Below are 114,218 nucleotides of genomic sequence, written 5' to 3'. Positions count from 1 at the left end.
CTTGAGCAGGTAGTCGATGGTCTCCTTGATGGTCTCGGTAACCGAACCCATGGCCACGATGACGTTCTCGGCATCGGCGGCGCCATAGTAGGTAAAGGGTTTGTATTCGCGGCCCGTGATCTGCGAAATCTGCTTCATGGCGTCGGCCACCATGTCGGGCACGGCGTCGTAGAACTTGTTCGAAGCCTCGCGGGTCTGGAAATAGATGTCGGGGTTCTGGGCCGTACCGCGCGTGACGGGGTGCTCGGGGTTGAGCGCCTGAGCGCGGAACTGCTTCAGGGCGTCGCGGTCGAGCATGGAGGTCAGTGCGGCCTCGTCGATCAACTCGATCTTCTGGATCTCGTGCGAGGTGCGGAAGCCGTCGAAGAAGTGGAGGAACGGCACGCGGGCCTTGAGCGAGACGATGTGGGCGATGCCGGCCAAGTCCATGACTTCCTGCACCGACGAGGTGGCGAGCATGGCGAAACCGGTCTGACGGGCAGCCATGACGTCCTGGTGGTCGCCGAAGATCGACAACGACTGTGCGGCCAGCGCACGGGCCGAAACGTGGAATACGCCCGGCAGCAGCTCGCCGGCGATTTTGTACATGTTGGGAATCATCAGCAGCAGGCCCTGCGACGCGGTAAACGTCGAGGTCAGGGCGCCGCTCTGCAACGAACCGTGCACGGCGCCTGCGGCACCGGCTTCGGACTGCATCTCCACCACTTTTACCGTCTCGCCGAAGATGTTCTTGCGGCCCTGGGCGGCCCATTCGTCCACCAGTTCGGCCATGGTCGAAGAAGGCGTGATGGGGTAGATGGCCGCTACTTCCGAGAACATGTAGGCTACATGAGCCGCGGCGTAGTTGCCATCGCACGTGATAAATTTCTTTTCTGCCATTTCGCTAAAAATTTTAGAGTATTTTTGAGTGTGTATTTTTATCCGTTTTCGTAGTCTGAAAACACGCGACGCAAAGATAGCAAATTCGGGAGAAAAACGATACCTAAATTCGTACAAATAATCTGTATTTTTTGGCAGTTTTGCTGTCGGGTTGTGCACTCCGCGGTGTTCGATTGCGATTTTTGGTTTGAAATGTGTTACCTTTGTCCTCCATGATTCCCTATCGCAAAACCACTCTTGCCAACGGCCTGACGGTCATCGTCAACCGCGACCGTTCGTCGCGCCTGGCCGCGGTCAACATGCTTTACCGGGTCGGGGCGCGCAACGAGAACCCTGCGCGCACCGGATTCGCCCATCTGTTCGAACACCTGATGTTCCGCGGCACGAAAGCCGTGCCCAACTTCGACCTGCCTGTGCAGATGGCCTCCGGAGACAACAATGCTTTTACCAACAACGACTACACCGATTTCTACATTACCCTTCCGGTGGACAACATCGAAACGGCCCTGTGGTTGGAAAGCGACCGCATCGAAGGGCTGGACATCACGCCGCAGAAGTTGGAGACCGAGAAAAAAGTGGTCATCGAGGAGTTCCGCCAGCGCTACCTCAACCAACCCTACGGCGATCAGATGCTGCTGTTGAGGGCTTTGGCCTATAAGGTGCATCCCTACCGCTGGGCCGCCATCGGGCTGACGCCCGACCACATAGCCGAAGCGACGCTTGCCGATGTCGAAGCCTTTTACCGTGCCCACTACCGCCCGTCGAACGCCATCCTCTCGATGTCGGCCGACCTGGAGGAGGAACGGATGCTGGAGCTGGCCGAAAAGTGGTTCGGCGCCTTGCCCGACCGTTCCTGCACGGCGGTGCCCGTACCCCAGGAACCGCCCCAGACGGCGCGGCGCCGTGAGGTCGTCGTCCGCGATGTGCCTGCTACGGCTGTCACGGTCGCCTATCGCATGGGCGGGCGCACGTCGCCCGATTTCTTCGTCGCCGATCTGGTTTCCGATCTGCTTTCGGGCGGCGATTCGTCGCGGCTCTATGTGCGGCTGGTCAAGGAACGGAAACTCCTGTCGTCGGTCAACGCCTATGTTACCGGCGATCTCGATCCCGGGCTGTTCGTCTTCACGGGGCAGCTGCTGCCGGGTGTGGCGCCCGAGCAGGTCGAGGAGGCGTTCCGCGCCGAAATCGACGCCCTGCGTCGGACAGCAGCGTCCGACTACGAGATGCAGAAAGTCAAGAACAAGTTCGAGGCGAACACCTTGTTCGGCGAACTCAACGTCATGAACAAGGCGATGAACCTGGGGTTCTACGAACTGTTGGGCGATCTCGATCTTGTCAACTGCGAAGTCGACCGCTATCGCGCCGTCTCGCCCGAGGCCATTGCCGATTTTTGCAGCCGTGTGCTGCTGCCAGAACGAAGTTCCACCCTTATTTATCAAGCCCGATGAACCGGCCCCCGTTGATTCTCCCGTCAGACATTCGCGTCCCCGAAGCCCGCAAAGAATTGTTGGACAACGGCGTGGCGCTTTACACGCTTCCGGCCGACGATTTCGAGGTGCTGCGCGTGACGTTCGTTTTCCGTGCCGGCTCCGCCGTGCAGCGCGTGCCCTTTTCGGCTTCCGCCACGGCCAACCTGTTGGCCGAGGGGACGCAGGGCCTCACGGCCCGCGAAGTGGCCGAGCGGCTCGATTTCTACGGTTCGTGGTTCGATGTCAACCTCGACCGCGACTATGCCTACATCAACTTCGCCATGCTCTCGAAGTTTTTTCGCGAGACGCTGGCCGTCGCCGAGGAAATCCTGCTGCGGCCCGTGTTTCCCGAGGAGGAGTTGCAGACCTACTGTACCAAGCGCAAACAACGTCTGGCCATCGACCGGCAGAAAGTCGACGTTCAGGCGCGCGAGGCGTTCGCAGCGGCGATGTTCGGCGAGCGGCATCCCTACGGCGTGTCGACGGACGAAAAATTGTACGACACCTTGACGCGCAGCGACATCGAAGCGTTCTACCGGACGTTCTATACGGCCGAAAACTGCTTCGTGGTGTGCAGCGGCCGCATTACCTGGCAGGAGCGGGATGCCGTGGCCGCCATTGCCGGGCGTCTGCCCCACGGAACGCCCGCGCGGCCGCTCTTTCCGGCGCCGCAGACCCGCCGTTGTGCGGAGGTCGCCCATCCCGGAGCCGTGCAGTCGTCGATCCGCATCGGGCGCCTGCTCTTTCCGCGCCAGCATCCCGACTTCGTGGGCATGCAGGTCGTGGCCACGGCGCTGGGCGGCTATTTCGGTTCGCGGCTGATGCAGAATCTGCGCGAGCGGCACGGCTACACCTACGGAGTGGTAGCAGCGATGGTCAACTTCGAGCAGGCGGGCTATCTGGCGATCGCCGCGCAGGTGGGGACGGAGGTCACGGCGGCGGCCCTGGCCGAGATAGATGCCGAAATCGAGCGGCTGCGCCGCGAACCGATGCCCGACGACGAACTGGCGCTGGTAAAGAATATCATGGCGGGGGAGATGATGCGCATCCTCGACGGCCCGTTCGGCATAGCGGACGTGACGATCGAAAACATCCTCTGCGGCGCGGACAACACGCTGGTAGATGCCAATCTGCGGGCCATTCGTGCCATGACGCCATCCGACGTCCGGAATCTGGCGCAGAAGTATCTGAAGCGGGAAGACCTGGTCACCGTGGTGGCGGGAGAAGTCGGAGAATAGAAACCGGAAAATCCGGCATCGGGCTGGTATGCAGGCTGGATATTGGTAGCATGCGGTGTGGTGCCGGGCCGGAAAAAGCAGGATACGGGTGGATCTTATCAGGACACGGATCGGAATTGACAGAATACGGTGTGCAGGTATGCGGGCCGGATATTGATAGAATACGGTGGTTTGCTGGGTGCGCGGCGCACGGGGAGGGGCTAAAGGGTGGTTTTCGAGTTTTGCTCCACCCACCGGGTCAACTCGACGAATTCGGCCACGGACAATTGCTCCGCGCGACGGCTGAACCAAGGGTGTTCTGCACCTCCGAAGTCGCCGAACACCGCGCGCAGCGAGTTGCGGATCATCTTGCGGCGCTGGCCGAACGAGGCTTTTACCACCCGGACGAAAAGCTGTTCGTCGCAGTCGAGATGCTGCGTGGCGTTGCGGCGCAGGCGGATGACGGCGCTTTTGACCTTGGGCGGCGGGTTGAACACGGTTTCGTTGACCGTGAAGAGGTATTCGATGTCGTACCACGCTTGCAGCAGCACCGACAAGATGCCGTATTCGCGCGATCCGGGCGGCTCGGCGATCCGTACGGCCACCTCTTTCTGGATCATGCCCACGCACTCCGGCACCAGGTCGCGGTGCTCCAGAATCTTGAAAAAAATCTGCGACGAAATGTTGTAGGGGAAGTTGCCGATGATCTTCAAGGCGGGCGCATCGGCGAAAACGCTGCGCAAATCGATCTTGAGGAAATCGCCGACCAGAAGCCGCGGCGCGAAATCGGGATAATGCGCATGGAGATAATCGACGCTCTCGGTGTCGATCTCGGCGCCCCAGGTCGCAATATCCTGGCGTGCCAGCAGATACTGCGTCAGCACGCCCATGCCGCAACCCACCTCCAGCACCGTTGCCGGGGTTTCGGGCGTGCCGCCCGAGAGCGAGTCGCAGATTTTGCGCGCTATGTTGAGGTCGACCAGAAAATGCTGGCCCAGTGCTTTCTTGGCCCGTACGTCATCCGTTTTTTTGGGGGTTCCGGGGCGCGGGGCGGCGGATTCGGGGCGTTTTTTGTCGAACACGGCGGCGGTCATGTTATGCGTTCGTCGGAAGATGGGTGTCTTTATTTTTGGTGTATCTTCATCGCATGCCCGGGAGCTTTCAGTGCCTTTGCCCGGGAGTTTTCGGAGTTTTTTCTCCGGGTGTGTTGCGCCTTTTGCTGGCAGTGCGGCGCTGCGTGATCCGGAAGCTATAAAGCAACCCGACGAATCCGATGCCCAGCAGGGTTACCCAGAACCACACGGCAGCACCGCCCTGCATGTATTCCAAGGCATAGATGATGCCTGCTGCGGCCAGGATCATGACTGCGATCCGGAGGGTCTGAAAAAGGGCGGTTCTGCTCATGGCGGCTATTTCGTGATGGCGCCGGCGGCCGGTCGCTGCCGGGCCGGCGGGAGGGGCTATCGCTCCGTATTCTTATCGTGCGGCTGCAAGCGCAAGGCTGTGAATATCATGATGATGGCGCAGCAGGCCATCACTACCGGCACATACCAGATGTCGCCGCCGTCGGCCATCGCCACGCGCCATGCCGACACGATCGCCAAGATGAAGAACACCCCGGCCAGAATAGATATGAATCGTCTTAGAAATGCCATTTCAAGGTATTTTGTGTCTGTTCACTTCTTCCAAATGTTTGCGCTTTTTCTTGCGGAATTCGTGTACGGTCATGCCGCAACCGGCCATGACGAACAACAAAGCGATCGTCAGATCGAACCAACTTACGCAATGACGGCATATGCAGAACCATCGGATCGTGATTCCGAGCCAGACAAGCGTCGCGCAGAAAAACAACAATGCCAGCGTAAAAGTCTTTTTATTCATACTCCGAACGAAAATTGAACGACCGAAAGAAAACCGAAATCCGAACGAACCGGCGGTGAACCGACGAGTTCTTGCGTAGGGTGTCCGGCAGCTTCCGATGTCCGGTTTTGCGTGGTGTCAGTTGCCTTGTTCGCACATGAACTTGATGCGTACCAGGCGTATCTCTTCCTCCGTATAGTCCGAGCCGAGTTCTTCGATCGCCGCATCGAGGGAGTCGCTTTCGGCATCCTCCTTGAAGTAGAGGTAGATGTCCTGGATCTTATCTTCGTCCATGAATCCACCTAAGTAGTAGGCGATGTCGAGCTTCGTGCCCGAGTTGACGATGCCTTCGATCTCGGTCAGCAACTCGTCGAAATCCAGGTCGCGGGCGCGGGCGATGTCCTCGAAATCCATCTTGCGGTCGATCGACTGGATGATGAATATCTTGTTGCCCGACTTGCTTGCCACGCCTTTTACCACCATGTCCTGCGGGCGGATGATCTCCTTCTCTTCGACGTAGGCCTTGATGAGTTTCACGAACTCCTCGCCGAACTTGCGGGCCTTGCCGGCACCCACTCCTGTGATGTTCTGCATCTCCTCCAGGGTAATGGGATATTGCACGGCCATGTCTTCCAACGACGGGTCCTGGAAAATCACGAACGGCGGCAGGTCGTGTTTCTTGGCCACCTTCTTGCGCAGGTCTTTCAACATGGCGAAAAGCTCCTCGTCGGCTGCACCGCCCTTGCCCACCGGAGTTTCGGCCTCGGCTTCCTTCTCCTCCTGGTCGTAGTCGTGATCCATCGTCACATTTACCGGGAAAGGCAGGGCGATGTAGCTTTCGCCTTTTTTGTTGATCGAAATCAGACCGTAGTTTTCGATGTTCTTGTCGATCAACCCCAAGATCAGCGCCTGGCGGATCACGGCACCCCAAAAACGCGTGTCGTATTTTTCGCCCGCGCCGAACCACTTCGACTTGTTGTGGCCGTAGCTCTTGATCAGAGCCGTATTTTTGCCCACGAGCACCGCGGCGAGGTAGTCGGCCTTGAACTTGTCGCCGATGTCGCGCAACGCCTCCAGCGCCATCTTCAGCGCCGCCTTGGCGTCGACCTGCGGTTTGGGATGGCGGCAGTTGTCGCAGTTGTGGCAATTCTCCTCGGTGTATTCTTCGCCGAAGTAGTGGAGCAGCGTCTTGCGGCGGCACATCGAACTTTCGGCATAAGATACCGTTTCCAACAACAGCAGCTTCCCGATCTCCTGCTCCGCGATGGGCTTGCCCTGCATGAATTTTTCCAGTTTCTGGATGTCCTTGTAACTATAAAAGGCCAGGCAGTGCCCCTCGCCGCCGTCGCGGCCCGCCCGTCCGGTCTCCTGGTAGTAGCCTTCGAGCGACTTGGGGATGTCGTAGTGGATCACGTAGCGTACGTCGGGCTTGTCGATGCCCATGCCGAAAGCGATCGTGGCCACGATGACGTCGACGCGCTCCATCAAGAAATCGTCCTGATTGCTTGCGCGCGTCGCCGCGTCCATGCCTGCATGGTAGGCCCGGGCTTTGATGCCGTTGGCCACGAGCAGCTCCGTCAACTCCTCGACTTTCTTGCGGCTCAGGCAGTAGATGATGCCGCTCTTGCCCTCCTTCTGCTTGACGAAGCGGATGATTTCGCGGTCGACGTCGTGCTTGGGACGGATTTCGTAATAGAGGTTCGCCCGGTTGAACGACGACTTGAAGACCGCCGCGTCGGACATGCCCAGGTTCTTCTGGATGTCCATCTGCACCTTGGGCGTGGCGGTGGCCGTGAGGGCGATCAGCGGGGCGTTGCCTATTTCGTTGATGATGGGCCGGATGCGGCGGTACTCGGGGCGGAAGTCGTGGCCCCACTCCGAGATGCAGTGCGCCTCGTCGATGGCGTAGAACGACACCTTGATCTTGCGCAGGAACGCCACGTTGTCCTCCTTGGTGAGCGACTCGGGCGCGAAATAGAGCAGCTTGGTCTTGCCCTCCAGCACGTCGGCCCGCACCTGGGCCACGGCCGTCTTGTTGAGCGACGAATTCAGAAAGTGGGCGATGCCCGACTCTGCGGCGAAGGTGCGCATCGAATCCACCTGGTTCTTCATCAGGGCGATGAGCGGCGAGATGACGATCGCCACGCCCTCCATGAGCAGGGCCGGCAGCTGGTAGCAAAGCGACTTCCCGCCCCCGGTCGGCATCAGCACGAACGTGTCCTTGCGCTCCAGCACGTTGCGTATGACGGCCTCCTGGTTGCCTTTGAACGCGGAAAAGCCGAAGTATTCTTTCAGTTTTCCGTGCAGCAGGGTGGTGTCGAACTGTTCCATTTCGTCGTTCGTGTGGGTTAAATCCGAAAATTCAATGTAAAGATAAAAAGATTTTCGGAAAAAAACATAACTTTGTAAAAAATTTCGGAAATTTTCCTCCTGCGGGTTTCCGGCGCCGATTATGCTGCCTCCTCTCTGCCGGGACGGCGGCTTCCGTGTCCGGACGGGCCGCAGCGGCGTGCGGGGCGGCAGGATGCTGCCGGAGCGTCCGGGCGAGGAGGGGATGAGGATGTAAAAGTTGTTTTGCCATGCGTTTATATACCAGCCAGCTCGTGAAGAAATATAAGTCGCGCACCGTGGTCGACCACGTGTCGATCGACGTCAACCAAGGCGAGATCGTCGGCCTTCTGGGGCCTAACGGAGCCGGCAAGACCACCACGTTCTACATGATCGTCGGGCTGATCAAGCCCAACGAGGGGCGGATCTTCCTGGAGAACGACAAGCAGGAGGTCGCCGAGCTGACGTCGCTGCCCGTCTACCGGCGCGCCCAGCTGGGGGTCGGCTACCTGGCCCAGGAGGCTTCCGTATTCCGCCGGCTGACCGTCGAGGAGAACATCCGCGCCGTGCTCGAAATGACCGACTACTCCAAGGAGTACCAGAACGAGCGCGTCGAGGCTCTGATCGAAGAGTTCCGTCTCCAGAAAGTGCGCAAGAGCCTCGGCATTCAGCTTTCGGGCGGCGAGCGGCGCCGCACCGAGATCGCCCGGGCCGTGGCGATCAACCCGGCATTCATCCTGCTCGACGAACCGTTCGCCGGCGTCGACCCGATCGCCGTCGAGGACATCCAGTCGATCGTGGCCACGCTCAAGCATAAAAATATCGGCGTCATCATTACCGACCACAACGTCGATGAGACGCTCGCCATTACCGACCGCACCTACCTGCTCTACGAGGGCAAGATTCTGAAGACCGGCTCGGCCGAAGAACTGGCTGCCGATCCGATGGTGCGCAAGGTCTATCTGGGGCAGCATTTCGAGCTGAAGCGCAGCCATCAGCTGACCCAGGAGATGAAGAACCGGGGAGGGCGGGAATGATGGACATCACGTTCATGCCGGGGTGCGTCGCAGGCGCGCTGACGCCCCCTTGTTCCAAGAGTTATGCCCAGCGCGCCTTGGCCGCATCGCTGCTCTCGGAGGAGACCTCTGTTCTGCATAACGTCGGATTCTGCGACGACACCCGCTCCGCCCTGCGGTGCATCGAGATGCTGGGGGCTGCAACGGAGCGCGTCGACGAGCATACGCTTGCCGTACGCGGGGGATTGAAACCCCGCGGCGGGGTGTTGGGCGTCGGCGAATCGGGCCTTGCCGCCCGGCTCTTTACGCCCATCGCCGCATTGTGGCACGAAACGCTCCGTATCGAGGGCGAAAAGTCGCTTTTGCAGCGTCCTATGGCGATGATGACCGCACCCCTACGGGAGTTGGGCGCCCGGGCGGCCGACAGCGACGGACTGCTGCCTTTCGAGGTGCAGGGGCCGCTTCAGGGCGGTTGCGTGCGGATCGACGGCTCCGTCTCTTCGCAATTCATTACGGGGCTGCTGCTCGCCCTGCCTTTGGCCGCCCGCGATTCCACGATCTTCGTCGACCGGGCCGTCTCGGTGCCCTATCTCGATATGACCGTACATACTGCCGAGTACTTCGGCGTCACTATTTGCCACAACGACTTCTCCGAGTTCTACATCCCCGGCGGACAGCATTACCGCGGCACCGATTTCGCTATCGAGGGCGACTGGAGCGCCGCCGCCATGCTGCTGGTGGCCGGGGCCGTTGCCGGCGAGGTCGCCGTGCGCAACGTCTCGATGCTCTCGCGGCAGGCCGACACGGCCGTCTGCGAGGCGCTCGTGCGGGCCGGCGCCGCCATCATCGACGAGCCGCACTCCGTCACGGCCGCACATCGGCCCTTGCGCGGATTCGAATTCGACGCTTCGCAGTGTCCCGACCTCTTTCCTGCGCTCGCCGTGCTGGCTGCTTCGGCCGAGGGAACGAGCGTCATCCGCGGGGTCTCGCGGCTCCGTCACAAGGAGTGCGACCGGGCCGAGGCCATCCGCGAGGAGTTCGGGCGCTTGGGCATCGAGGTCGATTTCGGCGATGATGACACGCTGCGCATCCGTGGCGGCGAGGTGCGTGCGGCCGTCGTCGACAGCCACGGCGATCATCGCATCGCCATGGCACTGTCAGTCATGGCCTTGAGGGCTTCGGGGCCGGTCGTCGTGCGCGATGCCGGGTGCGTGGCCAAGAGTTATCCCGATTTCTTCCGCGATCTTCAGCATATCTGCGTATGAACCGTTTCGGAGAGCATTTCCGCATCGCCCTGTGGGGCGAGTCCCACGGGCCGCAGGTCGGCGTGGCGATCGACGGCGTGCCGCCCGGCATCGCGCTTTCGGCCGAAGATTTCGCTGGCGATCTGGCCCGGCGGCAGGCCGGTGCTCCGGGCACGACCTCCCGGCGGGAGGCCGACGTGCCGCAGTTCGCGGCGGGTCTCTACAACGGGTTGACCACCGGAGCGCCGCTGGCCCTCGTTTTCCCCAACGGCGATGTCCGGTCGCAGGACTATGCGGCGACGGCCGGACACGACCGGCCTTCGCATGCCGACCGCGTGGCGCAGGAGCGCTTCGGCGGGTTCAACGATCCGCGGGGCGGCGGCCATTTCTCGGGCCGGCTTACCGTGGCGCTTGTGGCGGCAGGTGTCGTGGCCAAAAAGATATTGCCCGAAACGCTGACCTTTGCCACCCGCATTGCCGAAATGGGCGGTTGCGCTGACCCGCTCCGCTTCGACGAAATCTTGCGTGAGGCGACGGCCGAGGGCGATTCGGTGGGCGGGGTGGTCGAATGCCGCGTCGGAGGCATCCCGATGGGGTGGGGCGAGCCGTTTTTCGACTCGCTCGAAAGCCGGGTCGCCCACCTGCTTTTTGCCGTGCCTGCCGTCAAGGGCGTCGAGTTCGGCAGCGGATTTGCGGCCGCCCGCATGAGGGGGTCGCAGCACAACGATCCCATCCTCGATGCTGCGGGAACCACGGCGTCGAACCATGCCGGGGGTGTCGTCGGGGGACTTTCCGACGGCAACGAACTGGTCGTACGGGCTGCTTTCAAACCCACGCCCAGCATCGCCCGGCCGCAGATGACTTTCAACCGGACGACCGGCCGCGTGGAACCGCTCATCGTCGGGGGGCGTCACGACGTGTGCGTAGCCCTGCGCGGTGCTGCGGTTGTGGAGGCTGCCGTCGCCATAGCTCTGGCCGATTTGCGAAGATGACGACCCGACGCGACATCATTGACCGCATAGCCGCGGCGCTTGTGCCGCTGTACGACGCGCGCGAGGCCCGCAGCATTGCCTTGACGTGCGTTTCGGAGCTGGCAGGGCTGCCGGTGGCCGCTTTGCTGACCGACCCCGGGGCTGCACTCCGGATCGAGGGGCTGGACGCCGTGATCGACCAGCTCGCCGCGGGGCGGCCCGTGCAATATGTTATAGGTGGCGCCGAGTTTCTTGGCCGGCGCTTCGCGGTGGGCGAGGGGGTGTTGATTCCCCGGCCCGAAACCGAGGAGCTGGCGGCCTGGATCATTGCCGACGATCCGCAGGCCCGCCGCATACTCGATATCGGCACGGGGAGCGGCTGTATCGCCGCTACGCTGGCACTGGAACTGCCCCGGGCCGAGGTTTTCGCCGCCGACATTTCGCCCCGGGCGCTCGCCGTGGCGGCGGAGAACTGCCGTGCCTTGGGCGCGAAAGTGATTCTCAGGCAGGCCGATGCGCTGGGCGATTTGGCGGGGAGCTTCGCCGGGCGGTTCGACCTGCTGGTCTCCAACCCGCCCTATGTTCCGCAGTGCGACCGGGCGGCGATGCACTCCAATGTGCGCGACTACGAACCTGCTGAAGCGCTGTTCGTGCCCGACGACGATCCGCTGCTTTTTTATCGGGCCATCGCCCGGGCCGGCCGGCGGATGCTGGAACCGGGAGGAAAGCTTTATTTTGAGATCTACCACCAGGCCGGCGACGACCTGATGCGGATGCTTGCCGATGAGGGGTACGATGCGATCCGTCTGCGGCAAGATATGTATGGTAAACCACGAATGCTATGCGCCCGACTCGCATAAGGAAACATCCTGAAGCCTCCTCGCAGACCGACTCTCGGCCCAAGCGGGCCAAGACACCCGACCAAGCGTCGGCGGCCTTGATGCGGCTGTGCGCCCGGGCCGAGAAGTGCGAGGGCGATGCCCGGCGTCTGATGCGCGGCTGGGGGCTGGCGGAGCACGACATCGAGCAAGTGCTGGCGCGGCTTGTCCGCGAACGGTTCATCGACGACAGCCGCTATGCTGGGGCCTTCGTGAGCGAGAAAACCCGGATTGGCGGCTGGGGCGAGTACAAGATACGGGCGGCCTTGCAGCGCAAGGGCATCGACCGTGCGACGATCGACGCGGCGCTGGCCCAGACCGACCGCGGAGAGATGGCCGACCGTCTGCGGAAACAGCTCGAACGCAAGTCCCGCACGGTCAGGCATGACACGCCCTATGAATTGAAAACCAAATTGATACGTTACGGCCTTTCGCTCGGTTATGACTACGAAACCGTGATCGATACGGTCGTTTCGCTTGTAGGAGACTCCGAATTATGCAACGATTTCTGATATTCCTCTGTTTTGTGGCGTTCGCAGCCGCCGGCCGGGCGCAGACGCTCGACCCTGCCGACTATGTTTATCCGGTCTGCGACGTCGACGGGAGCTGCTCGGCCAACTTCGGCGAGATGCGGCCCGGCCATTTCCATGCCGGCGTCGACATCCGCACGGGCGGTGTCGAGGGCAAGCCGCTGGTGGCCGTGGCCGACGGGTATGTGTCGCGCATTTCGGTGGCGCCCGGCGGCTACGGTCGGGCCATCTATCTGACCCTGCGCAACGGCACGACGGCCGTCTACGGTCATTTGCAGCGTTTTCGCGACGACATCGAGCAATATCTTGCCCACGAACGCCGCACCCAGTGCAAAAACCGGCTCAACCTTTTTTTCGGCCCCGAAGCCTGGCCCGTGGCGCAGGGCGACCCGATCGGTTTTTCGGGGAACAGCGGTTCGTCGATGGGGCCGCACCTCCATTTCGAAGTGCGCGACACGCCGACGCAGCGGCTCTACAACATCGTGCACGAGGGCATCATCCGCCCGGCCGACACGTTGGCGCCGCGGATCGTCAAGGTGCACTACATTGAGATCGACTCCTTGCCCGGCGGACTGTGCGTGCACCGCAAGGCCGAGAGCTATGCAGCCGTGCGGCTCAGCGAGGGGAACTATAAACTTACGCGCAGCGAACCGGTGCCGGTCGGCCGCAAAGGCTATTTCGTGGTCGAGACGACCGACCGCCGCAACGGCGTGCACAACACGTTCGGGGTGTGGCGCGTGACGGCCCGGATCGACGGGGAACCCTATTTCGAGTATCGCATGGACGGTTTCACGTTCGACCGCTCGCGGTGCTGCGATGCCGTGAGCTGCTATCCTATGCAGATCGCCACCCGCAACGAGGCGATCCGTTTGGCGCAACTGGAGGCCGCCCCCGACTGCTTCTACACGACGATGACCGACCGCGGAGTGATCCGCGCCGAACCGGGCCAGATGCGGCGGCTGGGCATCGAAGTCGAGGACGACAGCGATAATATTTCTACGTTGGAGTTCGCAGTATGCGGGCGCGAAGAAGAATTCCGGGCCGAAGCGGACACCATGGCCCGGATCGCGCGGCCCGGCGGGGTCACGATTCTGAAGTGCGGGCCGGAACTCACGGCGCGGATTCCTGCCGGAGCCTTGCACGAGACGGTCGCCTGCCGGCCCCAGCAAGTCGCTGCGCCGGCGGTCGACTCGGGGGTGGTGGTGCTCTCGCCGGCTTTCCGCGTACTGCCTGCCGCCACGCCGCTGCGCCGCATGATGACCGTCTCGATCCGTGCGGAGGTGCCCGAGCACCTACGGCTCCACGCCTCGCTGGCCCGCCTGACGCCCAAAGGCAAGGCGGCCTATGCGGGCGGTACGTTCCACGACGGGGTGGTCAGCGCGTCGACCTATACGTCCGACCCGCTGTTCGTGGCGGCCGATTTCCTGCCGCCGACCATCGTCCCGCGGTTCGTGTCGGGGGCCGATCTTTCGCGCCAGCCTTCGCTCGGATTTCGTGTGAGCGACAATTTCTCGGGCGTAGCGTCTTACACGCTGCGCATCGATGATGAATGGGTGCCCTGCGACAGCTATCCTATGAAAGGACGGCTGGAACATGTTTTCGACACGGCGCCCACGCATACCGTCCACAGCGTGCAGCTCATCGTGCGCGATGCGGCCGGCAATGCAGCCCATTGGCAAGGAACGTATTATAGATGATATTCGGGTTCCAGAGCCAGGAAGCCGACGAACCCCTTCGGCACGGAAAGGCGATGGCGAAGCGCCGTACGCTGTGAATGGCCGGAGCGGGGGCTTCGATCGGTTCGGGAATATGAAAAAACAGCCTCAGGGCTATCCCAAGGCTGTTTTCCGTCGTCGTGATTCCGGAGCGGTTCGAACGCTCGACCCACAGCTTAGAAGGCTGTTGCTCTATCCAACTGAGCTACGGAACCGTCGGCCCGGAGGCGCTTGTCCTCCGTTTCGATCGGACAAAGATACGAATAAGCGAGCGCAAAAGCAAACGAAGTTTGTATTTTGCCGAGCGAGAGTATCTTGATACGAAGTTAAAGGTACGAAAAGTTTTTTATAATTTCGTCTCTCTGCGTGCGATTCGTCGGGGTGCGGCAGTTTTTTTTCTGCGATTTATTTTGCCGGCAGGAATATTTTGTCTACATTTGCACGCTTGATAGCCCGTATAGGCTGAGCGTTTTTATTAACCGTATAACAATTTTATAGCAAATGGCTGTTAAAATTCGTCTGGCACGCCATGGTAAGAAAGGCTACGCTTTCTACCACATCGTTGCCGCAGATAGCAGAGCGCCACGTGATGGTAAATTCATCGAGAAGTTGGGCACCTACAACCCCAACACGAATCCTGCTACGATCGACCTGAACTTCGAGCAAGCCCTGGGTTGGTTACAGAAAGGCGCACAACCTACCGACACGTGTCGGGCTATTCTTTCGTACAAAGGCGTTCTCTACAAGAAGCACTTGCTCGGCGGCGTGGCCAAGGGCGCGTTCTCCGAGGCCGAGGCCGAGGCCCGCTTCAACAAATGGCTCGATGCCAAGAACGGCAAGATCGAGGCCAAGACCAACAAGCTGGCTACCGATGCCAAGTCGGCCGAGAAAGCTCGTCTGGCTGCCGAAGCCAAGGTAAACGAGGATCGTGCGAAAGCCATCGCCGAGAAGAAGGCTGCTGCCGAAGCTGCTGCCAAGGAGGCCGAAGCGGAAGCTGCCGCCGAGAACGCCGAGGAGGCTCCCGCTGCCGAAGAGGCTGCCGAGGCTGCTCCCGAAACCGAAACTCCCGCTGCCGAATAAGGCATCGGCCGTATAGATCGATTCCCGGCAAATTTCCCCACGACGGGAGATTTGCCGGGTTTCGTTTTAATCGGAATCGATTTAGAGAAGCCGCAGTTTCGAGGTGTTACGATGCCCCGGCGGCGTAGTAGATGTTGCAATGCAGATCGAACTTGACGAATGGACTTTCTTGCAGGTAGGATCAATAGACTTTTCGGCACCGAGGGGGGCGTGATGCTCTCGTTGCATGCCGGATTTCCCGATGACTTCGATCCGCAGACCATGCCGCTGCTGGTCATGATCGACGGGTTGGAGGTGCCCCTCTGGTGCGAGCGTTTCGAGCGCCGCGGACAGACGGGCGCTGTGGCGGCGTTCGCCGATATCGACACCGACCGCCGGGCCGGCGAATTGCTGGGGCTGGAGTTTCGGGTGGCGGAGCGTGCGGAGCCGGGCGACGACGATGAATTCTACATGGAAGACCTGATCGGGTTCGCCGTCGAGGCCGAAGAAGTCGCGACGGACGACGGGGTGTCGCATCGGGCGGTGGCCGGGACGCTGGTCGATTATTACGACAGCGAGGCCAACCCGCTGTTCGAACTGGAGATCGACCGCCGCCGCGTGCTGGTGCCTGCCGTGGAGGAGTTCATCGGGCATATCGATTTCGAGGGCCGCACGATCCGGTTCGTGCTGCCCGCGGGACTTTTAGAATTGGATTGAGATGGCACGCGTAGTGATAGGACTCTCGGGCGGTGTGGACTCGTCAGTGGCGGCGTGGCTCCTCAAGCAGCAGGGGCACGAAGTCGTGGGCCTTTTCATGGTCAACTGGCACGACACGACGGGCACCCTGGAGGGCGATTGTCCGTGGCACGACGACCGGCTTTTTGCCGAACTGGTGGCCAAGAAACTCGATATTCCTTTGCATGTGGTCGACCTTTCGGCCGACTACCGCACACGCGTGGTGGATTATATGTTCGCCGAATACGAACGCGGTCGCACGCCCAATCCCGATGTGTTGTGCAACCGCGAAATCAAGTTCGACGTCTTCCTGCGCGAGGCGCTGAAGTTAGGGGCCGATTTCGTGGCTACGGGGCATTATTGCCGCAAGGCCGAAGAGACGGACGCCGACGGTGCGGTGCACTACAAACTGCTGGCCGGCACCGATCCGAACAAGGATCAGAGCTATTTTCTGTGTCAACTTTCGCAGGAACAATTGCGTTACGCCATGTTCCCCGTGGGCGGGCTGCTCAAGCCCGAGGTGCGGCGCATAGCCGAGGAGCAAGGACTCGCGACGGCCAAACGCAAGGATTCGCAAGGCATCTGCTTTGTGGGCAAAGTCGACCTGCCGGTATTCCTGCAACAAAAACTAACTGCCAAACAGGGAAACATACACGAAATACTCCCGGCGTGGCCAAAATACTCCCGGCGTGGCCGAAATACGGACGGCGGGATGACGATCGGCGGTTCGACGGTCGGAGGGCCGGCCGGCATCCCGCTTGCAGAAGAATCGGCAGCCGGAAAATCGACCGTCGGAGCGCCGGCGGCCGGTGATCCTTCGCTCGAAGACCTTGTTGCTTTGGCGGCGCCGTGGCGTTATACGGTGCGCGACGGCAAGAAGATCGGCACCCACAACGGCGCCCACTTCTACACCATCGGACAGCGCAAGGGACTGGGGATCGGCGGCCGCAGGGAATCGCTTTTCATTCTGGCGACGGACGTCGACGCGAACGTGATCTATGTGGGCGAGGGCGATGCGCATCCGGGGTTGTGGCGCCCGGCCTTGCGTATCGAACCGTCGGAAATACATTGGCTCGATCCCTTGCGTGCCGTTCCGGTCGGCAGGCAGGCCCGCTTCCGGGTGCGTATCCGCTACCGTCAGCCGTTGCAGGATGCGACGCTCCATGTACGGGCGGAGGGGGCATTCGTTGTGTTCGACGTGCCGCAGCGCGGCATCGCTCCCGGGCAATTCGCTGCGTGGTACGATGGCGACGAACTGGTCGGCTCGGGCGTGATTGCGGAGTAAGAAAGAGACGGAGCAAAAAGATACGAATAAGTTGAGTGCAATGCCAAATTTATTTGAGCATTGCCGAAACGAAGTATCTTGGGCGAAGCCAAAGATACGAATAAGCCGAATACAAAACCAAACAGAGTTTGGATTTTGTTGAGGCGGAGTATCTAAGACATAGTCAAAGATACGAATAAGCGAGAGCAGAAGCAAGTTTGCTGGTATTTTGTCGGGCGGGAGTGTCTAAACCGACGTTTTAAAGATTCGCAAGTCCGTTGCGAGGAAAAGTTGCGGAAAAACTGCCGCTCTTGCCGGAAAAGCTGCGAGGGGAAATTGCCGGCTCGGCTGTGGTAGGAAACTTTGCCGGGGTATCAAAATAAAATGAAGCGTTCGGGAAACCGAACGCTTCGTTTTTGATGCGTGACGCTGTGCTACTCGCTCAGCGGAGTGATGCTCACATAGGATTTGCCCTCGCTCTTTTTGCAGAACGAGACCGTGCCGTCGACCAAGGCGAAGAGCGTGTGATCCTTGCCCATGCCAACGTTCTCGCCGGCATTGTGCACCGTGCCGCGCTGGCGAACGATGATGTTGCCCGCCTTTGCGAACTGACCGCCGAACAATTTGATGCCGAGTCGCTTGCTTTCCGACTCACGGCCGTTCTTCGAACTACCTACACCTTTCTTGTGTGCCATGTTGATTCAGTTTTTAAAGGGTTACGCAACGATATCCTCGATGAGAATCTGCGTCAGATACTGGCGATGACCGTTGCATTTCTGGTAGCCGGTGCGACGCTTCTTCTTGAAGACCAAAACCTTGTCGTCCTTCAGGTGCTTGAGGATCTTGCACTTTACCGAGGCGCCTTTTACCACAGGTGCGCCTACTTTAACCTGACCGTCGTTGTCTGCGAGCAGGACTTTGTCGAAACTTACGGACGAATTCTCTTCGCCCTGGAGACGGTGAACATAAAGTTTCCGACCTTTTTCAGCTTTGAATTGCTGACCTGCAATCTCTACTATAACGTACATGTAATGCGATGGTTATGTTTTGACACATAATTCGAGGTGCAAATATACGCATATTTATCGTATAAACAACACTCCCGGGAACTTTTTTTCTGCCGGCGGGCCTCTGGCATGGTTTTGGGCCGGGTAGGCGCGTCCGGCAACAAGGCCGGAGAGGTGTCATGCAACGGATATTGATAGCTTCTGACGATGAATTCGCCCGCGAACTGATCCGTCTGGCGCTCGGAGGATTGGGCGCCGAGGTGCGCTGCTCGGGGTGCGGCGAAGCGATGGAGAGTCTGTGCGCCCGCGTGCTGTTCGACCTGGTAATCGTGCTGCGCACGGCGCCTTTCTTCTGCGGCCGCGAGTTGATCGGGCGGCTGCGTCCCGAGGGGCTGCGGCGCCCGGCGATCTATGCGATTTCATGGCAGCAGGCCGAACGGACGGTGTTGAGCCTGCTGGAATGCGGCGTCGACCAATATATGACTTTCCCGATCAGCTTGCAGCGTTTGCGGGCCAAGGTGGCCGATAATTTGACCCGGATGCGGCTATGAATTCCTTTTATATGATATGTGCGGCGATTGCGGCTGCTACGGCAGGAGTGTTGCTGGTCATGTTGCTGGTCGAGACCCTGCGCCGGCGCCGCGAGTTGTGGCGCAACGATATTCTGCGGCGGCGGTACCTGCATATCGTGATGTTCGCGCTGTATGCTGACGACGGAGCGGTGCCGCGTTTCCCGATGTTGCGCCGCGCGGGTGCCCGGCTGTTGCTTGCGGAGACGCTGGCCGGGGTGGCGGCGATGACTTACGGGTTGGACATGACGGTGTTGCGGCGGATCGTCAAGGCCTATGGCTTGGACAGGTGGCTGCTGCGGCACGTGCGGCGTGCGCAGGGTTATCGGCGGGCGCGTTATCTTGCGCTGTTGGCGTCGTTGCCCGTGGATGGAACGGTAGCCCGGCGTGTGGTGCATTACGGCAGGAGCCGCAACCGGAGCGTGCGCTTCCAGGCGTTGGCAGTAAGGCTGGCGGCAGAGCCGATGTCGGCTCTGCGGCTGTTGGCGGACTATGCGTGGCCGCTGACCGAATCGGAGACGGCGCAGATCATGGCGTTGCTGCGGCGCGGGGTGCTGCCGGTAGCTTACGAACCGCTGGTGGCTTCGCCTTGCAGCAATCTGCGGCGGGTGGGGCTGTGCATCGTTCGGCAGTTCGGTATCGAGGAGGCCGAGCCGCTGTTGCTGCGGATGCTGGCCGATGCCCGGACGCCCGAACTCGATGCAGAGGCCTTGCGGACGCTCTGCATGCTGCGGCGGCCGTTGATCCGCCGCGAGGTGCGCGACTGCGTGGGGCGGATGAGCGCGTCGGAGCGGCGGGTGCTGCTCCGCTGCATGGTGTGCGAGGACTATGCGCCGCGCTTTTTGCATCGGATATTCGATGAGGGGGAGTGCGGCTATTATGAAACGATGGTAAAGTCGTATAAGCGATGTTTGGCATGATGACGGTCGTGGTCATATTGACGATGGGGGCGATGGCATGGGCCTGCGCGGTGCTGGCTTTGGCCATGCGGGCGCGGAATGCGCGGCGGCTCGCTCTGGGAGGACACGGGGCGGCGCTGGCGGCCGGCGACGGGCCGGGCATCTCGGTGCTGTGCAGCGGCGTACGCCAGTCGGGGCAGGTGGAAAATCTGCTTTCGACCGAGCTGGTGCGCTACGAAGTGGTTGCGGTGGTGGATGCGGCGCATTATCCCGCCTGCTTCGAGAGGCTGGTCGACCGTTACCGGATGATTCGGGTCGAGCATGTGCCGTCGGATGAGTTCCCGGCCCGCGGTGTGCGGAGCATGTGGCGGTCGCGCAAACGGTGTTATCGCCGGCTGGTGTTGCTCGACCGGGAGGAGACGACGCAGGAGGAGGATTTCGATGCCGCGGCGTCGGTGGCGACCTACGATTGGCTGTTGCCCGTGCATGGGGCCGAGCGGTTGATTCCCGGGGCCGTGGAGCGGCTGGCCGAGGTGCTGGGCGGTGCGGAACCGGGGACGATCGGTGCGGTGCGCTCGTGGCCGGGCGAGGCGGAGGTGCTGCTGAACCGCGATGCGGTGTCGGCAGCGGGCGGTTTCGGCCAACGGGCGGGGCGGAAGATTCCGCGCAGTCGTCGCCGGACGTTGTGGGAACCGGTGTTGTACGAGCGGCGTTTTGCGGCGGCAGGCAAAAAGAGAGAACTTGGTTTGGCGGCGTGTCTATTGGCGGCGGGAGTCGTGGCGGCAGCGGTCATGCAGCGGTGGGGAATGGTCGTGCTGCTCCTTGGGGCGGCGGTTTTGCAGTGCGCTTGGGTGCTCACGCGGCTGGCGGCGACGGACGGAACGGCCGTGGAGCTGCGGGGTGCGAAAATATGGCGTGGGAAAGGACGTAAATTCGGTGTGAAAAATTTCACACTCTCGTAAATTATTGCTAACTTTACCATGACAAGGAAGAACGACGATTCCCAAAAACAAGCGACGATGATAAATGACAAGGTGAGGGCGCATCTGCTGGCATCGCTGTTCAATGCGGCGGTGCGGGCGGGTGCTTCGATCATGCAAGTATACAAGAATCTGGACGACTATGACATCAGCCTGAAGATCGACCGCACGCCCATCACGGTGGCCGACCGGCTGGCCCACAAGACGATCCGTGAGTATTTGGGGCCGACACGCATCCCGGTCTTGAGCGAGGAGGGGCGCGAAATGCGCTACGACGAACGCCGCAACTGGGAACTTTACTGGCTGGTCGACCCGCTGGACGGAACGGTGGAGTTCATCAAGGGCAATAACGAATTTACGGTAAACATCGCCTTGATGGAGAACAACGTGTGCATCGGGGCGGTAATCTATGTGCCGTATTACGAAAAGATGTACATCGCGGGTCGGGGTGCGGGAGCTTTTCTTAAGGAGCATGTTGTGCCCGATGCCGCGGCGGACTATTCTTACGAACGGATCGTCGAGGGATTCCGTCCGCTGCCTTTCGAAGGTGCGGCGGAGCGAGGAGGCCTGCGCGTGGCCGTGTCGCGGTCGCATCAGACGCCCGAGACGCACGAGCATATCGCCGGGCTGCGCGAGAAATATCCCGATCTGGACGTGGTGGAGCAGGGCAGCTCGTACAAATTTTGTTTGCTGGCGGAGGGCAGCGTCGATTACTATGTCCGCACGACGCACACCTATGAATGGGATACGGCGGCGGGAGAGTTGATCCTGGCGGAAGCGGGCGGCGCGACGCGCTCGCTGCCGGAAGGGCGGGAGCTGCGCTACAACGAGGAAGACCTGCGCAATCCGTGGTTCGTCTGCCGGTCGAAGTATTGCAAGGTGTGAAACCGGCTGCGGCCCGGCCGGGGGCAAGGCGCCGCGATGAAAAATAGATCGTTCTGGGAAAGGGTGCCCGGAGAGTGGTTCCGAAGCGGAATACCCGGAATGGGTAGTTCTGGGTGGATTGGGCCGTTCCGAGCGGATTGCCCGGGGCGGATCGGTCGGTTCGGAAAGACGGAGTCTTGATCCTCCGTTTATTTTTTGTGCCCGATGTCGCAGGATCCGCAGCTGCCGGAACATCCGGCAGGCAGGTCGTCGTGTCCGGGGCGACAGTCGGCCGTGCCGTCGGCTTCGCGGGTCTCCTGTACAGCGCACTTGATGCCCAGGCGCTGCATGTTCTTGTTGGTGGAGATTTCGGAGTCGATGTGATGACCTTTGAATAGGAGTGTCAACGACATGCCTACGACGAACAACCCTACGGCGGCGGCGGTGCAAAGTATGACGATCAACCAGGACGGCATGATATTGGAATTTTGCGACTGAAATTTTGGCTTTCGCCGACAAATGTATACATTTGTAAAATAAATTGCAAAAATGTTGCCCCGCCGGCACGCATCGGTCTTTCGGTGCAGCCTCGTGCGGGTAGAATTCTGCGGCGTGCGGAGAAGAACGGGCGGCAAGTGCCATGCGGTCGGACGTGCGGAACGCGGAAAGGAAAAACGACAATGCGAAGATGAAAATCGTAATAGCGGGTGCAGGCGAGATGGGCAGCCATCTGGCGCGGATGCTCAGCGGCAACGGCCACGACATCACTATCGTCGACGGCGATCAGAAACTGCTGTCGGAGGTAGGGAGCCTGGCAGACGTGATTACCGTGGAGGGCGACTCGACGACGTTCGCCGTGCTGCGCAAGGCGTCGGTGCGGCGCTGCGACCTCTTCATCGCTGTGAACCACGAGGAGAACGACAACATCGTGGCGGCGATGCTGGCCAAGAAACTGGGAGCCAAGAAATCGATCGCCCGCATCGATAACAACGAATACCTTGAGCCTAACAACAAGGAGGTGTTCATCGACATGGGCATCGACTATCTGTTCTATCCCGAGAAGGTGGCGGCCCGCGAGGTCATCAACTTGCTGGGCCATACGTCGACGACGGAATATGTCGATTTTTCGAGCGGCAAGCTCTCGCTGGTGGTCTTCCGCCTGGAACCGGCTTCGCCGCTGGTGGGGCGCGAGCCGGCCGGCTTCGAGGAGGGAGAGACGCCGTTGAGCTACCGCACGGTGGCCATCACGCGGGGCGGGCAGACGATCATCCCGCGGCGCGGCGAACGGTTCATGGACGGCGACATGGTCTACTTCATCGCGCGGCAGGACGCCGTGCGCGAGGTCATGGAACTTTCGGGACGCAAGAATGTGGAGATCAATAACATGATGATCCTGGGCGGTTCGCGCATCGGCATCCGCATTGCCACGGAGTTGCAGGACGAGGTAAACATCAAGCTGGTAGACTACAACGCCGACAAGGCCTATCGTCTGGCCGAGACGCTCGAAAAGACGCTCATCATCAACGAGGACGGACGCAACACGGAGGCCATGATGGAGGAGGGGCTGTCGAACATGGACGCTTTCGTGGCGGTGACGGGGCGCAGCGAAACCAACATCCTGGCGGCGATGCTCGCCAAGCAGATGGGGGTCAAAAAGGTAATCGCCGAAGTCGAGAACCTCAATTATATCGATCTGGCCGAGTCGATCGGCATCGACACGATCATCAACAAGAAACTGGTCACGGCGTCGAATATCTTCCGCTTCACGATGTCGACCGACGTGCAGGCGATCAAATGCCTGACGGGCAGCGACGCCGAGGTGCTGGAATTCATCGTCAAGCCCAATTCGCCGGCCACCAAGGCCCGTATCCGCGACCTGGGGCTGCCCGAGGATGCGATCGTGGGCGGCATCGTGCGCGGCGACAAGGTGTTCATCGCCGTGGAGAACATGGAGCTGAATCCCTATGACCGGGCGGTGGTCTTCGCCATGCCGGCATCGGTGGGCAAGATCGGATATTTTTTCAATTAAGCACTCAACGACGTGTCTTTACGCAGCCAAATAGCCGGATTGTGGTTCTCGCAGCGCATGCGGGCCATCGACTTTTTCCGCCGCCACCCGGCCCGGACGCAGGAGCGGATGCTGCGCGAGCTGCTGGAGCGGGGGCGCGGCACGGCTTTCGGCCGAGAATACGGCGTGGCGGCGATTCGCACGCCGGAGCGGTTCGCGGCGTCGGTGCCGGTGTCGGACTACGAAGCCTTCAAGCCGTGGATCGGGCGGATGATGGCGGGCGAACGAAACGTGACGGCGCCCGGGCGGGTAGACCTGTTCGCCCGATCGTCGGGCACGACCTCCGATAGGAGCAAGTACATCCCTGTGACGCGCCGGTCGTTGTGGCACAACCACACGCTGGGCATGCGCGATCTGGCGACACTGGTCGCCGCGGCCGATCCGCATACGAAACTTTTCGACGGCAAGACCCTCACTCTGGGCGGCTCGTGCCGGCGCGAAGGGCGCAATCTGGTCGGCGACCTGTCGGCGCTGCTGATCCGCGAAACGGCGCTGGTAAGCCGCTGGGTGCGGGCGCCGAAGAGCGCGACGGCGATCATCGCGGATTTCGACCGCAAGGCCGAGGCGATCTGCCGCGAGTGTGCGGGCGAGCGCATCGTGGCTTTCGCCGGGGTGCCGTCGTGGAACCTGGCCCTCATGCGCCGGGTGCTGGAATACACGGGCAAGAAGAATCTGCTGGAGGTGTGGCCCGAACTGGAACTTTTCGCCCACGGAGGGGTGGAGTTCGCTCCCTACCGGAGATCGTTCGAGGCCTTGATCCCCTCGTCGCGGATGCGTTACATGGAGACTTACAACGCTTCGGAGGGCTTTTTCGCCCTGGCCGACGAGCCGCAGCGCGATGACATGCTGCTGATGCTGGACTATGGCACCTACTATGAATTCCGCGACGGCGAACGCATCGTGCCGTTGGAGGGGGTCGAGGCGGGCCGCAGCTATGCGATGCTCATCACGTCGAACAACGGATTGTGGCGCTACGAGATCGGCGACCGCGTGGAATTTACCTCGACGGATCCTTACCGCATCCGTTTTGCGGGGCGCACAAGACAGTATATCAATGTTTTCGGCGAGGAGCTGATCGTCGACAACGCTGACCGGGCCTTGTTGGAGGCATGCCGCCGCACGGGCGCCGCGGTGGCGGAGTACAGCGTGGCGCCGTGCTACATGTCGCTGGAGGAGCGGGGCGCCCACGAGTGGCTGGTAGAGTTCGAACGCGAACCCTCGGATATGGGGGCTTTCGCGGCGGCGCTGGACGAAGCGCTGCGCGCGGTAAATTCGGACTACGACGCCAAGCGCCGCACGACGCTCGACGTGCAGCGGATCGAGCCGGTAGCTCCGGGCATGTTTCTGGCCTGGATGCGGGCGCGGGGCAAGAACAAAGTGCCCCGTCTGGTCAACGGCCGCCAGGCGATCGAAGACATGAAGCGATTCATGGCGGAAAATGCTCCTGCGGAGACCGATACCCGAAAATAACCCGAAACACCCGGGATAACCTGACCCGAAGAAACTGACTTTTATAATAATTACGTATTATGTATATCGCCATTGCTGGTAACATCGGAAGCGGAAAGACGACGCTGACCCAAATGCTGACCGAGCGCTACAAGGCCAAGGCCTATCTGGAAGAGAGCAACAACCCCTACATCGGCGACTTCTACGAGGACATGAACCGCTGGTCGTTCAACCTCCAGATCTCGTTTCTGGGCAGCCGCATCGAACAGACCATGGACATGTTGGCCGACAACGGCTCGGGCGTGATCTTCCAGGATCGCACGATCTACGAGGATGCACACATCTTTGCGGACAACCTCCACGAGATGGGGCTGATGGCTTCGCGCGATATCGAGACTTACATGAAGATCTTCCGGCTGGTTACCTCGCTGATTCCGCGGCCCGATCTGCTGATCTACCTCAAGGCGAGCGTCCCGACGCTCATCTCGCAGATACGCAAGCGCGGCCGGGCCTACGAGATGAACATCGACGAAGCCTATCTGAAACGGCTCAACGGCAAGTACAACCATTGGATCGACACGATCTACGAGGGCGACATGCTGGTAATCGACAAGGATCACGAGGATTTCGTGTCGGATGCGTCCGTCTTCGAGCGGATCTGCGCCCGGATCGATGCTTTGAATACCCAACGTTGAGCCGATGGCGCTGCCTGCGGAGTTTGTGCAGCGGGTGCTGCGCGAGTTGGGGGCCGAGGAGGGTGCAGCGCTGTGCGCGGCGCTGGACGGCGTGCCGCCGGTAAGCGTGCGGCTCAACGGCGCCAAGTGCGGCAATGCGGAGGAGCTGTTGTGTGCGCTGGGGGCTGCACAGCCGGTGCCGTGGTGCGCGGACGGGTGGTATCTTGCCGAACGTCCGCAGTTTACGTTCGACCCCGCATTCCATGCGGGCGCCTACTATGTGCAGGAGGCGTCCTCGCAGTTCGTGGGACTGTTGGCGGGCGACGCGGCGGGGCGGCGGATTCTCGATCTGTGTGCGGCGCCGGGCGGCAAGACGACACTTTATGCTTCGTTGGCCGGGCCGCAGGGGCTGGTCGTGGCGAACGAAATCGACCGCCGGCGGGCGCAGGTGTTGGCCGACAACGTGCGCAAGTGGGGCACGGGCAATGTGGCCGTGACCTGCTGCGAACCGCGGGCGTTGGGCGATCTGGAAGCCTGGTTCGACGTGGTGGCGGTGGATGCCCCCTGTTCGGGCGAAGGGATGTTTCGCAAGGACATGGGTGCCCGCGAGGAGTGGAGCGAAAATAACGTGCGTCTCTGTGCGGCCCGGCAGGACGGGATTCTGCGCGAGGCGTGGCGGGCCTTGAAACCGGGCGGACGTCTGATTTACAGCACTTGCACCTTCAACCGCGAAGAGGACGAGGGGACGTTGGAGCGGATGCTCGCTTGGGCGGGCGACGAGGTGGCGGAAGCGCCGGCTCCCGCGACGGACGAGGTCTGGGGCATCGTCTGCGGGCGGGTCGGGGCGTTTCGTACTTATCGGTTCTATCCCCACAAGGCGTGCGGCGAGGGTTTCTTCGCGGCCGTGGCGTGCAAGGCACCCGATGCGGAGGGCCGGATGAAGACGCCGAAGGCTTGCAGGACGGTTTTCGGACAAATCGACAAGGCGGCCGCGGCCGAATTGAGCCGCTGGGTGCTGCGTCCGGAGCAGATGCGGTTCGCGTCGGTGGCGGGAACGCTTTACGGCTGGCCGGCGGCGCAGGCCGACGCGGTGCGGCAACTCTCGGAGGTACTGCCGGTAATTTGCTCGGGAGTGGCCATGGGGCAGGTGTTCAAGGGGCGCCTGCGTCCGGAACCGGCTCTGGCGTTCTATGCGGAACTCGACCGCGGAGCACTGCCGGTGGCGGAAGTCTCCCGCGAGGAGGCGCTGGACTATCTGCGGCGCGGCGACATGCGGCCCGACGCCTTGACGGAGGGGCTGAACCTGATTTGCACGCAGGGGCGTGCACTGGGATTCGCCAAACGCATCGATAGGCGTGTCAATAATATGTATCCGAGTGCTTTACGGATACTCAAACAATAAGCGAACTGCGAGACCTTCGGGCGGCGGGCCTGCGGACGGATGCGGGCGGCGGTCGAAGGCCGGAAACTTTGAATTCATATCGTTTTGGCAGAGAGGATTTTTTATTCGATGGGCGAGGTCGCCGAGATGTTCGATGTGAAAGCGTCGCTGCTGCGCTATTGGGTGGCGCAGTTCGACGTGCTGCAACCCAAACGCAACAAGAAAGGCAACCGGCTGTTCACGGTGCAGGATGTGGAACATCTGAAAGTGATCTATCATCTGGTCAAGGAACGCGGCATGACCCTGGAGGGGGCCAAACGCGCGATGAAGCGGCGCCGCGGAGGCGCGTGCGACGAGGTGCGCCGCGATGCGGAGCTGATGACGCGGCTGCGGCACATCCGGGCGCTGCTGGAGGAGGTGCGCGAAGACCTCAAGGCCGGGGGCGAGGGGATCGTGGCGGATGACGCGGCGCCGGAAGAACGTTCCGAGGAGCCGCGGGCGCCGCGCCTGCGGACGAAGGCGGTGGTGAAGTTCGAGCCGGAGACGTCCGGCGCCGGGGTCGCGGAACCCGGTTCGCCAAAGCCGGCAGGACGCCGTGTGCGCCGCAAGTCGGAGGAGGGGGACAACAAGGAGTTGTTCGCCTTCTATGAACAATCGCTGTTTTGATAGGGGAGAATGCTTTTTAAGAAGCCGGATATCCGGATTCCGGGGAGGCGATATCCGGAACAAGATAGTTGCGTGTTATGAAAATCAAGGATATAACCGATGCGATAGAACGTTTCGCACCGCTGGAGTGGCAGGCGTCGTACGACAATGCGGGGCTGATCGTGGGGCGCCCGGACGACGAGGTACACGGCGTGTTGCTGGCGGTGGATGTGACCGACGAGGTCATGGACGAAGCCGAGCGCGAAGGGTGCGACATGATCGTGACCCACCATCCGATCGTGTTCCATGCGCTGAAACGTTTTAACTCGGCCGACATGGTGCAGCGCTGCGTGGAACGGGCGATCCGGAGCGGCGTGGCGCTCTATGCCTGCCATACGAATCTGGACAGCGCGCCGGGCGGCATGAGCTGGCGGCTGGCGGAGCGGCTGGGCGTGGAGCGGCTGGAGGTGCTGGAACCCTCGGCGCCGGGAGCGCGGACGGGGTTCGGCGTGGTGGGCGAACTGCCGGCGCCGATACCGACGGAGGCGTTCCTGCGCCGCATGCAGGAGACGCTGGGCGTGCGTGCCATCCGCCACAGTGCGCTGGTCGGGGCCGAAGTGCGCCGGGTGGCTGTCTGCACGGGAGCGGGAGCGTCGCTCATCGGCCAGGCCCGGGCGGCGGGCGCCGACATCTATGTGACGGCGGATCTGAAGTACAACGATTTCATGACCCCGGACGGGGCGCTTACGGTGGCCGACGTAGGCCATTTCGAGAGCGAATATTGTGCAATCGAACTATTATTTGATATTTTATCGAAAAATTTGATTACCTTTGCGGTTCGCAAGAGTAAGCATTCGCGCAATCCGGTGAATTATTGGCTCTAAAGTCTAAAAATTATACGAACAACATATATGGCAACACAGAAGAAGACTGCCGAAGTGGACTATTCGATGCAGGAGAAGATTCTGGCGCTCTACGAGTTGCAGCGGATCGACAGCAAGATCGACGAAATCAACAAGGTCAAGGGCGACCTGCCGCTGGAAGTGCAGGACTTGGAAGACGAGTTGGCCGGCATGCAGACCCGGATCGACAAGATCAACGGCGAGATCGAGGAACTCAACACCCTGACCAAGCAGCGCAAGCGCGAGACGGATCAGGCTAAAATCCTGATCGGCAACTACAAGGAACAGCAGAACAATGTCCGCAACAACCGCGAGTTCGACGCCATTACCAAGGAAATCGAATACCAGGAGTTGGAAATCGAACTGGCCGACAAGCGTCTGAAAGAGTATGCGGCGGGCATCAAGAGCAAGAAACTGCTGCTCGACGAAGCCGAGGCGCTGGGCCGGGAACGCATGGCTGATTTGGAAGCCAAGAAAAATGAACTGCAAAGCATCGAGGAGGAGACCCGTCCCCAGGTGGCGGAATTCGACGCCCAGGCAGGGAAAGTAAAAGCGAAGATCGACGAACGCCTGCTGACGGCTTACGAGCGTATTCGCCGCAATGTACGCAATGGCCTGGCCGTGGTAACGGTAAAGCGCGATGCGTGCGGCGGCTGCTTCAACCGCATACCGCCCCAGCGTCAGGTGGACATCCGCCAAGGTAAGAAAATCATCATCTGCGAATATTGCGGCCGTATTCTGGTGGCCGATCCCGAAGCGGAACAATAGACGCAGGAAAAACATGCAAGGCCGTCCGGAAGGACGGCTTTTTTGTTTCGGAAAAGCGACGGGTTTTTAGCAGGGCGGGGCCGAACGGACTTTGTATGAACAGGGAGGGGCTGGAGCCGGTGGGGCTGGGCGGATTTTTAGCAGGGGCCGTGCGGAGCCGGATCCTCGGCGGATGAGTTGCGGATTCTCGACGGAGACGTTGTGGAAGCCGGAGGGGCGAGAATGTGGTTTTTTGCGCGGCCGATGCGGCAGGAACGGCTTCCGGGAGTACCAAAATATTAATTTAATAACATGGAAAATGTTTCCGTCTTTTATAAATAATCCTTAACTTTGCAAAGTTGTAATTTCCGGACTTAAATAATTGTAGATGAAAATAGCTATTGCCCAGTTGAACTACACCGTCGGCGATGTGGACGGCAATGCGTCGAAAATCATCGAGTCGATCAACAAAGCGAAAGCGCAACATGCAGATCTGGTCATCTTTGCGGAACAGTCCGTGAGCGGCACTCCGGGATTCGACCTGCTGCGCAAAACGACGTTCTTGGAGCTGTGCGAGGAGGCGCTGGTGGAGATCGCCTCGGCGTGCGACGGGATCGCAGCCATCGTGGGCCTGCCGTTGCTGACGGCCGACGGCACGGTAAGCGCCGCAGCGCTCATTCAAGATCGCAAGGTGCTGCGCTACGTGGGCAAGAAGCACATCACGGCCCGGCGCGAAATGGGCTTTCTGGTGCCCTCCAAAGGGTATGAATATGCTACGATCAAGGGTCATAAGTGCGCCATCATCGTGGGCGACGATCTGAGCCGCGAGCATGATTTCGACCATTCGGTGGAGACCATCGTGTCGATCAATGCCCGCAAATACGGCAAGGGGTCGATGACCTACCGCTACGAAATGATGCGCAACCTTTCGTTCGTCGAGGGGAAGAACCTCGTGCTGGTCAATCAGGTGGGCGGCTCGACCGAAATCGTTTACGACGGTACGTCGGGCGCATTCAACAACCGGGGCGAACTGGTGTTGATGCTCAAGAGTTTCGAGGAGGATTTCCAGGTATTCGATACGGCGGCCGAGGGCAAGCCCGTGACGATTCCGTCGAGCGGCGACCGCACGCGGATGGTCTACGAGGCGGCGCGCTGCGGCCTGCGCGACTTTTTCCGCAAGAACGGCTATAAGAAAGCCTCGATCGGCCTGTCGGGCGGTATCGACTCGGCGGTGGTGGCGTGTCTGGCTGCCGATGCGCTGGGCAAAGAGAATGTGCGGGCGCTGCTGATGCCTTCGCCCTTTTCGTCGGACGACTCGGTGGAGGATGCCAAGGAGCTGGCCGAGCGGCTGGGTATCGAATACAACGTCATCCCCATTTCTGAAATTTATACCAGCATCATCGATACGCTCAAGCCGGTAATCGGCGGTACGGAGTTCGACGCGACGGAGGAGAACATCCAGACGCGCATCCGTACGATCTTGCTGATGGCCGTGCAGAACAAGAGCGACTATATCCTGCTCAATTCGTCGAACAAAAGCGAAAATGCCCTGGGATTCTGTACTTTGTACGGCGATACGGCGGGCGCTTTCAGCCCGACGGGCGACCTCTACAAAGGCGAAATCTACGACATGGCCCGCTACATCAACCGCACGCAGGGCAATCCCATTTCGGAAAAGATTTTGAGCAAGGAACCCTCCTCGGAACTGCATCCGGGGCAGAAAGATACCGACGTGCTGCCGCCCTATGAGGTGGTGGACGCGATTCTGTTCCGCATGATCGAGGAAGGGCAGCACCGCGAGGAGATCATCAACGCCGGTTTCGACTCGGAGGTGGTGGAGAAGATCCATGCTATGATTATGCGCAACGAAAAGAAACGCTACCAGTTCCCGCCGGTGCTGCGCCTGTCGATGTGCTCGTTCGGACACGAGCGGCTGATGCCGCTGACCAACAAATACGGCGATTGAGGCGGTGGCGGAAAGAATCGAACATAGCGGCACGGTCGACCGTGTGGAGGCCGGCCGGGTTTATGTGAAGATCATCTCGCAGAGCGCCTGCGGGACGTGCAAGGCCCGCCAAGCATGCGGCATGGCCGAGAGCGCGGAGAAGATCGTGGCCGTATCGACGCCCGATGCAGCGGAATATGCGCCGGGCGAGATGGTCGTGGTCGGCGTGCTGCGCCGGGCAGGCGGTTTGGCCGTGGCGCTGGGCTATGTGGGCGCGCTGGTCGTGCTGCTGGCAGTGCTGGTGCTGACGATAGGTGCGGCGGGCTGGGCCGAAGGCCCGGCGGCGCTGGCGGCGCTGGGCGGTGTGGCGCTATATTATATGGTACTGTGGCTTTGCCGCCGGAAAATCGAACACACAATTCAATTTACAATAACAAAAATCTAAATGGAAGTATTACTTTACACTATCCTGACGCTCTGCGTACTGGGTGTGCTCTCCGCTGTGATTCTCTACTTCGTGGCCCGCAAGTTCCGCGTAGAGGAAGACCCGCGGATCGACGAGGTGGAAAAGATGCTGCCCGGCGCCAACTGCGGCGGCTGCGGATTCGCAGGCTGCCGGGGCATGGCCGATGCGCTGGTAAAGAACGATGACATCTCGGCGCTCTTCTGCCCGGTGGGCGGCGGCGACTGCATGAAGGCGATAGCCTCCTATCTGGGCAAGGCAGCCGCGGAGAAGGAACCCCAGACCGCGACGGTACGTTGCGGGGGAACGTGTGCGAAACGTCCCCGCACCAACGAATACAACGGCGCCCGCTCGTGTGCGGTGGCTTCGTCGCTCTATGCCGGAGAGACGGGCTGCACGTTCGGCTGTCTGGGCTTCGGCGACTGTGTGACGGTGTGTGCGTTCGATGCGATTCGCATCAATCCGGAGACGGGACTCGCCGAGGTCGACGCCGAGAAGTGCACGGCCTGCGGCGCTTGCGTCAAGGCCTGCCCCAAGGGGATCATCGAGTTGCGCAAGAAGTGGCCCAAGGATCGGGCGGTTTATGTGTCGTGCGTCTCGAAAGATAAGGGTGCGGCGGTAATGAAAGCCTGCAAGGCGGGCTGCATCGGCTGCGGCAAGTGCGAGAAGGTGTGTGCGTTCGGCGCCATCACGGTGGAGAACAACCTCGCCTACATCGACCCGCAGAAGTGCAAGTTGTGCCGCAAGTGTGTGAACGAATGCCCCACGGGCGCGATCAAGCTGGTAAACATGGAGCCGCTGCCCAAGGAACCGAAGGCACCGGCCAAACCGGTTGAGAAACCTGCCGAGAAGCCGGCCGAGAAACCTGCCGCAGAGGTTTCCGCAGCCAAGACACCGGAGTCTTCCGCTGCTAAATCGGAATAACGAAGAATCGTAAAATCAGATAGTTGGTATGAAAACATTTCCGAAAGGCGGAGTGCATCCGTCGGAAAATAAACTGAGCTGCGCCGGTGCCATCGAGGTGCTTCCCCTGCCCGATGCGGTAACGATTCCGCTGGCCCAGCATATCGGAGCGCCTGCGGTGGCCAAGGTGGCCAAGGGCGACAAGGTGCTGGTGGGACAGCTCATCGCCGAGGCGGGCAGCTTCATGTCGGCGAACATCCATGCCCCGATTTCGGGCACGGTAACGGCGGTCGACATGCAGCCCAACGGCCAGGGCGTGCGTCAGATGATGATCTCGATCCAGCGCGAGGGCGACGAGTGGGCCGAAGGCATCGACCGTACGGAGACGCTGGTCAAAGAGTGCGCGCTGACGCCGGAAGAGATCATCGCGAAGATCAAGGAAGCCGGCATCGTGGGCATGGGCGGCGCGACGTTCCCCACGCATGTGAAGCTGTCGGTGCCTCCTGGAAAGAAAGCCGAAGCATTGATTATCAATGGTGTGGAGTGCGAACCCTACCTGACGTCGGATCATCGCACGATGCTGGAGCACGGCGAGGAGCTGGTGGTCGGCGTCACGATCCTGATGAAAGCGATCGGTGTGAAAAATGCGTTCATCGGCATCGAGAACAACAAACCCGACGCGATCGCGCATCTGAAAAAGATCGTCAAGGAATACGACGGCATCGAAGTGGTGCCTTTGAAAGTGAAGTACCCGCAAGGCGGCGAGAAACAGTTGATCGCCGCAGTGATCGGACGTGAGGTGCCGCCTCCGCCGGCCCTGCCCATCGACGTGGGCGCCGTGGTATGCAATGCGTCGACGACGTATGCGGTATATCAGGCTGTGCAGAAAAACAAGCCGCTCGTGGAGCGTGTGGTAACCATCACGGGCAAGGGCTTGGCGACGCCGAAGAACTTGCTCACACGTATGGGAACGCCCGTTCGGACGCTCATCGAAGCGGCCGGCGGCCTGCCCGAGGACGAGGTCAAGGCGATCAACGGCGGCCCGATGATGGGCCGTGCGATGATCGAACTGGCATCGCCTGTGACGAAAGGCTGCTCGGGCATCACGATCCTCAACGGACGCGATGCGCAGCGCCGCGAAGCCTCGCAGTGCATCAAGTGCGCGAAGTGCGTGTCGGCATGTCCGATGGGGCTGGAACCCTACTACCTCTCGAAGATGACCCAGAAGAAGAACTGGGAGACGCTGGAGGCGCAGATGATTACCTCGTGCATCGAGTGCGGCTGCTGCCAGTCGACGTGCCCGGCCTATCTGCCGCTGCTCGACTGGATCCGCCTGGGCAAGCAGACCGTGATGGGAATCATCCGCCAACGTGCCGCCGCCGCGGCACCGAAGAAGTAATGGCGACCGAAAAACAAGTAAAAGGAAAAACCAAAACAATATGGCAAACAAACTTATCGTCGCTCCTGCACCCCATGTGCAGACTTCGCAGTCGACGACCCGGATCATGCGCGACGTGGTAATCGCCTTGATGCCGGCGCTGGTCGTCTCGACGGTGGTCTTCGGCTGGAGCGCGCTCTGCGTGACGGCGCTTTCGGTGGCGTCGTGCGTGGTGTTCGAATACTTGATCCAACGATTCCTGGTCGGCGGCGCTCCGACGATCGGCAACTGGTCGGCCGTAGTGACGGGCGTGCTGCTGGCGTTCAACCTGCCGGCGTCGATTCCGTGGTGGATCGTGCTGATCGGCGCTTTCGTGGCGATCGCGGTCGCCAAGATGACCTTCGGCGGCTTGGGTAAGAACCCGTTCAACCCCGCTTTGGTGGGTCGAGTCTTCCTGCTGATCGCCTATCCTGTGCAGATGACGACTTTCCCTCAGGTCGAGGGCTTCGATGCGCTCTCCGGCGCGACGCCGCTGGCCGCTGTCAAGCAAGGCGCAGCTTCGGCCGGCATGATGAACATGCAGGACTTGATGTTGGGCAATATGCCCGGTTCGCTGGGCGAGGTGGCTGCGCTGGCGCTGCTCGCCGGCTTCGTCTATCTGCTGTGGCGCAAGGTCATTACCTGGCAGATTCCGGTAACGGTGCTGGCTACCATGGCGCTTTTCGCGTTTGTGGCGGAACTGGCTGCGTCGGGCTTCGAAAGCCCTGCGCTGTGGCAGCTCCCGCTGTTTCATGTGCTGGCCGGCGGTGCGATGCTGGGCGCGATCTTCATGGCGACCGATTATTCGACTTCGCCGATGACCGTGCGCGGAGGTGTGATCTTTGCGATCGGCATCGGTGCCATCACGATGTGCATCCGTCTGTGGGGTGCTTATCCGGAGGGTATGTCGTTCGCGATCCTGATCATGAACTCGACCGTGCCTTTGATAAACAAATATGTGAAACCCAAGCGCTTCGGCGTGAAATAAGGAGGATAACGTTATGAAAAGCACACTTTTGAACATGACGGCCGTCCTCTTCGGCATCACGCTTGTCGCGTCGGCCGGGGTCGGTGCGGTCAACATGATTACGGCCGAGCCGATCGCGCAGGCCGAGCAGGCAGCCAAGATCGAGGCGCTGAACGGCGTGCTGCCGCTCTTCGACGCTACGGCGGTGACGGAACTGACTATCGACGAGATGCCTATTGCGGTCTACACCGCTACGCAGGGCGATGCCGTGGTGGGATATGCCGTGGAAACGATGTCGAAGCAAGGCTTCGGCGGAGCGATCAATCTGATGGTGGGTTTCACGCCTGCGGGCGAGGTCATCAACGTGAACGTGCTCAAGCAGACGGAGACTCCGGGACTGGGCACGAAGATGGCCGATGAAGGCAACCCGCTGCTCAACAGCATCAAGGGCCAGCTGCTGGAAGCGAAAAAACTGGTCGGCGGCAAGCTGGCCGTCACGAAGGACGGCGGCGACGTGGATGCGCTGACGGCGGCGACGATTTCGTCGCGTGCATATGTGGATGCGATCAACCGGGCGTGGATGGCCTATAAGAACGTTGCGGCGGGCGAAAGCGTGACCGATACGGCGACCGGCGCATCGAGAACCAACGAGCCTGCGGCTCAGGAAGGAGGTCAAAATGAATAAGTTGAATATCATATTGAGCGGTATTGTCAAGAACAACCCGACGTTCGTTCTGGTGCTGGGCATGTGCCCCACGCTGGGTACGACGACCTCGGCCGAGAACGGCATGGGCATGGGTCTGGCGACGATGGCCGTGCTCATCATGTCGAACTTGGTAATTTCGCTGGTAAAGAACATCATTCCGGATAAGGTGCGCATTCCGGCGTTCATCGTCATCATTGCGTCGTTCGTGACCATTATCCAGATGTTGATGCAGGCGTTCGTGCCGGCACTTTATGCGTCGCTGGGCGTGTTCATCCCGTTGATCGTGGTAAACTGCATCATCCTGGGCCGCGCCGAGGCGTTCGCGTCGAAGAATTCGGCTTTCGACTCGGTGCTGGACGGTATCGGCATCGGCCTGGGGTTCACGCTTTCGCTCACGGTAATCGGTGCGGTGCGCGAAATCCTGGGCAGCGGCTCGATCTTCGGGGCGAATCTCGGTATCGGGAACTATACGCCGTTGATCTTCGTGCTGGCGCCGGGTGCCTTTCTCGTGCTGGGCTACCTGATGGTATTGTTTAACAAATTAGCCAAGAAATAGTTATGGAGCTTTCATATTTTGCAATCATCATCGGCGCCATCTTCGTGAATAACGTGGTGCTGGCGCAGTTCCTCGGCATCTGCCCCTTCCTGGGCGTGTCGTCGAAAGTGGAAACATCGCTGGGTATGGGCGCTGCCGTAACGTTCGTGATGGCGATCGCCGCTGTGGTGGCTTGGCTGATCCAGACCTACGTGCTCGTGCCGCTGGACATCGTGTATATGCAGACGATCGTTTTCATTCTGGTAATCGCGGCGCTGGTGCAGATGGTGGAGATCATCCTCAAGAAGCTGTCGCCGGCCCTCTATCAGGCGCTGGGCATCTTCTTGCCGCTCATCACGACCAACTGCGCCGTGCTGGGCGTGGCGATTCTCATGATCCAGAAGGAATTCGACTTGTTGCAGAGCGTGACCTACTCGGTCGCCACGGCTTTGGGCTTCGCGCTGGCGCTGGTGCTCTTTGCTGGTATCCGCGAACGGTTGGATTTCGAGGATGTGCCCAAGGCATTCAAGGGCATTCCCATTGCGCTGGTTACGGCCGGAATCCTCGCCATGGCGTTCATGGGCTTCTCCGGACTGGTATAGCTTGAAGCGCAGGCGCTTTTGAACGATCCGTTCCCGAGACGGGCAGGAATGCCGGGTCTGGGGAACGGATTGTTTATGCCCCATTCGGCAAGGACGTCGGAGCGCCCTGTTCGGAGTGTTCGTGTTGTCTCCGTTCGGATCGGCTGCTTCCACCTCCATTCGGGTGTCGGATTATTCGATACTCTCGCTCGGCAAAATGCAAGCGAGCTTGCTTTTGCCCTCGCTTATTCGTATTTTTGTGAGAAACAAACCGGACACGATGACTGAATTCGGATTCATAGAGGCCATTCGCACGCTGTGCGCCGATCTGCCCCGCAACGGCTTCGAGGGGATCGGCGACGACTGCGCCGTGCTGCCGACGGGAGCAGGCGAGTCGTTGGTGTTCACGGCCGACCTGCTGACCGAGGGGGTGCATTTCCTGCGTGCTGCGACCACGCCCGAGGAGTTGGGCGGAAAGGCTTTGGCCGTGAATTTGAGCGACGTAGCCGCCATGGGTGCGCGTCCGGTGGCAACACTGCTGTCGATCGCCTTGCCGGCGGATGCGACGCAAGAGTGGGCCGCACGGTTCATGACGGGCTACCATGCCCTGGCGGCCCGTTATGGGGTGGCGCTGATCGGCGGCGACACGACGTGTTCGCAGACCGGCATTACGATCAATGTGACGGCGATCGGCCGGGCGCCCGACGGGCATCTGAAACGCCGCAGTGCGGCCGCTGCGGACGACGTGCTGTTCGTGACGGGGCGGCTGGGGGCTTCGGGAGCAGGTCTGCGCGACATGCTGTCAGGGACGTACGATACTCCCCTGGCGGCGGAACATCGCAATCCCCGGCCGCAGGTCGAGGAGGGGCAATGGCTGGGAGCACGGCCGGAAGTGCATGCGATGATGGATCTCTCGGACGGTCTGGCGTCGGATGTATGCCATATCATGGCGTGCTCGAGCGTGGGTGCCGCGATCGATCTGGATCGGATACCGGTGGCTGAGGGGGCCGATCTGCGCACGGCGGCATGTGGAGGCGAGGACTACAAACTGCTGTTGTCCGCCTCGCGGGATGCTGCGGGGCAACTGGCGGCGGACTACCGGAACCGTTTCGGAGAACCGCTGTATGAAGTGGGGCGGATCGTCGCGGGCAATGCCTTGACGTGGCGGCGCGACGGTGCGGAAGTACTGCTCGACTGGCGCGGATTCGAACACTATTGATCCTCGATCCGCTCGGGCGGAAACGTGCCGCGCCGAGACCGCAGCAACCGGACAGAAAGGCAGAGGGGAGAGACCGGGCAGACAGGCTGCCGGACAGAGGGGCAAAGGTTGCTGTGCAGGGGGCTGCGGAGACGATCGTGCGGCACGAATCGGAAGTCCTGCCTACTCTTCCTCTATAATATATACGTGTTCGTCGGGCCGCTGCATGCGGAAATGCTCGCGGGCGTATTCTTCGAGGTATTCGTCGTAGCGGAGCCGTTCGAGCAGCGTGCTGTCGGCCTCGATCTTGGCTTGGAAGAACTCCTTTTCGCGCTGCAAGGCGTTGATCTGACGCTTGATCTTCACGGCATGCACGGCGTTGCGCCCCACGATGAAGATCGTGAAAGCGATGATGACCGTCGTGGCGACGACCCAAAGTTTACGGCCGGTCTGAAGATTCATGGAAAAGGCTCTTGTTTGCAGTGCGGTGCGCCGGGCGAAGAACCGGAGAGACCCGATGCTTCGGTGCGATGGGCGCTACGGAATATTCATGTATTTGTGCGTCTGGATGGAGACCGTCCAGCGGGGATGGCTTTTGACATAGTCGACGATGGCGGGCATGATCTGTTCCGCGACGCTCCATTCGGGCTGGAGCGAGAGACGGCAGCCGGCGCCGACACGGGCTGCGTTGGCTTCGGCCCATTCGAAATCCTCGTTGCTGCCGATGACGACTTTCAGCTCGGAAGCCCTGCCGAACGCTTCGTCGACGGGCGGCTTTCTGCGCTTGGGCGAGAGACACACCCAGTCGAAGCGCCCGCTGAACGGATGCGATCCGGAGGTTTCGAGGAAGACCTGCAACCCCCTTTCGGACAAGCAGCGGGTCAGCTCGTCGAGCGGGTAGAGCAGCGGCTCGCCGCCGGTAATGACTGCGGCGGGGGCGCCGGACGCCACGGCCCGGGCCACGAGCGTCTGCACGTCGGTCGGGGGAAAGAGCGCCGGATTCCAGGCGTACTTGGCGTCGCACCAGGCGCAGCCGACGTCGCAGCCGCCCAGCCGGATGAAGTAAGCGGCCCGGCCGGCGTGGAATCCCTCTCCCTGGAGGGTGTAGAAATCCTCGGCGACGGGCAGCAGACGCCCGCCGTCGAGCGATGCGGTGTCGGGGGCGGCGATCATTCGGTAACGACGTAGATGTCTTTGAGACTGCGGCCCAGCTGGTCGTAGTCGAGTCCGTAGCCGACGATGAATTCGTTGCCGATCTCCATGGCGCGGTAGCGGATGGGCAGCTGCTTGCGGTAGGAGCCGGGCTTGAAGAAGAGCGTGCAGACGTCGATGCTGGCCGGCTTGCGGGCCTCCAGGTCGCGCACCATGTGCTCGATCGACTCGCCGGTGTCGACGATGTCTTCGACTACGATGATGTGGCGCCCTTCGATGGAGTTGTTCAACCCGATGAGACTCTTGACCTGGCCGGTCGAAGAAGTGCCCTCGTAAGAGGAGAGCTTGACGAAAGAAAGTTCGTTGTTGAACTCGATTTTTTTGATCAGATCGCTCATGAACATGAACGAGCCGTTCAACACGCCGACGAACAACGGGGTCTCCTTGTCGGCGTAATCCTGGTTGATGCGCTGTGCAACGGCGCTGACCGCCTCGTCGATCTTCTCGGCGGGGATCATGATGCGGAACTTTTTGTCGTGAAGCTGGATGATCTCCTTCATGGGGTAGAAAACGGATAGTTTATAAATGCAAAAATAACGATTTAGGGCAATAAAAGAACGATTCGGGAGAAATAATTTTCGGAAATTGCCGAACAGGAAGGCGGAACAGCGAAAAACTGGGCGGGGAGCATGAATATTATTTGTGTTTCTTGGCCGATTTTTCGCGCGATTTGCGCTATCTTTGCGGCGCGAAACGAAAACTGCGAATGCGGAACGCGCGCCTTGGGGGTTGCATCCAGGCGCGAGCTGCCGCCGAAGCGATGCCGTGCCGCAAAAAAGAGGCTTCCTTATGGAAATATTGATACTCAACGGCCCGAATCTCAATTTGCAGGGCCGCCGCGACCCGGAGGTGTACGGCACGCAGACCTTCGACGGGCTGCTCCAAAGCCTGCGGGAGCGCTATCCGCAGGCGGGGATCGACTATCGCCAATCCAACGTGGAGGGCGAGCTGGTCGATGCGCTCCAGCAGGCCGAGGGCCGCTACGACGGCGTGGTGCTGAACGCCGGGGGCTACACCCACACGTCGGTGGCGCTGCGCGATGCCGTGTCGGCCATCGCGGTGCCGGTGGTCGAGGTGCACATTTCGTCGATCCTGGCTCGTGAGGAGTTCCGCCATGTGTCGCTGCTGGCACCCGTGGCTGTGGGGTCGATCATGGGATTCGGTCTCGAATCCTACCGCCTGGGCGTGGAAGCGCTGCTGGGGCGGACTGAAAATCAAGCAACGAAGAAACAGAAAAAATAAAAGAACGATGAATAAGATGAAAAAAACCAAGATCGTAGCCACGATGTCGGACTTCCGCTGTACGGAGGAATTCGTGCGCAGCCTTGCGCAGGCGGGCATGGACGTGGTGCGCATCAATTCGGCGCACGTGACCCTGGAGGGCGCGTCGCAGATCGTGGAGACGGTGCATCGGGTCGATCCGGCCATCCCTGTAATGATCGACACCAAAGGCCCCGAAATCCGGGTAACGACCCTGGCGTCGGAGTACGGCGAGCGAATCGAGTTCAAGGCGGGCGACCGGGTGGCCGTGCGCGGCTCGGACGGTACGGACGCCACGACGCGCGAGACGGTATACATGAACGTGCCGGGCATCGTGGACGACATTCCGATGGGGGCGCGGATGCTCATCGCCGACGGCGAAGTGGAGCTGCGCGTGGTGGAGAAGAGCGACACGGAGCTGGTGTGCGAATTTGCGGGCGACGGCGCGCTGCGCTCGCGCAAGAGCGTGAATGTGCCGGGCGTGTCGATCGACCTGCCGTCGGTAACGGAGAAAGACCGCCGTTTCATCGAATGGGCCATTGCGCACGATGTGGATTTCATCGCCCACTCGTTCGTGCGGAGCATCCGCGACGTGCAGGCGGTGCAGGCGATTCTGGATAAGCACGGCAGTCCGATCAAGATCATTTCGAAGATCGAGAACCAAGAGGGCCTGGACAATATAGACGAAATCATCGAGGCGTCGTACGGCATCATGGTGGCGCGCGGCGACTTGGGCGTGGAGCTGCCTGCCGAGGCGATCCCCAACACGCAGCGCCGCATCGTGGAGAAGTGCATCGCGGCCAAGCGCCCCGTGATCATCGCCACGCAGATGCTCTACTCGATGGTGCGCAACCCGCGGCCGACGCGTGCGGAGGTCAGCGACGTGGCGAGCGCCATTTATGAACGAGTGGACGCCGTGATGCTGAGCGACGAAACGGCCATGGGCGACTATCCGGTGGAAGCCGTGGAGACGATGGCCCGCATCGCCCGGGAGATCGAACGCGATGAAACGCATTTCAAGCCGATGATCGACATGGATATGGTGTCGGTAAACCACGAAATCACGGCCCAGCTGGCGCGGTCGGCCGTGCGGGCGTCGACCAACCTGCCGATCAAATATGTGGTGCTCGACACCAAGACGGGCCGCACGGGCCGTTATCTGGCGGCGTTCCGCGGCCGCAAGACGGTGGTGGCCGTGTGCTACCGGCTGCATGCCCAGCGGATTCTGGCCCTCTCGTACGGCGTGGTGCCGATCTTGCGCAAACAGGAGTTGTGCGACCGCTACCACTTCCTGGTGGATGCCATGGAAGTGATCGAGCAGAGCGACCGGCTGGAGGAGAGCGACTTGCTGGCGATCGTGGGCGGAAGTTTCGGACCCGACGGCGGGGCTTCGTATGTGGAGATCGCCGATGTGAAACGCATCCGTGAGCGCAACGAGCGCGGCGGAGCCTGCGCAACGTTGTGAGACCTTGGCGGAGGCTCTGAAAGATAAGGTGGCGCGCGGCGTGGCGTGGTCGATCGGCGAAAAGATCGGCACGATGCTGTTGCAGATGGGCGTGTCTATCGTGGTGCTGCGTCTGCTGCTGCCGGCCGATTTCGGTGTGGTGGCCGTGCTCACGGCGTTCGCGGCGCTGGCCCTGGTGGTGGTGGACAGCGGGTTTTCGCAGACCCTGATCCGCAAGGCGGAGCCTGCCCCCGAGGATTACAAAGCGGTATTCCTGTTCAATGTGGGCGCGTCGGCAGCGCTGTATGTGCTGCTCACGGCATTGGCGCCTGTTGCGGCGAACTATTACGACATGCCCGTGATTACACGTATAGCGCCGGTGTTCTTTCTGCTGGTGCCGGTCAATGCGTTGTGCGTCATCCAAAATACGATCTTCACGCGTCGTTTCAGCTTTGCGCTGCTCTCGAAAGTGACTTTCGCTTCGTCGGTCGTAAGCGGCTGCGCCGCCGTGCTGCTGGCTTTGGCCGGATGCGGGGTGTGGAGCCTGGTGGCGCAGCGGGTGTTGCAGACGGGCGTGCGGGCGGTGCTGCTGTGGCGGTTGAGCGACTGGCGGCCCCGGGCGACCTCCGGATGGAACTTCGGGGCGCTGCGTGCGATGATGCCTTACAGCTTCAGTTTGCTGGCCACGGATTTGATAGCGTCGTTCTACAACAAGATTCCGCAACTTTTCATCGGCAAGATTTATTCGGCCGGGACGCTGGGCTATTTCGACCAGGCGCAAAAACTCAAGGATCTGCCGGTAACCTCGACCATGGCGGCGGTGCAGGGGGTAACGTTTCCGGCGCTGTCGAAAATCGCCTCGGACGGGAAGAAGTTCGCCGAGAGCTACCGGCAGGTAACGATGGTGGTGGCTTATACGATGTTCCCGATGATGCTCGGGCTGTCGGCCGTGGCGCACGACATGTTCGCCGTATTGCTCGGGGAGAAATGGATGCCGACGGTGCCCTATTTTGAGACGATCTGCCTGGCCGGGCTGTTCTATCCGGTGGCGATGGTGGCCTACAATGTGTTGAAAGTGAAGTGCGAAGGGCCGACGATCGTGCGGTTGGAGGTGCTCAAGAAAGTGATCATGACGCTGATCTTGGCGTTGACGATTCCCCGCAGCGTGCAGGCGGTGGTGTGGGGACTGGTGGTGTTCGCGGCCTGCGAAATGGTGGTAAACGTGACGGCGGCGCTGCGGCGTACCGAATTGACCGGGCGCCGACTGTTGCGGACGTTGCTGCCCGTGGTGCTGATTTCCGGCGCGATGTACGTTGCGGTGCGGGCGGTGGCGGCTGCGCCGATCGAAAATGCGCTGTTGCGTTTGGCGGCGGAGGTCGGGACAGGCGTGGCGCTCTATGCGGCGCTTTCGGCGCTTTTCCGGCTGGAGGCTTTCGGCGAAGTGGCGGCCATGGTGCGCAGGCGTTTTGAAAGTTGACGGTGCCGATAGCATGGCGATCGAATCCGGAGAGGGCGCAAGATAGTTAGCGTAAAAAACGGTGTTTTGAAACGGCGGACGGGAATCGAAATGTTCCCGTCTGCCGTTTCATCTACCGGGCCGTCCGGAGTCCGTTCCGCGGGGCGCCGTGCTCTTGTTCCGGGGTGTGGAACAGGGCCGGGAGAGGATGATCCGATGGTGTGTCCGGAAGGTGTAAACGTAAATTTGTGCTGAAAAATCGTTGTTGTGTGCGCACACACCTTGGAGGTTTGAAAAATTCTATCTATGTTTGTCATAACAAAGTCCGAAAAGGACAGTACCTGACCTGATGAAAGAAAAACTCAAAGAACACATCCGCATCGTGGATGTGGCCCGCATGGCCGGTGTGTCGGCCGGAACGGTCGACCGCGTGATTCACAACCGGGGGAAAGTCTCGGATGAAAAGTTGCGCAAGATACGTGAAGTGTTGGCGTCGGTGGACTATCAACCCAACTTGATGGCCCGTTCGCTGGCGTCGTGTCGCGAAAGGACGCTGGCCGTCATCATTCCGGCCTATCGCGATGGCGACTATTGGGCCGATGTGGATGCCGGCATAGCGCGGGCAGCAGTGGGGGCGGAGCGTTTCAATGTGCGGGTGCGCCGGTTTTTCTTCGACCAGTACGACCATGCGACGTTCGTGCGGACGCTCATGCGCGTGCGCGACGAGCATTTCGACGGCGTGCTGCTGGCGACGCTTTTTTCGGAGTCGGTGGCGGGATATGCGCGCGAACTGGATGCGTTGGGGATACCGTATGTTTTTGTCGATTCGAATATTCCAGGCTGCAACCGCCTGGCTTATTTCGGCACTTCGTCGGTCGACGCGGGAGCTGTCGCAGCGCGGCTGTTGGTCGACCGCATTCCGCTGGACGCCGACATCGCGGTGGGCAGCATCATCCATCGGGGAGACGGCGGTTCGAACCAGTGCCGCTGCCGGGAGACGGGGTTTCGAGCTTATCTGGAACGGGTGGGCTTCCGAGGCAACCTGCTGGGCGTTTCGCTGCGTCTGGATGACGAAGCCTACAACAAGCGGATACTGGACGACCTCTTTGCTGAGCACCCCCGGATCGCGGGTGCCGTGACTTTCAATTCGACGTGCTACATTCTGGCCAGCTACCTGCGCTGGTCGGGGCACGGCGGGGTGCGGCTGGTGGGCTACGATGTCATTCGTCGCAACCGCGAGATGCTGGAGGCCGGCGCCGTGACGGCGCTGGTGGCCCAACGTCCTGCGGCGCAGGGCTTCCACGGGGTCATGGCCCTGTGCGACATGCTGGTAAGCGGCAGCCGCGGCCCTTCGGACAATCTGATGCCGATCGACATCGTGCTGAAAGAAAACGTACAATTTTATAATAATCATATTATTTAAGCGATGAAAAATCTTTTCGACATCCGCGACCGAGTGGTGGTGGTAACCGGCGGTGCCGGGATTCTGGGGCGTGCGATCTGTCTTTACCTTGCACAGCAGGGCGCCAAGGTCGTTATTCTCGATCGCGACGAAAAGGCCGGCGATGAATTGGCCGGGACGATCCGGCAGCAGGGCGGCGAAGCGCTTTTCCTAATTACCGACGTCTTGAATCGCGAGGTGCTCGAACAAAACCGCGCCGACATCCTCGCCAAGTACGATTGTATCGACGTCTTGCTCAACGCCGCAGGCGGCAACATGGGGGGCGCTACGATCGCTCCGGGGCAGTCGTTCCTCGATCTGGAGATCGAGGCGTTCAAGAAGGTCGTCGACCTCAACCTTTTCGGTACGGTACTGCCTACCACGGTTTTCGGCGAGGCGATGACGGCCCGCAAGAAAGGCGTGATCGTCAACTTCTGTTCCGAATCGGCCCTGCGCCCGCTGACGCGCGTCGTGGGCTACGGAGCCGCGAAAGCTGCCATCGGCAACTATACGAAGTATATGGCTGCCGAGCTGGCCACGAAGTTCAGCCCCGAGATGCGCGTGAACGCCATCGTGCCGGGCTTCCTGCTGACCAACCAGAATCGGGCCTTGCTGACCAATCCCGACGGCAGCTATACCGATCGGGCCAAGACCATCATCGCGCATACTCCCGCCGGCCGTTTCGCCGAGCCGGAGGAGCTGCTCGGTACGATCCACTATCTGATCAGCGACGCCTCGTCGTTCGTGACGGGTGCCCTGGCCGTGGTCGACGGCGGATTCGATGCGTTCTCGATTTGAAACCAAATGAATGATTGTTTTTTGCGACTAAAATAAAATCTATGCCTGTCCTTTGTACCCAATCTTGGCGCTGGTACGGCCCGAACGACCCGGTGTCGCTGGCGGATATCCGCCAGGCCGGCGCCACCGACGTGGTGCATGCGCTGCACCACATCCCCAACGGCGAAGTATGGCCCGTGGAAGAGATCCGCGCGCGCCAGCAACTTATTGCCGACGCTGGCCTGAAGTGGTCGGTGGTCGAGAGCGTGCCGGTGCACGAACATATCAAGACCCGCACGGGCGATTTCGCGCGCTATATCGAGAACTACAAGCAGTCGATCCGCAACCTGGCGGCGTGCGGCATCCGGACGATCACCTATAATTTCATGCCCGTGCTCGACTGGACGCGCACCGATCTGGCCTACACGATGCCGGACGGCTCTAAGGCGCTGCGGTTCGAGCGGGCGGCTTTCATGGCGTTCGATCTGTACATCTTGCAGCGTCCGGCTGCCGGAGAGGAATACACGGCCGAGGAGAAGGCCGTGGCGGCAGCCCGTTTCGCCCGGATGGACGACGCAGAAAAAGAGTTGATTACCCGCAACATGATCGCCGGGCTTCCGGGGGCGGAGGAGAGTTTCACGCTCGACCAGTTCCGGCATGAGCTGGAACGTTACGCCGGAATCGATGCCGAGATCTTGCGGGGTAACCTGATCGCTTTCTTGAAAGAGGTGTGTCCGGTGGCCGACGAGGCGGGGGCAGAGCTGGTAATCCATCCCGATGACCCGCCCTATCCGATTTTGGGGTTGCCGCGTATTCTGTCGACGGCGGAGGATTTCCGGAAGTTGATCGCAGCGGTGCCCAACGTTTCGAACGGCCTGTGTCTCTGCACTGGATCGTTCGGTGTGTGCGCACACAACAACCTTCCGGCCATGATGCGCGAGTTCGGCGACCGGGTGGGCTTCGTGCATCTGCGGTCGACGCAGCGCGATGCCGAGGGCAATTTCTTCGAGGCGAACCACCTGGAGGGCGACGTGCCGATGTACGAAGTGATGAAAGCCTTTTTGGAGGTGCAGCAGCGGCGCGGCCGCTCGATTCCGATGCGTCCCGACCACGGACACCGGATGTGCGACGACCTGAACCGCCGCTCGAATCCGGGCTATTCGTGCTACGGACGACTGCGGGGACTGGCGGAACTGCGCGGCCTGGAGCTGGGCATTGCCCGATCGCTGTATCCGACCGAATAGCGGAACGATTTCCGCACGGGCCGGAATCGGGACGCCACGGAAAAAAGTTGTATGAAAACGAACCAACCAAACAATAACTTTTTATGAGAAAACTATTGACCAAACTCCATGTGCAGAGCGTGCTGCTGTTGGCGGCTGCGTTGCTGCAATCGGGGCTTGTCATGGCGCAAAATGCCGGGGGGGGGAATTTTACGTTCTCCGGTACGGTTTACGCTGACGGACAGCCCCTGATCGGTGCCACGGTAACCGAACCCGGCACGACGAACGGTACGGTAACCGGAGCGAACGGCGAATTCTCGCTGCGCCTCTCGAAGCGGGGCGCCGAAGTGCAGGTGTCGTTCATCGGCTATGAGACCCGCACCGTGCGGGCGCAGGCCGACAGGCTCGATATCGAACTGACGGCCGATGCGCAGCAGATCGACGAAGTGATGGTCGTGGCCTACGGCACGATGAAGAAACGCGACCTCACGGGTGCCGTGACCTCGCTGTCGGAAGAAGCCCTCGAACGCAAGATGGCCTCGAACGTCTTCGAAGCCATGCAGGGCCAGGTGGCCGGTGTGCATATCACGGCCGGATCGGGTCAGCCGGGCGAGACGTCGACGGTGAACGTGCGCGGTATCTCGACCTTCTCGGCCGAGGGCGTGAAGCCGCTGTTCGTGGTCGACGGCATCCCCATGGAGGATATCGACGGCATCAACACCTCCGACATCCTCTCGGTCGAGGTGCTCAAGGATGCGGCGTCGGCCGCGATGTACGGTTCGCGTTCGGCCAACGGCGTCTTCCTCATCACGACCAAGGGCGGTTCGACCAGTGCGCCGCGCGTGGAAGTGAAGTACTACCACTCGTGGGGCAAGCTCTCCCACAAACTGGCCCAGGCCACGCGCGCCGACCGTCGCAACTATGACCTCAAGCGCCGGGCCTACTTCCTGGAGAACAAGATCGGCACGCCCGACGAGAGCTACATGATCATCCAGGACTCGCTCAACGCCTCGTTCAACATCGACAACGACTACCAGGACATCTTGTTCCAGTGGGGACAGAAAGATCAGGTCGACTTGAGCGTCTCGGGCGGCTCGGACAAGATCAAGTACTACGGTTCGACGGGCTACTACAACGAACGCGGTATCGTGCCCAATACGGGATTCCAGCGTCTGACGGCCCGTGTGAACACCGACTACAAGGCCAACGACTGGCTGACGCTCCACACCCGCGTGTCGCTGGGCTACTCGCAGAAGAACGGCATCAACGAAGGCCAGCTGATGACGGCCATGCTTTCGCGCCGCCCCTATTTCAACCTCTATTATCCCGACGGCTCGCTGGCCGGGGTGTTCCAGGGGCAGAAAAGCCCGCTGGCGCAGGTAAAATATACGACCGACCGCACGGAGTACTACAAAGTCAACTTCTATCAAGGCTTCGAAATCCAGATCGTCAAGGGGCTGACTTTCTCGACGAACATCAACGCCAACCTCTATCTGGACAAGCGCCGCAGGGTCTATCCGAGCATGATTACGGACGAGTGGCAGAAAAGCAACACAGGCTATGCCAACGACAACTTGAACTGGAACTGGCTCAATGAAAATGTGCTGACCTACAAGAACAAGTGGGGCGATCATAACTTCACGGCCATGGTCGGATTCAGCGAGCAGCAATGGCGCTACGACCGTACCGTGCTTTCGGGCATCAACTCCTCGTCGGATTTCCTGACCACGATGAATGCCTTCTCGGCCAATCTGGTGCTCAGCGAGACGGGAGCATGGCAGCAGAACCACGCCATGGCGTCGCTTTTCGCCCGTGTGAACTACGACTACAAATCGAAATATCTGGTGCAGGCGACCCTGCGCCGCGACGGCTCGTCGCGCTTCTCGAAGCAGAACCGCTGGGGCAACTTCCCCTCGGTGTCGGCGGCATGGCGCATTTCGGACGAGGGATTCATGAAATTCTCGCGCCGCGTGCTCGACGACGCCAAGGTGCGCGTGAGCTGGGGTGTGACGGGTAACGAACAGATCGGCAACTACGACTACCTCTACTCCTACGCTACGGGCGACATCTACGACGGCATCGGCGGCGTCTATCCTGCCCGCCTGGCGGTCGACGACCTGCGTTGGGAGGAGACCCGTCAGACCGACGTGGGTCTCGACCTGAGCTTCTTCGGGCAGCGCCTGACCGTCACGGCCGACTACTACGACAAATATACCGACGGTCTGCTGGCCAACCTCGAACTGCCCAAAGAATCGGGCTTCGGGACGATGCGCACCAACGTGGGCGAAGTGCGCAACCGCGGTTTCGAGCTGACGGTGGCGGGCGATCTGGTGCGGACGAAAGATTTCCGCTGGAACGCCTCGTTCAACATCTCGCGCAACTGGAACAGCATCGAACGCCTCTCGACGGGCGAACCCTATCTGGAGGGGAACTTGTGGTGGATGCAGGAGGGCGGCTCGATCGGCGACTTCTACGGCTACAAGCAGCTGGGCATCTTCCGCTACGACGAGTCGAACGCCTTCACGCCCGGCACGTGGCAGCAGCTCACGCCCGTATTCGAGGGCGGCGTGTTCCAGGGCTATACCCTCGACGGCGCAGCCTACACGGGCGACGTGGTGCAGAAGAAACTGCCCAACGGCAAGCCTTTCCGCGGCGGCGATGTCAACTGGGAGGAGGCGCCGGGCGCTCGCAACGGTGTGATCGATGAGAACGACCGCATGGTCATCGGCAATGCGCTGCCCACCTACACGGGCGGTCTGTCGACGACGTTCACTTATAAGAACCTCAGCCTTTTCGTGTCGTTCTACTATTCGTTCGGCGCGCATATCTACAACGATGCCGAGCATCAGCGCAACATGTTCAAATATTCGTCGACCACCCCCTCGCCCCATGTCATCAACAACATCTGGGTGCACCAGGGCGACGAGGCGCTCTATCCGCGTCCCTACAACGACGAGTACAACAACGCGCGCTACGCCAACTCGTTCTATCTGGAAAAGGGCGACTTCATCCGTTTGCAGAACATCCGCTTGAGCTACGACCTGCCCGAGCGGTGGCTGAAGACGGCCCGCATCAAGACTTTGCAGGTCTACTTCTTCGCCAACAACCCGCTCACGTGGACTGCTTACAGCGGCTACGACCCCGAGTTCTCCTCGTCGAACCCGTTGCAGATCGGCAAGGACACCTACCGCTATCCGAAGAAACGTGAATTCGGCTTGGGTCTGAACGTTAAATTTTAACCGATTACAACCATGAAAAGACATATCATCATTCTTGCCGCCGCTCTTTCGCTGGGTGCTGTCGGGTGCGAGTCGTTTCTCGACGAGCAGCCCGTCAGCGAAGTGCCTGCCGACAACATGTGGCAGACCTCGCGCGATGCCAAGGCGGGGGTAAACCAGATCTACGGATTTTTCCGTACGACGATGCGCGAGAACTATTTCTACTGGGGCGAATTCCGTTCGGACAACCTTGCGCCGGGCGCTTCGTCGGCTGCCGATCAGCAGCGCGTGATCGACAACCAGCTGACGACCGATCATCGCTGCACGCGGTGGAGCGACCTCTACAAGGTCATCAACCAGGCCAATCTCTGCATCAAGTACATCCCCGGCATCGACACGCCCTCGGTGGCCGAACGCAACGATCTGCTGGGGCAGGCCTATGCCATGCGTGCGCTGGCCTACTTTTATGCTGTGCGCGTGTGGGGCGATGTGCCGTTGTTTGTCGAACCTAACGAGAAGTATAGCGAGAGCATCTACCGCGAACGCACCGACAAGGAGTACATTCTCCGCGAAGTGGTGCTCGAAGATGCCAAGAAAGCCGAAGCGCTCATCGACCGCACGAAGAACAAGGAGCGCAAGCGCATCTCGGTCTATGGAGCGTGGGCGATCATGGCCGACGCCTACATGTGGCTGGGCGAATACAACCTGGCCGACCAGACCATCGAGAAGATGAAGGGCGATCCCTCGTTCATGGCTTTCGAGCCGAGCATCGACATGTGGAAGAAGATGTTTACCGAGGAGCTGAACGGCAAGGCCAGCGACAACACGCCCGAGAACGACGACTACTCGACCAAGGAATTCATCTTGGTGGTGCACTTCAACATGGACGAGGTGGGAACCAACGGTTTCAGCTACATGTACCAGTGGTTTACCGGTTCGGGCAATCGTGCCGGGGTCGTCTCCGAGGCGCTGCGCAACAAGTTCGACCAGGCCAACGATCTCCGTTTTCCGCTGGTAACCAAGGAGTACCAGGCGGGTTGGGAGTTGCGCAAGTACATCCCGGGCGACATTTCATCGACGCTCAACAAGACGTGCCAGGTGGCTTATCCGATCTACCGCTACTCCGACATGCTGCTTTTGCAGGCCGAGGCGCTGGCCCGGCTGAGCAAGTGGGAGGAGGCGCTCGACCTCGTGAAGCAGATCCGCACGCGGGCCGGGCTGGAGACGCCCGAGGCCTCGTCGTTCGCCACGGAGGACGAGTTGGTCGACTTCATCCTCGACGAGCGTCAGCGCGAACTGGCGGGCGAAGGCCGCCGTTGGTTCGACCTGGTGCGCACGGGACGCTGGAAAACGGTCATGGGGCCGATCAACGGCTGCTCGGAGGAGGGCAACGAACTCTTCCCGATCCATTTCTCGCACCTGGATCAGAACAAGGCGCTGACGCAGAATGCCTACTATGCAACGCAAACTCAAGAATAACCACCAAAACGAACAATCATGTTTAAGCATATCATTCATAAATTGTTGCTGCTGCTGGCGGTCGCCGCGATCGCGGGGTGCAGCGACATGAAGTTGCAGACCGATGCCGACTACGACGCCTCGGTGCTCGATCCCCATATCGACATGACGGCGTGGGAGTATCTGGAGTCGCGCAGCGATATCTTCTCCAAGTTCATGGCGGCCGTGGAGTACGCCGACATGAAAGCCTACTACACGCAGACCGAACGCGCCTATACGTTTCTGGTGTTGACCGACGGTGCCGTGAACAACTTTGTAGGCGCGCTGGGCTGCACGACCGTCGAAGAGTGCCCGGTCGAGGAGGTGCGCAACCTGATCCGCTACCATATCATCGACGGCGAGTACAGCAGCTACGGCGATCTGCCCGTGGAGCCGATCTTCGTGCTGACGCTCCGCCGCGGCGAAGAGGGCTTGATGACGATGCTCACGCGCAAGAACCCCTGGATGGCCGATGCCGGCAAGGTGGTCGTCAACAACACGGGCAGCAACGGCAGCTCGCCCATGCGTCTGGCTGTCAGCTCGAACATCATGCCCACCAACGGCGTGGTGCATGTATTCGACAATTATTGTTACTACAAAAAGTAACCGATGAACCTTAAAACAAGAACGTTATGAACAAAAATAGAATCATCGTCCTGCTGGCGTGGCTCCTGGGAGCCGTGTCGCTGGCGGCTTGCTCGGAGGATGACGGTCTCGATCCTTCGTCGTCGGAACCCGTGGTGGCCTATCCTTACGATACGCTGGTCGCCGACCTCAACATGGTGGACAACCTGCCCGTGGTGGCGGTGGTAAAGTCCGAAGCGGGACTGCGGAGCGTGGCGCTCACGATCCTCACGTCCGAGGGCGAGCAGGTGCCTGTGACGACCGTCACGGAATTCTTCAACCCCAAGAGTTACAGCCTCTCGGAGACGATAAACTACAAGTCCGACTACGTGCAGGCCGTGGTAACGGCCGAAGACCTGCTGGGCCGCCGTGCGGAGGCTGTCCTGCCTATCGAGATCATCGATGTGGTCGAACCCCCGATGATCGTCTTCACGCCCGAGAGCTGGGAGTATGACGAAACCATAGGCGGCGAGCTGCCCAACACCCGGTTTACGGTTACCAGCGAGGTGGCGCTCAAACGTATCGAGATGTTCCGCGTTTCGGTCGAGGGCCAGACCCAGTACGGCGGGGCCGTCACGGGCGGCGACACCGATCCGTGGACGCGCTACGAATTCGACGCGCTGATCGCCTACGGCGAGAACGACCGCAGCTTCCGCGTGCGGGCCGTGGACGTCTACGACCAGGTGCGCATCGTCTCGCTGCCGGTCAAGTACAAGACCGTGCCGCCGCCGACGGTGGTGCCCGCGGCGGAGACCATCGTTGCCGAGCGCAACGAGCGCAAGGCCGTGCCGCTGACGATCGAATCGATGGCCGGCGTGGTAAAGGTCGAACTCTTCCTCAAGAAAGGCAAGACCGTGGCGACCGAACCCGTGCTGACGAAAGAATATCCCGACAAGCTCAACAACCTGGCCTTTGCCGAGGAGATCGAATTTACGGATGACGTTTCGGGCGTTCGCGCCGTGGTAACCGACAACGTGGGCCGCTCGACGAGCGTCGACATCAAGGCGCTCGTGGGCATGGAATTGGCCGAAAACGTAGTGATGGGCGCCAAGGGCTATTCCGACGGCAACGCTTCGCGTCCGGGCATCTACTCGTTCTTCTCGCTCAAATACATGAAGGGGTTGGCGCTCTCCGAGATCGTGGCCAATAAGACCGACACGAGCGTCGATGCCGACTGGCTGTTCTACGACATGAACGGCAACGTCCGCATCTATTTCCCCGGCGGCAACAAGGCAAGCGAGTATGCCTACGCTTCGGGCACGTCGAAAGACTTGCCGCAGGTGCAGACCCGCTATCAGTTGCGCAACGATATCGACTTCGAGAACGCCACGGCTGCAACGATCGCCGAGCAGGTCATCGCCGAGCAGGTGGCGTCAACCGAATTGACCGGCTTGCAGGCCGGCAATGTGATCGCCTTCAAGACCGGCACCAAGTCGTCGGCCGGCGGAGGACGCGTGGGATTGATCAAGATCGTCGATTATACGAGGAACACCAATACCTCGTTGTCGACTTTCACGATCGTCGTGAAGTTCCCCAAGAAATAGAAGTTTTTTAGGGAGTTTTCTGACCTTCAGGCCGGAAAACTCCCTGTTTTTCCGATAACGTTTTTTATGAAACCTTTCCGCCTGCTTTTGTTCCTGGCGCTCCTGTGGGCGTCAGGACTTTCGGCGCAGAACGGCAAGAAAGTCTATGCCGACTACCACGGCGTGCGTTATACGCGCGCCCACGATGGTAAATTGGGCCGTTGGGAGATGCACGCCGACACGCACAAGTCGCAGACCGGACGTGCGCGGCTGTGCTACAACGCCGATTTCTGCGACTCGCTCGGCCGCCGCGACATCGCCGCTGCGGCCTATCCTGCGATCGGCATGCACTCCGACCTCGACCCCCATGCGATCGAATACCGGATTCTGGCAGCCAAGGCTGCGGGGGTCGACGGTTTTTTTGTCGAGTGGGGCTTCATGGGGCACGAGAACGACCTCCTGCTGCGGGCTATGCAGCCCGTGGCGGCGAAGTACGGCTTCGAAATCGGGGTCAACTGGTGCGACGGATGGCTTTACTACGATTGGATCACGCGCTTGCACCCCGAAATCGCGACCCGCGAGCAGAAGACCGAGCACTTTGCCCGCTGCTGCCAGTATCTGGTCGACGAGGTGTTCTCCGGGCCGACGGCTCCCACGGTCGGCGGACGTCCGGTGTTCTATCTTTTCGGGCCGGGCGCTACGCCCGAGGAGTATGCCCGTGCCGCGGCGCAGGTGCGTTTGCCCGAGGGTATGGCGCAGCCGGCCGTGCTGCGCCGCTGGGCGGATTGGGGTACGCTGGAGGAGGATCGTTATGTGCCGGTGCGCTGGAGCGACGAAATCGAGGCCTGGTGCCGCCTGGGGACGATCCCCACGGCTTGGCTGCCGGCCCGCGTGAGGTCTCGGGATGCGGAGCATGCTGCGTGGGATAATTATGCCGTTTCAGACGACTGCATCGAGTTCATGAAGCCGTTTCGCGATTCGATCTGGCTGAGTGCCGATCCCGCCTTTACGGTCAAGGCCGGTTTCGTGACGCCGGGGATGGACAACCGCGGCTGTGCCGGCTGGGGGCGTCAGCATTTCTTTTGCATTCCGCGCGACGAGGGGCGCACCTACGAGCGGATGTGGGATTTCTGCATGGCTTCGCGCGACAGCCTCGACATGGTCTTCATCGCTTCGTGGAGCGACTACACGGAGGGTCACGAAATCGAACCCACGGTGGAAAACGGCGACCGCGAACTGCGCACCACGCTGCGCTATGCGTCGTTGTTCAAGGAGTGCCCGGCCGATGAGACGGGGCTGGAGCTGCCGGCGCAACTTTTTGCATTAAGGAAGCGCAGCGCCCTGCTGGCGGCGGCGAACCGCAAGACTATCGACGGGGATGCGCTGCTCGATCGGGCGGCCCACGGCATGGCCGAGGGACGGTATGCCGAGGCGAAACAGCTGCTGACAGACGCCGGGGTGCTTTTCGGGGCTGCGGAGGCCAAGTTGAAACGTCGTTTGCTCGATGTGGCGACGGCCGATCTGCGTTTCAGCAGCGAAGCCGCATGGGGTGCCTGGAGCGCCGATCCCGAGTTGAAGGTCTGCTTCCCGGCGTGGGCGCTCGGACCGTTGATGACGGCGCGCACCCATACGGGCTATTTGGAGTTCGAGTATTTCGACGGGGAACCCGACAAACGGTTCGCGTTCGTCTATTCGCGCACGGAGCGGCAACCCAAGGAACTGTTCGCCACGGTGGCGAAATTCCGCACCGACGGAACGGGGACGTGGCGGCGCGTGCGCGTGGAACTGGCTCCCGAAAACGTGCTTTATGATATGACGCCCGGCTTCACTTTCCTGTTCAAAGGGCCGGTGAAGGTGCGCGATATTTCGTTTCATTATACCTTGATAAAATGATGGGCCGACGATTGTTGCTGTTCGCCCTGCTGGCTGTGGGCGGCTGTGGAAATGTTTCCCGCGAGGGTAGCGTGTTCCGTTTCGAGGAGCGGGGGATGAGTTGCTCCGTGGAGTTCCGTTCGGAACGGGCGGTGCGCATTCTGGTGCTGCCCGATACGGCGAGCCTTGCGACCCGCCGGCTGGCGACCGTGCCGTCGGACGATCCTGTGGCGGTGCGGTATACGGCGTGCGAGGAGGGTTATGCGTTCCGTACGGCGCGCCTGGAGGTGCGTTATGATCGGACGTCGGGCCGCTTCTCGTTCTACGATCCGGCGCGGGGGTGTCTGCTGCTCGAAGAAGACGAGCGCAGCTTCGTGCCCGATACGGTAGGCGGCGAAGCGTGCTATGGGGTGGTGCAGCGTTTCCGCTCCACGGAGGAGGAGTCGCTCTATGGACTGGGCCAGTACCAGACCGGCGGCGTGGATCGCAAGCGCGATACGGTGCTGCTGTTGCAGGCCAACAAGGAGATCGTCAACCCCTATGCGGTGTCGACGCGCGGTTACGGCGTGCTGTGGGACAATCCTTCGGCGTCGGAGTTCCGCGACGCAGGCGCGTGTTTCGAGTTCGAGTCGGAGGTGGCCGATGCGGTGGACTACTGGTTCGTGCGGGGCGACGACCCGGCCGACTGCGTGAGGGGTTACCGCGAGCTGACCGGTGCGGCGTCGCTGCCGCCCAAATGGGTCTTCGGATTCTGGCAGTCGAAGGAGCGCTATAAGTCGTTCGACGAACTGGAGGAGGTCGTGCACGAATACCGCCGGCGGAATATTCCGCTCGACGTCATCGTGCAGGACTGGGAGTATTGGGGCGATAAGCCCCGTTGGAATGCGCTGCTGTGGGATTCGGTGCGGTTTCCGGAGCCGGCCCGGAGCATCGCGCGGCTGCACGAGACCGGCGGTGTCCGGCTGATGCTTTCGGTGTGGCCGGGCTTCGGGCCGCAGACGGCCGTATACCGTGACCTGGAACGGGCCGGGGCGCTTTTCGACGAGCGCACGTGGGCCGGCTATAAGGTCTTCGATGCGTTCGATCCCGCGGCGCGCGACATCTTCTGGGAGCATTTCAGCCGGGGCCTGCTGTCGACCGGCGTCGACGGTTGGTGGATGGACGCCACCGAACCCTCGTTCCGCGAGGGTTTCACGCAGCGGCGTCAGGAGGAACGCACCAAATCGGCCGGACGCACGGCCTGGGGAGCCTTCCATCGTTATCTGAACGCCTATTCGCTGGTGTGGATGGGCGACTTGTACGAGCGGTTGCGCCAGGCGCAGCCCGAGCGGCGGCCTTTTCTTTTCACGCGTTCGGCTTTCGCCGGGCAGCAGCGCTACGGCACGGCCGTGTGGTCGGGCGACGTGGTGGCCTCGTGGGAGAACTTCCGGCGTCAGCTCGCCGCAGGCGTGGGGCTTTCGGCCTCGGGTTTTCCGTGGTGGACGGTCGATGCGGGGGGCTTCTTCGTGAAGAGCAACGGCGGCCCTTATCCGCGCGGGCTGAACGATCCGGACTACCGCAACCTTTATGCCCGCTGGTTCCAGTTCGCGGCGTTTCTGCCGATTTTCCGTGCCCACGGTACCGATGTGCCGCGCGAGGTGTGGCGGTTCGGCGACGAACGGAGTGCCGAATACATCAACCAGTTGAAATATATTGATTTGCGTTATCGGCTGATGCCGTTCATCTATTCGGCGGCCCGCGGGGTCGCCGCCGAGGGGGCCTCGATGATCGAGGCGCTCGGCATGGCTTTTCCGGCGGATCGCGCCGTAGCCCGGGCCGACGAAGCCTTTCTGTTGGGCGGCGCGCTGTTGGTGCGCCCCGTTTTCGAGCCGCTGCCTGCCGGCGCTGAACGTCAGCAGGTGGAGACCTTGTTGCCGCGCCACGAGGGGGTGTGGTGGTACGACTTCTTCACGGGCCAGGCTTGCCGCGGCGGCGAACGGGTTGTCGCAACGTGCGACTTGACCGAATTGCCGCTCTACGTGCGCGGCGGGTCGATCGTCCCGATGGGCGAGGCGAAACGTTCGGCCATGGAGCGGCCCGACACGACGCTCGAAATCCGCATTTATGCCGGCGCCGACGCCCGGTTCGCGCTCTACGACGATGCGGGCGACGGCTTCGGGTATGCGGAGGGAGAATACGCCCTCGTGCGGCTGGCGTGGGACGATGCTGCGGCGACGCTGCGGATCGCCCGCCGCGAGGGGGCCTACGAAGGTATGGCCCGCAGGCAGCGGTTGATGCTGCGGCTTTTCCGACCCGGCATGCCGCCTGCGTGCCGAACGATGGAGTATGCGGGCGAACCGCTGGAGTGTACATTTTAACGAATCGACGATATGAAATTCTTCCTTGCTTTTTTCTTGGCGCTCGGGTCGCTCGTGCAGCTCTCGGCGCGTGAAAAATATACGATCAACGAGGCATGGCGCTTCAGCCGGGGGGCTTCCCACGACGCGTTCCTCCCCGGAGCCGACGACAGCCGGTGGGAGGTCGTCGATCTGCCGCATACGTGGAATGCGCAGGATGCCGACGATGACGTGCCGGGCTACTATCGCGGGCCGGGGTGGTACCGCAAACGGCTGTTCCTGCCCGAAAGCATTGCGGCCAAGCAGGTCTATCTGTGCTTCGAGGGCGTGAACCAGACGGCCTGCGTCTGGGTAAACGGCCATTTTGCGGGCCGGCATGCAGGCGGCTACACGCGTTTCGCGCTGGACATCACGCGCTGGGTCGTGCCGGGCGAGAATCTGGTGGCCGTGGAGGCCGACAACCGCCACGACCCCGACATGCCGCCGCTCTCGGCCGACTTTACCTTTTTCGGCGGCATCTACCGCGACGTGAGCCTGCTGCTGACCGACCGGGTGCATGTGGCGCCCGTAGATATGGCCTCGTCGGGGGTTTACCTGACCACGCCCGAGGTTTCGGCGCACGAAGCGACGGTCGATGTGCGTACGGTCGTGGCGAACCGCGGCGGGGAGCCTGCGTGTGTGCGGCTGGAGCATCGGATCATGGCGCCCGACGGCCGTCGGGCTGCGGTTGCGGACACGCTGCTGACGGTGCCCGCCGGGCAGGTCGTGGAACCCGTGTGCCGGGGCATACGGATCGAGGATCCGCAGCTGTGGGACATCGACGAACCGAATCTCTACCGCGTCCTTACGCGTCTTGTCGCCGAGGACGGGACAGAACTCGACTGCGTGTCGAATTCGCTGGGCCTGCGGTGGTTTGCGTTCGATCCCGACGCAGGATTCTCGCTCAACGGACGTTCGCGCAAGCTGCTGGGCACGTGCCGCCACCAGGACTACGAGGGGCGCGGCTGGGCGTTGCCGGATGCCATGCACGAACGCGACATCCGGCTGCTCAAGCAGATGGGCGGCAACTTCCTGCGCATATCCCACTATCCGCAAGATCCGGTGGTGCTGGAGATGTGCGACCGGCTGGGGATCGTGGCCTCGGTGGAGATTCCGGTGGTCAATGCCGTCACGGAGAGCGACGCCTTTCTGGACAACGCGGTGCAGATGGCCCGCGAAATGATCCGCCAGGACTTCAACCATCCGTCGGTAATGATCTGGGCCTACATGAACGAGGTGCTGCTGCGTCCGCCCTACAAGGACGAACGCGAACTGGCGGTCTACTATAAGGCGGTCGAGCGCGTGGCCCGGGCGCTGGAGGAGGCCGTGCGTGCGGAGGATCCCTCGCGTTACACCATGATGGCCTATCACAATGCGCCCGAAGCCTATGCTGCGGCGAACCTCACGCGCATACCGATGATTCAAGGCTGGAACCTCTACCAAGGGTGGTACGAGAAGGACATTACGCGCTTCGAGCAGATTCTCGACCGGCTGCATGCCGAATACCCGGACAAGGTGCTGATGGTGACCGAATACGGGGCCGACGTGGATCAGCGCGTCCATTCGTTCGCGCCCGAGCAGTTCGACTTCTCGCAGGAGTACGGTCTGCTCTATCATCGCCACTACCTGCGCGAAATCGAGCGCCGGCCTTTCGTGGCCGGGTCGTCGGTGTGGAACCTCAACAGCTTCTATTCGGAGCCGCGCGCCGACGTGGTGCCCCATGTCAACAACAAGGGATTGACGGGCCTCGACCGCGAAAAGAAAGATACCTACCTCTTTTATAAGAGCCGGCTCAATGCAGAGCCGCAGCTGCTGATCGGCAACCGTTGCTGGGAGAACCGCGGCGGGGCCGACGACGGCCGCGGCCGCTCGGTGCAGCCGGTGCCGGTGTTCTGCAACCGGCAGACGGTAACGTTGACGCACAACGGCCGCAAGTTGGGTACGAAACGTCCCGAGGGCGGCGTGGCGATGTTCGACGTGCCGTTCGTCGATGGCGAAAACCGTCTCGTCGCCACGGCCGGCGCGCTGACCGACGTCCTGACGGTGGATTTCCGTCTGGTGCGGGCCACGCCGACCGCGTTTACCGAGTTGAACGTGATGCTCGGCTCGCCGCGCTATTTCGACGACCGCGCAGCCGGTACGGCGTGGATTCCCGAGCAGCCTTACGTTCCGGGCAGCTGGGGCTATGCGGGTGGCCGCATATTGCGCCGCGAGGGCACGGGCTGGCTCGGCACGGCGGCAGACATCCGCGGCACGGCGTGCAACCCGTTGTTCCAGACCCAGCGGGTCGGTATCGAAAGGTTCTGCGCCGATGTGCCCGACGGCACCTATTCGATCTATTTCTATTGGGCCGAACTGGATGCGGACGGCGAACGCGCGAAACTGGCCTACAATCTGGGGGCCGACGATGCGGGCACCCGTTATCGGGGGCGCCGCTTCGATGTGACGGTCAACGGCACCTGCGTTTTCGAGAACTTCTCGATCGCCGAGGAGGTCGGATTCGCCCGGGCGCTGGTGCGCAAGGTCGAAGTGACGGTAAGCGACGGCAAGGGCATACGGATCGACTTCGAGCCGCGGGAGGGCGAGGCGGTGCTCAACGCCATACGGATCTATCGCAACCATTGAGGCCATGAGGCGGCTATGGATTTGCGGCCTGCTGTTGCTGTGGGCGTTCGGAGCGGCGGCGCAGACGGTATATGTGCCTTGGAACGCCCGCCGGACACTGCGCTGCACAACGGCGCAGGGACGTGAGCTGCGGCCTTGCCGGATGCGGGGCGATACGCTCGACCGGCAGGGCGTGCGTTTCGTGCGGCTGCTGCGGTTGCAGATCGTGCTTTGCATCGGACAGTCGAACATGGCGGGCCGCGGCCCGCTCGACGCTGCGGCCCGTGATACGGTGGCCGGCGTGTGGCTTCTCGATGCCGAAGGGCGCTTCGCACCGGCCGTCGAACCGCTGAACCGCTATTCTACGGTGCGCAAGGAACTGGGCATGCAGCAGGTGGGGCCGGCGGGCGGTTTTGCATCGGCGTTCGTCGGGATGACGGGGCGGCCGGTGGGGCTGGTCGTGAATGCGCGCGGCGGCACTTCGATCGACGAATGGATCGGCCCGAAAGGGCAGCTGCTCGATGCAGCGCTGGCCCGCCTGCGTGCCGCGCAGGAGTGGGGCGAGGTGGTCGGCGTGCTGTGGCACCAGGGCGAAGCCGATGCGGCGCATCCGCAGCGCTACGAAGCGTGCCTGCGTCTGCTTGTGGAACGTTTGCGTGCTGAGCTGAACGATCCGCGTTTGCCGTTCGTATTCGGCCAGATCGCCCGGTGGAACTGGACGCGGCGTCCCGAAGGTACGGCGCCGTTCAATGCGATGCTGCGCGGGCTGCGTCTGCCGCACACGGCGTGCGTCGGCTCGGAGGGACTGGAACCGATGAAAGATGAGAGCGATCCCCATTTCTCGGCGGCGAGTCAGCGCGAATTGGGAAGACGTTATGCCGCAGCCTTATTGCGATTGCAAGAAATGAATAAACTAACCGAAAAATAGATGAACATGATGAAAACTAAATGGATGCTTTTGGCGCTGTGCGGCTGTTTGGGCTTCGCTTGTGCCGACGACAATTTGACTCCGGACGACGAACGACCCGGAACGGGCGAAAAGGAAGAATACAGCTATACTGCGGTCGAATTCCGCCGGCTGGTAAACGGTTCGTTCCGCGGCTGGACGACCTGCGAGGCGATTGCGGGAGGCGAGGTGGCCGACGCCACGCAGACCCGCACCGTGGCAGGCATGAACCGCTTCCGACCGGTGGATTTCCATGTCGAAACCCCCTGGGGCGGACGCCTGGACTACGGTACGCCGCAGACGGTGCGGGGTACGGAGGGCTATTTCCGGGTGGCGCAGGCCGACGGTCGCTGGTATTTCCTCGATCCCGACGGCGGGGCGGTCATTCTTCACGGCACGCAGCACGTGCGTCCCTATCACATGGACGACACCCCTACGGCCGAGCATGAAGCAGGCTACAAGGCGCGTTTCGGGACGGATGCGGCGTGGAGCGCCGAGACGGGGCGTATGCTGGCCTCCTATGGGATCAACTACATTTCGTACGGCGCCAAGCGCATCGCGCGTTTCCCCGACGACATCCGCGACAACCTCCTCTCGCCTGAATATGCGGCACCCGGCAGCATTTCGGGCCGCCGGAAGATCGCCTATGGCGAAAACCTCTATCTGCTGCGCACGTTTATGTGGGACATGACCTCGAAGCTGGGCTACGACAAGGCTTTCGATACGGGCAAATACAATCGTCTCGTGCTCGTTTTCGAACCCAAGTTCAAGGAGTATGTCGAGCAGCTGGCGCAGGAGAAGTGCGCCGACTTCGTGGGCGATCCGCATTTCGTGGGCTACTATCTGGACAACGAACTGCCGTTCGTGGCCTACGAGAACAGCAGCAACACGCTGGGCGTCGAGTTGAAGCATTTCCTCTCCCTGCCCGACACATACAGCGGCGCTCGTGAATTCGCGCGCGACTTCATGACCCGCGAGGGAATTGCTTCCGAGTCGGCCATCACGCCGGCCCACCGCGAGAAATTCCGTGCCGAGGTGGCTGAAAACTACTTCCGCATCACGACTGAAGCGGTGCGCAAGGCCGATCCGCAGCATCTGATTCTGGGCGCGCGTCTGCACGACTGGAGCAAGTATACGCGGGGCATCGTCGAGGCCTGCGCCCGCTATTGCGACGTGGTGTCGATCAACTACTATGCCCGCTGGCAGCCCGAACCCGGCTTCATGGCCGACCTGGCGATGTGGTGCGGCGACCGGCCCTTCATCGTGTCGGAATTTTATGTCAAGGCGGCGGATGCGGCCTACAAGGGCCGGCCCTATGTCAATACCGACGGCGGCGGCTGGCTGGTACGTACGCAGAAGAACCGCGGCGAATTCTACCAGAACTTCTGCCTGCGGCTGTTGGAGACGCGCCGTTGCGCCGGCTGGATGCACTTCGAATATGCCGACGGATACCAGGACGGCCGCGGCACGAACAAGGGACTGGTGTCGGTGGAGTATCAACCCTACACGGAGTACTTGGCGATGATGAAGACGCTGCATGACAACTTGTATGCGCTGGCGTCGTACTACGACGATGCTGCCGAAGCCGATACCGATCTCTGATGCAGCCGACATAAGAAAACAACAACCCGGGAATTCGTTCCCGGGTTGTTGTGTAGGATAAGAGGTCGAAAAGTCTTGAATGCGAGCCGGCTTATGCCGCCTATGCTGACTTGAGCCAGTCGTGCAGACGCGCGCCCAGAATCAGATGTTGCGGATCGGCCTTGCGCATCGTTGCGGTCATGATGAGTTCCGACGTCCGGATCGTTTACTCGTAGATTTTGGGTTGGATGACCCCGCGCAGGACAACCAGGGCATTGATGGCCAAGGCCTCCAGCTCGTTTTCCCCGGGGTAGACCGAAACGGGGGCGATGAACGAACACCGTTCCCGAATGGCATCGACGATCTGTTCGTTGAATGCGATGCCGCCCGTAAGCAGGATGCCGTCGACTTGGCCGGCCATAGCAGCGGCCATGGCGCCGATCTGTTTGGCAATGTTGTAGCACATGGCGTCGAGCACCTTGCGGGCACGTTCGTCGCCCTGCTGGATGCGTTCCACGACCTGAATCACGGAGTTGGTGCCGAGCAAGGCGACCAAACCGCCCTTGCTGGAGATGAACTTGAGCAGCTCCTCCTTGGTGTATTTGCCGGAGAAGCAGGTTTTTATCAATTCGGCAGAGGGAATGTTGCCGGCACGGTCGGGCGCGAACGGCCCGTCGCCGTCCAACGCGTTGTTGACGTCGACGATGCGGCCTTGGCGGTGCGCCGCCACGGAGATGCCGCCGCCCATGTGGGCGACGATGAGGTTCGACTTCTCGTAGATGCAGCCGCTGCGCTCGCAATGCAGACGGGCGATGGCTTTCTGGTTGAGGGCGTGGAAGATCGGTTTGCGCGGGCACATGGGCATGCCGGTAATGCGGGCTACGTCGTCCATCTCGTCGACCACGGGAGGATCGGCAATGTAGGCCTTGACTTTGGCCATGTGGGCGATCTGTGCAGCGAGCAGTCCGCCGAGGTTGCAGGCGTGCTTCATCTGTGCGTGGCGCAAGTCGTGGCGCATGCGCGAATTGACTTCGTAGACGCCTGCCGTGACGGGGCGGATCAGGCCGCCGCGGCCGATGACGGCCGACAACTCCTTGATGTCGAATCCGTTGTCACGAAGCGTGGAGAGGATCAGCCCGCGGCGCCAGTCGAGCTGGTCGATGACGTCGGCGAAGCGCGAAACTTCTTCGGTAGTGTGGCGCAGGGTGAGTTCCAGCAAAGGCCGCTCCTCTTCGTAGAGGGCGACCTTCGTGGAAGTTGAGCCGGGATTTATCGCTAATATTTTGAATGCCATAGGTCTCGGTTCGAAATTGGAATTCGGAGGTTTGCAGTGTCGGGGCGTCGCGCCCGGCCTTTCTGCGCTGTGCCGCAGGACGACGCAGCGGGCCGGTCGGGCACCCGGAAACGTCTATTTCGCGGCCAGGCAGGCCAGAGCGATGGAGTAGAGCTTGGTCTTGCTGCTGTCGCCGCGCGAGGTAAGCACGCACGGAACTTTGGTGCCCATGACCATAGCGGCCAGTTCGCCTCCGCAAAGGTGCGTCGTCGACTTGAAGAAGACGTTGGCCGACTCGATGTTGGGGAACAGCAGGCAGTCGGGATCGCCGGCAACCGACGAACCCTTGACCTTCTTATGCTCGGCTACCTCCTTGAAAAGCGCGACGTCGAGCGACAGCGGGCCGTCGACGATCACGTTGCCCAGCTGGCCGCGGTCGCCCATCTTGGCCAGCAGCGCTCCCTCGGTCGACGAGACGACGTTGGGCAGCACTTGCTCCGAAGGTGCGATGCAGGCGATCTTGGGAGTCTTGATGCCCAGCAGGTTGGCCGTCTGCGCGAGGTAGCCGATCTGCTTCATCTTCTGCTTGAAGTCGGGCAGCGGAATGACGGCTACGTCGGACATGACGATGAGCTTGTGGTAGCAAGGCATTTCAGAGATCGAAACATGGCTCAACACGCCTTTCGGGGGGAAAAGTCCTGCCTCCTTGTTGAGGATGCCGCGCATGTATTTGTCGGTCGAAACAAGGCCTTTCATCAGTACGTCGGCTTCGCCGGCCACCACAGCGGCCACGGCCAGCTGCACGCACTTGACGTCGCTCTTTTCGTCGACGATGCGGAATGCGTTGATGTCGATGTTGTTGTCGCGGCAGACCTGCTCGATGACGGCCTGCTCGCCGAAGAGCGTCGGCTCGACCAGCCCTTCCCGGTAAGCCTCGTAGACGGCTTCCAGCGTATGCGAATCCTGGCCATAGGCGACGGCCAAACGTTTCTTGCCTTTCTTTCTCGCTTCCTCGACGATTTCTGTAAGATGTTGGATCATGGTTATTTTTTGTTTTTTCGGTTATTATTTATGGAATTATACTTTTCATGTCGTAGGCTGCCGTAGCCTGCGGAGCGCGCGCGGGTCTCCGCCGGGAGAGGCTGCGGCCTGCACGATTCGAAGAATCGCCGTTACGACACGACTTTACAGTTCCGTTTTTTACTTTACCAGATTATACGTGTCCGTGGCGATGACCAGTTCTTCGTTGGTGGGAACGACGGCGACCTTGACTTTCGAATCGGGCGCGGACAGCATCTTGTCGACGCCCCGCGTACCGGCGTTGGCATTCTTGTCGAAATGCACGCCCATGAACTCCAGCCCCGAGCATACGGCTTCGCGCATCTCGCACGAGTTCTCGCCGACGCCGCCCGTGAAGACGATCAGGTCGACGCCGCCCATCTCGGCGGCATACTGGCCGATGAACTTCTTGATGCGTCCGTAGTACATGTCGCGGGCGAGGATGGCGCGGGGGTTGCCCTCGTTGTAGGCGCGGTCGATGTCGCGCATGTCGCTCGAAATGCCGGTAAGCCCCAGCACGCCGGACTTCTTGTTCATCATGGTGTCGAGCTGGGCGAAGGAGAGACCCTCCTTTTCGCCGATGAACGTGATGGCGCTGGCGTCGACCTGGCCGCAGCGGGTGCCCATGACCAGACCGTCCAGGGGCGAGAAGCCCATCGAGGTGTCGAACGACTTGCCGTTGAGAACGGCCGTTACGGAGCCGCCGTTGCCGATGTGGCAGGTAATGATCTTCGCGCGGTCGAAATCCAGTCCTGCGAGTTTGGCGCCCTCGCGGGCCACGAACTTGTGGCTCGTGCCGTGGAATCCGTATTTGCGGACGCGGTATTTCTCGTAGTATTCGTAGGGCAGGGCGAACATGAAGTTCACGGCCGGAATGGTCTGGTGGAACGACGTGTCGAAGACCGTGACCTGCGGCACGCCGGGCAGCACCTGCTCGATGGCGCGGATGCCTTCGAGGCTGGCCGGATTGTGGAGCGGTGCGATCTGGCAGAGGGAGAGTATTTTTTGCTTGGTGTCGTCGTCGACCAGGCAGCTCTGGGGGAAGAACTCGCCGCCGTGGGCCACGCGATGGCCGACGGCCTTGACTTCGTCGAGCGAGCGGATGACGCCGTGGCCCGCATCGGTCAGGGCTTCCATGACCAGCTGGATGCCGGTGGTGTGGTCGGGGATGGGGCGGTGGAGTTCGAACGGCTCCTTGCCGACGGGTTTGTGCGTGAGATCGCCCTCGGGCAGGCCGATACGCTCGACCAGACCCTTGGCGAGCAGTTTGCTGGAAGCGGACTTCATGTCGATGACCTGGTATTTGATCGACGACGAGCCGCAGTTGAGTACCAATATTACCATTTTAAGTATGAATTGTTAAGACAAATTATAAGATAAATGTAGGCAAATTTTTACGATCATGCAAATTTATGCAAAAAAATAGTTGCAGTCCGAATAAATTTTGTTCGATTAGGCGAAAAAATCGTCGGATCGGGCGCTTCGCCGATCCGGCAGTTGGACAGCGCGGCCGCGATTCGGCGGGTCGACGACGATGCCGTTCCGCAAGCGGCAATGCTTGCGCGGTCGGGCTGCAACTTGATGCAGGAGTCTGCCGGCGTTTGATGCAGGTGCTGCCGGAAGGGCGGAATTTCGGGCCGGGCCGGGTGTTTTGCGGTTGCGGGGGTGCAGGGCCGAAATAGGGTATGCCGGAAGGGCGGGTCGGAATCCGCTGTCTCGGAGCCGCAGAACGGAATAGGGGGTCTCGGAGTTGCGGGCTGCATTTTCTGCTACGGTTCGTAGCGGTAACCGACGCCCTTGACTGTGGTAATGCGCTGTTCGCCGATTTTCTGGCGCAGCTTGCGGATGTGCACATCGATCGTGCGGTCGCCGACGACAACCTGCGTGCCCCATATCTTGGCATAGATTTCCTCGCGGGAGACCAGTTTCCCGGGCGAGGAGCTGAGTAGTTCCAGCAGCGCGAATTCCTTGCGCGGCAGGGCGATTTCGCGGCCGTCGCAGTGCACCGTGTAGCGTTCGCGGTCGATGGTCGGCCCGGATGCGGCGGGTGCTGCATCGCTTTGTGCGTCGATGCGGTTGAGGATGGCTTTCACGCGGCTGACGAGCAGCTTCATGCGGATGGGTTTGGTCAGGTAGTCGTCGGCTCCGACGTCGAATCCGGTAAGCTGCTGTTCTTCCTCGCCCAAAGCGGAAAGGAAGACGACCATCGTTTCCTTGAGCTGCGGATCGCGCCGGATGGCGCGGCAGGTTTCGGCACCGTCCATGACGGGCATCATGCGGTCCAGCAGAATGAGGTGGGGGCGGCAGGCGGCGGCCGTTTCGAGCGCCTGGGCGCCGTTGCAGGCCGTGAAGACCTCGTAGCCCTCCTTGAGGAGGTTGTAGCGCACGAATTCGAGGATGTCGGGTTCGTCGTCGACCAGCAGGATGCGGTGGCTCATGGGTGGCGGTTGGTTGGTGTGTCCGAAAGTGTTGCGGGTGTTTTATGCGAAGATACGAATTTTCCGTGGAAATCATTCGCCGTCATGGGAAAAATGGTTATATTTGCAGGATTCATATATTTCCGTAGTGTAGAACGCACTAAAATCGCTATCGAAATGGCCACTGAAAAACCGACTCTCCATGCTCCCGCAGAGCATGTCAGCCCTGGGGCTGAAGAATTGCAGACCGCACCCTGCACGGATGCCGCGCAGGCGGAGTCCGCATCGGAAGAATCTTCTGCCGACCTTGCGGCCGGCGTCTCTCCTGCATGTGCCGGACGGCCGTGCGATGTTGCCGAAACGACCGAAGCCGCAGAGTCGGGAACGGACGGGGATGCGGCGGATGCCGAGGTGGATTTCTCGGAGGAGGAGGCCGCGCTGGCGGCCCGCGACGCCGGACTGGAGATCGAGGGCGAGACGGCCGAGGAGGCCGAAGCCGGAGAATCGGCTGCCGGGGAGTCGTCGGAACTTCTTTTCAAGGCTGAAAACAAGGACGAACTGCTGGCCGAATTCGCCCGCATGCTCGAAGAACGGCCCGTGCAGGCGATCCGCCGGGAGGTGGAGGCGCTGAAGATCGCTTTCTACCGCATGCGCCGGGCCGAGGTCGAGACGGCGCGGCGCGCTTTCGTGGCGCAGGGCGGGGCGGAGGAGGCGTTCGTGCCGACGGCGGACGACGCCGAGACCCGGCTCAAGGAGTTGTTCAAAGCGTATCGCCGCCGCCGCGACGAGTTTCTGGCCGGTCTCGAAGCGGAGCAGGAGCGCAACTTGCAGGTCAAGTTGGGGATCATCGAAGAGATCAAGGAGCTGGTCGGCTCGGACGAGACGCTCGACCATACGTTCAACAAGTTCCGCGAATTGCAGACCCGCTGGAAAGAGACCGGCATGGTGCCCCAGACCAACGTCAAGGATTTGTGGGAGAACTACAACCTGCAAGTGGAGAACTTCTACGGCTTCATCAAGATCAACAAGGAGCTGCGCGATCTCGATCTGAAAAAGAATTACGAGCACAAGGTCGCCTTGTGCGAGGCGGCCGAGGCGCTGGTGCTGGAGCCGTCGATCGTGGAGGCGTTCCGCAAGTTGCAGAAGCTGCACGACGAATGGCGCGAGACGGGGCCGGTGGCCCACGAATACAAGGAGACGCTCTGGGAACGTTTCAAGGAGGCTTCGACGCGCATCAACAAGCAGCATCAAGAATATTTCGAAGCGCTGAAGGCCGAACAGCAGAAGAACCTGGAGTTGAAAACCGGGCTGTGCGCGGCGACGGAGGAGCTGGCGGCGCAGCCGCTCGTTTCCCGCAAGGAGTGGAACCGGGCCAGCGAACGGCTTTTGGAGATACAGAAGACCTGGAAAACCATCGGCTTCGCGCCCAAGAAAGACAACAACCGCATCTACGAACGCTTCCGCGCGGCCTGCGACAAGTTTTTCGAGTGCAAGCGCCGTTTCTACGAGGGTTTCAAGGCTGAAATGGATCATAATTTGCAACTCAAGAACGAATTGTGCGAGGCGGCCGAGGCGCTGATGAACAGCGAGGACTGGAAGAAGACGACCGACGAACTGATCGCCCTGCAAGCCCGCTGGAAAGAGACGGGGGCCGTGTCGCGCCGCCATGCGGATGCGGTGTGGAAACGCTTCCGTGCGGCCTGCGACAAGTTCTTCGAGCGCAAGAGCGTCCATTTCGCCACCGAGAATAACGAATACGAAGAGAACTTGCAAAAGAAGCTCTCCCTGTTGGACGAGATGGCTGCGGCGGATGTCAAGGCCGGAGGTTATGAGGCGATCCGCGAGTTCCAGCGCCGCTGGGGCGAGATCGGCTTCGTGCCCATCAAGCAGAAGGATGCGGTGCAGAAGCGTTACAAGGCGGTCGTCGACGAATTGTTCGCGGCCCTGCGCGGCACGGAGCGCGACCGCTCGATGAACCGCTTCCGCGAGAAGGTCGCCACCCTGCGGTCGGCGGGCGAGAAGCGCATGCGCACGGAGCGCGAGCGGCTCTGCAACCGTGTGCGCCAGTTGGAGCAGGAGGCGGCTCAGCTGGAGAACAACATCGGGTTCTTCGCCCGCTCGAAAGGCGCCGAGACGCTGATCGCGGATGTCCGGTCGAAAATCGCGCGCATGCACGAGGAGATCGCGGCGACGGTCGAAAAGGTAAAACTGCTGGATCGCCAGGCCGCCGAGGTGCAGAAAAACGCAAACAACGACAAACAAGAAGATAAATGAAACTGACTAAACCCAAGTACATATTCGTGACGGGCGGCGTGGCCTCTTCGTTGGGCAAGGGGATCATTTCGGCCTCGATCGCCCGGCTGCTGCAGGCGCGCGGCTACTCGGTAACGATCCAGAAGCTCGATCCCTATATCAATGTCGACCCCGGGACGCTGAACCCCTACGAGCACGGCGAATGCTACGTGACGGAGGACGGCGCCGAGACCGACCTCGACCTGGGTCACTACGAGCGCTTCACGAACCATCCCACCTCGAAAGCCAACAACGTGACGACGGGCAAGATCTACAAGAGCGTGATCGAGAAGGAGCGCAAGGGCGAGTATTTAGGCAAGACGGTGCAGGTAATTCCCCACATCACGGATGAAATCAAGCGCCGCATCCAGCTGCTCGGTCAGACGAAGAAATACGATGTCATCATCACGGAGATCGGCGGCACGGTGGGCGACATCGAGTCGCTGCCGTTCATCGAATCGGTGCGCCAGCTGCGCTACCAGCTCGGGTCGCGCAATTCGGCGCTCGTGCATCTGACCCTGATCCCCTACATGGCGGCATCGGGCGAGCTGAAGACCAAGCCTACGCAGCATTCGGTCAAGGCCTTGCTGGAGAACGGTTTGCAACCCGACATCCTGGTGCTGCGCACCGAGCGTCCGCTGACGACCAACCTGCGGCGCAAGGTGGCGCTGTTCTGCAACGTCGACGCCAACGCCGTGATGGAGTCTATCGACGTGCCGACGATCTACGAAGTGCCCCTGCGCATGCACGCGCAGCATCTGGACGAAGTGGTGCTGGACAAGCTGAACCTCCGTTCGGAGCAGGAACCCGACATGGCGGCTTGGAGCGACTTCGTGGAGCGTGTGAAACATCCCTCCCGACAGGTGGAAATCGCTTTGGTGGGCAAATACACCGAGCTGCCCGACGCCTATAAGTCGATCTGCGAATCGTTCGTGCATGCCGGTGCGATGAACGACTGCAAGGTAAAGTTGCGCTACGTCAATTCCGAGAAGATCAGCCGCGACAATGTTGAGGCTCAACTCGGCAAGATGGCCGGCATTCTGGTGGCTCCGGGCTTCGGCAATCGCGGCATCGAGGGCAAGATCGAGGCGGTGCGTTTCGCCCGGGAGAACAAGATTCCGTTCCTGGGCATTTGCTTGGGCATGCAGTGCGCCGTGATCGAATTTGCACGCAACGTACTGGGCATCGCCGATGCCAATTCCAGCGAGATGGAAGCCACGCCCCATCCGGTAATCGACTTGATGGAGGAGCAGAAGGGAGTCACGGCCAAGGGCGGTACGATGCGTCTGGGCGCCTATCCGTGTCTGTTGAAGAAAGGCTCGAAAGTGGCCGCGGCCTACGGGAAACTGAACGTCTCGGAACGCCACCGCCACCGCTACGAGTTCAACAGCGACTATCTGGAGCAGTTCGAGGCGGCAGGCATGAAAGCCGTGGGTGTGAACCCCGACACCAATCTGGTGGAGGTCGTCGAGGTGGAGCACCACCCCTGGTTCGTGGGAACGCAGTACCATCCGGAGTATAAGAGTACGGTGCAAAGCCCCTCGCCGCTTTTCGTGGGGTTCGTGGCGGCGGCCCTCGCGTACGATACGCAGAAAAAATAAAATCTTTGGAACTACATGGATAAGAAATCGATCATCGGCATTGCGGTCGTGGCGCTTCTCTTTGCGGGATTCGCCTATTTCAATAATCAGGAGCAGAAAAAATACCAGCAAGAGCTGGCCGTCTGGCAGGCTTACCAGGATTCGGTAGCGGCGGCGTCGAACCCCGAGGTGCCTGTCGCCGGCATGCCGGACGACGAAACCGTGGCGGCGACTCCCGAATCGGCTGCCGAGACCGCGCATGCGCGTCGCGTGTCGCAGCTGGGCGGCTATCTGGCAGCTGCCGCTGAAGCCGCAGCTGAAGAATTCGTGGTGGAAAACGACGTCATGGCAGTGCGTTTCTCGACCCGCGGCGGTCGGATCATGGGTGTGACGCTCAAGGACTACACCCGTTATGCGCCGCGCGGCGAGCGCGACGAGTTGATCGAGTTGTTCGACCCGGCGAGCGCCTATTTCGCGCTGACGTTCTATGTGAAGAACGGGACGAACAACGTGCCGGTCAATACGATGGACTATACGTTCGAGATGCAGCCCGTGACCCGGACGGCCGAGGGGGCGCAGTCGGTCGTGATGCGCTTGCCCGTGGGGGCGGGCGCGTGGCTGGAGTATCGGTATGCCATCCATGATGGCGCAGCGCCCCAGCGCGACTATCTGGTGGATTTCGACGTGCGCTTGGTAAACATGGCGCCTGAAATGGCTAACCAGACCTCCGTTGGCATCCAGTGGGCCAACACCTCCTACCAGAACGAGCGCGGCTTCAAGAACGAAAACATGTATACGACGGTCGCCTACCGTTTCCCGGGCGAAAGTTCGATCGAAGAACTGGGTATGGGCGACGGCGAGGAGTCGAAACACATCTCGACGGCGGTCAACTGGGTGGCGTTCAAGCAGCAGTTCTTCTCGTCGGTGTTCCTTGCGCCGCAGAATGTTTCGTATGCGAATGTCGCTTTCGCCACGGCACAGCCCGGCAGCGGCTATGTCAAGGAGTTCGAGGCGCAGATGGCCGTGCCCTATACGCCGCAGACCGAGGGTTACGACTTCGCGTTCTATTTTGGCCCGAACAAGTATTCGATCCTGCGCAAGGTGGAGGTCGATGGTCAGAAAACGGCCCTCGAACGGCTCATCCCGCTGGGGTGGGGCATCTTCGGGTGGATCAACCGCTGGTGCGTGATTCCGGTATTCGACTTTCTGCGCAATTACATCGGCAGCTTCGGTGTCATCATCTTGATCCTGGCGGTGCTTATCCGTCTGGTCATCTCGCCGCTGACCTACAAGAGCTATGTTTCGATGGCCAAGATGCGCTTGATCAAACCGCAGGTGGACGAGCTGGCGAAGAAATACCCCAAGCAGGAGGATGCGATGAAACGCCAGCAGGCGACCATGGAACTTTACAGGAAAGCGGGCATCAACCCGATGGGCGGCTGCATCCCGATGTTGATCCAGATGCCGATCCTCATTGCGATGTTCCGTTTCTTCCCGGCGTCGATCGAGTTGCGCGAGCAGCCGTTCCTTTGGGCGCATGACTTGTCGTCGTACGACAGTATCTTGAATCTGCCGTTCTCGATTCCGTTCTATGGCGACCATGTATCGTTGTTCGCGCTGTTGATGTGTCTCTCGACCTTCGCCTATTCCTATTATAATTATCAGCAGACCGCATCGTCGCAGCCCCAGATGGCAGGCATGAAGTTCATGATGGTCTACATGATGCCGCTCATGCTGCTTTTCTGGTTCAACGACTATGCGAGCGGTCTGTGCTATTACTATCTGCTTTCGAACCTGCTGACCATCGGCCAGACGCTCGTCATCCGCCGGATGGTGGACGACGGGAAGATCCAGGCCATCATGGATGCCAATGCAGCCAAGAAATTGAAAGGCAAAAAATCGAAGTTCCAGCAACGCTACGAGGAACTGCTGCGTCAGCAGGAGGCACAGCAGCGGGCGCGGAAGAAATAGCGGAGTGCCGCGACGAAAAAAGTCATGCTGATTCAGCATGACTTTTTTTATTTTTATGTCGAAGCCGGTTCGGGGCTTACATGTAGAGGTATTTCGGACGCAGGAGCATCCCGGGCGGGCCGTTTCGATAGCAACCGTTACGGTGTCTCTATTCCACGTAAAGTACCAGTCCCTTGAGGTATTCGCCTTCGGGGTGGTAGATGTTGATCGGATGGTCGGCCGGCTGGGTAAGCTGGTGGAGGATGCGCACCTTGCGGCCTGCAATGGCGGCGGCAGAAAATACCGTGGTGCGGAAAAGTTCCTTGGAGACGGCCTGCGAGCACGAGAACGTGAACAGGATGCCTCCGGGCTTGATCTGCGACAGTGCGCGGGCGTTGAGCCGCTTGTAACCTTGCATGGCGTTGCCCAGAACTTTGTGGTGCTTGGCGAAGGCCGGCGGATCGAGGATGATGAGGTCGTATTTGTCCCCGATGTCGCGCAGGTACTCCACGGCGTCGGCCGCCACTTCGGTGTGGGGCGCATCGTCGCCGAAGTTCAGACGCATGTTTTCGGTGGCCAGCGCCACGGCCCGTTCCGACGAATCCACCGAGCATACCTCCTTGGCCCCGCCCGAGAGGGCATAGACCGAGAAACCGCCCGTGTAGCAGAAGGTGTTCAGCACGGTGCGCCCCTTGGCGTAGCGCTTGACCAGTTCGCGGTTTTCGCGCTGATCGAGGAAGAAGCCCGTTTTCTGGCCTTTCTCCCAGTTGACCATGAATTTCTCGCCATGTTCGAGCACCACCTGCGACGTATGGTCGGAGGTGCCCCGCAGGTAGCCGTCGACGGCGCCGAGGTCGGCCTTGTAGGGGAGCGTCTGCGACGATTTGTCGTAGATGGCCGTGATGCGGTCGCCGTAGGCGGCGACGATGGCTTCGGCAATTTCGCGGCGTGCGCGGTACATGCCTACCGAATGGCATTGCACGACGGCCGTCGTGGCGTAGATGTCCACGACCAGCCCCGGCAGCGAGTCGCCCTCGCCGTGCACGAGCCGGTAGCAGGTGGTCTGCGGATCGTCGGTCAGCCCCAGGGTGCGGCGTACGTCGCGCGCCACGGCGATGCGGCGGTTCCACCAGACTTGGTCGATGGTTTCGCGTTCGAACGTGAGCACCCGCACGGCGATCGAGCCGATTTGGTAGTGTCCCTGGGCGATGAAGTCGCCCGAATGGGTGTAGACCTCGACCAGCGCTCCCTCGGCGATCTGGGACTCCTCCTCGGCCTTGATGTAGTCGATGGCGCCGGAGAAAATCCAGGGGTGGCGCCGCGCGAGGGATTCTTCCTTGCCTTTGCGCAGGTAAACTTGCGGTATCATGGAGTGTCTTTTTAGATTTTCGGAGTGCGGAGCAGCTTTTCGTAGATGCGGGTGCAGACCCAGGCGTCGGTGGCTGCGTAGATCTGTTGTTTGTCGGTTAGCGCGGCGGCTTCCCAGTTGCTCAGGCGCTGGGCTTTGGAGACGCGCTGGCCCAGGACGATGGCCGAGAGTTTGCGCAGGCTCTTTTCTTCGATGCCCCATTGGGGCGCGATGGTTTGCAGGTCGACGAATCCGCCGTCGCGGAAGCGGCGCAGCTGCCGCAGCGACCGCAGGTCGCCCGCTACGTCGGCGCCGATTTTGGGCAGATCGCGGTTTTCGAGCAGTTGCAGGATCGGTTTGGCCAGCGGTATGCGGTTGAGCCGGAAGAGGTAGCAGCGCTGCGGCGTGGAGAGCTGGAGCAGCGACACGCGGTAGCTGACGCCCGGGCGGAACGAGGGGCGCGTCTCGGTGTCGAACCCGATCAGAGGCTGGGCCGCCAAGTCCTGGCAGGCCGCGGCGATGTCGCGTTCGTGCTCGACGATCCGGATTTCGCCCCGGAACTCGATGGCGGGCAGCAGGGCGGTCTGTTCGTTGCTGATCTTATTGATGAAAATGGTCTTGTTGGACATCGGATGTGTAAATTCTTACAAATTTAAGGAATTATTCGCAAATTCCCATCTTCGCCCGTGATGATTTTGCCCTCGTCCAACAGCCGGCGCAACGTCCGGGCGATCTGCTCCGGGGAACCGGGCAGCTCGGCGGCCAGCGTGCGGGGGTCGAGCGGAGTGGCGGCCAGCATTTGCAGCAGCCGCTCTTCCAATCCGGCGTCTGCCGGGTTTTCGTCGGGTGCGGGGCGGCTCTTCTGCTGTTTCTCGGCCCGACGCCGGGCCAGGCAGAGGTCGCAGACGCCGCATGGCGCGGGGTCGCTCTCGCCGAAGTAGGCTTGGAGCATCGCACTGCGGCACTCGTGCTCGTTGGCGGCATAGGCGATCATGCGTTCGAACCGCTCGTGCATCAACTCCTGCCGCCGCCGGTAGGTCTCGGGGGCGATGTAGAGGTCGGCGCGGGGCAGCCGCTGTTCGTTGAAAAAGAGGATCGGCGAGCGGTTGGAGGGGACGTAGCGGATGACGCGCAGCTGCCATAGCCGTTTGAGCAGTTCCTTGACCTTGGGCACGGTGTAGCCGCTCCAGGTCGCTATTTCGCCCTCGTCGATGGGGCGGAATTCGGTAAAAACGCCGTTGTAGAGCCGCAGCAGGGTGCGGATGAAGTGGTCGAGTTCGTCGCGTTGCACGCGCAGCTTGTAGAGGTCGTCGCGGCTTATGCAGAACATGATGCGCGCGGGGTTCTCCTGGGCGTCGGTCAGCGTGAGGTAGCCGTTCTGCTGCAAGAGCTTCAGCGCGCTGGCCACCGTGCCGGAATAGAGGTGCCGGCGGGCGCAGAAGTCGTGGAGGTTGAACAGAAACGAGGCGCCGGCTCCGTCGCCGATGCCGATCTGGAGGTAGGAGCAGACCTGCTCATAGATATCCTTTATCTTGTCCAAGGGCGGGAACTCCTGGTCGAAGCGCCGGGCGATGCGGTCGCTGTCGTCCGAAGCGACCAGCAGCAGCGCATAGGCCCGTTTGCCGTCGCGGCCCGCACGTCCGGCCTCTTGGTAGTAGTTTTCGAGCGAATCGCACATGGCATAGTGGACGACGAAGCGCACGTCGGGCTTGTCGATGCCCATGCCGAACGCGTTGGTCGCGACCATTATCCGCACCTTGCCGGCGATCCACTCCTCCTGCCGCAGGGTGCGTTCGGCGTGGGGCAGTCCGCCGTGGTAGGCCGTTGCTGCGATCCCCTCGTCGCGCAGCAGCGAGGCGATCTGTTCGGTGCCCTCGCGCGTACGCATGTAGACGATGCCCGAGCCGGCGACGTTGCGCACCAGGCGCAGCAGCTGTCCGTTCTTGTCGTCGGTACGGCGGACGCTGTAAGAGAGGTTGGGCCGGGCGAAGCTGCTGCGCAGCACGTGCGGCTCGGCGAAATGCAGGTGGCGCATGATGTCGTCGGCCACGAGCTGCGTGGCCGAGGCGGTAAGGGCCAGGACGGGCACGCCTGGGAGTCTCTCGCGCAATTCGGCGATCCGCAGGTAGGAGGGGCGGAAGTCGTAGCCCCACTGTGAGATGCAGTGGGCTTCGTCGACGGCCAGAAGCTGCACGTTCATGCGCACGACCCGCAGTCGGAAGGCCTCGGTGCCCAGCCGCTCGGGTGCCACGTAGAGGAACTTCATGTCGCCGTAGACGCAGTTGTCCAGCGCGATGTCGATCTGCCGGGGCGACATTCCGGAGTGGATGGCCGTGGCGGGGATGCGGCGCGCCCGGAGCCGGTCGACCTGATCCTTCATCAGGGCGATCAGGGGCGTGACGACGATGCAGACGCCCTCGCGGGAGAGGGCGGGCACCTGGTAGGTCAGCGACTTGCCGCCGCCCGTAGGCATCAGGGCCAGCGTGTCGTGCCCGGCCATGACCGAGCGAATGATCTCGGCCTGCATGGGGCGGAAGTCGTTGAAACCCCAATGACGGTGCAATACCTCGTATATTTTCTCGTCGCCCGATTGCATAGGACAAAAATACGAATAAGCGAGGGTAAAAGCAAGCTCGCTTGTATTTTGCCGAGCGTGAGTATCTTGGGCGCAGCCAAAAAAATGAAATACCGTGTTGTTTCCGGGGGTTTCCCGGAGGATGCAAGCGAGAAACCGAACCGAAAAATTGCCGGAATGGGGTAATTTTTGTAATTTTGCAGTCGATCCGTTCGTTTTGGATACGGATCGTTCGGAAAGTATGGCCCGGAGAAGATACATATCGCTGTTGCTGCTTGCTGTCTATCTGTTGGCGGTGGGCGGCGGAGCCTATGTGTCGCTCTCGTGCCGGTGCATCGCAGAAAAGCATGCGTGCGCTCAGGTGCACGGGTGCCACGGGTGCGCCGATCATGGCGCATGCGGCGGCTGCGTGTTCGACGACGGAGCGGCACAGACGTTGGAGGCTCCTTGCTGCGGCGATCGCCACTCCACCGAAATCGATCTTTATACGGGTGCGCATTCCGACTATGAAAAGGCGGTGCGTTGTGTCGTGACGCTGCTGCCGCCGTCGCTGGCGGCCGAGTGTCCGTGTCCGGCCCATGTGCCGGCGTTGCGCCGCCGTTCCGTCGAACGGCCTGCGCCTGTTCCGGCGGCTCCGCTGCTGGAGTTCGCCGGTCTTCGTGCTCCTCCCGCATCGGTTTAGAACCCAGACGGGCGGAACCTTGCAGACGCAGGGTGTCCGTCCGCTCATGCAGTTTTAACCAATCGACGGAATACGATGAAAATCAAAACCATTATTCTTACTTTTTCGACCCTCGCGGCATGCGTCGCAGTTTCGGCGCAGGATATGCGGGGCACGGTGCGCGATGCCGAGGGGCAGCCGCTCATCGGGGCGTCGGTCTATTGGGCCGGCACGAACATCGGTGCGAGCACCGATGCAGCGGGTGCGTTTCAGCTGCACCGTGTCAAGAACCACGATCTTCTGGTGGCTTCCTATCTGGGCTATGTCAACGACACGCTCCGGCTCGCTGCGGGCGTCAACCGGGCGGATTTCGCACTGCAAAGCGAGGGCGTGGCGCTCGACGACGTAGTGATCGAAGGCAATCTGAGCGGCAACTATGTGAAGCGCGACGGCATCATGAAGGGCGAGATGATCTCGTTCGCCGGTCTGTGCAAGATGGCGTGCTGCAACCTGGCCGAGTCGTTCGAGAATTCGGCGTCGGTAACCGTAGGGTACAGCGATGCCATTTCGGGCGCCCGGCAGATCAAGATGTTGGGGCTGGCCGGCACCTACACCCAGATTCTCGACGAGAACCGCCCCATCATGCGCGGGCTGTCGGCCCCCTACGGCTTGAGCTACACGCCGGGCATGTGGCTCAACTCGATCCAGGTGTCCAAGGGTGTGGCGTCGGTAACGGCGGGCCACGAAGCGATCACGGGGCAGATCAACCTCGAACACCGCAAGCCGACGGACAACGAGCGGCTTTTCGTGAACCTCTATCTTGACGACGAGCTGCGTCCCGAAGCGAACATCACGACCGCTTTCCCCGTGTCGCGCGACAAGAAACTGTCGTCGGTCATCCTGCTGCATGGCTCGATGGACACCGACGTGCGCAAGATGGATCACAACCGCGACGGCTTCCGCGACCTGCCCAAGGCCGACCAGATCAATGTGGCCAACAAGTGGCTCTATGCGGCCGACAACGGCATGCAGATCCGCTGGGGCTGGAAGTTCGTGCAGGAGAATCGCCTGGGCGGCATGTTGGACTACAAGAACACTCCCGCGATGCGCGATGCGATGTCCGAGCGCTGGAATTGGCAGCAGACCGGCACGGCCATGCCGCTCTACGGTTCGCACATCCGCAACCGGGGCGTCAACGGCTATTTTAAGGTCGGCACGCCCGTCGGCCCGTCGGTCTACGACGACGAGGAGCAGGACGAGATGCGCTCGAACCTGGCACTGGTAATCGACTTCGACCATTTCAACGAAGATGCCTACTTCGGGCTGAACGACTACGACGGCAACGAGAACACGCTGTCGGCCAACCTGATGTATGCGCATTATTTTACTTATCGTTCGTCGCTCAACGTAGGGGTGCAAGGCCGTCTGTCGTACATCCGCGAGACGCTGGACAACCGCACGCCGTGGATCGCGGAGACTCCGGACGCGTTCTATGACCTCGACCGGGATGAGAACGAGGTAGGGGCCTATGCTGAATACACCTACGCCATCAAGGATAAGTTTTCGGTGGTGGCGGGTGTGCGCGGCGACTACAACGGCTACTATGACAAGTTCTATTTCACGCCGCGGGGCCATGTGAAGTGGAACATTACTCCTACGACGACGCTGCGCGCTTCGGCGGGTCTGGGCTACCGTTCGACGAACGTCATCACGGATAATATCGGCATGCTGGCGACAGGCCGCCGCATTGTGATGCCCGACTATCGGGAGAAGGTCTGCTCGGGCCGCGCGTTCGACCGCATGGAGGAGGCGCTGACGCTGGGCGGAAGCCTGACGCAGACTTTCTCGGTGCTGGGGCAGGACAACATGACGCTGAGCTTCGACTACTTCCGCACGCAGTTCTACAACTCGGTAGTGGCCGACCAGGAATACGATCCGCAGACGATCCGCATCTACGATACCCACGGGCGCTCCTATACGGACACCTACCAGGTCGACTTTTCGTGGACTCCGGTCGAGCGGCTGGACATCTTCGCCACGTTCCGCTACACGGACAGCGAGATGACGATCGATCGTCCGGACGGTGGAACGGCGCGTGTGGAACGCCCCTTGGTCAGCCGCTATAAGACGCTGCTCAACATTCAATATGCCACGAAGTTCCGGCGCTGGGTATTCGATGCCACGGCCCAACTCAACGGCCCGTCGCGCATCCCGACGCAGAACGGCATCCTGGCCGACGACAGCTATTCGCCGAGCTATCCGATGTTCTTTGCGCAGGTAAGCCGCAAGGTGGGCAAGTTCGATATCTATGTGGGCTGCGAGAACATCGCCGACTATCGCCAGAAAGACCCGATCCTGCATGCGTCGAATCCTTATTCCTACGAGTTCAACTCGATGAACGTATGGGGGCCGCTGATGGGCCGCAAGTTCTACATCGGCATGCGGTGGAACCTATATTAAGGTAAAAGGTAAATGATGAAAGGTGGATAGTGGAATGTCGTTCCAGGCCCTGTCTTTTGTCATTCCGAACGAAGTGAAGAATCTGTGGTTCCGAACTCTATCCGATCAATTTTGAGACGCGGAGCGACGGAGAATCCGGAGAAACGATTAACTGATAATAAATTTAAATAACTATGAAAAAACTTGTAATGTTTGTCTTGGCGCTCGTGATGGGGGCAGGCATGACGATGGCGGCGAAGCCTGCTGCCGAGAAGAAGACGGTAACGACGGTATTCCAGACCGACATCCACTGCGACCATTGTGCCAATAAGATCATGAACAACGTGCCTTCTTTGGGTAAGGGCATCAAGGATGTGGCGATCGATATTGCTACGAAAGAAGTGACGGTAACCTACGATGCCGCCAAGAACAATGACGAAAATATCGTTAAGGGGTTGGCGTCGCTCAAGGTAAACGCCCAGCCTAAAAATGCGGCAGGAGAGAAAAAGTAAACTGCCGATCGATATGAAACGCCAGGCGCGCCGGATGTTTTCCGGCGCGCCTTTTTGTCGGGAGAAGCGGAAGCCCGGCTTATCGGGTGCGCAAGCTCTCCGAGGATGTCCGGACAAGGGGCGTACAGCTCTGCCCGTCGCTTCGTGTGGAGCATTATTCCATCGGGCGTATCCGGATTTCGGTGGTGCCCAGCGCCTCGACTTCGCGGGCCAGGCGGTCGAGGTCGGTTTTCTCCTCGACCTGCCCGTAGTGATAGGGATAGAACAAGACGGGCTTCATGTGGCGGATGACCTCCACGGCCTGGTCGACGGTCATGGTGTAGGGCTGGTTGACGGGCAGAAAGGCGATGTCGACATCGCGCAGCGCTTTCATTTCGGGGGTCGGCTCCGTGTCGCCGGCAATGTAGATGCGCATGCCGCCGATGGTAAGCAGGTATCCGCAGTCCTCGCGCTGCTTGGGGTGGAACTGGAGGCGCCCCTCGGTCGTGTTGTAGGCGGCGACGGCTTCGATCTTCACGTAGTCGCGCGGCGTGGCGATGCTGCCGGGGCGCATGACGTGGCCCTCCATGTCGAACGCCTCGGCCGTGGTGCGGTCGCTGAGGATGTCGGTCTTCGAAGTGCAGAGCTTCTCGACGGCGGAGAGGTCGAAGTGGTCGTCGTGCGAATGGGTCAGCAGGATGAGGTCGGCCTTGGGCAGCGCGGCGGGGAAGACGTTGCCGCCGCCCACGGGATCGACATAGATATGTTTGCCCCCGACGTTGATCGAGAGCGACGCATGCTTGAAGAATGTGATCGTAAACTCGGTGCCGTCGTGCGCGATCAACGTGTCGGTGGGGTAGACGGGAGCCTTGGGGCGGCGGCCGAAGAAAGAGAAAAATGCCATAAGCAATGAATGGAACTTGGTGTGAGTGTAACTTGACAACGTAAAGGTACGAAAATAATTTGGTGCTGCATGCGGAAAAAACGGTTTTTTCGATTGCGGAATATGAAAAAATTCGTAATTTTGCGGGCTACGTTTAACTAATTAACTGTTTACGAAAATGCCGAAAATGAAAACCAATGCCGCGGCGAAGAAACGCTTTACCTTCACCGGCACAGGAAAGATCAAGCGTCAGCACGCTTATCACAGTCACATCCTGACCAAAAAGACGACGAAACAGAAGCGCAACCTTTGCTATTCGGGTACCGTTTCTGCGGCCGACGAGGCCAAAATCAAGAACCTGCTCGTAAAATAAACGATCGGGGGAAACCATTCATTAACCTGGAGCGAACCAGCCCCGAAGAACGCGGGAGAACCGCGTCGCTGACAGCTCTCAAAAAACATTTCAGACTATGCCACGTTCAGTCAATGCAGTTGCGTCGCGCGCACGCAGAAAGAAAGTTCTGAAACTTGCCAAAGGTAACTTTGGTTCAAGGGGAAACGTTTGGACCGTAGCGAAAAACACGGTCGAGAAGGGTTTGCAGTTTGCCTATGCACACCGCCAACTCAAGAAGCGGACGTTCCGTTCGCTGTGGATCACGCGTATCAACGCCGCAGTCCGCGCGCAGGGAATGACCTATTCGCAGTTTATCGGCAAGCTCAACACCAAGGGTATCGCCCTGAACCGCAAGGTTCTGGCCGACCTGGCGATGAACGAGCCGAAGGCATTCGAAGCAATAGTTAAAGCAGTTAAATAAGCGGGCGACCGCTTGAGCCGGCCGGGAGAACGAACGTTCTTCCGGCTGTTTTTTTGCCGATTCGCAGAGCGGCGTGAGGAGTTGTCGCAGGACAAATGGCGAGCAATAGACATAGATAACAAAAATGGCATATTGCAAGAAGATGGCGGCCAATAGGACAGATAACAGCCGTGGGGTATAGCTGGTATGCAGTGGGACAGGTTAGTGTGTCGCGGGTTAGCTGGTGTGTTGTGAGATAAATGGCGAGGGCAGGATAGATGATGTGTCGCGGGTATTGAGTTGTTTGTCGGGATGTCAGAGTGCCGGTTATTGTGTGCCGGTTATTGTGTGTCGGTTGTTGTGTGTCGGGGCGTCGGTTGTTCGATCGCGCGCGGAACTTTGCCGTCGCCAGAAACGACAAGCGAGAGCAAACAACATGTTTGCTCTCGCTTGTTTTGTGGAGAATACGATTCGTGAACCTATACTCCGAAAATCCTTATTATCAAGGTAATAAATATGTCAAAAATCGCGTAGTAACGCTTCTGTAACGGTTTCTTGTCGGCAATAGGCCGACTATTGTCAGTCAAGTGTCTGCCCGTTTACTACTTTGCAAAGATAAGAAGAAAATTTCAAAGTGTGGCAATAGCAGAATGAATAATAGCAAAATATTATAAATCAGAGTTCGACAACTTTATTCGGTCAAGGATTTTATAAAGGGAAAAATAGAGAAGAAACCATAATACGAATATGGAAGACCTTTCAGAGATCTATGCGTCCCGTTATGGTTCGACTCTTAAAGTAGCGCAATTTTTAGACGATGAATCGTCGAATGGGCAGCCGTATCCGAAATCAGTTGGAAGAAGCCGATAGATAAAAGCAGGAATTGTAAATTGGAAGCCATTCTGTGGTACAACATAAATTACATCATATGCGCGAATTAGATATTAGGTATGTCGTACATCGTCAGATTCGGGTTCCCGACGACAACCATATTATCTTTGTTTTCAAGCAATAGTGCGCCGTATAAACCTCCGATTTTATAATGATTTTCTTTATATTTCTTTTCCATTGCCAACTTTGATTCTTCGACCGTTTTTCCCGATAAAAATTGTTTGAGACCTTCGACAGCGCATTCTACGCACTCTTCGCGAAGAAGAATATTAGTGTCGCTTTTATATCCCCAAAATAATGCGATGTTTCGATTGCTCAATTCCTCTTGCAATTGATTTCCGCATTGGCACGAAAACGTATAAAAGACGTTTCCGACGAATAAATCCGAATTAATATCGTTCGAAACGATATCTTCGTTTCGCTCGTTTACGAGTCCTTTCTTATGCCCGTGCATATATGCAGAGAATATGAATCCGCCATGGCACGAACCGATATGGCGTTCGATTTCTTCAGCAGAAAGGTTGGGTGGAGTTATCGTTCTGTACGCGATATTGCAATTCGTCGCTAATTGCTTCGTTTCATCGGCGCAAGACTCGAAAAACCATTTGTTTTCTTCGGTATAATCGTTATTATACGAGATAATAATATCGTCAATCATCGAGTTTGCTGTCTAATAAAGATTGGATCGTAGATTTATACATTATTCTCTCTATATCTTTTCCGAACCCGGTTTGTCGTCGGACTTCATCGAGAATTTTTCTAAGCGTATAACTTTCTTTTCCTCTGCATACGAAAAGTTTGTCGGCTTCTTCTTCGTGTTGCAAAATCCATTGCTCTAAAACGCAATCGAAATCGGTATTCCAATTGTATTTTATACGTTCGACGATTTCTTCGGCTTTACGCATATCGGCATTATTGATAAAATAGATGCCCTTGTTGTTTATCATCTCTATGACATCGTCTACAGGTTGTTGCAACGGAGAATTAGCGGACATCATTACGATGTAGAGCAGAGATGTTTTTTCTCGTATACGTTTCAACCCGTCTATTCCTTGCAATCCCGTATCGAATTTACAATCTAAAAAAACAATGAGCTTTTTCGATAGGTTATTGAAAATATAGTCCAAACTTTTTTGAACGTCGGGGAACAGTATTACTCGTGCGTCTTGAAATACTTTTTCGAGCCTTCTAACGAAAGGATCGGAGGACTTCATATTGTCGTCGATTATTACGATTTCGAAATTCATACTCGTTTATTTTTTAAATGGTAAGGTTATTTGAATCGTCGTTCCTATGTGGCCGAACTCGCTATCGATTATCTTCACGCTGCCTTTCAACGACTCGACTCTCGTCTTGACCACATACAAACCGATTCCTGCTCCCCCGTCTTTTTCCGTCGTAGTATTATACAAACCGAAGACCCATTCTTTTTTTTCATCAGGAATACCTATGCCAGTATCGGATATTTTAATAATTAACTCGTTATTATCCGTAAAGGCAGTGCATTTCAGAATTTTTTCATCAACACTCTTCATCGCTTTAATAGAATTGTCTATTAAGTTTTGTAGAATGTCGTAAAAAAATTGTCTGTTCGAAGATACGATCAATTGCTCTCTTATGGCATATTCGGCTTTTATTCCTTCGTAATCGAATTTAGTTCGATAATTCTGTATAATATCGACGATAAGCTTTTGTAAATCGATATCTTGAAAAGAAATATTGGATTGAGAGTAACTCAACATATAATTGATAACCTTATCCAATATTTCCATTTCTTCGGAAATTTCTTTCGCGTATAAGAGAAAAAATTTCTCTTCTTCAGGATCGGGGTAAAATTCTTTGAAGAAGTCCGCTTTTCGTTTGATCTTATTCAACGACGTCCGGACTGCATGAGTGATATGTATAGCATATTCTTGCAAAGACATAATACTCATGTACATATTTTCTTTGCGGATAAATTCTTCTTCCGCTTTTTTATGTTCTGCGATGGCAGCTTTTACGCTTTTCCCAGTTTTCTTTGCGGTCGAAATCAATTTGTTCAATTGCGGTTGCAATTGGGGATGAGCTTCTGCGATATCGGACGCCGATTGAACTAAATCGTCTATATCTTGCTTCGCATTATTGAGTTCGGAATCTATATCCTTTTTTCGGTTTTTTCTCAAATAGATTTTATAGTCTTCGATAGCACTGATCTGGAGGATAATGAACTCTTTCAACGCACGGTACTCATCGTTGTCGTTGAAGTCCTGACGGTTCGTCGCATCGATGATCTCCGGATTCTCTTGTTTCGAAATATCGACTATTCCGATTATTTCTCGTGTGCTGATCTTATTGAAGATATCTTGCCATAATCGCTTGTCGATTCCTAAAATATCGCGTTTCTTGTTTGCGTCGTCTTCTCGTTCTGCGAACGGAGTCGTAATCACACCGTCTCGATAGATTTTAACACCGTCGATTTCGTTATTCGGATATTTTTTTCGAAACGCTCGTCGCGCTTTATCGTCGAAGTAAAATAATCGCATAGAGATTCCTCCGAATTCTTTAATCTCTATATTTTTCTTTCTAATATTTCCGCTTTCTTCCTCGAAATAAAGAGTTTCCTGAATGCCGCGTTCTTTATCGAATGCGATGTCTAACGAAAGCGTCGCATCGTCGATATCGGATATCGGTTCGATGACTTCGGTCTTTATCGCGAACTCAGGAGCGAAAACTCGTATTTGGAAAGGCGGATTCAAATTCGCATACGGAGATACGATTTTCGACGCTTCTCGAATGAATCTTTTTACATCGTCTTCACTCCAAATTTCTCGAACGTTTTCAATAATCAGGCTTGTTCCGGATTCTTCTGCGCTCGAAGAAGGTATATATGCATATCTATTTTCGATATCGGTAAATAATTTGATTCCACCGTCGTCATTAGCTTGATTATAATATAGATTCCAATCGATTTCAACATTCAGCCATCCGTTGCTATTCGCTCGTTTCGTTATGATATTCACTTTGTCGCCCAATTTATCTACGGCGAAACGACCGATACCTTTTTCTCCTACGCATCGTCGGGAAAAAGGGGCTGGAGATATCGGATTTTTCCGCTTATTCGAAGTTCCGATTACCATCCATTTATCGCGAATATCTTCGAACGACATTCCGAATCCATTGTCTTTAATAGTTATACGACCTTTGGATTTATCCGCCGTGCTGGCATCGAATCCGACATTTTCGAATAAGACTTCTACTTCCGTGGCATTCGCGTCGTAACAGTTTTTCACGAGTTCGAACAGAGCCGTAATTCGATCTGTAATCAGATCGCGTCCGATCAGACGAAACGTACTTACGTCGAATCTCCATTTCAATATTTTCTCGTCTTCCATCATTATTCGAGTTTCAAATGTTTCGCGATACTCATCGCAATTATCCGTCCTAATTTAGGAGGAACAGCATTCCCGATATAGCGAGATGCTTTCGTGAGCGATACGGCTTGTTCATTCGAGAAAAATTTGTAAGTTTTCGGGAACGTTTGTATCAATGCAGCTTCTCTCGCAGTTATTGCACGGTCTTGTTCCGGATGTCCGAAACGACCGTTGCCTAAACCTGTGCATTGCGTGGTCATCGTCGAAGCCGGTGAATCCCAAATCATTCTTCCATATACGCTGCCGAACGATTTCCCTTTTTCAGTCAGGTGACACTTCAATTTCAACTCTTCCGGCCAGTCTTTCCAACTTCCTCCGTAGGGAGTACTCTTTATACGACGTAGATTCAGAGGAGAGAGGGATTGTGCTCGGTGCAACGGGTCTTCTGCGCAGGTTTCTCCTGCTTTTATTTCAGGCAAATCGCTTATAGCGTCTCTTAGCGTCACGTAATTATCTTTCGTATGGGTCGGCGGAATCAATTCTATTTTCCCGATCCTCGACGCTATAAGCACTAATCGCTTTCTGGTTTGCGGTATTCCGTAATCCGGACAATATACTTTATTGACGCTCACTTCATATTCTTTCTGTTTCAATAAAGAAATGAAGTCGGATAGCACGGGCTTCAATTTGAAATCCATGATTTGCGGAACATTTTCCATTGTAACGATATCCGGTAATGTCTCTTTTACCAATCGGCCGAATTGATAAAGAAGATCGTATTTGTTCGGGTCTTTTTCTTTGTTTTTGAAAGCATACGACGAAAATGGCTGGCAGGGAGCGCACCCTGCTAAAACCCGAACTTTCTTCCCTTTGAAGAGTTTATTGATTTTGGATTTCCGCACTCGCGTAATATCCGTATCGAAAAATTTCGCTTCGTTGTTATGCGTATACGCGAACTCACAGGTTTTGTCAATATCGAATCCCGCTATAATATCGAACCCTTCCTGTTTCAACCCATAGCTTAACCCTCCGATACCGCAAAAAAGATCGATTACTCCTATTTGATCCCGTTTCAACATTTATTCGTACTTCGTTTCAATTTTATATATCTTTGTACTACAAAAGTAATTAAAGATTCTGAATCGAATAACTATTTTCAGGAATTTATGGACTCATGCAGCAAAATAAAACGGTCGGAAATAATGTCGAAAATCAAACACGAGAATACAAACCCTGAATTATTGGTTCGTAAATATTTGTTTTCTCAAGGTTTTCGATACAGAACGAACGTGCGCTCGCTTCCGGGATCTCCCGATATCGTTTTGAAAAAATATAAAACTGTAATTTTCATCCACGGTTGCTTTTGGCATGGGCATTCTTGTCGAGCCGGGCGTCGTCCCCACAGCAACGAGGCGTACTGGATTCCGAAATTGAACGCGAATGTAGAAAGAGACTGTCGAAAAATTTCAGAATTGGAAGAAGCTGGATGGAACGTACTCGTCGTATGGCAATGTGAAATAAATACTATCGCAAAAAGAGAAAAAAGGTTGCCGGAATTACTTATTGAAATCAAAACTAATCTTAACCTTTAGATTATCGCAGCTGATTGACGAAATGAAAATATATCCTATTTGTCAGAAATTCATGTAAAGTATTATATTGTTCTTTTTTCGTTACTCATTCATACCGGGATAGCCTACGGCTCTCTGCTTCACAAGAAGCGGGGAGCTTTTCTTTTTCGGATGGGAGCTCCGCCCCATTATAAAGCGAATAGCACAAGCACTATTCTTACTTCCTCGAATCTGCCTAATAATTCGGTTACCTCCATTTTGCTGTCTTCCCATCGTCCCGTGGCGTCGTTATGTTGCAGGTGCGAAGGTGTTTACGAGGTCTTCACGGACGTACAAGGTCAAGCCTTGCGGTTCGGCGAAAAATCTTCCCTGCGTCCTGCGGTTGCGAGGTATTTTTCGTCGAAACCTTGTACGTCCTGACCTCTACACCGAAAAGCCCCTGAAACGAAACGACCGATACGACCGAAAGACGCATAAAAAAAATGTCGGATAAACGAGAGGCAGATTAGGATAAGAAACTCACTCCCTCCACTCTCGAATCCGCATCGAACTCAAAAAACAACAGCCATGAAAGCGATCGAGATTTTCAAAACAGCATTACACATTCTCGCAGCCGTCCCGTGTGCCCTTGTGCTTTGGGTGGTGTATTTCATCGTCGGGATGATCGAAGCCCTGTTAAGCGGCGTGTTGCGAATCGTGTGGAGCATTGTCCTGTTCGGTGTCTCGCTTGCAACCTTCATAGGAGCCTTTGTTTGGATATTAACACTTTAATAAGATAAACTATGAACGTAACACTTGAATCTTTCTTTTGTCCTTATTGCGACGAGGTAACGGAGATCTATTTCCGTCTTACAAATACGATTCTTTTCGCCAGCAACGAAACCGAACTGCGGCAGGGCATCGAGAATCTGAAAACCCGAGTCCCGCTCGACGACTATTTCATGTACGGCTTCGGCTCGCACCATCTGTGGGTACACCAGCGCAAGGTCAGCGACCCGACGCAGCAGTTCAAGCACAGACTATTGAAAGCAGAATTTTAACCCCTTAAACAACGCTAACAATGGAACCAACGAAGATGACGGTAAACGGCGTGTCGGTGTGCCCGACGGGAGAGGAACGACACGAGTATTTCACCCCGGCTTTCGCTCGCAGGACGAAGATGCGGTTTTGCCAATACGACTACCGACACACGGACGGCGAATTGTTCTCCTGCGTCGCTCCGACGTTGGAGGAGTGCCGCCGCAGACGGGACGAATGGCTGCGACGTAAAACGAATAAGGAAGTAGCGCGATGATAGCGGCAACGATATTACAGCAGATCGGCGGCAGGCGGTTCGTCGCCATGACAGGAAGCCGCGATTTCATGGACTTGGGGGACGGGGTTCGCATGAACCTCTCCCGCAACAAGACCTCCGCCAACCGTCTGGCCATAACGCTCGACAAGGAGACGGACACCTATCGGATGCGGTTCTACCGCATGACGGTCGGCAAGCATTTCGAGGTCAAGACGAAAGACATCGCAGTTTACGAGGGCGTCTATTGCGATATGTTGGAAGAGATCTTCACCTCCGTAACGGGACTTTACACGAGATTCTAATCATTAACGAGTTGAAATTATGAAAACGACAGCAGCCAATTACGAAACATTGATCGTCCTCTTCGCGGAGCCTATCCGCACATTGGAGGAAAGCATTTTCGACGACCCCGAAGCGTGGGGTGTCGCCTCGCTCAAAGAGTGGATCGACAACTATGAAAGCTCGCGCTTCACGCAGACGGACGAGCGGACGGCGGTCATAACCTCCGAATACAACATGACCCATGTAAAGGAGTGGTTGGAGCGGAATATGCCCATCGACCGCCTCGTCTCGGCCTAATCTCAAATAATCAACCCATAAATACGGAAACCATGAACCCCATACAGAAATACACCAAGCAGGAGAAGTTAGCGGCCATATCGGAGTATAATCCGTGCCGCACGAAGCGTAACACAGTTTTGCGTTACCTCTTCGCCGTCCGCAAGGACGACGCCGACGAAATCGCCTATTTCGAGAGTTTCGGCGACTGCGTACACCACATCATCCGTAACGTGCGCACCTACGAACGCGGCCTGCTGTTCGGCTACACGGCCAAGCAGTTCGACGAGTACGGTTGGCTTCGGGGTATGCTCCCGATCGTCGAGCGCATTGAGGTGGACATGTGGAATACGATTCATATCGGGCAGTCCATCGACGGAACGTATGCCGTAACGGTCGATTGGAGTACGGGCAGTGCAGGGGGCGGTAGCCATCCGTCGGTGTGGGACGAGCCGATAGCCGATTACAAGGAGGCGGTCAGAAACGGCATCGGACAATTGGAGCGACAATACGCCTATGCGATGAAGCATAGCTCAGACAGCTCCAACTACAACGCCAAGAGAATCCGCAAACTCATCGCCAAGCTCGCCGAAATCAAGAGGCAGTATTTGGAGCCGAAACAACTATCCTTGTTCGAGATCGCATAGAACTGACGAAACGACGAAGCCCTCCGACAAGTTCGTGTGTCGGAGGGCTTTTGTTGGGTTCGATTATTTACTCTTTCTCTTCGTTCTCGTTGTTGAACCTGAACGATAGTTGTTCGCATTGCCCGAAGTTATCCTCGACGTAGATGTCGATGGTCTGTTGATCCGACGACGCGGAAGTATAGTAAAGTCTAAATTCCTCCCTCGTGAGGGGATAGCGGTCGTTGGGGAGAAACAGCGTCCCGTCGTCCATGCGGAGTTCGCCCTTGCCGTCGGGCTGGAAGTAGCGGATGGTGTACCGCGCACCGTCGTATTTCCCCGCTCGGACGAGTGTGCAGCGTATCTCGGCTGTCTCTCCGCGCACGATGCGCGTCTGCACGGGCATCGTCTCCAGTCGGAACGCATACGCCTGTTTTATGTCCAGCTCTTTGTCGCAGGCGGTCAGCAGCGTGCCGACCGCCGCGAGTGCGAGCATCAGAAATCCTTTTATCTTCTTCATCTTGTTTCGTTTTTATCGGTTTTACACTATTTGCCTATCGGGGTGTCGGGTTGGGGAATCGAATCCCACGCCGGTGGCGCGGGTATCTCGATGTCGTATTGCGGACGTTCGATGTACCGCTCTTCGATCTCTTCGTGCAGCTTGGCGCACCCCATGCACCCTGCTGCGACGGCTAATGCCAGCAGGCCGTATCTGATTTTTCGTTTCATCGTCATTGTGTTGTTATAGTTGATGTTCAGAACAGGTAGGAAAATGCCACCTCGATTTTCGAGGGCGCGAGGACAACGCGGCGGCAATGTTCATAGCGGATCGCTTCGTAGGGAGACGGGTCGGGATGCCAGCGCAGGTCGTCCATATAGTAGATGCCGACGCCGCCTTCGAGGGTCAGGTTCCACCGCTTGGCCAGCATCCACGCGTAGCCGACCGAGGAGCCTATGCCCGTCGTCCAGCCGTTGTAGCGGGTGCGGCGATTGCCTACTTTATACTTGGCGATGGACGAGTGCAGACCCCAGAACAGCCCCACATGCGGCTCGAAGCGCCAGCGGCGCACGCCGACCGTCGCAGCGAGAACGTTGGCCCGCAGGCTCTCCGTCGAAATAGGATTCCAGTAGCCCGAAACATCTACCGACCACTTCTGCGCCACGGCGATATCGACGCCCGCATTGAGCGTTCCCGTTGCCCAGCCCAGCGCATTGACACGCACGGCGGTGTATTGGGCCGATGCCGTGTGCGCCGCAAAGGCGCACAGCAGCAGGATAAATAACTTTTTCATCTTCGCAGGGTTTAATCGGTGGCAGTTGTAGTTTGGTTATTCGTCAGTTCTTCTTTCGACACGGCATCGTAGCCCGGGATAAGGGTCAGGTTGGCTGCCGCAATAAAGCTGTACGGATTGTCGGTCGATACGATACGGCGTATCCTGGACGTTTCCGGTTTGTCCCACCATACCGAAACGAGTCGCCCGTCTTTGCCGGATATGGTGCATCGACTGCCGGGTAGGACGATAAATGCCTGCTTGGTCTCGTCTATCTGGTATCCGTTCGGACAAGCGAACGACACTTCCTTGATCCGCGTGTAAATGTATACTCGCTCCGACTTGAATTTCGCGTAGAGCGTGTCTACCCGAAAGTGCATCGGATGCCGATACGGATTCGCATCCGAGACCTTTTGCGTCAGCTCCTTATCGGCATACCACCCTTGGAACGTGAAGCCGTCGTCGGGTACCGCGCGCATCTGCGGCCCGTCGTCGAGGGCGAGCATACGGACATAAGAAACACCAGCATTGGAATGTGAAATAGTGCGCACAGCCGAAATATCGTCAAGATAGCCGCCTTGGTGTTCGCGTCCGTTCCAATAGGTATAAACCGTCAGATGGTTGTAAAAATCATGCGTAAACCGTTTCGTGTAAGAGTAGCCGTTTCCGTTGGAGAGCGACACGTCGTAGATCAGCCGATTGTTGGCGGACGTAAACACGCGCGGGTCGTAACATGCGTTGAAAACGTAGTTGCCGGAGGGATCGGCCAGCCGAAGCGATAGTCCGGGGGTGAGTGTTTTTTCATTGATATGGAAAGCATATTGCTGTCCCTGCATGAAGAGTATGTCTCCCGTCAATTCGCCCGTAATGTTGGGCTTGTCAACTTTGATGGTCAGATTATTCATACCGCTTTTGTACCAGCAATACTCGTTCAATGACGTATTGAAAGCCGGATCGGGAAGCTCGTCCGAGATCTCCGCACCGAACGAATGCACCCGTGTGTCGACTTCGTTTTTGCCTTTGATGATGATGTTGAGCGTCTGTACCGAGTTGCGCCGCACATCGAAGTTCGATGTGTTGTTTTCGCCCAGATAGACGTCGTATGTCAGTTGCAAGCCCTCTTGTTGTGCTTTGATCCGCACGAAAGTAGCACCTTGCGGAGCGTTCTCTGCACACTTCTGCTGCTGGGTCGTGATGGACGGCACGTCGCCCTGACAATTTTCCAGTAGATAAAACATTCGTGTTGCCGAGCGTAATTCCGACGATGCGATTGCCGCTGAGTTCATTGTGATGAAATTCTTGGCGACCTGCTCCGCCTCGAACAGCTTCGTCGTGGCAGAGGCATCTACGATCTGCACGGACTGCAATTCCATCGTGCTTGCGACGGCCGGATCTATGGATACGTTGCAGATGATTTTCGCAACGGTACGTCGCACGGTAATGACGGGTGCCGGCATTCGGTCTTCGACCGTGAGCGTCGTGTGTCCCGACATCGGAAGCATGGTATATCGGGTTACCGACGGAAGCTGAACGGCGCGCAGCTGTTCTTGGGTCATCGTACCCATATCTCGATGCACGTTCGCCACGGCATAGGCTTCGTAGCTGCCGGGCAGCACGGAGCACTCCACCGTGCCGCTCTCGACGTAGAAATGGCGGTCGGGCAGCACGCCGCACGGGTCGAAGAGGAAAAGATTGACATCGTGCACGGTTTGCTCGTCCGTCGCGCGGGTAACGTACTGCACGCCCTCCTCCTGCACCTGCAACGAGAAGCGTACCTTATCCTTGCAGGATGGACATGCCTCTATCTTGTCTTTGATACAGCTGCTCATCATCGCGAGCAGCGGTATGATAAACAATAAGATTTTTTTCATAACGAATACTCTGATTAAAAGTTCCCGCCCCGACGTAGGCCGGAGCGGAAACGGGTTCGACTTGCGGTTTATGCTCCCAGCTCCACGGTCTGCGTTACGGGCAACTCCCACTCGGCAGGCGTGATGGTCAGCGAGGCGTCGTGGCCCGAAAGGCCGTTGATCGTGATGTCCACGCGGTAGTAGCCGTTGCGACGAATCTCACCGCCCGAAGTACCGTCGAGTTCCACCTCGTAGGTCATCGACGACTGACCGGCTGCGGTCGAAAAATCGCCGTCCATATCGTAGGTTGCATGGATGATCGCTTTCACGCGGTTGCCGACGTTGCGGGCGGGACATTCGAACAGGTAAAAGAGGTTGCGGTACTTGCCCGAGGCGGCGTCCGAGGCCTGCGTCGCCGAGAAATTGAAGGCTCCCGGATTGTAGTCGGATTGGAACACCGGTGTCTGCGTCGCGCCATTGGAGAGCGTGATGCTGTTGATCCGCACGGCTCCCTGATAGAGCGACCCGAACCGGGGCGAGGGCGTAACCTGAACGGCCACTTTCGCCACGGTGCGCTTGAGCGTGATAGCTACGTCGGTCGTCGAACCGGCGGCGATCGTTTCCGTGGCCATGCCCGACATGACGAAGCCGCCGGTGCGTATGGCTTTCGTCGAAACTTCGGCGAATGTACCGTTGTACGAGGCCGCATCGCGTTCCAGCAGAGCCGTGAGCGTCGTCTTGTCGCCGACGTTCGCTACATCGAGGTTCGCCACGGCATAGAACTCGCACACGTTGCCCGGCACGGCATCCGGCAGGGCGAAAGTCGCCTTCTTGGCCGAGAGTTCGGTTGCCGAGAACGAACGCTTGACCATCAGGTCGCCAGACGGGTCGAAGACGAACATCGTAACCGTGTTGAGCGTCTTTTCCCACGTCTCGGCCTCGGCCGTCGCGCTGCGGGTCGCAGGCTCTCCGTCGGTGAACGACACGGTGGCTACCGCACCTTTCGAGGTCGCGTAAATTTCGTTCTCTTCCTTATTGCACGAGACGAGAAGTCCCAAGGCGACCGTAGCCGCCAAAAATAAGTGTTTCATATAAAAAGTTGGTTTTATGCTACTTGCGTAGCGGTTTGATAAAAATGTTCGTGTCAGTTGATGATGAACTTTACTCCGATGCCGTACTGCGTGTGGAAATGCCCCGTCGTCGTACCCCACAAACAGCGTTCACGCCCCGACAACGAGAGGATGATTCTGTCCGTGAGATAGGCCTCCACTTCCAGCGTAACGGCCCCGCCGTAGAGAAACCGGTCGCGGTTGCGTATCGTCGCACCGTCGTAGAGCCGCTTGTCGCCCCAGTTTACGGTTTCGTATCCCGTCATGGCGGAACCTCCGACGTAGAAGAGAAACGTGTGCGAGGGGTCGGCGAAAAACTTGTAGTAGTAGCCGCCCTCGGCCGTGAACTGCGCCATCGGAATGCGTCCGGCCTTGTAGGGATAGTAGCGCGACAGGTACTCGACGCCGAAGACCCACTTGTCGGCATGCTTCGCGTAGCGGCTCATCGCAATACCGAAATAGTACCCCGCATCCTTGCTCGCAGCGGTGCAGAACCCGTCGACCATGCCGCTCCGCAGCTCGATACTGCGCATTTTCGGCAGAGCGCGCTGGGCGTGTGCTTCGTGCCGAGATACGACGCACAAAGCCAGCAACAGAATGAATATCGCCCGCTTCATGTTATTTGACCTTTAATTCGTCGATAACACGGGCGCGCACCAAGTCGGCATTCTCTACCGTGAAAGTCTGATGACGGCCTCCCTGCTGTTCATGCAGCTCCACGACGAGGTGTTTGTCGTCGGCCAGCGTGAATTTCGGGAGTGTGAAGACCATGTGTTCGCTATGTCTGCCGTCGATTACTTGTACGTTGTTGTAAGCCCGTACCGGCCATACGACCTGCTCCTGAATGGCCGTGCGTTTGGCGACCTTCTTATCGACGATCTTGAAAGTGAGGTAGTCCACATCGAACGGCACGTTGGACGAGTTCTTCAACTGCATGTGGAAATAGAGCAGGCCGTTATGCGAGTAGATGCCTTTGAGCAGGTACTGCACCCCGAACCGCTTGCAACCGATATGCTTGATTTCGCGGCGGTCGTTTTTGTAGATGGACTTCATGATGAGCTTGACCAGCAGCGGCGATTCGCTTCCCAGCTCCGAGAAGTATACCTCCATTGCGTTATTGGGGCGATTTGCAGATGCGCCGTCGTGGATGAAGTCGCACATCTCGACATTCAGGAGCAGCGGTTCCGCCGTATAACGGACATTGAACGTGTAGAACGAGCCATCCTCGGTAATGACCGACATATTGGTCTCGGCGTGGAAATCGCGTACGGCGGCTTTCACGCGGATGACATTCTCCGCACCGTCGGCCTTGCCTGCGATCAGGTTCGGGGAGCCGAGGTCGACGTAGCGAACTGCTGCCGGAAAGATGATGTGCACGGTCTTGTCGTAGGTGACCTCCAACCCGTGCGGCGGAATCATGCGGTCGAACGAGAGCTTGCGCGTGAGGCCGTGATAGAGGACGCCGTCCCGCTCCGCGTCGGGATAGACCTCCTTGCAGAGCGATACCGTCTGCGTCTGCTCCGTCGCTTCGACGGTCTCGGTGTTGGTTACTTCCTGTGCGTTCGCCGCACCTGCGCCCAGCGAGAGGGCGAACATCATTACAAAATACTTTTTCATTTTACTGTGGATTTAGTGGCGGGGTTAAGAACCCCGATTTAATAAATGGTTACTTGCTGATTATCCTTTTCTCGTTAGTCCTCCGGCTGATAAAGCATGACCCTATATCCCGCTTTCAGATGCACTTTGACAGTGCGCATCTTTTGGGCGATATATTGGCTTGTGCCTTGAATCAACCCTTTGCCGAGGTCGGAGGCGAGCTGCGCTCCCGCGTCGGTGGAGATGTTGATGCTGCTGCCGAGCGACGACCCCATGTTGGCCGCCACCTCTTTGGCCGCGCTTACTTCCATCGAGTTGGGAATGAAGATGCCCTCCTGCCCGTCGCTGTCGAAAACGACTAACTCGACGGGGATGATCGTACCTTGATATTCCAGCGAGGTGATGTCGATGCCGAGCCGTTCGCCCTGCACCTGTGCCGCACCCACGACGACCGTGTTGCGGGGGATGCGCACTCCGGCTACCTGCATCGGCTCCGCGATCCGCAGGCGGACGGCCTGCCCGTCGGTTACGGTCTGGTTGCCGTGTACGCACGCCGGAATGGTATTGCGTCCGACTGCCGCCGAGGTTCCGACCGCCGTCTGGAATCCGAAATTCCGTTCGTCGGTCTGCGCCGTGATGAACTCGCTGTCGGTCATGGGCTGTGCGAGTGCGGAGACGATGCGTTCGGTCACCTGCCCGACGGGTTGCGCCACCGCCTTGCCGTTGCGCTCCGTCTTCTTGTCCTCCTCCGTATCGGCTGCCGACGGCTTTTGCGTCGTGCCGCCCTGTCCGGCGGGCATATATTTGGCCGCCAATTCGTAGGACTTCTCGAGCAAGGCCACTTGGTCGTCGAGCGTCGAACCGGACGGCTCCGCCTGCCGCGCAACCATCGCTTCCAGTTCTTCGATGCGCTTGCGCAGCTCCTCCTTTTCGGGATCGTCTTTCGGCGTTTCGTAGAAACTGCCCAGCGTGCGATTAATGTCCTCGTAAGCCGCTGCCGAGGAGCGGATCGGCTGTCGCGGGGAGCTGCCGCCGTAGGTGCGGGCGGGTTGCTGCGGCGTGGGATTCAGCAGGTCGAAATCCTCCGTCTTCGTTTCGGCTTCGTCGTCCTTGTCCGAAAACAGGGCGGCGAGGTCGTTCATCTGTGCCCGCCGCTCTTTCTGCTTCTCTTCCAAGCGTGCCTGCTCGTAAGCGGTACGCTTGTCGGCGATGATGCCCGATTGGGCGGGCAAGGGCATTTCGGTGTTGAAACCGATGCCCTGCTGCGCTTCGGCCTTGTCCTTGTCGGAGGGTGCGAAGATCAGCCACATGGAGCCAATGAAAAGCAGCCCCATAAGCGGGTATACGAGCATCTTGCGGCGGCGTTGCCGCTGTTCCTCCGTGAGCGGCTGTTCAGGCTTCGCCTCTTTCATGTTAGTCGTGGGATTTTTGTTCTGTGCCATAATCGTAGTGGTTGAAAAGGTGGATACTGTCCTGCTTCTGCGGCAGGTTGAATTGTTTGATATGTTCGATCTCTATCCGTCGTCCGTTTTCCCGTCCGATCTGGTAGAGCGCCGCCCCGAACGTAAAGAGGGCGCCGATGGCGAACAAGCTGAAAATGACGAGTACGACAATGATTTTCGTGCGCTCGGGGAGTGCCGCGAGCCATACCTGCAACCACTCGTCCTGTCTGTCCGTCCACTCGCTCAGACGTTCGATTAACTTTTTCATAAGCTTATCTCTCGAATGTTTGCAGGTCGCGGTTTTCCAGAATCGTGAAGCCCTCGATGGTAAATCCGTTGGGGTTGTCGTCTGAACGCAAAGCGTTCAGCAGGCGGCACGACGTTACGAGGCTGCGCTCCGTTACGTTGCTTTCGCGGATAATCATCTGTCGCGCGTAAGTGTTCACGCGGTAGGGATAGCGGTCGAAATCGCAGACCACCGAATCGACCTGCAATACCTGATTGATGTTGCCCGCGATGATGCGGTTGTAGTAGCCTTTTTCGGCGAAATCCGAGTAGTAGTTGTAGGCACTTTTGTCCGCCAGCAGCAGGGCGCGTTTGATGTTGTGCTCGATGGCGCTCTTTTCGGGCGAGAGCGTGAAGAACAGCTCGTGGAAGCGGCGCACGTGCTCGCGCGCTTCGGCGGGACGGTTTTGGGACAAATCCTGCGAGAGCGCGAGCATCAGCGACTTGCCGCCGTCGAGGACATAGATCTTTTCGCGTTGCCGCTCCGCGAAGCGGTAGGAACTCCACATGGAGTAAACCGCAACGAGAGCACAGAGAGCGAGGAATATCATTCCGAACAAACGTATCTGCCGGAACGAGGATTCGATATTCTTCAATGATTTGAATTCCATAATTCTTTGATTTCTGGTTATTTATCGTTTGAACAGGCGGCCCGTAATATTGCCGGTCGTCGCACCGGCGACGCTGCCGGCCAACCCTCCGGCGCGGCCTGCGACTTGGCTTACGTTGCGTCCGTATGCGCCTATGCCTCCGGCTTGGATAATCCACCCCGCGACGGTCGGAATCGTGAAATACCCGATAATGCCGATAATCAGGAAGACGATATAGACGCCGTTGGAGGCTTCGAGCGAGAAGTTCGGGTTGTTCTGCAACTCCGAGATGTCGTTTTGCAGCATCAACACCTGAATCTTCGCCAAAATGGTACTGAACAGGTCGGCGACGGGCAGCCACAGGTACACTTGTACATAGCGGCAGACCCATTGCGTGAGGGTGGAGTGAAAGCCGTCCCACACGGAGATGGCGAACGCTATCGGGCCGAGAATCGACAGGACGATCAAAAAGAACGTCCGCAGCGTGTCGATCAGCAGCGCGGCAGCGGCGAACAAAAGCTCCAGCACCTCACGGAAGAAGTCGCGGATGCCTTTCTTCATGTTGTAAGCACCGCGCTCGATATACATTCCGGCCATCGTGATCATGTCGCCGGGCGACCAGCCCAGTTCTTCGAGCTGACGGTCGAACTCCTCGTTCGAGACGAGGTAGGCCGTTTCGGGGTTGCGCATCATCGCCTCGTATTCGAGCTTGTCTTTCTGCTCGCGATACTGGTTCATGTCCATCGTCTGCGTTTCGAGCATCCGGTTCGTGCCCTGCACGACAGGGCTCAACACTCCGTTGATCGTGCCGAGTACGAACGTCGGAAAAAACATGATGCAGAAACCGACGGCGAAAGGCCGCAGCAGCGGATACACGTCGATGGCTTCGGCGCGGGCGAGCGACTGCCACACGCGCACGGCCACGTAGAACAGCGCACCCAACCCCGCGATGCCTTTGGCTACACCCGCCATGTTGGAGCAGAGCGGCATCATCTCGGTAAAGAGCGAGCGTAGGATGGTGTGCAGGTTATCGAACTCTACGGTCATTAACATCATAATCGTTGCGGATTAAGGGTTACCAGTAGCGTTCGTTGCGGCTGCCGTAGAGAGCCAGCACCCTGTCCATATCGTTCTTCTTGCGCGAGCGCAGGTAGCTGACCGAGATGTTCTTGTTGGTGTAGTACATCACAAGATTGCGGTATCGCCGCACGCTGTTGTAGCACCTGTCCACCACGTCCATGCGCTCCTTGTCGCTCATCGAAAGCGTCGTGATGTTCACCACGTCTTTCATCTCTTTGAGGACGTTGTTGCTCTCCTCCAAGAGCTTCGTATAGCCGAATGCGATGGCCGACAACTCTTCGGGCGTGAAATTCCCGTCGCGCAGCATAAGCTGGAAATTCGTAACGTAGATGTCCGATATTTCCCCGATCATCAGAATCGTGTTCCTGACCTTGACGGCATCTTTGACGAGGTTGTTCACCGATTTGAGGGCGTCGTAATACTTCTTGCCCTGCTCGTAGATTTTTACCGTCTCCTGAAAATTCGACACCATGTTGGCCGCCGTCTTCGAGGTATGGATGATGTTTTCCGAGGCGTTTATGATGCTTTGTGCGAGGTTGCCCGGATCGCTGACGATCCATTGCGCTCGCACCGTGCCCGCCAGCAGCAGGCACGCGCTGACAAGCAGGATTATTTTCTGTTTCATTCTCTTATGGATTTAGTGGTTGTTATTGTTTTTCACTCGCACGGGTGTAGTCGCCGTGCGGCGAGAAGGTCAGCACGTCCGTCGCCTCGTTGTAGGCGATGTCGATGCGGTAACCCGTGTTGATGAAGAGGTTGCCCTCCTCCTCGCGCAGCAGGTAGGTTTCGGGCTTCGGCTTGCGACGGATGCCGCTGTGCTTGAAGACCGTAACCTTGTAGGCGTCGCCCTCGCGGTAGATCAGTACGTCGGGTTTGCCCTGTACGCTGACCCAGTTGCCGCAGAGCTTGCCGCAGTCGGTCTCTTTCGTCTCGATGCAGGCTTGCAGCATCATGGCTGCCAAGCCCACCAGATAGCCGCTCAACGTGAGCAGCCGTTGTTTATTCATACTCATACGCTTTCTTGTTTGGATGATTGATTACTGTTTGTTTCTGCGCTGCTCGGCCAACTGCCGGATCGCCGCCTCGATGTCGCCGCCTAATTTCTCGGCAAGGGCATAGACCTCCAACTTCTCCGTCTCCTCGGTCGTGTAGGCGAGATACTCCTCGGCACTCACTTCGGTGGCATAGACCGCCGACTGCGTACCGCCCAGTCCGATCCATACCTCCTTGTAGAACCGCGACGGGTGGTTGGCCATGTTGATCGAGAGAATCTGTCCCTTCTCCTTGTCCGTCAGTCCGAGCAGCGCCTGAATCTGGTCGAACTTGTTCATGTACTTGCGCTGGTCGAGAAGTATCTTGCAGTCGGAGTTGTTGATGATGCTCTCCTTGACGATCGGCGACGAGATGATGTCGTCCACCTCCTGCGTAACTACGACGGCTTCGCCGTAGAACTTGCGGACGGTCTTGTAGAGATACTTGATGTAAGAAGCCATATTCGCCGAAGCGATGGCTTTCCACGCCTCCTCGATAAGTATCATCTTGCGGATACCTTTCAGACGGCGCATCTTGTTGATGAACAGCTCCATGATGATGATCGTCGTTACGGGAAAGAGAATCGGGTGATCTTTGATGGCGTCGATCTCGAAGACGATGAACCGCTTCTGCAAGAGGTCTAACTGTTTGTCGCTGTTCAGCAGGTAGTCGTATTCCCCGCCTCGATAATAGGGTTCCAGCACGTTGAGAAATCCCGCGATGTCGAAATCCTTCTCCCGCACCTGTTTCTCTTCCAGTAGGGCGCGGTAGTCGGTCTTCACGAACTCGTAGAACGTGTTGAACGACGGGATGACGGCGGTGTCGCGCTTGATGCGCTCGATGTAGAGCGCGACGGCGTTCGAGAGGGCGACCTCCTCCGCACGGGTGGCCGGTTCGTTGTCCTTTTTCCACAGCGTCAGTAGCAGCGTCTTGATGCTTTCCCTCTTTTCGATGTCGAACACTTTGTCGTCTGTGAAGAAAGGGTTGAACGATATGGGGTTCTCGTCGGTATAGGTGTAGTAAATACCGTCCTCGCCGCCCGTCTTGCGGCGGATCATCTCGCACAACCCCTGATAAGAGTTGCCCGTGTCGATCAGCACGATATGCGTTCCCTGCTCGTAATACTGCCGCGTGAGGTGGTTGGTGAAGAACGACTTGCCGCTGCCCGACGGCCCCAACACGAACTTGTTGCGGTTGGTTATCGTGCCGCGCTTCATCGGCAGATCGGAAATATCGAGATGCAGCGGTTTACCCGTAAGCCTGTCCACCATCTTGATGCCGAAGGGCGAGAGCGACGAGCGGTAGTTGGTTTCCTCGGTAAAAAGGCAGACCGCCTGCTCGATGAAGGTGTAGAACGATTCTTCGGCAGGAAAGTCGGCTGCATTCCCCGGTATGGCCGCCCAGAAGAGCGTCGGGCAGTCCACCGTGTTGTGGCGCGGGGTGCACTCCATCGCTGCGAGCTGGCTGCCCGTGTCGTTCTTGATGCGTTTCAGTTCCTCGCGGTCGTCCGACCATGCCATGACGTTGAAGTGGGCGCGAACGGAGGTGAGACCGAGGCTGTGGGCTTCGTTCAGGTACTCGTCGATCCACTCCTTGTTGATCTGATTGGAGCGCGAGTAGCGCGAGAGCGACTGCATGTTGCGGGCGCTCTTCTCGAACCGTTGCAAGTTCTCTTCGCTGTTGTCGATGAACAGATACTGGTTGTAAATGTGGTTGCACGGCAGCAGCAGCCCGACGGGCGAGGCGAACGACAGGCGGCAGTCGCTCCGGTCGGTCGAGAGTTTCTCGTAGCGAGTGTCGGTCGCCACGGACGAGGGCATATCCTCTGCATCGGAAAGCGTGTGCAGGCACAGAATGTTGTCGCCGATGCGCATCTCGTCCGGTGCGAGGGCGATGTCCTGCAAGCAAGCGGTGTTCTGCGGTGAAAGAGAAAAGTATTTCTCCACCAATCCGGTTTTGGTCGCCGTGCCGGTAATCTCGTCCGACGTCAGGCGGCGCAGGCGGATGAAGCCCGAATCGTTCATGATGCGCTCGAATTGCTCCGTCGCTTCGATGAACTTGGCCGCAGCGTCCTTGTCGCGAATCTCTTTCGGGATGATATGTCCCCGACAGAGGGTGCTCCAGTTGCTCTGTCGGCGACTGCGCTCTTTGGCCGTCTTCGTCAGGAACAGGTAGCACGTGTGGTAGAGGTAGGGTCGTTCGTTGAAATGCCGCTCGAACGAACGCGAGAGGAAACTCATCTCCTCTTTTTGCAATTCGGGGCGGTATTCCTCGCGCACAAACCAGTCCTGCTTGTGCACGATGCTGAAATCGGGCAGCACGCGGATCGCCTTGCACCATGCGGCGTGTATCGCTTCGTACTCGGCGGCGGTTACGGTGTACAGCTCCGGCAGTTCCACAGCGAACGCCACCGTGATGTCGGCTTCTTTGGAGAGGATGCACCCCTCCTCGACAGCCAGCAGCGGGAATTTCGATTCGAGCGTCGTCGCTTTAAGTGTATTTCTCATTCGTTGCTTTTTTACGGGTAAATAATCGGGAGATGCGGCGGCGGTTCAGGAGGTATCGGGGACGGTTGCGCTGCGCGCCTAACTTCATCAGTCCGTGTTCGCCGTACCGGGCATTCAGGGCGAATGTCTGCCACACCAGAACGGAGGCCGACACCGTCCCGAAGCCGATACAGAACCATTGGTCGATGCCGACCATGTACAGGATGACGAACAGGACGAACAAGGCGAGCAGCCCTCCGCAGAAGATGAAAAGGTATTGCGCCTTCAATCCCTTGAACTCTACCGAACGGCCGATCCCCTTGTTGATAGGGTACTCTGCCATCGTCGTCGGATTAGAGGAAGAACGAACGCAGAATCGTCGCCGCCACGATCAGGAAGATACACGCGCCGAACCACGAGGCGGCGGTCTTCGACGTGTCGGGGTCGCCCGACGAGAATTTGCCGTAGACCTTGACGCCGCCGATAAGTCCTACTACCGCGCCGATGGCGTATATCAGTTTCGTCGCGGGGTCGAAATAGCTTGTTACCATGCTCGTGGCTTCGTTGATACCCGAAAGGCCGTTGCCCTGCGCAAAGGCCGAGGCGGCAGCCAGCAGAAGGGCTGCCGAAAAAAGAAGATGCTTCTTCGTCATAGATTGCTTTTCGATTGTGCCGGACGGGAGGATAGCCCGCCCGGTGGGTTGATACTGATTTTTACTTGTGGATTTAGTGGCCTGTTTTGTCGTGGGACAGCTACCCGTACTCTTTCTCTTTCATCGCTCGTTCGTTTTTAATCGTTATACAAAATCCCGAATGTCGAACCCGTCCGTGTCGTCCGGCGCATCGGCAATGTTTCGGGGTCGGACTGCTACCGTCCCCGCGTCCCCTTCCGTCGAGATCGGCTGACTTAAATAGCAATCCATTAACCCCGATATTTTCTCTCCGATAGCGGCGGAATCGCTGACCAGACGGTCGTACAGTTCCGTGCCCTCTATCTGCTCGAAGACCCGTCCCGCTTCTCTGCGCTCCGCATCGGTCGCCGAGGTATTGGAGGCGGTTCTGACCGCTCGGTCGATCTGCTCGAAGCTCACGCCGGAGGCGTAACCCGCAGGGTGTATCGCAAGCGGCATTTCCTCATCCGCACCTGCCGCCTCGTCGTTTTCGTATTCGAGCGGAACGTCGGGAATTTCCAGATGCTCGAACGCCGCATCCAGCTCTTCGTCGGTAAGGCGTGCGGGGCTGCGTTTTTCGGCTTCGAGGGCAAATGTAGACGCTTTTTCCGCCGCTGATTCCGTTTCTGCGGGCGTGATGGTTTGTGGCGTCGGAATGATAGTCTCTGGCGTCGTCGGCTTCATGCGGAAGCTGCTCTTGCCGACAATATCCGGCACGTCGTCTCGGCGTTTCGGAGACGCGACATCCGTCTGCGGCGTGGGGCGTTCCGACTGCCGCTTCTCCCAGAGTAGATACGCCGCCAGCCACACGCCATAACCCGCAAGTAGGCATACCAATAGCGTTTCCATAGGCTAAAAGATGGAGCGGTTATGCTCGTTGTACAATTCGGTGATTTCGGCCTGATAGGTCTCGAAATGGTGCGCCAGCACGTTGTCTATGTAGCTGAACAGCGACACTTCGTCCTTGCCGATGACCCGCAGGATAAGTTGTATCCGCTCGTGGTACTCCTTGCGGATATAGACCGTCTTACCGATGCGTGCGGGAATGGCTGCCTCTTTCAGGAACAGCGAGCGGTAATCCGTCTCCTTGTTTTTGATTTTTCGGCGGCGAGGTTCTTCCCGTTGCAACGGCTCCGCATCCTCGTTTTCGGAGGCGACTTCCGTAGCCCGTGCTGACGGTGGAATCGTCAAGTCGTCCTGCCGGAACGAGTTGATGATGAAGTTCTCGTCGATGTCTTCGATATTCGGTTTCTTCGCCATGTCTCTATTGTTTTATGGTGTTCAGTATTTCATCGACGAGCGCATCGAGATTGCTGCCCCGCACGAGGGACTTGTCCGCAGGAAAGAGCGTCGAACGAAATACTGCTTTGCGCTCCGTCGCTGCTTCCTTGCGGAATCGCTTGCTGTCCGGCAGAAAGGTTTTCAGAATGGGCAGTGCCAATTCGGCGCATATTTTCTCATAGGCAGCATACAGTTCCGTCTTTTCGCGTCCGTCCACCATGTTCCACAGCAGGTGCAACCCCTTGACGGCGGTTCTGCCGGTGCTTATCATGTGCTCGTTGATGACGGTAGCGAACTGCATGGAACTCGTCATGACCACTCGGTCGGCGGCGATCGGGCAGAAGATATAGTTCATTGCGGCGATGGTTTTCACGACGCTCGGATTGTTGATCGTACCCGGCAGGTCGAAGAAGACGAAATCCAGCGGGACACCCGATTCGACAAGGCGCGACGCCGCGTCCACGGCGTCGTCCGGCTTGCTGCACACCACCGGATAGGCTTTTTTCGCAAGGCGTTTGAACTGCTCGTAGGCCTGCACCTTGTAGTGGTCGTCTTTCATCGTCATGTCCATGTCGCGTTTGCGCATGTCGTGGATGCTGTACTGCGGGAAGTCGCAATCGACTACTGCGACGTTGTACCCCTTGACGTAATGCAGGTAGCTTGCGACCAGCACCGTGATGGTCGTTTTTCCGGCTCCTCCTTTTTGCGTGGAGAAAGCTACATAGGTTGGTTTGTTCATACCGTTGTAAATTTTAATAGTTATACATAGAGTTGTCCGTTTCTGCGAACGTTCGTTTTTACCACCGGCCCGAGGCAGAGCCGTAGGTGCGGACGAATGTTCCGCCCAATGGCCCGACATCGGTTGGTTGCAACATTGGGTAGTTGGTTGCAATCGTCCTTGCGACGTATGTCCGTCGGGCGAATCGATCGGTTGTCCGGCGAGTTGTTCCGTTCAATATCCGTTCGTTACAACCAATGGCTGTTCGTTGGTTCGTATGGCAAATAAACAGCGAAAAATCACAACTTCTGCCGTCTCAACAACAGGTGATAGCTTGTGGCGTCGGGATGATAGCCTTTGGCGTTTTCGGCTTCGGAAAAGCTGCATCGTAAGCTTCTACCTTTGCGCCCAAGCGACAGGGTACATCGCGCGGCTTCAGGCCGCGGTCGAAATCGGTTCTCCCGCAATCCGTCTTCGGACGGATTTTTATGTTCGTCGGAACATAGCAAGGTGTCCTTTGAGTTACTCAAAGGGTTTCGGGTAACTCCGAAACAGACCTTGCCCTTGCAGGGGGGTGTGGCTTCCCCTCCGAAGTCGGGAAGCCTGATCTCGAACCTGCGGTTGGGAAGTGTGTGGTGGCTTATGTTGCGCAACCGCTAAATCCACATAAGTATGAACGGAAAGAAAAGAAATGTTGGAGGCAAATCTCCCAAACCAGACAAGGTTTGCCACCCCGTGATGGTGCGCTTCACGGACGAGGAGTATGCCCGATTCCTCGCCATGTACGAGCAGTCGGGTGTTTACGCGAAAGCCGTTTTCATCAAAGCCCGCGTCTTCGGGGCCGAGTTCCGGGTGCTGAAAATCGACAAAACACTCGTCGATTATTACACGAAGCTCGCTTCCCTACACGCACAGTTTCGTGCTGTCGGCGTGAATTACAACCAGACCGTCAAGGAGCTGAAAAGCCGCTTTTCGGAGAAAAAGGCGATGGCTTTACTTTACAGATTGGAAAAACAGACCGTAGAACTCGTCGCCTTGAGCCGCCAAATCCTCGCCTTGACGAATGAATTTCAGACGCAATGGTTGCCAAAATTAACGTAGGAAGCTCGCTTTACGGGGCATTGGCCTACAACGGTGAGAAGATCAACGAGGGCCAGGGACGGCTGCTCGCCACGCACAAAATCTTCGACGAGGGGACGGGACGCCTCGACATCCGGCGGGCAGCGGAGGATTTCTCTCGCTGCATGCCCGCGCAGGTGCGTACCCGAAATACGGTTATCCATATCTCGCTCAATCCGCACCCCGACGACCGTCTGACTGATACGGAGCTGACGGCCGTCGCCGAGGAATATCTCGAAAAACTCGGCTACGGCAATCAACCCTACGTGGTGTTTAAGCACGAAGACATCGGCCGCCACCACCTGCACATCATCTCCGTAAACGTTGATGAAGACGGACGGCGTTTGAATAAGGATTTCCTGCATCGTCGAAGCAAGCGTATTACCGACGGTCTGGAATGCAAATACGGGTTGCATACCGCCGAACGCAAGCGGCAGCAGCAGGCCGAATTGCTTTGCACGGTGGATGTAGCTGCGGGCGACGTGAAACGACAGATCGGCAATGTCCTGAAAGGCATATCGGGCAAATACCGGTTTCAAACGCTCGGAGAATACCGCGCACTGCTTGCGCTCTACAATGTAACCGTCGAGGAGTGCCGCGGCGAGGTGCGCGGCAGGGAGTATCGGGGCTTCGTCTATTCCGCCACCGACGACAAGGGCGAGAAAATCGGCACGCCGCTCAAAGCCTCCCGCTTCGGTAAACGATACGGGTACGAGGCGTTCGAGCGGTGGTGTGCTGCAAGCAAGGAGCAAATCAAGGCGCGGAAGCTCGGCGGTATAACCCAAGCAACAGCAATGGCCGCACTGCGCCGCACGAAAGACCGTGCGGAGTTCATCGCTCTGCTGAAAGCCAAAGGAGTGGACGTCGTACTGCGCAAGACCGATACGGGGCGTATCTATGGCGCTACGTTCATCGACCACCGAACGGGGTGCGTGTTGAACGGCTCCCGTTTGGACAAGGAGCTTTCCGCGAACTCCTTGCAGGAACATTTCGCACCTCCGGCGGCGGGCATACCGCTCCCGATTGCTCTCTCGCAACAATCGGATACGGCGGACATGCCGACGCATGCGTCTCTTTACGACGACGCAGCAAGTGGCGGTTTGGGGCTGTTTACCGCCGACACACAGGGCATGGACGCCGAGGAGGAAGCTTTTATGCGCGAGATGCAGCGACGAAAAAAGAAAAGGAGGAATAAACGTAAAATCTAAAAATCGAAATTATGCAACAAGAAGATGATTTGAGGGCATTGGCGAAAATCATGGATTTTCTGCGTGCCGTAAGTATATTGTTAGTCGTGATGAATATCTATTGGTATTGTTACGAGGCGATCCTTGCGTGGGGCATGAATATCGGCGTGGTCGATAAAATCCTGATGAATTTCGACCGCACAGCGCATTTGTTCCACTCCATGCTCTACACGAAGTTCTTTGCTGTCGTGCTGCTCGGCCTCTCGTGTTTGGGAACGACGGGCGTGAAAGACGAGAAGATAACATGGCTGCGCATCGGCACGGCACTCGCGGCAGGCTTCGTGCTGTTTTTTCTGAACTGGTGGCTGCTGGCTTTGCCGTTCCCGCTTATGGCGACAATGCTGCTCTACGTCGCAACGACGACCGCAGGGTACGTCTGCCTGCTGATGGCCGGGCTGTGGGCGAGCCGCCTTTTGAAGAACAACCTCATGGACGACCCGTTCAATAACGAGAACGAATCGTTCATGCAGGAGACGCGCCTTCTGACCAATGAATACTCTGTAAATCTGCCCACGCGCTTCTACTATCGCAAGCGGTGGAACAACGGTTGGATTAACGTCGTGAATCCGTTCCGTGCTGCGATCGTACTCGGAACGCCGGGCAGCGGAAAGTCCTATGCCGTGGTCAATAATTTTATCAAGCAGCAGATCGAAAAGGGCTACTCGATGTATATCTACGACTTCAAGTTTCCCGACCTTTCGACCATTGCCTACAACTACCTGTTGAACCACTTGGACGGATACGCGGTGAAACCGAAATTCTATGTAATCAATTTCGACGATCCGCGACGGTCGCACCGCTGCAATCCCATACACCCCGACTTCATGGAGGACATTACCGACGCTTACGAGAGTGCCTACACCATCATGCTCAATCTCAATCGGACGTGGGTGCAAAAGCAGGGCGACTTCTTCGTCGAATCGCCGATCATCCTTTTTGCCGCAATTATTTGGTATCTCAAAATCTACCGAAACGGGAGGTATTGTACTTTTCCGCACGCCGTCGAGTTCTTGAACCGCCGTTACGAGGATATTTTCCCGATTCTGACTTCGTATCCCGAACTCGAAAACTACCTCTCGCCCTTTATGGACGCATGGCTCGGAGGTGCGGCGGAGCAGCTGCAGGGACAGATTGCATCGGCGAAAATACCGCTTTCGCGCATGATTTCGCCGCAGCTTTATTGGGTCATGTCCGACAGCGAGTTTACCCTCGACATCAACAACCCGCAGGAGCCGAAAATCCTCTGTGTCGGAAACAATCCCGACCGGCAGAATATTTACGGCGCAGCCCTCGGATTATATAATTCTCGAATCGTAAAACTCATCAACAAGAAAGGTATGCTCAAATCGTCAGTCATCATCGACGAGTTGCCGACTATCTATTTCAAAGGGTTGGACAATCTGATTGCCACAGCCCGAAGCAACAAGGTGGCCGTATGTTTGGGATTTCAGGACTTCTCCCAGCTCGTCCGCGATTACGGCGACAAGGAGGCCAAAGTCGTGATGAACACCGTCGGCAATATCTTTTCCGGTCAGGTGGTTGGTGAAACGGCCAAGACGCTCTCGGAGCGCTTCGGAAAGGTGTTGCAGAAGCGGCAGAGCATCACGATCAATCGCAACGACAAGTCTACATCTATCAATACGCAGATGGATTCGCTCATCCCGCCCTCGAAGATTTCGGGATTGACGCAGGGTATGTTCGTCGGCTCCGTGTCGGACAACTTTACGGAACGTATCGAGCAGAAAATTTTCCACTGCGAGATTGTTGTGGATGCTGAAAAAGTAAAGCAGGAGGAGGAAGCCTACAAGAAGATTCCCGTCATTACCGATTTCACGGACGAGGAGGGCAACGACCGCATGAAAGAGACGATACAGGAAAATTATAACCGAATCAAGGCCGACGTGCGGCAAATCGTCGCCGACGAGTTAGAGCGCATCAAAAACGATCCGGCGTTAGCGCATCTGTTGCAGCAGAAGTAATCGAAACAAAAACGAGCCGCGAATACGGCTCGTTTTCTTTATAACTCCTGCTACTCGTTTTCTCCGTGTTGCAACCGATAGAACTCCTTTTGTCGTTCAATCTCCTCACGGAGTTCTTTCTCGGTCGGCATATAGAGCATGTACTTCGAGGCGAACAGACGGTCGTTGTCGTGCAGAACAGAGTAGCGGGCAATATCTTCGTCGGTCTCCGAACAAAGGACGATGCCGATGGTCGGGTTGTCGTCCTCGCCGCGCACCCGCTCATCATACATCCGGACGTACATATCCATCTGTCCCACGTCTTGGTGCGTGATGGTCGTCGTTTTGAGGTCGATCAGCACAAACGATTTGAGGATGTAGTTGTAGAATACGAGGTCGATAAAATAGTCTTTCTTTTCGGTGCGGACTAATTTCTGCCGCGCGACGAACGAAAACCCCTTACCCAATTCGAGCAGAAATTTTTGCAAGTTGCCGATGATTGCTTTTTCCAAATCCGATTCCGAGAAATCGCTGTTGGGCGCAAGACCGATGAACTCGGCGACGGTCGGGTTCTTGATGAACTCCATGCGATCGTGTTCGAATGGGGTGGTCAGAGCCTCCATTTCGGACTTAACCGTCTCCTTGCGTTGAGAGAGCAGCAACCGCTCGTAATACTGCGAGCCGATATTGCGGTCGAGTGTGCGGTAGCTCCACATCTGCTCGGCGGCCTCTTTCAGATACCATGCGCGGGCATCGGCATTAGAGACGCTTAACAGACGTTTATAATGCGACCACGTCAAAATTCCCCACGCTGTGGGGAGTTTTTCGGGAAAGAAGACATAAAATTGCCTGTAATAGTATAATGAATTGATAGAAAACCCTTTGCCGAACTCTGCCGTAAGTTCTTTCGAGAGTGATTTCAACAACTGTGAACCGTAATCAGCTCTATCTTTTCCCTGTTGTTCCTGCTCCACGATGCGCTTGCCCAATTGCCAATAGGCTTCGACCATTGCCGAATTGATTGCGGTATAAGCCTTTTGTCGGGCGAGAGTTACGATTTGCTTGATTTCGCGGATGAAATCCGCATTATATGATGAAATATGGTTCTCTTTTTCCATTGCGAATGACTTTTAGCAAAAGTAATAAAAAACGGGAGAAATAAGTGATATTTCTCCCGTTAACATACTGATTTATTTGCGTCGTTCGCGCTCTTTCTCGTCGTCGCACTGCATTCGCAGGTTCAGCCGCTCGCGCATCTTGTCGAGAAAGTACGTCCGGCTATCGTTCTTGCGGCGTTTCATATCCGTATAGGCATTGTAACAATGACTTTCTTTCATCTCCATACCGAACAATCTTCCGAAGAATGAAAACAATTCGTTGATAGGGGTTTCGCCGTCGTTAATGCAGTGCAATTCGTCGAATGCATAGATGATCTCGACCAATTCTACAAGGCTGCCAGTCCAGCGAAACCGTGTCTCATGGGTAGTATTTCGGTTACCGTATCGTGCAAGTAATTCCAGTTCGGTGTCAATATAGCCGATAGCAACTTTCAGCAAATGGTCAATACGATTAGCGATTGCGGGAGGGCAATGCAATAATCGGATGCGAGTATGATTCAAAATACGAAACAATTCGACGGCGTTCGTACTTGTATCGTACAGATCATGCAATAGTTCTGTAAATTTCGCTAATTGTTCGTCGTGTGCTGTAATAACCTCTGTTATACAGCGGGATAGTGTTTCCGCTGTAATATAATGTGTCATAATTATTCATCTTTTTAGTTGTAAATCTCTTAGTTCCAATTTTGTATCTTGTTATGACCGTAATGGCGGAGATTTATTCTTTGAAAGGTGAATAATTTTGCATAGACGAACTTGATGTGCATATTATCTATAATGCACACCTAATTCAATATTGGGGTTGTTCTGCTTCTATGATTTTTTGATAATTCTCTTTAAAATCGGTTTTCTGGAAATATGAATTGTTGCTATGCCTGTGGGCTGGGTGCTTAAATGTTCGGAATGGGACGCGGTATCTGTAAGAAGAATATCAATATCGACAAACCCGTTATTTTCCGCCAGCTTATACACCTGCCCGTATATGTTATAATTGCCTTGCAAACTTTGAATGGTTATTGTTGCGTTTTGTTCGATTTGAATGGAGCGAACTTCTTGCAGGGGAATATGGGATTCGGCATGGCTTGTCGAATCTTCATTATAAAAGCTGATTTTCACCGGAATGGTAATAGTTTGCTGATAAGGGATATAGTACAGCAGTCCTAAAACGACAAGTATAACCCCTGCAATTATAGAAATGCCCATGCGAAGAAGGAACGGGGGCATTTTCCCGACAATGCTCCGTACTTTTTCGCTTCGTAGTTCTATGTTTGTTCGTTCATCCATATCAATTTCCCAGTTCGAGTTGATTTTTTACCAAATTGTAATACATGCCATGTCGGGCTGTAAGTTCTGCATGTGTTCCTTGTTCCGCGATCTCGCCGTTATGAAGTACGACAATGTTGTCTGCATTTTTTACGGTACTTAAGCGATGGGCGACGATAATTACAGTCTTCCCTTCGTAGAATCGTTCCAAATTATCGATAATCTGTCGTTCGTTGTTTGCATCGAGCGCATTGGTCGCTTCATCGAAAAAGATGAATTGCGGATTCTTATAGACGGCCCGGGCGATCAGGATACGCTGTCTTTGCCCTTGACTTAGCCCTTGTCCATCTTGCCCGATCTGAGTATTGTATTTCAACGGTAATCGTTCGATATATTCATGAATATTGGCAACCTCCGCGGCGTAACGCAACTTTTCCAAGTCAATTTTATCATCGGAAGTGGCGATGTTTTTTGCTATCGATTCGGAAAAAATATAACCATCTTGCATGACGGCACCGCATTGTGTTCGCCACCATGAAAGATTGAAATTCTGCAATGGTTGTTCGGCAACCGAAATTTCTCCCTGCGTCGGTTCGTAATAGCCCAGCAACAATTTGACGAGCGTTGTCTTTCCGCTACCGCTCGCACCGACGATGGCTGTCGTTTTTCCCTCGGGGATTGCAAGGTCGATATGTTTGAGTACCATCGGCGAATTGCCGCCGTTATACTGGAATGAAAGGTTTTCGATGTGGATTGTTTTCTCTGCATTTCGCGGAAAAGAAGCAACCGTCCGATTGGTATTTTCCTCCTCTTTTTGCTCGTGAATTTCATTCATCCGATCCAGACTGATGCTTACATCCTGCCATTGGTAGATGAAATTCATAAGCTGCTCGACCGGAGTGTTCAGTTGCCCGATAATGTATTGTACGGCCAAC

The 114,218-nt window shown here is 58.2% G+C and carries 110 protein-coding genes, 1 tRNA gene and 1 pseudogene (2 of these 112 cut by a window edge); 64 read left to right on the top strand and 48 right to left on the bottom strand.

The window, feature by feature from the left end; all coding sequences use genetic code 11:
* Nucleotides 1-879: the 5' portion of a pyruvate:ferredoxin (flavodoxin) oxidoreductase gene (gene nifJ / locus QZ298_RS02275; RefSeq protein WP_296005101.1), read on the bottom strand. 2,649 nt of this gene lie to the left of the window's left edge; 879 of the gene's 3,528 nt are visible here — the first part of the coding sequence; it begins with the start codon at nt 877-879; the stop codon falls past the left edge of the window.
* A 212-nt stretch (nt 880-1,091) separates the two neighbouring features.
* Here nifJ and QZ298_RS02270 point away from each other — a divergent pair, with 212 nt between their 5' ends.
* Nucleotides 1,092-2,327 (top strand): pitrilysin family protein, encoded by a 1,236-nt coding sequence (locus tag QZ298_RS02270; RefSeq protein ID WP_296005136.1) that lies wholly within the window; start codon nt 1,092-1,094, stop codon nt 2,325-2,327.
* A complete protein-coding gene (locus QZ298_RS02265; RefSeq protein ID WP_296005100.1) occupies nt 2,324-3,586 on the top strand; it encodes a pitrilysin family protein in 1,263 nt (420 codons plus the stop codon). Before QZ298_RS02270 ends, QZ298_RS02265 begins: the two co-directional genes overlap by 4 nt.
* Before the next feature lie 200 nt (nt 3,587-3,786).
* On the opposite strand, the gene rsmA is transcribed toward QZ298_RS02265, so the two are convergent.
* The 5 genes from rsmA to recQ form a co-directional block, all read right to left on the bottom strand.
* Complete coding sequence (gene rsmA, locus QZ298_RS02260; RefSeq protein WP_296005099.1) at nt 3,787-4,647, bottom strand: 16S rRNA (adenine(1518)-N(6)/adenine(1519)-N(6))-dimethyltransferase RsmA; 861 nt, start codon at nt 4,645-4,647, stop codon at nt 3,787-3,789.
* A 79-nt stretch (nt 4,648-4,726) separates the two neighbouring features.
* Nucleotides 4,727-4,969, bottom strand: coding sequence for a hypothetical protein (locus tag QZ298_RS02255; protein WP_296005098.1), 243 nt, complete (start codon nt 4,967-4,969; stop codon nt 4,727-4,729).
* A gap of 56 nt (nt 4,970-5,025) precedes the next feature.
* Nucleotides 5,026-5,220: a hypothetical protein gene (locus QZ298_RS02250; RefSeq protein WP_296005097.1), complete on the bottom strand. Its 195-nt coding sequence runs from the start codon at nt 5,218-5,220 to the stop codon at nt 5,026-5,028.
* Between the two features lies 1 nt (nt 5,221).
* Nucleotides 5,222-5,446 (bottom strand): hypothetical protein, encoded by a 225-nt coding sequence (locus QZ298_RS02245; RefSeq protein ID WP_296005096.1) that lies wholly within the window; start codon nt 5,444-5,446, stop codon nt 5,222-5,224.
* A gap of 117 nt (nt 5,447-5,563) precedes the next feature.
* Nucleotides 5,564-7,756: a DNA helicase RecQ gene (recQ, locus tag QZ298_RS02240; RefSeq protein ID WP_296005095.1), complete on the bottom strand. Its 2,193-nt coding sequence runs from the start codon at nt 7,754-7,756 to the stop codon at nt 5,564-5,566.
* Between the two features lie 248 nt (nt 7,757-8,004).
* Here recQ and lptB point away from each other — a divergent pair, with 248 nt between their 5' ends.
* The 6 genes from lptB to QZ298_RS02210 are packed head-to-tail and all read left to right on the top strand — an operon-like array spanning nt 8,005 to nt 14,089.
* Nucleotides 8,005-8,790, top strand: a complete 786-nt coding sequence (lptB, locus tag QZ298_RS02235) for an LPS export ABC transporter ATP-binding protein (protein ID WP_296005094.1) — start codon at nt 8,005-8,007, stop codon at nt 8,788-8,790.
* The gene (gene aroA / locus QZ298_RS02230) at nt 8,790-10,034 is read left to right on the top strand and encodes a 3-phosphoshikimate 1-carboxyvinyltransferase (RefSeq protein WP_296005135.1); all 1,245 of its coding nucleotides are present in this window, start codon (nt 8,790-8,792) and stop codon (nt 10,032-10,034) included. Before lptB ends, aroA begins: the two co-directional genes overlap by 1 nt.
* Nucleotides 10,031-11,005, top strand: a complete 975-nt coding sequence (locus QZ298_RS02225; RefSeq protein WP_296005093.1) for a chorismate synthase — start codon at nt 10,031-10,033, stop codon at nt 11,003-11,005. Before aroA ends, QZ298_RS02225 begins: the two co-directional genes overlap by 4 nt.
* Nucleotides 11,002-11,844: a peptide chain release factor N(5)-glutamine methyltransferase gene (gene prmC / locus QZ298_RS02220; protein ID WP_296005092.1), complete on the top strand. Its 843-nt coding sequence runs from the start codon at nt 11,002-11,004 to the stop codon at nt 11,842-11,844. The genes QZ298_RS02225 and prmC overlap by 4 nt, the downstream gene beginning before the upstream one ends.
* The gene (locus QZ298_RS02215; protein ID WP_296005091.1) at nt 11,826-12,374 is read left to right on the top strand and encodes a regulatory protein RecX; all 549 of its coding nucleotides are present in this window, start codon (nt 11,826-11,828) and stop codon (nt 12,372-12,374) included. The genes prmC and QZ298_RS02215 overlap by 19 nt, the downstream gene beginning before the upstream one ends.
* A complete protein-coding gene (locus QZ298_RS02210; RefSeq protein ID WP_296005090.1) occupies nt 12,359-14,089 on the top strand; it encodes a M23 family metallopeptidase in 1,731 nt (576 codons plus the stop codon). Before QZ298_RS02215 ends, QZ298_RS02210 begins: the two co-directional genes overlap by 16 nt.
* Before the next feature lie 159 nt (nt 14,090-14,248).
* Here the strand turns inward: QZ298_RS02210 and QZ298_RS02205 are convergent.
* Nucleotides 14,249-14,322 (bottom strand) — tRNA-Arg (locus QZ298_RS02205).
* Nucleotides 14,323-14,608: 286 nt separating this feature from the next.
* Here QZ298_RS02205 and QZ298_RS02200 point away from each other — a divergent pair.
* The 3 genes from QZ298_RS02200 (at nt 14,609) to mnmA (ending at nt 17,186) form a co-directional block, all read left to right on the top strand.
* Nucleotides 14,609-15,187, top strand: a complete 579-nt coding sequence (locus QZ298_RS02200; protein ID WP_296005089.1) for a 30S ribosomal protein S16 — start codon at nt 14,609-14,611, stop codon at nt 15,185-15,187.
* A 159-nt stretch (nt 15,188-15,346) separates the two neighbouring features.
* A complete protein-coding gene (locus tag QZ298_RS02195; protein ID WP_296005088.1) occupies nt 15,347-15,883 on the top strand; it encodes a 16S rRNA processing protein RimM in 537 nt (178 codons plus the stop codon).
* A 1-nt stretch (nt 15,884) separates the two neighbouring features.
* Nucleotides 15,885-17,186, top strand: a complete 1,302-nt coding sequence (mnmA, locus tag QZ298_RS02190; protein WP_296005087.1) for a tRNA 2-thiouridine(34) synthase MnmA — start codon at nt 15,885-15,887, stop codon at nt 17,184-17,186.
* Nucleotides 17,187-17,599: 413 nt separating this feature from the next.
* Here the strand turns inward: mnmA and rpmA are convergent, their stop codons facing one another.
* Entirely contained in the window at nt 17,600-17,860 is a 261-nt protein-coding gene (gene rpmA / locus QZ298_RS02185) for a 50S ribosomal protein L27 (RefSeq protein ID WP_296005086.1), read from the bottom strand.
* Nucleotides 17,861-17,881: 21 nt separating this feature from the next.
* Entirely contained in the window at nt 17,882-18,193 is a 312-nt protein-coding gene (gene rplU, locus QZ298_RS02180) for a 50S ribosomal protein L21 (protein ID WP_296005085.1), read from the bottom strand.
* A 158-nt stretch (nt 18,194-18,351) separates the two neighbouring features.
* On the opposite strand from rplU, the gene QZ298_RS02175 reads away from it, so the two are divergent.
* The 4 genes from QZ298_RS02175 to cysQ are packed head-to-tail and all read left to right on the top strand — an operon-like array spanning nt 18,352 to nt 21,505.
* A complete protein-coding gene (locus QZ298_RS02175) occupies nt 18,352-18,723 on the top strand; it encodes a response regulator (RefSeq protein WP_296005084.1) in 372 nt (123 codons plus the stop codon).
* Nucleotides 18,720-19,661: a hypothetical protein gene (locus QZ298_RS02170; protein ID WP_296005083.1), complete on the top strand. Its 942-nt coding sequence runs from the start codon at nt 18,720-18,722 to the stop codon at nt 19,659-19,661. The genes QZ298_RS02175 and QZ298_RS02170 overlap by 4 nt, the downstream gene beginning before the upstream one ends.
* The gene (locus QZ298_RS02165) at nt 19,649-20,602 is read left to right on the top strand and encodes a hypothetical protein (RefSeq protein ID WP_296005082.1); all 954 of its coding nucleotides are present in this window, start codon (nt 19,649-19,651) and stop codon (nt 20,600-20,602) included. Before QZ298_RS02170 ends, QZ298_RS02165 begins: the two co-directional genes overlap by 13 nt.
* Before the next feature lie 57 nt (nt 20,603-20,659).
* Nucleotides 20,660-21,505 carry a 3'(2'),5'-bisphosphate nucleotidase CysQ gene (gene cysQ, locus QZ298_RS02160; RefSeq protein WP_296005081.1) on the top strand — a complete coding sequence of 282 codons (846 nt, stop codon included), beginning with the start codon at nt 20,660-20,662 and terminating at the stop codon, nt 21,503-21,505.
* A gap of 188 nt (nt 21,506-21,693) precedes the next feature.
* Here cysQ and QZ298_RS02155 read toward each other — a convergent pair whose 3' ends face one another.
* The gene (locus tag QZ298_RS02155; RefSeq protein ID WP_296005080.1) at nt 21,694-21,960 is read right to left on the bottom strand and encodes a hypothetical protein; all 267 of its coding nucleotides are present in this window, start codon (nt 21,958-21,960) and stop codon (nt 21,694-21,696) included.
* Between the two features lie 212 nt (nt 21,961-22,172).
* Between QZ298_RS02155 and trkA the strand changes: the two genes are divergently transcribed.
* The 16 genes from trkA to thiL all read left to right on the top strand — a co-directional run bounded on the left by trkA (nt 22,173) and on the right by thiL (nt 38,086).
* Nucleotides 22,173-23,513 (top strand): Trk system potassium transporter TrkA, encoded by a 1,341-nt coding sequence (gene trkA, locus QZ298_RS02150; RefSeq protein ID WP_296005079.1) that lies wholly within the window; start codon nt 22,173-22,175, stop codon nt 23,511-23,513.
* A 12-nt stretch (nt 23,514-23,525) separates the two neighbouring features.
* The gene (locus QZ298_RS02145) at nt 23,526-25,022 is read left to right on the top strand and encodes a GH3 auxin-responsive promoter family protein (protein WP_296005078.1); all 1,497 of its coding nucleotides are present in this window, start codon (nt 23,526-23,528) and stop codon (nt 25,020-25,022) included.
* Nucleotides 25,023-25,081: 59 nt separating this feature from the next.
* Nucleotides 25,082-25,696: a deoxynucleoside kinase gene (locus tag QZ298_RS02140; RefSeq protein ID WP_296005077.1), complete on the top strand. Its 615-nt coding sequence runs from the start codon at nt 25,082-25,084 to the stop codon at nt 25,694-25,696.
* Nucleotides 25,697-25,700: 4 nt separating this feature from the next.
* The gene (locus tag QZ298_RS02135) at nt 25,701-27,077 is read left to right on the top strand and encodes an rRNA cytosine-C5-methylase (RefSeq protein WP_296005076.1); all 1,377 of its coding nucleotides are present in this window, start codon (nt 25,701-25,703) and stop codon (nt 27,075-27,077) included.
* Between the two features lie 84 nt (nt 27,078-27,161).
* Nucleotides 27,162-27,722: a MerR family transcriptional regulator gene (locus QZ298_RS02130; RefSeq protein ID WP_296005075.1), complete on the top strand. Its 561-nt coding sequence runs from the start codon at nt 27,162-27,164 to the stop codon at nt 27,720-27,722.
* Between the two features lie 77 nt (nt 27,723-27,799).
* Nucleotides 27,800-28,585, top strand: coding sequence for a Nif3-like dinuclear metal center hexameric protein (locus QZ298_RS02125; protein ID WP_296005074.1), 786 nt, complete (start codon nt 27,800-27,802; stop codon nt 28,583-28,585).
* A gap of 27 nt (nt 28,586-28,612) precedes the next feature.
* Nucleotides 28,613-29,371: a C4-type zinc ribbon domain-containing protein gene (locus tag QZ298_RS02120; RefSeq protein WP_296005073.1), complete on the top strand. Its 759-nt coding sequence runs from the start codon at nt 28,613-28,615 to the stop codon at nt 29,369-29,371.
* Nucleotides 29,372-29,738: 367 nt separating this feature from the next.
* Nucleotides 29,739-31,316, top strand: coding sequence for an NAD+ synthase (locus QZ298_RS02115; RefSeq protein WP_296005072.1), 1,578 nt, complete (start codon nt 29,739-29,741; stop codon nt 31,314-31,316).
* A 4-nt stretch (nt 31,317-31,320) separates the two neighbouring features.
* A complete protein-coding gene (locus QZ298_RS02110) occupies nt 31,321-31,740 on the top strand; it encodes a SoxR reducing system RseC family protein (protein ID WP_296005071.1) in 420 nt (139 codons plus the stop codon).
* Entirely contained in the window at nt 31,741-32,682 is a 942-nt protein-coding gene (locus tag QZ298_RS02105; protein WP_296005070.1) for an RnfABCDGE type electron transport complex subunit B, read from the top strand.
* Nucleotides 32,683-32,710: 28 nt separating this feature from the next.
* On the top strand, nt 32,711-34,060 hold the full coding sequence (gene rsxC, locus QZ298_RS02100; protein WP_296005069.1) for an electron transport complex subunit RsxC: 1,350 nt from the start codon (nt 32,711-32,713) through the stop codon (nt 34,058-34,060).
* A 40-nt stretch (nt 34,061-34,100) separates the two neighbouring features.
* Entirely contained in the window at nt 34,101-35,066 is a 966-nt protein-coding gene (locus tag QZ298_RS02095) for an RnfABCDGE type electron transport complex subunit D (protein ID WP_296005068.1), read from the top strand.
* Between the two features lie 13 nt (nt 35,067-35,079).
* Nucleotides 35,080-35,730 (top strand): RnfABCDGE type electron transport complex subunit G, encoded by a 651-nt coding sequence (locus QZ298_RS02090; protein ID WP_296005067.1) that lies wholly within the window; start codon nt 35,080-35,082, stop codon nt 35,728-35,730.
* A complete protein-coding gene (locus tag QZ298_RS02085) occupies nt 35,723-36,307 on the top strand; it encodes an RnfABCDGE type electron transport complex subunit E (protein ID WP_296005066.1) in 585 nt (194 codons plus the stop codon). Before QZ298_RS02090 ends, QZ298_RS02085 begins: the two co-directional genes overlap by 8 nt.
* A 2-nt stretch (nt 36,308-36,309) precedes the next feature.
* Nucleotides 36,310-36,888, top strand: a complete 579-nt coding sequence (rsxA, locus tag QZ298_RS02080; RefSeq protein ID WP_296005065.1) for an electron transport complex subunit RsxA — start codon at nt 36,310-36,312, stop codon at nt 36,886-36,888.
* Nucleotides 36,889-37,147: 259 nt separating this feature from the next.
* Nucleotides 37,148-38,086: a thiamine-phosphate kinase gene (gene thiL, locus QZ298_RS02075; protein ID WP_296005064.1), complete on the top strand. Its 939-nt coding sequence runs from the start codon at nt 37,148-37,150 to the stop codon at nt 38,084-38,086.
* Nucleotides 38,087-38,248: 162 nt separating this feature from the next.
* Here thiL and QZ298_RS02070 read toward each other — a convergent pair whose 3' ends face one another.
* The 3 genes from QZ298_RS02070 to hpt form a co-directional block, all read right to left on the bottom strand.
* Nucleotides 38,249-38,527, bottom strand: a complete 279-nt coding sequence (locus QZ298_RS02070; protein WP_296005063.1) for a septum formation initiator family protein — start codon at nt 38,525-38,527, stop codon at nt 38,249-38,251.
* Between the two features lie 75 nt (nt 38,528-38,602).
* On the bottom strand, nt 38,603-39,238 hold the full coding sequence (locus tag QZ298_RS02065) for a 7-carboxy-7-deazaguanine synthase QueE (protein ID WP_296005062.1): 636 nt from the start codon (nt 39,236-39,238) through the stop codon (nt 38,603-38,605).
* Complete coding sequence (gene hpt / locus QZ298_RS02060; RefSeq protein WP_296005061.1) at nt 39,235-39,777, bottom strand: hypoxanthine phosphoribosyltransferase; 543 nt, start codon at nt 39,775-39,777, stop codon at nt 39,235-39,237. The genes QZ298_RS02065 and hpt overlap by 4 nt, the downstream gene beginning before the upstream one ends.
* Before the next feature lie 289 nt (nt 39,778-40,066).
* Between hpt and aroQ the strand changes: the two genes are divergently transcribed.
* The 15 genes from aroQ (at nt 40,067) to QZ298_RS01985 (ending at nt 63,139) form a co-directional block, all read left to right on the top strand.
* Nucleotides 40,067-40,519, top strand: coding sequence for a type II 3-dehydroquinate dehydratase (gene aroQ / locus QZ298_RS02055; RefSeq protein WP_296005060.1), 453 nt, complete (start codon nt 40,067-40,069; stop codon nt 40,517-40,519).
* 7 nt (nt 40,520-40,526) lie between these two features.
* A complete protein-coding gene (pyk, locus tag QZ298_RS02050) occupies nt 40,527-42,002 on the top strand; it encodes a pyruvate kinase (protein WP_296005059.1) in 1,476 nt (491 codons plus the stop codon).
* Nucleotides 41,962-43,458 (top strand): lipopolysaccharide biosynthesis protein, encoded by a 1,497-nt coding sequence (locus QZ298_RS02045; RefSeq protein ID WP_363323898.1) that lies wholly within the window; start codon nt 41,962-41,964, stop codon nt 43,456-43,458. Before pyk ends, QZ298_RS02045 begins: the two co-directional genes overlap by 41 nt.
* A 328-nt stretch (nt 43,459-43,786) precedes the next feature.
* Nucleotides 43,787-44,860 carry a LacI family DNA-binding transcriptional regulator gene (locus QZ298_RS02040; protein WP_296005058.1) on the top strand — a complete coding sequence of 358 codons (1,074 nt, stop codon included), beginning with the start codon at nt 43,787-43,789 and terminating at the stop codon, nt 44,858-44,860.
* Between the two features lie 3 nt (nt 44,861-44,863).
* Nucleotides 44,864-45,676 (top strand): SDR family oxidoreductase, encoded by an 813-nt coding sequence (locus QZ298_RS02035; protein WP_296005057.1) that lies wholly within the window; start codon nt 44,864-44,866, stop codon nt 45,674-45,676.
* 41 nt (nt 45,677-45,717) lie between these two features.
* The gene (gene uxuA / locus QZ298_RS02030; RefSeq protein WP_296005056.1) at nt 45,718-46,899 is read left to right on the top strand and encodes a mannonate dehydratase; all 1,182 of its coding nucleotides are present in this window, start codon (nt 45,718-45,720) and stop codon (nt 46,897-46,899) included.
* 83 nt (nt 46,900-46,982) lie between these two features.
* Nucleotides 46,983-50,117, top strand: coding sequence for a TonB-dependent receptor (locus QZ298_RS02025; RefSeq protein WP_296005055.1), 3,135 nt, complete (start codon nt 46,983-46,985; stop codon nt 50,115-50,117).
* A 12-nt stretch (nt 50,118-50,129) separates the two neighbouring features.
* A complete protein-coding gene (locus tag QZ298_RS02020; RefSeq protein ID WP_296005054.1) occupies nt 50,130-51,575 on the top strand; it encodes a RagB/SusD family nutrient uptake outer membrane protein in 1,446 nt (481 codons plus the stop codon).
* An 18-nt stretch (nt 51,576-51,593) separates the two neighbouring features.
* Nucleotides 51,594-52,199: a fasciclin domain-containing protein gene (locus QZ298_RS02015; RefSeq protein WP_296005053.1), complete on the top strand. Its 606-nt coding sequence runs from the start codon at nt 51,594-51,596 to the stop codon at nt 52,197-52,199.
* Nucleotides 52,200-52,225: 26 nt separating this feature from the next.
* The gene (locus QZ298_RS02010) at nt 52,226-53,761 is read left to right on the top strand and encodes a hypothetical protein (protein WP_296005052.1); all 1,536 of its coding nucleotides are present in this window, start codon (nt 52,226-52,228) and stop codon (nt 53,759-53,761) included.
* 66 nt (nt 53,762-53,827) lie between these two features.
* Complete coding sequence (locus QZ298_RS02005) at nt 53,828-55,633, top strand: glycoside hydrolase family 71/99-like protein (RefSeq protein WP_296005051.1); 1,806 nt, start codon at nt 53,828-53,830, stop codon at nt 55,631-55,633.
* Nucleotides 55,630-57,969, top strand: coding sequence for a TIM-barrel domain-containing protein (locus tag QZ298_RS02000; protein WP_296005050.1), 2,340 nt, complete (start codon nt 55,630-55,632; stop codon nt 57,967-57,969). Before QZ298_RS02005 ends, QZ298_RS02000 begins: the two co-directional genes overlap by 4 nt.
* Nucleotides 57,970-57,981: 12 nt before the next feature.
* Entirely contained in the window at nt 57,982-60,612 is a 2,631-nt protein-coding gene (locus QZ298_RS01995) for a glycoside hydrolase family 2 TIM barrel-domain containing protein (RefSeq protein ID WP_296005049.1), read from the top strand.
* A gap of 4 nt (nt 60,613-60,616) precedes the next feature.
* Nucleotides 60,617-61,519 carry a sialate O-acetylesterase gene (locus QZ298_RS01990; RefSeq protein WP_296005048.1) on the top strand — a complete coding sequence of 301 codons (903 nt, stop codon included), beginning with the start codon at nt 60,617-60,619 and terminating at the stop codon, nt 61,517-61,519.
* A gap of 6 nt (nt 61,520-61,525) precedes the next feature.
* Nucleotides 61,526-63,139, top strand: a complete 1,614-nt coding sequence (locus QZ298_RS01985) for a hypothetical protein (protein ID WP_296005047.1) — start codon at nt 61,526-61,528, stop codon at nt 63,137-63,139.
* Nucleotides 63,140-63,344: 205 nt separating this feature from the next.
* On the opposite strand, the gene buk is transcribed toward QZ298_RS01985, so the two are convergent.
* The 4 genes from buk to QZ298_RS01965 all read right to left on the bottom strand — a co-directional run bounded on the left by buk (nt 63,345) and on the right by QZ298_RS01965 (nt 67,888).
* A complete protein-coding gene (gene buk / locus QZ298_RS01980; protein WP_296005046.1) occupies nt 63,345-64,412 on the bottom strand; it encodes a butyrate kinase in 1,068 nt (355 codons plus the stop codon).
* Nucleotides 64,413-64,526: 114 nt separating this feature from the next.
* Nucleotides 64,527-65,432 (bottom strand): phosphate acyltransferase, encoded by a 906-nt coding sequence (locus QZ298_RS01975; protein WP_296005045.1) that lies wholly within the window; start codon nt 65,430-65,432, stop codon nt 64,527-64,529.
* A gap of 159 nt (nt 65,433-65,591) precedes the next feature.
* Nucleotides 65,592-66,794, bottom strand: coding sequence for an acetate/propionate family kinase (locus QZ298_RS01970; RefSeq protein ID WP_296005044.1), 1,203 nt, complete (start codon nt 66,792-66,794; stop codon nt 65,592-65,594).
* A 425-nt stretch (nt 66,795-67,219) separates the two neighbouring features.
* Nucleotides 67,220-67,888: a response regulator transcription factor gene (locus QZ298_RS01965; RefSeq protein WP_296005043.1), complete on the bottom strand. Its 669-nt coding sequence runs from the start codon at nt 67,886-67,888 to the stop codon at nt 67,220-67,222.
* Nucleotides 67,889-68,044: 156 nt separating this feature from the next.
* Between QZ298_RS01965 and QZ298_RS01960 the strand changes: the two genes are divergently transcribed.
* Genes QZ298_RS01960 through yidC form a run of 3 tightly spaced genes read left to right on the top strand, consistent with a single transcriptional unit; the run spans nt 68,045 to nt 73,710 of the window.
* The gene (locus QZ298_RS01960; protein WP_296005042.1) at nt 68,045-70,141 is read left to right on the top strand and encodes a DUF349 domain-containing protein; all 2,097 of its coding nucleotides are present in this window, start codon (nt 68,045-68,047) and stop codon (nt 70,139-70,141) included.
* The gene (locus tag QZ298_RS01955; protein WP_296005041.1) at nt 70,138-71,760 is read left to right on the top strand and encodes a CTP synthase; all 1,623 of its coding nucleotides are present in this window, start codon (nt 70,138-70,140) and stop codon (nt 71,758-71,760) included. Before QZ298_RS01960 ends, QZ298_RS01955 begins: the two co-directional genes overlap by 4 nt.
* Before the next feature lie 15 nt (nt 71,761-71,775).
* Nucleotides 71,776-73,710, top strand: coding sequence for a membrane protein insertase YidC (yidC, locus tag QZ298_RS01950; protein ID WP_296005040.1), 1,935 nt, complete (start codon nt 71,776-71,778; stop codon nt 73,708-73,710).
* Nucleotides 73,711-73,858: 148 nt separating this feature from the next.
* Here yidC and QZ298_RS01945 read toward each other — a convergent pair whose 3' ends face one another.
* Genes QZ298_RS01945 through QZ298_RS01935 form a run of 3 tightly spaced genes read right to left on the bottom strand, consistent with a single transcriptional unit; the run spans nt 73,859 to nt 77,633 of the window.
* Entirely contained in the window at nt 73,859-75,055 is a 1,197-nt protein-coding gene (locus tag QZ298_RS01945) for a class I SAM-dependent rRNA methyltransferase (RefSeq protein WP_296005133.1), read from the bottom strand.
* A gap of 14 nt (nt 75,056-75,069) precedes the next feature.
* Nucleotides 75,070-75,666, bottom strand: a complete 597-nt coding sequence (locus QZ298_RS01940; protein WP_296005039.1) for a 3'-5' exonuclease — start codon at nt 75,664-75,666, stop codon at nt 75,070-75,072.
* Nucleotides 75,667-75,689: 23 nt separating this feature from the next.
* Complete coding sequence (locus QZ298_RS01935) at nt 75,690-77,633, bottom strand: ATP-dependent DNA helicase RecQ (RefSeq protein ID WP_296005038.1); 1,944 nt, start codon at nt 77,631-77,633, stop codon at nt 75,690-75,692.
* Between the two features lie 220 nt (nt 77,634-77,853).
* Between QZ298_RS01935 and QZ298_RS01930 the strand changes: the two genes are divergently transcribed.
* From QZ298_RS01930 to QZ298_RS01920, 3 genes are all read left to right on the top strand, one after another.
* On the top strand, nt 77,854-78,294 hold the full coding sequence (locus QZ298_RS01930) for a hypothetical protein (protein WP_296005037.1): 441 nt from the start codon (nt 77,854-77,856) through the stop codon (nt 78,292-78,294).
* Between the two features lie 75 nt (nt 78,295-78,369).
* Nucleotides 78,370-80,733 (top strand): TonB-dependent receptor, encoded by a 2,364-nt coding sequence (locus tag QZ298_RS01925; protein ID WP_296005036.1) that lies wholly within the window; start codon nt 78,370-78,372, stop codon nt 80,731-80,733.
* A 173-nt stretch (nt 80,734-80,906) separates the two neighbouring features.
* Nucleotides 80,907-81,224 (top strand): heavy-metal-associated domain-containing protein, encoded by a 318-nt coding sequence (locus QZ298_RS01920; RefSeq protein ID WP_296005035.1) that lies wholly within the window; start codon nt 80,907-80,909, stop codon nt 81,222-81,224.
* Between the two features lie 154 nt (nt 81,225-81,378).
* Here the strand turns inward: QZ298_RS01920 and QZ298_RS01915 are convergent, their stop codons facing one another.
* Nucleotides 81,379-82,107 carry an MBL fold metallo-hydrolase gene (locus tag QZ298_RS01915; protein ID WP_296005034.1) on the bottom strand — a complete coding sequence of 243 codons (729 nt, stop codon included), beginning with the start codon at nt 82,105-82,107 and terminating at the stop codon, nt 81,379-81,381.
* Between the two features lie 157 nt (nt 82,108-82,264).
* Here QZ298_RS01915 and rpmI point away from each other — a divergent pair, with 157 nt between their 5' ends.
* Together rpmI and rplT are read left to right on the top strand one after the other, a co-directional pair.
* A complete protein-coding gene (rpmI, locus tag QZ298_RS01910) occupies nt 82,265-82,459 on the top strand; it encodes a 50S ribosomal protein L35 (protein WP_296005033.1) in 195 nt (64 codons plus the stop codon).
* Between the two features lie 97 nt (nt 82,460-82,556).
* Nucleotides 82,557-82,901, top strand: a complete 345-nt coding sequence (gene rplT / locus QZ298_RS01905) for a 50S ribosomal protein L20 (RefSeq protein ID WP_296005032.1) — start codon at nt 82,557-82,559, stop codon at nt 82,899-82,901.
* A 916-nt stretch (nt 82,902-83,817) separates the two neighbouring features.
* Here rplT and QZ298_RS01900 read toward each other — a convergent pair.
* Genes QZ298_RS01900 through QZ298_RS01885 form a run of 4 tightly spaced genes read right to left on the bottom strand, consistent with a single transcriptional unit; the run spans nt 83,818 to nt 88,200 of the window.
* Nucleotides 83,818-84,429 (bottom strand): hypothetical protein, encoded by a 612-nt coding sequence (locus QZ298_RS01900; protein WP_296005031.1) that lies wholly within the window; start codon nt 84,427-84,429, stop codon nt 83,818-83,820.
* On the bottom strand, nt 84,422-85,018 hold the full coding sequence (locus tag QZ298_RS01895; protein WP_296005030.1) for a hypothetical protein: 597 nt from the start codon (nt 85,016-85,018) through the stop codon (nt 84,422-84,424). Before QZ298_RS01895 ends, QZ298_RS01900 begins: the two co-directional genes overlap by 8 nt.
* 6 nt (nt 85,019-85,024) lie before the next feature.
* Nucleotides 85,025-87,142 (bottom strand): sensor histidine kinase, encoded by a 2,118-nt coding sequence (locus tag QZ298_RS01890; RefSeq protein WP_296005029.1) that lies wholly within the window; start codon nt 87,140-87,142, stop codon nt 85,025-85,027.
* A 2-nt stretch (nt 87,143-87,144) separates the two neighbouring features.
* Complete coding sequence (locus QZ298_RS01885; protein WP_296005028.1) at nt 87,145-88,200, bottom strand: DNA cytosine methyltransferase; 1,056 nt, start codon at nt 88,198-88,200, stop codon at nt 87,145-87,147.
* Nucleotides 88,201-88,287: 87 nt separating this feature from the next.
* Between QZ298_RS01885 and QZ298_RS01880 the strand changes: the two genes are divergently transcribed.
* The 7 genes from QZ298_RS01880 (at nt 88,288) to QZ298_RS01850 (ending at nt 91,191) form a co-directional block, all read left to right on the top strand.
* Nucleotides 88,288-88,713: a very short patch repair endonuclease gene (locus tag QZ298_RS01880; RefSeq protein ID WP_296005027.1), complete on the top strand. Its 426-nt coding sequence runs from the start codon at nt 88,288-88,290 to the stop codon at nt 88,711-88,713.
* A 546-nt stretch (nt 88,714-89,259) separates the two neighbouring features.
* Complete coding sequence (locus QZ298_RS01875) at nt 89,260-89,463, top strand: hypothetical protein (RefSeq protein WP_296005026.1); 204 nt, start codon at nt 89,260-89,262, stop codon at nt 89,461-89,463.
* A gap of 11 nt (nt 89,464-89,474) precedes the next feature.
* Nucleotides 89,475-89,732: a hypothetical protein gene (locus QZ298_RS01870; RefSeq protein WP_296005025.1), complete on the top strand. Its 258-nt coding sequence runs from the start codon at nt 89,475-89,477 to the stop codon at nt 89,730-89,732.
* A 20-nt stretch (nt 89,733-89,752) separates the two neighbouring features.
* Nucleotides 89,753-89,986 carry a DUF3873 family protein gene (locus QZ298_RS01865; protein ID WP_288817382.1) on the top strand — a complete coding sequence of 78 codons (234 nt, stop codon included), beginning with the start codon at nt 89,753-89,755 and terminating at the stop codon, nt 89,984-89,986.
* Nucleotides 89,983-90,288 (top strand): hypothetical protein, encoded by a 306-nt coding sequence (locus tag QZ298_RS01860; protein ID WP_288817380.1) that lies wholly within the window; start codon nt 89,983-89,985, stop codon nt 90,286-90,288. Before QZ298_RS01865 ends, QZ298_RS01860 begins: the two co-directional genes overlap by 4 nt.
* Before the next feature lie 19 nt (nt 90,289-90,307).
* Nucleotides 90,308-90,565, top strand: a complete 258-nt coding sequence (locus QZ298_RS01855) for a hypothetical protein (protein ID WP_288817378.1) — start codon at nt 90,308-90,310, stop codon at nt 90,563-90,565.
* A gap of 32 nt (nt 90,566-90,597) precedes the next feature.
* Nucleotides 90,598-91,191 carry a hypothetical protein gene (locus QZ298_RS01850; protein WP_296005024.1) on the top strand — a complete coding sequence of 198 codons (594 nt, stop codon included), beginning with the start codon at nt 90,598-90,600 and terminating at the stop codon, nt 91,189-91,191.
* A 67-nt stretch (nt 91,192-91,258) separates the two neighbouring features.
* On the opposite strand, the gene QZ298_RS01845 is transcribed toward QZ298_RS01850, so the two are convergent.
* The 19 genes from QZ298_RS01845 to QZ298_RS01755 form a co-directional block, all read right to left on the bottom strand.
* The gene (locus QZ298_RS01845) at nt 91,259-91,687 is read right to left on the bottom strand and encodes a DUF3872 domain-containing protein (RefSeq protein ID WP_296005023.1); all 429 of its coding nucleotides are present in this window, start codon (nt 91,685-91,687) and stop codon (nt 91,259-91,261) included.
* Nucleotides 91,688-91,713: 26 nt separating this feature from the next.
* Nucleotides 91,714-91,896: a hypothetical protein gene (locus QZ298_RS01840; RefSeq protein ID WP_296005022.1), complete on the bottom strand. Its 183-nt coding sequence runs from the start codon at nt 91,894-91,896 to the stop codon at nt 91,714-91,716.
* A 26-nt stretch (nt 91,897-91,922) separates the two neighbouring features.
* A complete protein-coding gene (locus QZ298_RS01835) occupies nt 91,923-92,459 on the bottom strand; it encodes a DUF3575 domain-containing protein (RefSeq protein ID WP_296005021.1) in 537 nt (178 codons plus the stop codon).
* A gap of 11 nt (nt 92,460-92,470) precedes the next feature.
* Nucleotides 92,471-94,309: a DUF4906 domain-containing protein gene (locus tag QZ298_RS01830; protein ID WP_296005020.1), complete on the bottom strand. Its 1,839-nt coding sequence runs from the start codon at nt 94,307-94,309 to the stop codon at nt 92,471-92,473.
* A 68-nt stretch (nt 94,310-94,377) separates the two neighbouring features.
* A complete protein-coding gene (locus tag QZ298_RS01825; RefSeq protein WP_296005019.1) occupies nt 94,378-95,379 on the bottom strand; it encodes a FimB/Mfa2 family fimbrial subunit in 1,002 nt (333 codons plus the stop codon).
* A 53-nt stretch (nt 95,380-95,432) separates the two neighbouring features.
* On the bottom strand, nt 95,433-96,014 hold the full coding sequence (locus QZ298_RS01820; protein WP_296005018.1) for a conjugal transfer protein TraO: 582 nt from the start codon (nt 96,012-96,014) through the stop codon (nt 95,433-95,435).
* A 1-nt stretch (nt 96,015) separates the two neighbouring features.
* The gene (gene traN, locus QZ298_RS01815) at nt 96,016-97,014 is read right to left on the bottom strand and encodes a conjugative transposon protein TraN (RefSeq protein WP_296005017.1); all 999 of its coding nucleotides are present in this window, start codon (nt 97,012-97,014) and stop codon (nt 96,016-96,018) included.
* A 74-nt stretch (nt 97,015-97,088) separates the two neighbouring features.
* Nucleotides 97,089-98,435, bottom strand: coding sequence for a conjugative transposon protein TraM (gene traM, locus QZ298_RS01810; RefSeq protein ID WP_296005016.1), 1,347 nt, complete (start codon nt 98,433-98,435; stop codon nt 97,089-97,091).
* Nucleotides 98,407-98,703, bottom strand: a complete 297-nt coding sequence (locus QZ298_RS01805; RefSeq protein ID WP_289731515.1) for a TraL conjugative transposon family protein — start codon at nt 98,701-98,703, stop codon at nt 98,407-98,409. The genes traM and QZ298_RS01805 overlap by 29 nt, the downstream gene beginning before the upstream one ends.
* Before the next feature lie 4 nt (nt 98,704-98,707).
* Nucleotides 98,708-99,331 carry a conjugative transposon protein TraK gene (traK, locus tag QZ298_RS01800; RefSeq protein ID WP_296005015.1) on the bottom strand — a complete coding sequence of 208 codons (624 nt, stop codon included), beginning with the start codon at nt 99,329-99,331 and terminating at the stop codon, nt 98,708-98,710.
* A gap of 21 nt (nt 99,332-99,352) precedes the next feature.
* Nucleotides 99,353-100,366 carry a conjugative transposon protein TraJ gene (traJ, locus tag QZ298_RS01795; protein WP_296005014.1) on the bottom strand — a complete coding sequence of 338 codons (1,014 nt, stop codon included), beginning with the start codon at nt 100,364-100,366 and terminating at the stop codon, nt 99,353-99,355.
* A 19-nt stretch (nt 100,367-100,385) separates the two neighbouring features.
* Nucleotides 100,386-101,015, bottom strand: coding sequence for a DUF4141 domain-containing protein (locus tag QZ298_RS01790; protein ID WP_296005013.1), 630 nt, complete (start codon nt 101,013-101,015; stop codon nt 100,386-100,388).
* 22 nt (nt 101,016-101,037) lie between these two features.
* Nucleotides 101,038-101,403, bottom strand: a complete 366-nt coding sequence (locus tag QZ298_RS01785; RefSeq protein WP_296005012.1) for a DUF3876 domain-containing protein — start codon at nt 101,401-101,403, stop codon at nt 101,038-101,040.
* 24 nt (nt 101,404-101,427) lie between these two features.
* Nucleotides 101,428-103,929, bottom strand: coding sequence for a TraG family conjugative transposon ATPase (locus QZ298_RS01780; RefSeq protein WP_296005011.1), 2,502 nt, complete (start codon nt 103,927-103,929; stop codon nt 101,428-101,430).
* The gene (locus tag QZ298_RS01775; protein ID WP_296005010.1) at nt 103,913-104,251 is read right to left on the bottom strand and encodes a DUF4133 domain-containing protein; all 339 of its coding nucleotides are present in this window, start codon (nt 104,249-104,251) and stop codon (nt 103,913-103,915) included. Before QZ298_RS01775 ends, QZ298_RS01780 begins: the two co-directional genes overlap by 17 nt.
* Nucleotides 104,252-104,261: 10 nt before the next feature.
* Entirely contained in the window at nt 104,262-104,561 is a 300-nt protein-coding gene (locus QZ298_RS01770; RefSeq protein ID WP_296005009.1) for a DUF4134 domain-containing protein, read from the bottom strand.
* Nucleotides 104,562-104,705: 144 nt separating this feature from the next.
* Complete coding sequence (locus QZ298_RS01765; RefSeq protein ID WP_296005008.1) at nt 104,706-105,428, bottom strand: conjugal transfer protein TraD; 723 nt, start codon at nt 105,426-105,428, stop codon at nt 104,706-104,708.
* 3 nt (nt 105,429-105,431) lie between these two features.
* Nucleotides 105,432-105,839 carry a DUF3408 domain-containing protein gene (locus QZ298_RS01760; protein WP_296005007.1) on the bottom strand — a complete coding sequence of 136 codons (408 nt, stop codon included), beginning with the start codon at nt 105,837-105,839 and terminating at the stop codon, nt 105,432-105,434.
* A 4-nt stretch (nt 105,840-105,843) separates the two neighbouring features.
* Complete coding sequence (locus QZ298_RS01755) at nt 105,844-106,599, bottom strand: ParA family protein (RefSeq protein ID WP_296005006.1); 756 nt, start codon at nt 106,597-106,599, stop codon at nt 105,844-105,846.
* Between the two features lie 651 nt (nt 106,600-107,250).
* Between QZ298_RS01755 and mobA the strand changes: the two genes are divergently transcribed.
* The 3 genes from mobA to mobC are packed head-to-tail and all read left to right on the top strand — an operon-like array spanning nt 107,251 to nt 110,923.
* Complete coding sequence (mobA, locus tag QZ298_RS01750) at nt 107,251-107,679, top strand: conjugal transfer protein MobA (protein ID WP_296005005.1); 429 nt, start codon at nt 107,251-107,253, stop codon at nt 107,677-107,679.
* Nucleotides 107,658-108,905 carry a conjugal transfer protein MobB gene (mobB, locus tag QZ298_RS01745; RefSeq protein ID WP_296005004.1) on the top strand — a complete coding sequence of 416 codons (1,248 nt, stop codon included), beginning with the start codon at nt 107,658-107,660 and terminating at the stop codon, nt 108,903-108,905. Before mobA ends, mobB begins: the two co-directional genes overlap by 22 nt.
* 8 nt (nt 108,906-108,913) lie before the next feature.
* Nucleotides 108,914-110,923, top strand: coding sequence for a conjugal transfer protein MobC (gene mobC / locus QZ298_RS01740; RefSeq protein WP_296005132.1), 2,010 nt, complete (start codon nt 108,914-108,916; stop codon nt 110,921-110,923).
* A gap of 50 nt (nt 110,924-110,973) precedes the next feature.
* On the opposite strand, the gene QZ298_RS01735 is transcribed toward mobC, so the two are convergent.
* The 4 genes and pseudogenes from QZ298_RS01735 to QZ298_RS01720 all read right to left on the bottom strand — a co-directional run.
* A complete protein-coding gene (locus QZ298_RS01735) occupies nt 110,974-112,020 on the bottom strand; it encodes a PDDEXK nuclease domain-containing protein (RefSeq protein ID WP_296005003.1) in 1,047 nt (348 codons plus the stop codon).
* A 72-nt stretch (nt 112,021-112,092) separates the two neighbouring features.
* Entirely contained in the window at nt 112,093-112,665 is a 573-nt protein-coding gene (locus tag QZ298_RS01730) for an RteC domain-containing protein (protein WP_296005002.1), read from the bottom strand.
* A 168-nt stretch (nt 112,666-112,833) separates the two neighbouring features.
* Nucleotides 112,834-113,304 carry a hypothetical protein gene (locus QZ298_RS01725; protein WP_289739766.1) on the bottom strand — a complete coding sequence of 157 codons (471 nt, stop codon included), beginning with the start codon at nt 113,302-113,304 and terminating at the stop codon, nt 112,834-112,836.
* Between the two features lies 1 nt (nt 113,305).
* Nucleotides 113,306-114,218 (bottom strand): annotated as a pseudogene (locus QZ298_RS01720) (peptidase domain-containing ABC transporter); it runs 1,257 nt beyond the window's last position.

It is taken from the genome of uncultured Alistipes sp. (assembly GCF_910580175.1).
Taxonomy (GTDB): Bacteria; Bacteroidota; Bacteroidia; order Bacteroidales; family Rikenellaceae; genus Alistipes.
Note: the sequence above shows the minus strand (reverse complement) of the source record. Positions and strands in the feature narration are given on the sequence as shown.

Bases quoted from the DNA above. Each gene is read 5' to 3' on its own strand.
- QZ298_RS02195 (WP_296005088.1), top strand. From the start codon at position 15,347: ATGGACTTTCTTGCAGGTAGGATCAATAGACTTTTCGGCACCGAGGGG.
- mobB (WP_296005004.1), top strand. From the start codon at position 107,658: ATGGTTGCCAAAATTAACGTAGGAAGCTCGCTTTACGGGGCATTGGCC.
- rsxC (WP_296005069.1), top strand. From the start codon at position 32,711: ATGAAAACATTTCCGAAAGGCGGAGTGCATCCGTCGGAAAATAAACTG.
- QZ298_RS01735 (WP_296005003.1), bottom strand. From the start codon at position 112,020: ATGGAAAAAGAGAACCATATTTCATCATATAATGCGGATTTCATCCGC.
- buk (WP_296005046.1), bottom strand. From the start codon at position 64,412: ATGGCATTCAAAATATTAGCGATAAATCCCGGCTCAACTTCCACGAAG.
- QZ298_RS01845 (WP_296005023.1), bottom strand. From the start codon at position 91,687: ATGAAGAAGATAAAAGGATTTCTGATGCTCGCACTCGCGGCGGTCGGC.
- rsxA (WP_296005065.1), top strand. From the start codon at position 36,310: ATGGAGCTTTCATATTTTGCAATCATCATCGGCGCCATCTTCGTGAAT.
- QZ298_RS02125 (WP_296005074.1), top strand. From the start codon at position 27,800: ATGAAAATCAAGGATATAACCGATGCGATAGAACGTTTCGCACCGCTG.
- QZ298_RS01830 (WP_296005020.1), bottom strand. From the start codon at position 94,309: ATGAAAAAAATCTTATTGTTTATCATACCGCTGCTCGCGATGATGAGC.
- QZ298_RS01765 (WP_296005008.1), bottom strand. From the start codon at position 105,428: ATGGAAACGCTATTGGTATGCCTACTTGCGGGTTATGGCGTGTGGCTG.
- QZ298_RS01920 (WP_296005035.1), top strand. From the start codon at position 80,907: ATGAAAAAACTTGTAATGTTTGTCTTGGCGCTCGTGATGGGGGCAGGC.
- QZ298_RS01995 (WP_296005049.1), top strand. From the start codon at position 57,982: ATGAAATTCTTCCTTGCTTTTTTCTTGGCGCTCGGGTCGCTCGTGCAG.
- QZ298_RS02270 (WP_296005136.1), top strand. From the start codon at position 1,092: ATGATTCCCTATCGCAAAACCACTCTTGCCAACGGCCTGACGGTCATC.
- QZ298_RS02085 (WP_296005066.1), top strand. From the start codon at position 35,723: ATGAATAAGTTGAATATCATATTGAGCGGTATTGTCAAGAACAACCCG.
- QZ298_RS01970 (WP_296005044.1), bottom strand. From the start codon at position 66,794: ATGGTAATATTGGTACTCAACTGCGGCTCGTCGTCGATCAAATACCAG.
- QZ298_RS02090 (WP_296005067.1), top strand. From the start codon at position 35,080: ATGAAAAGCACACTTTTGAACATGACGGCCGTCCTCTTCGGCATCACG.
- QZ298_RS02140 (WP_296005077.1), top strand. From the start codon at position 25,082: ATGTATATCGCCATTGCTGGTAACATCGGAAGCGGAAAGACGACGCTG.
- QZ298_RS01770 (WP_296005009.1), bottom strand. From the start codon at position 104,561: ATGACGAAGAAGCATCTTCTTTTTTCGGCAGCCCTTCTGCTGGCTGCC.
- rplU (WP_296005085.1), bottom strand. From the start codon at position 18,193: ATGTACGTTATAGTAGAGATTGCAGGTCAGCAATTCAAAGCTGAAAAA.
- prmC (WP_296005092.1), top strand. From the start codon at position 11,002: ATGACGACCCGACGCGACATCATTGACCGCATAGCCGCGGCGCTTGTG.
- QZ298_RS01820 (WP_296005018.1), bottom strand. From the start codon at position 96,014: ATGAAGCGGGCGATATTCATTCTGTTGCTGGCTTTGTGCGTCGTATCT.
- QZ298_RS02115 (WP_296005072.1), top strand. From the start codon at position 29,739: ATGAAAATAGCTATTGCCCAGTTGAACTACACCGTCGGCGATGTGGAC.
- QZ298_RS01730 (WP_296005002.1), bottom strand. From the start codon at position 112,665: ATGACACATTATATTACAGCGGAAACACTATCCCGCTGTATAACAGAG.
- QZ298_RS02175 (WP_296005084.1), top strand. From the start codon at position 18,352: ATGCAACGGATATTGATAGCTTCTGACGATGAATTCGCCCGCGAACTG.
- yidC (WP_296005040.1), top strand. From the start codon at position 71,776: ATGGATAAGAAATCGATCATCGGCATTGCGGTCGTGGCGCTTCTCTTT.
- QZ298_RS01875 (WP_296005026.1), top strand. From the start codon at position 89,260: ATGAAAGCGATCGAGATTTTCAAAACAGCATTACACATTCTCGCAGCC.
- QZ298_RS02250 (WP_296005097.1), bottom strand. From the start codon at position 5,220: ATGGCATTTCTAAGACGATTCATATCTATTCTGGCCGGGGTGTTCTTC.
- traJ (WP_296005014.1), bottom strand. From the start codon at position 100,366: ATGATGTTAATGACCGTAGAGTTCGATAACCTGCACACCATCCTACGC.
- QZ298_RS01965 (WP_296005043.1), bottom strand. From the start codon at position 67,888: ATGAGCCACCGCATCCTGCTGGTCGACGACGAACCCGACATCCTCGAA.
- QZ298_RS01990 (WP_296005048.1), top strand. From the start codon at position 60,617: ATGAGGCGGCTATGGATTTGCGGCCTGCTGTTGCTGTGGGCGTTCGGA.
- QZ298_RS02210 (WP_296005090.1), top strand. From the start codon at position 12,359: ATGCAACGATTTCTGATATTCCTCTGTTTTGTGGCGTTCGCAGCCGCC.
- QZ298_RS01825 (WP_296005019.1), bottom strand. From the start codon at position 95,379: ATGAAACACTTATTTTTGGCGGCTACGGTCGCCTTGGGACTTCTCGTC.
- QZ298_RS01865 (WP_288817382.1), top strand. From the start codon at position 89,753: ATGGAACCAACGAAGATGACGGTAAACGGCGTGTCGGTGTGCCCGACG.
- QZ298_RS01960 (WP_296005042.1), top strand. From the start codon at position 68,045: ATGGCCACTGAAAAACCGACTCTCCATGCTCCCGCAGAGCATGTCAGC.
- QZ298_RS02225 (WP_296005093.1), top strand. From the start codon at position 10,031: ATGAACCGTTTCGGAGAGCATTTCCGCATCGCCCTGTGGGGCGAGTCC.
- trkA (WP_296005079.1), top strand. From the start codon at position 22,173: ATGAAAATCGTAATAGCGGGTGCAGGCGAGATGGGCAGCCATCTGGCG.
- QZ298_RS01835 (WP_296005021.1), bottom strand. From the start codon at position 92,459: ATGAAAAAGTTATTTATCCTGCTGCTGTGCGCCTTTGCGGCGCACACG.
- rpmA (WP_296005086.1), bottom strand. From the start codon at position 17,860: ATGGCACACAAGAAAGGTGTAGGTAGTTCGAAGAACGGCCGTGAGTCG.
- QZ298_RS01780 (WP_296005011.1), bottom strand. From the start codon at position 103,929: ATGAGAAATACACTTAAAGCGACGACGCTCGAATCGAAATTCCCGCTG.
- QZ298_RS02165 (WP_296005082.1), top strand. From the start codon at position 19,649: ATGTTTGGCATGATGACGGTCGTGGTCATATTGACGATGGGGGCGATG.
- QZ298_RS02065 (WP_296005062.1), bottom strand. From the start codon at position 39,238: ATGATCGCCGCCCCCGACACCGCATCGCTCGACGGCGGGCGTCTGCTG.
- QZ298_RS01930 (WP_296005037.1), top strand. From the start codon at position 77,854: ATGGCCCGGAGAAGATACATATCGCTGTTGCTGCTTGCTGTCTATCTG.
- QZ298_RS01880 (WP_296005027.1), top strand. From the start codon at position 88,288: ATGGACTCATGCAGCAAAATAAAACGGTCGGAAATAATGTCGAAAATC.
- rplT (WP_296005032.1), top strand. From the start codon at position 82,557: ATGCCACGTTCAGTCAATGCAGTTGCGTCGCGCGCACGCAGAAAGAAA.
- QZ298_RS01860 (WP_288817380.1), top strand. From the start codon at position 89,983: ATGATAGCGGCAACGATATTACAGCAGATCGGCGGCAGGCGGTTCGTC.
- rpmI (WP_296005033.1), top strand. From the start codon at position 82,265: ATGCCGAAAATGAAAACCAATGCCGCGGCGAAGAAACGCTTTACCTTC.
- thiL (WP_296005064.1), top strand. From the start codon at position 37,148: ATGACTGAATTCGGATTCATAGAGGCCATTCGCACGCTGTGCGCCGAT.
- QZ298_RS02255 (WP_296005098.1), bottom strand. From the start codon at position 4,969: ATGAGCAGAACCGCCCTTTTTCAGACCCTCCGGATCGCAGTCATGATC.
- aroQ (WP_296005060.1), top strand. From the start codon at position 40,067: ATGGAAATATTGATACTCAACGGCCCGAATCTCAATTTGCAGGGCCGC.
- QZ298_RS01925 (WP_296005036.1), top strand. From the start codon at position 78,370: ATGAAAATCAAAACCATTATTCTTACTTTTTCGACCCTCGCGGCATGC.
- traN (WP_296005017.1), bottom strand. From the start codon at position 97,014: ATGAAAAAGTATTTTGTAATGATGTTCGCCCTCTCGCTGGGCGCAGGT.
- QZ298_RS01940 (WP_296005039.1), bottom strand. From the start codon at position 75,666: ATGTCCAACAAGACCATTTTCATCAATAAGATCAGCAACGAACAGACC.
- pyk (WP_296005059.1), top strand. From the start codon at position 40,527: ATGAATAAGATGAAAAAAACCAAGATCGTAGCCACGATGTCGGACTTC.
- hpt (WP_296005061.1), bottom strand. From the start codon at position 39,777: ATGAAGGAGATCATCCAGCTTCACGACAAAAAGTTCCGCATCATGATC.
- QZ298_RS02105 (WP_296005070.1), top strand. From the start codon at position 31,741: ATGGAAGTATTACTTTACACTATCCTGACGCTCTGCGTACTGGGTGTG.
- mobA (WP_296005005.1), top strand. From the start codon at position 107,251: ATGAACGGAAAGAAAAGAAATGTTGGAGGCAAATCTCCCAAACCAGAC.
- QZ298_RS02070 (WP_296005063.1), bottom strand. From the start codon at position 38,527: ATGAATCTTCAGACCGGCCGTAAACTTTGGGTCGTCGCCACGACGGTC.
- QZ298_RS02245 (WP_296005096.1), bottom strand. From the start codon at position 5,446: ATGAATAAAAAGACTTTTACGCTGGCATTGTTGTTTTTCTGCGCGACG.
- QZ298_RS02095 (WP_296005068.1), top strand. From the start codon at position 34,101: ATGGCAAACAAACTTATCGTCGCTCCTGCACCCCATGTGCAGACTTCG.
- aroA (WP_296005135.1), top strand. From the start codon at position 8,790: ATGGACATCACGTTCATGCCGGGGTGCGTCGCAGGCGCGCTGACGCCC.
- QZ298_RS01805 (WP_289731515.1), bottom strand. From the start codon at position 98,703: ATGAAAAAGTTAATCGAACGTCTGAGCGAGTGGACGGACAGACAGGAC.
- QZ298_RS01850 (WP_296005024.1), top strand. From the start codon at position 90,598: ATGAACCCCATACAGAAATACACCAAGCAGGAGAAGTTAGCGGCCATA.
- cysQ (WP_296005081.1), top strand. From the start codon at position 20,660: ATGATAAATGACAAGGTGAGGGCGCATCTGCTGGCATCGCTGTTCAAT.
- QZ298_RS01895 (WP_296005030.1), bottom strand. From the start codon at position 85,018: ATGAATTTCGAAATCGTAATAATCGACGACAATATGAAGTCCTCCGAT.
- QZ298_RS01755 (WP_296005006.1), bottom strand. From the start codon at position 106,599: ATGAACAAACCAACCTATGTAGCTTTCTCCACGCAAAAAGGAGGAGCC.
- QZ298_RS01955 (WP_296005041.1), top strand. From the start codon at position 70,138: ATGAAACTGACTAAACCCAAGTACATATTCGTGACGGGCGGCGTGGCC.
- QZ298_RS01890 (WP_296005029.1), bottom strand. From the start codon at position 87,142: ATGGAAGACGAGAAAATATTGAAATGGAGATTCGACGTAAGTACGTTT.
- QZ298_RS01785 (WP_296005012.1), bottom strand. From the start codon at position 101,403: ATGAGTATGAATAAACAACGGCTGCTCACGTTGAGCGGCTATCTGGTG.
- QZ298_RS01975 (WP_296005045.1), bottom strand. From the start codon at position 65,432: ATGATCCAACATCTTACAGAAATCGTCGAGGAAGCGAGAAAGAAAGGC.
- QZ298_RS01870 (WP_296005025.1), top strand. From the start codon at position 89,475: ATGAACGTAACACTTGAATCTTTCTTTTGTCCTTATTGCGACGAGGTA.
- QZ298_RS01840 (WP_296005022.1), bottom strand. From the start codon at position 91,896: ATGAAACGAAAAATCAGATACGGCCTGCTGGCATTAGCCGTCGCAGCA.
- QZ298_RS01885 (WP_296005028.1), bottom strand. From the start codon at position 88,200: ATGTTGAAACGGGATCAAATAGGAGTAATCGATCTTTTTTGCGGTATC.
- uxuA (WP_296005056.1), top strand. From the start codon at position 45,718: ATGCCTGTCCTTTGTACCCAATCTTGGCGCTGGTACGGCCCGAACGAC.
- QZ298_RS02005 (WP_296005051.1), top strand. From the start codon at position 53,828: ATGAAACCTTTCCGCCTGCTTTTGTTCCTGGCGCTCCTGTGGGCGTCA.
- mnmA (WP_296005087.1), top strand. From the start codon at position 15,885: ATGGCACGCGTAGTGATAGGACTCTCGGGCGGTGTGGACTCGTCAGTG.
- QZ298_RS02020 (WP_296005054.1), top strand. From the start codon at position 50,130: ATGAAAAGACATATCATCATTCTTGCCGCCGCTCTTTCGCTGGGTGCT.
- QZ298_RS02135 (WP_296005076.1), top strand. From the start codon at position 25,701: ATGGCGCTGCCTGCGGAGTTTGTGCAGCGGGTGCTGCGCGAGTTGGGG.
- QZ298_RS02170 (WP_296005083.1), top strand. From the start codon at position 18,720: ATGAATTCCTTTTATATGATATGTGCGGCGATTGCGGCTGCTACGGCA.
- QZ298_RS02000 (WP_296005050.1), top strand. From the start codon at position 55,630: ATGATGGGCCGACGATTGTTGCTGTTCGCCCTGCTGGCTGTGGGCGGC.
- QZ298_RS02215 (WP_296005091.1), top strand. From the start codon at position 11,826: ATGCGCCCGACTCGCATAAGGAAACATCCTGAAGCCTCCTCGCAGACC.
- QZ298_RS01855 (WP_288817378.1), top strand. From the start codon at position 90,308: ATGAAAACGACAGCAGCCAATTACGAAACATTGATCGTCCTCTTCGCG.
- QZ298_RS02015 (WP_296005053.1), top strand. From the start codon at position 51,594: ATGTTTAAGCATATCATTCATAAATTGTTGCTGCTGCTGGCGGTCGCC.
- QZ298_RS01790 (WP_296005013.1), bottom strand. From the start codon at position 101,015: ATGAAACAGAAAATAATCCTGCTTGTCAGCGCGTGCCTGCTGCTGGCG.
- QZ298_RS02040 (WP_296005058.1), top strand. From the start codon at position 43,787: ATGAAAGAAAAACTCAAAGAACACATCCGCATCGTGGATGTGGCCCGC.
- QZ298_RS01900 (WP_296005031.1), bottom strand. From the start codon at position 84,429: ATGATTGACGATATTATTATCTCGTATAATAACGATTATACCGAAGAA.
- QZ298_RS02200 (WP_296005089.1), top strand. From the start codon at position 14,609: ATGGCTGTTAAAATTCGTCTGGCACGCCATGGTAAGAAAGGCTACGCT.
- lptB (WP_296005094.1), top strand. From the start codon at position 8,005: ATGCGTTTATATACCAGCCAGCTCGTGAAGAAATATAAGTCGCGCACC.
- QZ298_RS01725 (WP_289739766.1), bottom strand. From the start codon at position 113,304: ATGGATGAACGAACAAACATAGAACTACGAAGCGAAAAAGTACGGAGC.
- traM (WP_296005016.1), bottom strand. From the start codon at position 98,435: ATGGCACAGAACAAAAATCCCACGACTAACATGAAAGAGGCGAAGCCT.
- recQ (WP_296005095.1), bottom strand. From the start codon at position 7,756: ATGGAACAGTTCGACACCACCCTGCTGCACGGAAAACTGAAAGAATAC.
- QZ298_RS01935 (WP_296005038.1), bottom strand. From the start codon at position 77,633: ATGCAATCGGGCGACGAGAAAATATACGAGGTATTGCACCGTCATTGG.
- QZ298_RS01915 (WP_296005034.1), bottom strand. From the start codon at position 82,107: ATGGCATTTTTCTCTTTCTTCGGCCGCCGCCCCAAGGCTCCCGTCTAC.
- QZ298_RS02025 (WP_296005055.1), top strand. From the start codon at position 46,983: ATGAGAAAACTATTGACCAAACTCCATGTGCAGAGCGTGCTGCTGTTG.
- traK (WP_296005015.1), bottom strand. From the start codon at position 99,331: ATGGAATTCAAATCATTGAAGAATATCGAATCCTCGTTCCGGCAGATA.
- QZ298_RS02155 (WP_296005080.1), bottom strand. From the start codon at position 21,960: ATGCCGTCCTGGTTGATCGTCATACTTTGCACCGCCGCCGCCGTAGGG.
- QZ298_RS02120 (WP_296005073.1), top strand. From the start codon at position 28,613: ATGGCAACACAGAAGAAGACTGCCGAAGTGGACTATTCGATGCAGGAG.
- QZ298_RS02035 (WP_296005057.1), top strand. From the start codon at position 44,864: ATGAAAAATCTTTTCGACATCCGCGACCGAGTGGTGGTGGTAACCGGC.
- QZ298_RS01985 (WP_296005047.1), top strand. From the start codon at position 61,526: ATGATGAAAACTAAATGGATGCTTTTGGCGCTGTGCGGCTGTTTGGGC.
- QZ298_RS02010 (WP_296005052.1), top strand. From the start codon at position 52,226: ATGAACAAAAATAGAATCATCGTCCTGCTGGCGTGGCTCCTGGGAGCC.
- QZ298_RS01775 (WP_296005010.1), bottom strand. From the start codon at position 104,251: ATGGCAGAGTACCCTATCAACAAGGGGATCGGCCGTTCGGTAGAGTTC.
- QZ298_RS01760 (WP_296005007.1), bottom strand. From the start codon at position 105,839: ATGGCGAAGAAACCGAATATCGAAGACATCGACGAGAACTTCATCATC.
- QZ298_RS02265 (WP_296005100.1), top strand. From the start codon at position 2,324: ATGAACCGGCCCCCGTTGATTCTCCCGTCAGACATTCGCGTCCCCGAA.